This is a genomic window from Kocuria marina (assembly GCA_014652975.1).
Lineage (GTDB): Bacteria > Actinomycetota > Actinomycetes > Actinomycetales > Micrococcaceae > Kocuria > Kocuria marina.
In genome coordinates, this window is sequence record BMZV01000001.1 from 971,695 (window position 1) to 1,085,207 (window position 113,513).

The 113,513-nt window shown below is 69.1% G+C and carries 110 protein-coding genes and 5 pseudogenes (2 of these 115 only partly in view); 63 read left to right on the forward strand and 52 right to left on the reverse strand.

The genetic code is table 11. The annotated features are described in order from the left end of the window. A protein-coding gene (locus IE157_RS04505) for a YeeE/YedE thiosulfate transporter family protein (RefSeq protein ID WP_098055569.1) crosses the window boundary here: on the forward strand, positions 1-1,430 show its 3' portion. It extends 25 nt beyond the left edge of the window; only the last 1,430 of its 1,455 coding nucleotides appear in the window; its start codon lies off the left edge, out of view; its stop codon occupies positions 1,428-1,430. A gap of 178 nt (positions 1,431-1,608) precedes the next feature. Here IE157_RS04505 and IE157_RS04510 read toward each other — a convergent pair whose 3' ends face one another. Then, entirely contained in the window at positions 1,609-3,174 is a 1,566-nt protein-coding gene (locus IE157_RS04510) for an MFS transporter (protein WP_193519226.1), read from the reverse strand. 145 nt (positions 3,175-3,319) lie between these two features. Between IE157_RS04510 and IE157_RS04515 the strand changes: the two genes are divergently transcribed. From IE157_RS04515 to IE157_RS04530, 4 genes are read left to right on the forward strand one after another with little or no spacing between them, the layout of a single operon-like run. Continuing rightward, positions 3,320-4,546: an inorganic phosphate transporter gene (locus IE157_RS04515; protein ID WP_085106897.1), complete on the forward strand. Its 1,227-nt coding sequence runs from the start codon at positions 3,320-3,322 to the stop codon at positions 4,544-4,546. Then, positions 4,543-4,815, forward strand: coding sequence for a hypothetical protein (locus tag IE157_RS04520; RefSeq protein WP_064845450.1), 273 nt, complete (start codon positions 4,543-4,545; stop codon positions 4,813-4,815). The genes IE157_RS04515 and IE157_RS04520 overlap by 4 nt, the downstream gene beginning before the upstream one ends. Beyond that, a complete protein-coding gene (locus IE157_RS04525) occupies positions 4,812-5,420 on the forward strand; it encodes a DUF3349 domain-containing protein (protein ID WP_193519227.1) in 609 nt (202 codons plus the stop codon). Before IE157_RS04520 ends, IE157_RS04525 begins: the two co-directional genes overlap by 4 nt. Before the next feature lie 38 nt (positions 5,421-5,458). After that, positions 5,459-5,818, forward strand: a complete 360-nt coding sequence (locus IE157_RS04530; RefSeq protein WP_193519228.1) for an aldo/keto reductase — start codon at positions 5,459-5,461, stop codon at positions 5,816-5,818. 238 nt (positions 5,819-6,056) lie between these two features. Here the strand turns inward: IE157_RS04530 and fmdA are convergent, their stop codons facing one another. The 3 genes and pseudogenes from fmdA to IE157_RS04545 all read right to left on the reverse strand — a co-directional run. Further along, positions 6,057-7,313, reverse strand: a complete 1,257-nt coding sequence (gene fmdA, locus IE157_RS04535) for a formamidase (protein ID WP_193519229.1) — start codon at positions 7,311-7,313, stop codon at positions 6,057-6,059. 58 nt (positions 7,314-7,371) lie between these two features. Next, positions 7,372-7,665, reverse strand: coding sequence for an FmdB family zinc ribbon protein (locus IE157_RS04540; RefSeq protein WP_193519230.1), 294 nt, complete (start codon positions 7,663-7,665; stop codon positions 7,372-7,374). A gap of 227 nt (positions 7,666-7,892) precedes the next feature. Continuing rightward, positions 7,893-8,702: pseudogene (locus IE157_RS04545) on the reverse strand (aromatic amino acid lyase); the annotation flags it as partial. Between IE157_RS04545 and IE157_RS04550 the strand changes: the two are divergent. Further along, positions 8,682-8,849: an arginase family protein gene (locus IE157_RS04550; protein ID WP_404820571.1), complete on the forward strand. Its 168-nt coding sequence runs from the start codon at positions 8,682-8,684 to the stop codon at positions 8,847-8,849. The pseudogene IE157_RS04545 and the gene IE157_RS04550 overlap by 21 nt on opposite strands. Before the next feature lie 114 nt (positions 8,850-8,963). On the opposite strand, the gene IE157_RS04555 is transcribed toward IE157_RS04550, so the two are convergent. Further along, positions 8,964-9,710 carry a TetR/AcrR family transcriptional regulator gene (locus tag IE157_RS04555; RefSeq protein WP_318281310.1) on the reverse strand — a complete coding sequence of 249 codons (747 nt, stop codon included), beginning with the start codon at positions 9,708-9,710 and terminating at the stop codon, positions 8,964-8,966. 89 nt (positions 9,711-9,799) lie between these two features. Here IE157_RS04555 and IE157_RS04560 point away from each other — a divergent pair, with 89 nt between their 5' ends. After that, positions 9,800-11,557, forward strand: coding sequence for an oleate hydratase (locus IE157_RS04560; RefSeq protein WP_098056007.1), 1,758 nt, complete (start codon positions 9,800-9,802; stop codon positions 11,555-11,557). 47 nt (positions 11,558-11,604) lie between these two features. Here IE157_RS04560 and IE157_RS04565 read toward each other — a convergent pair whose 3' ends face one another. Next, positions 11,605-12,036: a MarR family winged helix-turn-helix transcriptional regulator gene (locus IE157_RS04565; RefSeq protein WP_193519347.1), complete on the reverse strand. Its 432-nt coding sequence runs from the start codon at positions 12,034-12,036 to the stop codon at positions 11,605-11,607. Positions 12,037-12,462: 426 nt separating this feature from the next. Between IE157_RS04565 and IE157_RS12820 the strand changes: the two genes are divergently transcribed. Further along, the gene (locus tag IE157_RS12820) at positions 12,463-12,660 is read left to right on the forward strand and encodes a hypothetical protein (protein WP_305143065.1); all 198 of its coding nucleotides are present in this window, start codon (positions 12,463-12,465) and stop codon (positions 12,658-12,660) included. Positions 12,661-12,819: 159 nt separating this feature from the next. On the opposite strand, the gene IE157_RS04575 is transcribed toward IE157_RS12820, so the two are convergent. Beyond that, complete coding sequence (locus IE157_RS04575) at positions 12,820-13,953, reverse strand: dioxygenase family protein (RefSeq protein ID WP_318281311.1); 1,134 nt, start codon at positions 13,951-13,953, stop codon at positions 12,820-12,822. A 486-nt stretch (positions 13,954-14,439) separates the two neighbouring features. Here IE157_RS04575 and IE157_RS04580 point away from each other — a divergent pair, with 486 nt between their 5' ends. Then, complete coding sequence (locus IE157_RS04580; RefSeq protein ID WP_144997665.1) at positions 14,440-15,765, forward strand: cryptochrome/photolyase family protein; 1,326 nt, start codon at positions 14,440-14,442, stop codon at positions 15,763-15,765. A gap of 31 nt (positions 15,766-15,796) precedes the next feature. After that, positions 15,797-16,561: an SDR family oxidoreductase gene (locus IE157_RS04585; protein WP_193519231.1), complete on the forward strand. Its 765-nt coding sequence runs from the start codon at positions 15,797-15,799 to the stop codon at positions 16,559-16,561. Positions 16,562-16,847: 286 nt separating this feature from the next. On the opposite strand, the gene IE157_RS04590 is transcribed toward IE157_RS04585, so the two are convergent. Both IE157_RS04590 and IE157_RS04595 read right to left on the reverse strand, forming a co-directional pair. After that, positions 16,848-16,985 (reverse strand): hypothetical protein, encoded by a 138-nt coding sequence (locus IE157_RS04590; protein WP_156523344.1) that lies wholly within the window; start codon positions 16,983-16,985, stop codon positions 16,848-16,850. Positions 16,986-17,154: 169 nt separating this feature from the next. Continuing rightward, on the reverse strand, positions 17,155-17,577 hold the full coding sequence (locus IE157_RS04595; protein ID WP_231885450.1) for a helix-turn-helix domain-containing protein: 423 nt from the start codon (positions 17,575-17,577) through the stop codon (positions 17,155-17,157). Positions 17,578-17,691: 114 nt separating this feature from the next. On the opposite strand from IE157_RS04595, the gene IE157_RS12825 reads away from it, so the two are divergent. Continuing rightward, positions 17,692-17,814 carry a hypothetical protein gene (locus tag IE157_RS12825; protein WP_318281312.1) on the forward strand — a complete coding sequence of 41 codons (123 nt, stop codon included), beginning with the start codon at positions 17,692-17,694 and terminating at the stop codon, positions 17,812-17,814. A gap of 24 nt (positions 17,815-17,838) precedes the next feature. Here IE157_RS12825 and IE157_RS04605 read toward each other — a convergent pair. After that, positions 17,839-18,420, reverse strand: a pseudogene (locus IE157_RS04605) (IS3 family transposase); the annotation flags it as partial. A gap of 406 nt (positions 18,421-18,826) precedes the next feature. On the opposite strand from IE157_RS04605, the gene IE157_RS04610 reads away from it, so the two are divergent. Further along, positions 18,827-19,249, forward strand: a complete 423-nt coding sequence (locus IE157_RS04610) for an organic hydroperoxide resistance protein (protein WP_035965673.1) — start codon at positions 18,827-18,829, stop codon at positions 19,247-19,249. Between the two features lie 159 nt (positions 19,250-19,408). On the opposite strand, the gene IE157_RS04615 is transcribed toward IE157_RS04610, so the two are convergent. Further along, complete coding sequence (locus IE157_RS04615; protein ID WP_064845434.1) at positions 19,409-20,326, reverse strand: sulfite exporter TauE/SafE family protein; 918 nt, start codon at positions 20,324-20,326, stop codon at positions 19,409-19,411. A gap of 220 nt (positions 20,327-20,546) precedes the next feature. Between IE157_RS04615 and IE157_RS04620 the strand changes: the two genes are divergently transcribed. Next, entirely contained in the window at positions 20,547-20,714 is a 168-nt protein-coding gene (locus tag IE157_RS04620; RefSeq protein WP_167319024.1) for a hypothetical protein, read from the forward strand. 73 nt (positions 20,715-20,787) lie between these two features. Here IE157_RS04620 and IE157_RS04625 read toward each other — a convergent pair whose 3' ends face one another. From IE157_RS04625 to IE157_RS04635, 3 genes are all read right to left on the reverse strand, one after another. Beyond that, positions 20,788-21,099 (reverse strand): CDGSH iron-sulfur domain-containing protein, encoded by a 312-nt coding sequence (locus IE157_RS04625; RefSeq protein ID WP_307723023.1) that lies wholly within the window; start codon positions 21,097-21,099, stop codon positions 20,788-20,790. Then, positions 21,096-22,193 (reverse strand): iron-containing redox enzyme family protein, encoded by a 1,098-nt coding sequence (locus IE157_RS04630; protein ID WP_193519232.1) that lies wholly within the window; start codon positions 22,191-22,193, stop codon positions 21,096-21,098. The genes IE157_RS04625 and IE157_RS04630 overlap by 4 nt, the downstream gene beginning before the upstream one ends. Positions 22,194-22,325: 132 nt before the next feature. Continuing rightward, positions 22,326-24,545 carry a catalase gene (locus IE157_RS04635; RefSeq protein WP_193519233.1) on the reverse strand — a complete coding sequence of 740 codons (2,220 nt, stop codon included), beginning with the start codon at positions 24,543-24,545 and terminating at the stop codon, positions 22,326-22,328. 184 nt (positions 24,546-24,729) lie between these two features. Here IE157_RS04635 and IE157_RS04640 point away from each other — a divergent pair. Further along, positions 24,730-25,314: pseudogene (locus IE157_RS04640) on the forward strand (GNAT family N-acetyltransferase); the annotation flags it as partial. A 67-nt stretch (positions 25,315-25,381) separates the two neighbouring features. On the opposite strand, the gene IE157_RS04645 reads toward IE157_RS04640, so the two are convergent. The 10 genes from IE157_RS04645 to IE157_RS04690 all read right to left on the reverse strand — a co-directional run bounded on the left by IE157_RS04645 (position 25,382) and on the right by IE157_RS04690 (position 33,809). Further along, a complete protein-coding gene (locus IE157_RS04645) occupies positions 25,382-26,137 on the reverse strand; it encodes a class I SAM-dependent methyltransferase (protein ID WP_193519234.1) in 756 nt (251 codons plus the stop codon). Further along, positions 26,134-26,685: a GNAT family N-acetyltransferase gene (locus IE157_RS04650; RefSeq protein WP_193519235.1), complete on the reverse strand. Its 552-nt coding sequence runs from the start codon at positions 26,683-26,685 to the stop codon at positions 26,134-26,136. The genes IE157_RS04645 and IE157_RS04650 overlap by 4 nt, the downstream gene beginning before the upstream one ends. Continuing rightward, positions 26,682-27,350, reverse strand: a complete 669-nt coding sequence (locus tag IE157_RS04655; RefSeq protein ID WP_193519236.1) for a hypothetical protein — start codon at positions 27,348-27,350, stop codon at positions 26,682-26,684. Before IE157_RS04655 ends, IE157_RS04650 begins: the two co-directional genes overlap by 4 nt. A 211-nt stretch (positions 27,351-27,561) precedes the next feature. Further along, positions 27,562-28,968 (reverse strand): MFS transporter, encoded by a 1,407-nt coding sequence (locus tag IE157_RS04660; RefSeq protein ID WP_318281313.1) that lies wholly within the window; start codon positions 28,966-28,968, stop codon positions 27,562-27,564. Between the two features lie 11 nt (positions 28,969-28,979). After that, positions 28,980-29,597, reverse strand: a complete 618-nt coding sequence (locus tag IE157_RS04665; protein ID WP_082943153.1) for a class I SAM-dependent methyltransferase — start codon at positions 29,595-29,597, stop codon at positions 28,980-28,982. A 347-nt stretch (positions 29,598-29,944) separates the two neighbouring features. Continuing rightward, on the reverse strand, positions 29,945-30,490 hold the full coding sequence (locus IE157_RS04670; RefSeq protein ID WP_241181159.1) for a hypothetical protein: 546 nt from the start codon (positions 30,488-30,490) through the stop codon (positions 29,945-29,947). Beyond that, positions 30,487-31,281: a glycosyltransferase family A protein gene (locus IE157_RS04675; RefSeq protein WP_318281315.1), complete on the reverse strand. Its 795-nt coding sequence runs from the start codon at positions 31,279-31,281 to the stop codon at positions 30,487-30,489. The genes IE157_RS04670 and IE157_RS04675 overlap by 4 nt, the downstream gene beginning before the upstream one ends. A gap of 12 nt (positions 31,282-31,293) precedes the next feature. After that, positions 31,294-31,794: a methylated-DNA--[protein]-cysteine S-methyltransferase gene (locus IE157_RS04680; protein ID WP_193519238.1), complete on the reverse strand. Its 501-nt coding sequence runs from the start codon at positions 31,792-31,794 to the stop codon at positions 31,294-31,296. After that, the gene (locus IE157_RS04685; protein WP_064845421.1) at positions 31,791-33,293 is read right to left on the reverse strand and encodes a DNA-3-methyladenine glycosylase 2 family protein; all 1,503 of its coding nucleotides are present in this window, start codon (positions 33,291-33,293) and stop codon (positions 31,791-31,793) included. Before IE157_RS04685 ends, IE157_RS04680 begins: the two co-directional genes overlap by 4 nt. A gap of 69 nt (positions 33,294-33,362) precedes the next feature. Continuing rightward, the gene (locus IE157_RS04690; protein ID WP_035965658.1) at positions 33,363-33,809 is read right to left on the reverse strand and encodes a pyrimidine dimer DNA glycosylase/endonuclease V; all 447 of its coding nucleotides are present in this window, start codon (positions 33,807-33,809) and stop codon (positions 33,363-33,365) included. Between the two features lie 106 nt (positions 33,810-33,915). Between IE157_RS04690 and IE157_RS04695 the strand changes: the two genes are divergently transcribed. The 5 genes from IE157_RS04695 (at position 33,916) to IE157_RS04715 (ending at position 39,288) form a co-directional block, all read left to right on the forward strand. Next, entirely contained in the window at positions 33,916-34,587 is a 672-nt protein-coding gene (locus IE157_RS04695) for a DedA family protein (RefSeq protein WP_035965656.1), read from the forward strand. Positions 34,588-34,697: 110 nt separating this feature from the next. Further along, positions 34,698-35,327, forward strand: coding sequence for a TetR/AcrR family transcriptional regulator (locus IE157_RS04700; protein ID WP_193519239.1), 630 nt, complete (start codon positions 34,698-34,700; stop codon positions 35,325-35,327). A gap of 43 nt (positions 35,328-35,370) precedes the next feature. Beyond that, positions 35,371-36,573, forward strand: coding sequence for an aminotransferase-like domain-containing protein (locus IE157_RS04705; protein ID WP_193519240.1), 1,203 nt, complete (start codon positions 35,371-35,373; stop codon positions 36,571-36,573). A gap of 85 nt (positions 36,574-36,658) precedes the next feature. Then, entirely contained in the window at positions 36,659-38,389 is a 1,731-nt protein-coding gene (locus IE157_RS04710; protein WP_193519241.1) for a choline/carnitine O-acyltransferase, read from the forward strand. After that, a complete protein-coding gene (locus IE157_RS04715) occupies positions 38,386-39,288 on the forward strand; it encodes an FAD-dependent monooxygenase (protein ID WP_193519242.1) in 903 nt (300 codons plus the stop codon). Before IE157_RS04710 ends, IE157_RS04715 begins: the two co-directional genes overlap by 4 nt. On the opposite strand, the gene IE157_RS04720 is transcribed toward IE157_RS04715, so the two are convergent. Then, positions 39,289-39,726 carry an FAD-dependent oxidoreductase gene (locus IE157_RS04720; protein ID WP_193519243.1) on the reverse strand — a complete coding sequence of 146 codons (438 nt, stop codon included), beginning with the start codon at positions 39,724-39,726 and terminating at the stop codon, positions 39,289-39,291. It lies immediately after the preceding gene. Between the two features lie 547 nt (positions 39,727-40,273). On the opposite strand from IE157_RS04720, the gene IE157_RS04725 reads away from it, so the two are divergent. Beyond that, positions 40,274-40,585, forward strand: coding sequence for a WGxxGxxG family protein (locus IE157_RS04725; protein ID WP_064845415.1), 312 nt, complete (start codon positions 40,274-40,276; stop codon positions 40,583-40,585). A 124-nt stretch (positions 40,586-40,709) separates the two neighbouring features. On the opposite strand, the gene IE157_RS04730 is transcribed toward IE157_RS04725, so the two are convergent. Then, entirely contained in the window at positions 40,710-42,041 is a 1,332-nt protein-coding gene (locus tag IE157_RS04730) for an MFS transporter (protein ID WP_193519244.1), read from the reverse strand. 90 nt (positions 42,042-42,131) lie between these two features. Then, a complete protein-coding gene (locus tag IE157_RS04735; protein WP_035965649.1) occupies positions 42,132-42,323 on the reverse strand; it encodes a hypothetical protein in 192 nt (63 codons plus the stop codon). Between the two features lie 200 nt (positions 42,324-42,523). On the opposite strand from IE157_RS04735, the gene IE157_RS04740 reads away from it, so the two are divergent. Continuing rightward, complete coding sequence (locus IE157_RS04740; protein ID WP_318281316.1) at positions 42,524-43,093, forward strand: MFS transporter; 570 nt, start codon at positions 42,524-42,526, stop codon at positions 43,091-43,093. 203 nt (positions 43,094-43,296) lie between these two features. Further along, a complete protein-coding gene (locus IE157_RS04745; RefSeq protein ID WP_318281317.1) occupies positions 43,297-43,575 on the forward strand; it encodes an amidohydrolase family protein in 279 nt (92 codons plus the stop codon). A gap of 308 nt (positions 43,576-43,883) precedes the next feature. Here the strand turns inward: IE157_RS04745 and IE157_RS04750 are convergent, their stop codons facing one another. Beyond that, positions 43,884-44,321: a PaaI family thioesterase gene (locus IE157_RS04750; RefSeq protein WP_064846888.1), complete on the reverse strand. Its 438-nt coding sequence runs from the start codon at positions 44,319-44,321 to the stop codon at positions 43,884-43,886. 180 nt (positions 44,322-44,501) lie between these two features. Between IE157_RS04750 and mgtE the strand changes: the two genes are divergently transcribed. The 4 genes and pseudogenes from mgtE (at position 44,502) to IE157_RS04770 (ending at position 49,393) form a co-directional block, all read left to right on the forward strand. Beyond that, a complete protein-coding gene (mgtE, locus tag IE157_RS04755; RefSeq protein ID WP_318281318.1) occupies positions 44,502-45,863 on the forward strand; it encodes a magnesium transporter in 1,362 nt (453 codons plus the stop codon). Positions 45,864-45,917: 54 nt separating this feature from the next. Next, positions 45,918-46,472: pseudogene (locus IE157_RS04760) on the forward strand (aldehyde dehydrogenase family protein); the annotation flags it as partial. A gap of 73 nt (positions 46,473-46,545) precedes the next feature. Further along, positions 46,546-47,631 carry an alkene reductase gene (locus tag IE157_RS04765; RefSeq protein ID WP_193519246.1) on the forward strand — a complete coding sequence of 362 codons (1,086 nt, stop codon included), beginning with the start codon at positions 46,546-46,548 and terminating at the stop codon, positions 47,629-47,631. Positions 47,632-48,151: 520 nt separating this feature from the next. Next, complete coding sequence (locus IE157_RS04770) at positions 48,152-49,393, forward strand: MFS transporter (RefSeq protein ID WP_193519247.1); 1,242 nt, start codon at positions 48,152-48,154, stop codon at positions 49,391-49,393. Between the two features lie 159 nt (positions 49,394-49,552). Here the strand turns inward: IE157_RS04770 and IE157_RS04775 are convergent, their stop codons facing one another. After that, positions 49,553-51,013, reverse strand: coding sequence for an MFS transporter (locus IE157_RS04775; RefSeq protein WP_193519248.1), 1,461 nt, complete (start codon positions 51,011-51,013; stop codon positions 49,553-49,555). A 147-nt stretch (positions 51,014-51,160) separates the two neighbouring features. Here IE157_RS04775 and IE157_RS04780 point away from each other — a divergent pair, with 147 nt between their 5' ends. The 6 genes from IE157_RS04780 (at position 51,161) to IE157_RS04805 (ending at position 61,104) form a co-directional block, all read left to right on the forward strand. After that, a complete protein-coding gene (locus IE157_RS04780) occupies positions 51,161-52,063 on the forward strand; it encodes an IclR family transcriptional regulator (protein WP_318281319.1) in 903 nt (300 codons plus the stop codon). A 74-nt stretch (positions 52,064-52,137) separates the two neighbouring features. Then, on the forward strand, positions 52,138-53,079 hold the full coding sequence (locus IE157_RS04785) for a shikimate dehydrogenase (RefSeq protein WP_193519249.1): 942 nt from the start codon (positions 52,138-52,140) through the stop codon (positions 53,077-53,079). After that, positions 53,076-54,932 (forward strand): bifunctional sugar phosphate isomerase/epimerase/4-hydroxyphenylpyruvate dioxygenase family protein, encoded by a 1,857-nt coding sequence (locus tag IE157_RS04790; protein ID WP_193519250.1) that lies wholly within the window; start codon positions 53,076-53,078, stop codon positions 54,930-54,932. The genes IE157_RS04785 and IE157_RS04790 overlap by 4 nt, the downstream gene beginning before the upstream one ends. A 45-nt stretch (positions 54,933-54,977) precedes the next feature. Further along, a complete protein-coding gene (locus tag IE157_RS04795) occupies positions 54,978-56,354 on the forward strand; it encodes a D-serine ammonia-lyase (protein WP_193519251.1) in 1,377 nt (458 codons plus the stop codon). 84 nt (positions 56,355-56,438) lie between these two features. After that, positions 56,439-57,140 carry a TetR/AcrR family transcriptional regulator gene (locus IE157_RS04800; protein ID WP_193519252.1) on the forward strand — a complete coding sequence of 234 codons (702 nt, stop codon included), beginning with the start codon at positions 56,439-56,441 and terminating at the stop codon, positions 57,138-57,140. A 178-nt stretch (positions 57,141-57,318) separates the two neighbouring features. Next, positions 57,319-61,104 (forward strand): MMPL family transporter, encoded by a 3,786-nt coding sequence (locus IE157_RS04805; protein WP_193519253.1) that lies wholly within the window; start codon positions 57,319-57,321, stop codon positions 61,102-61,104. A 159-nt stretch (positions 61,105-61,263) separates the two neighbouring features. On the opposite strand, the gene IE157_RS04810 is transcribed toward IE157_RS04805, so the two are convergent. Then, complete coding sequence (locus IE157_RS04810) at positions 61,264-61,758, reverse strand: Hsp20/alpha crystallin family protein (RefSeq protein WP_144997748.1); 495 nt, start codon at positions 61,756-61,758, stop codon at positions 61,264-61,266. 259 nt (positions 61,759-62,017) lie between these two features. On the opposite strand from IE157_RS04810, the gene IE157_RS04815 reads away from it, so the two are divergent. Continuing rightward, positions 62,018-62,437, forward strand: a complete 420-nt coding sequence (locus IE157_RS04815) for a ChaB family protein (protein ID WP_098054689.1) — start codon at positions 62,018-62,020, stop codon at positions 62,435-62,437. A 63-nt stretch (positions 62,438-62,500) separates the two neighbouring features. On the opposite strand, the gene IE157_RS04820 is transcribed toward IE157_RS04815, so the two are convergent. Then, entirely contained in the window at positions 62,501-62,980 is a 480-nt protein-coding gene (locus IE157_RS04820) for a GNAT family N-acetyltransferase (protein WP_193519254.1), read from the reverse strand. Between the two features lie 61 nt (positions 62,981-63,041). Between IE157_RS04820 and IE157_RS04825 the strand changes: the two genes are divergently transcribed. Continuing rightward, positions 63,042-64,004: a 1-phosphofructokinase family hexose kinase gene (locus tag IE157_RS04825; protein ID WP_098054638.1), complete on the forward strand. Its 963-nt coding sequence runs from the start codon at positions 63,042-63,044 to the stop codon at positions 64,002-64,004. Between the two features lie 219 nt (positions 64,005-64,223). Continuing rightward, entirely contained in the window at positions 64,224-65,081 is an 858-nt protein-coding gene (gene surE / locus IE157_RS04830; protein WP_064847149.1) for a 5'/3'-nucleotidase SurE, read from the forward strand. 234 nt (positions 65,082-65,315) lie between these two features. On the opposite strand, the gene IE157_RS04835 is transcribed toward surE, so the two are convergent. Continuing rightward, a complete protein-coding gene (locus IE157_RS04835) occupies positions 65,316-65,750 on the reverse strand; it encodes an NUDIX hydrolase (RefSeq protein WP_318281321.1) in 435 nt (144 codons plus the stop codon). An 82-nt stretch (positions 65,751-65,832) separates the two neighbouring features. On the opposite strand from IE157_RS04835, the gene IE157_RS04840 reads away from it, so the two are divergent. After that, on the forward strand, positions 65,833-66,846 hold the full coding sequence (locus IE157_RS04840) for an NAD(P)H-dependent flavin oxidoreductase (protein ID WP_193519256.1): 1,014 nt from the start codon (positions 65,833-65,835) through the stop codon (positions 66,844-66,846). A 176-nt stretch (positions 66,847-67,022) separates the two neighbouring features. Beyond that, positions 67,023-68,216: pseudogene (locus tag IE157_RS04845) on the forward strand (Dyp-type peroxidase). 53 nt (positions 68,217-68,269) lie between these two features. On the opposite strand, the gene IE157_RS04850 reads toward IE157_RS04845, so the two are convergent. Both IE157_RS04850 and IE157_RS04855 read right to left on the reverse strand, forming a co-directional pair. Then, a complete protein-coding gene (locus tag IE157_RS04850; RefSeq protein WP_193519257.1) occupies positions 68,270-70,156 on the reverse strand; it encodes an FAD-binding monooxygenase in 1,887 nt (628 codons plus the stop codon). A gap of 190 nt (positions 70,157-70,346) precedes the next feature. Then, entirely contained in the window at positions 70,347-70,685 is a 339-nt protein-coding gene (locus tag IE157_RS04855) for a hypothetical protein (RefSeq protein WP_318281322.1), read from the reverse strand. Positions 70,686-70,835: 150 nt separating this feature from the next. Here IE157_RS04855 and IE157_RS04860 point away from each other — a divergent pair, with 150 nt between their 5' ends. From IE157_RS04860 to IE157_RS04885, 6 genes are all read left to right on the forward strand, one after another. Further along, positions 70,836-72,362 carry a fumarylacetoacetate hydrolase family protein gene (locus IE157_RS04860; RefSeq protein WP_193519258.1) on the forward strand — a complete coding sequence of 509 codons (1,527 nt, stop codon included), beginning with the start codon at positions 70,836-70,838 and terminating at the stop codon, positions 72,360-72,362. A 28-nt stretch (positions 72,363-72,390) separates the two neighbouring features. Further along, positions 72,391-73,080, forward strand: a complete 690-nt coding sequence (locus tag IE157_RS04865) for a GntR family transcriptional regulator (RefSeq protein ID WP_193519259.1) — start codon at positions 72,391-72,393, stop codon at positions 73,078-73,080. A gap of 110 nt (positions 73,081-73,190) precedes the next feature. Then, positions 73,191-74,726 carry a 5-carboxymethyl-2-hydroxymuconate semialdehyde dehydrogenase gene (gene hpaE / locus IE157_RS04870; protein WP_193519260.1) on the forward strand — a complete coding sequence of 512 codons (1,536 nt, stop codon included), beginning with the start codon at positions 73,191-73,193 and terminating at the stop codon, positions 74,724-74,726. A gap of 49 nt (positions 74,727-74,775) precedes the next feature. After that, entirely contained in the window at positions 74,776-75,942 is a 1,167-nt protein-coding gene (gene hpaD / locus IE157_RS04875) for a 3,4-dihydroxyphenylacetate 2,3-dioxygenase (RefSeq protein ID WP_193519261.1), read from the forward strand. 36 nt (positions 75,943-75,978) lie between these two features. Beyond that, positions 75,979-76,764 carry a 2-oxo-hept-4-ene-1,7-dioate hydratase gene (hpaH, locus tag IE157_RS04880; RefSeq protein ID WP_193519262.1) on the forward strand — a complete coding sequence of 262 codons (786 nt, stop codon included), beginning with the start codon at positions 75,979-75,981 and terminating at the stop codon, positions 76,762-76,764. Positions 76,765-76,874: 110 nt separating this feature from the next. Continuing rightward, on the forward strand, positions 76,875-77,582 hold the full coding sequence (locus tag IE157_RS04885) for an aldolase/citrate lyase family protein (protein ID WP_231885629.1): 708 nt from the start codon (positions 76,875-76,877) through the stop codon (positions 77,580-77,582). Positions 77,583-77,811: 229 nt separating this feature from the next. Here the strand turns inward: IE157_RS04885 and IE157_RS04890 are convergent, their stop codons facing one another. The 7 genes from IE157_RS04890 to IE157_RS04920 all read right to left on the reverse strand — a co-directional run bounded on the left by IE157_RS04890 (position 77,812) and on the right by IE157_RS04920 (position 83,318). After that, complete coding sequence (locus IE157_RS04890; RefSeq protein WP_193519263.1) at positions 77,812-78,660, reverse strand: hypothetical protein; 849 nt, start codon at positions 78,658-78,660, stop codon at positions 77,812-77,814. A 251-nt stretch (positions 78,661-78,911) separates the two neighbouring features. Then, on the reverse strand, positions 78,912-79,685 hold the full coding sequence (locus IE157_RS04895; RefSeq protein WP_193519264.1) for a hypothetical protein: 774 nt from the start codon (positions 79,683-79,685) through the stop codon (positions 78,912-78,914). A 214-nt stretch (positions 79,686-79,899) separates the two neighbouring features. After that, positions 79,900-80,235, reverse strand: coding sequence for an AbgT family transporter (locus IE157_RS04900; RefSeq protein ID WP_193519265.1), 336 nt, complete (start codon positions 80,233-80,235; stop codon positions 79,900-79,902). Between the two features lie 2 nt (positions 80,236-80,237). After that, on the reverse strand, positions 80,238-80,567 hold the full coding sequence (locus IE157_RS04905) for an AbgT family transporter (protein ID WP_193519351.1): 330 nt from the start codon (positions 80,565-80,567) through the stop codon (positions 80,238-80,240). Between the two features lie 57 nt (positions 80,568-80,624). Beyond that, positions 80,625-81,302, reverse strand: coding sequence for a hypothetical protein (locus tag IE157_RS04910; protein ID WP_193519266.1), 678 nt, complete (start codon positions 81,300-81,302; stop codon positions 80,625-80,627). 94 nt (positions 81,303-81,396) lie between these two features. After that, entirely contained in the window at positions 81,397-82,212 is an 816-nt protein-coding gene (locus IE157_RS04915) for a sulfurtransferase (RefSeq protein ID WP_193519267.1), read from the reverse strand. A gap of 140 nt (positions 82,213-82,352) precedes the next feature. Next, entirely contained in the window at positions 82,353-83,318 is a 966-nt protein-coding gene (locus IE157_RS04920) for a LysR family transcriptional regulator (RefSeq protein WP_193519268.1), read from the reverse strand. Between the two features lie 104 nt (positions 83,319-83,422). Between IE157_RS04920 and IE157_RS13075 the strand changes: the two genes are divergently transcribed. From IE157_RS13075 to IE157_RS04975, 10 genes are all read left to right on the forward strand, one after another. Next, positions 83,423-85,456 (forward strand): maleylacetate reductase and hydroxyquinol 1,2-dioxygenase domain-containing protein, encoded by a 2,034-nt coding sequence (locus tag IE157_RS13075; RefSeq protein ID WP_404820581.1) that lies wholly within the window; start codon positions 83,423-83,425, stop codon positions 85,454-85,456. Between the two features lie 65 nt (positions 85,457-85,521). Further along, positions 85,522-86,076: an aromatic-ring hydroxylase C-terminal domain-containing protein gene (locus IE157_RS04935; RefSeq protein WP_193519269.1), complete on the forward strand. Its 555-nt coding sequence runs from the start codon at positions 85,522-85,524 to the stop codon at positions 86,074-86,076. Between the two features lie 223 nt (positions 86,077-86,299). Beyond that, positions 86,300-86,692 carry a DoxX family protein gene (locus tag IE157_RS04940; RefSeq protein WP_085106837.1) on the forward strand — a complete coding sequence of 131 codons (393 nt, stop codon included), beginning with the start codon at positions 86,300-86,302 and terminating at the stop codon, positions 86,690-86,692. 135 nt (positions 86,693-86,827) lie between these two features. Continuing rightward, positions 86,828-87,625, forward strand: a complete 798-nt coding sequence (locus IE157_RS04945; RefSeq protein WP_193519270.1) for a carbon-nitrogen hydrolase family protein — start codon at positions 86,828-86,830, stop codon at positions 87,623-87,625. Positions 87,626-87,764: 139 nt separating this feature from the next. Beyond that, positions 87,765-88,892 carry a Gfo/Idh/MocA family protein gene (locus tag IE157_RS04950; RefSeq protein ID WP_193519271.1) on the forward strand — a complete coding sequence of 376 codons (1,128 nt, stop codon included), beginning with the start codon at positions 87,765-87,767 and terminating at the stop codon, positions 88,890-88,892. Positions 88,893-88,934: 42 nt separating this feature from the next. Continuing rightward, positions 88,935-90,347 (forward strand): TIGR01777 family oxidoreductase, encoded by a 1,413-nt coding sequence (locus tag IE157_RS04955; protein WP_193519272.1) that lies wholly within the window; start codon positions 88,935-88,937, stop codon positions 90,345-90,347. 272 nt (positions 90,348-90,619) lie between these two features. Further along, positions 90,620-92,167 carry a hemolysin family protein gene (locus IE157_RS04960; protein WP_193519273.1) on the forward strand — a complete coding sequence of 516 codons (1,548 nt, stop codon included), beginning with the start codon at positions 90,620-90,622 and terminating at the stop codon, positions 92,165-92,167. Beyond that, positions 92,164-93,243 (forward strand): hemolysin family protein, encoded by a 1,080-nt coding sequence (locus IE157_RS04965; RefSeq protein WP_193519274.1) that lies wholly within the window; start codon positions 92,164-92,166, stop codon positions 93,241-93,243. Before IE157_RS04960 ends, IE157_RS04965 begins: the two co-directional genes overlap by 4 nt. Then, entirely contained in the window at positions 93,240-93,806 is a 567-nt protein-coding gene (locus tag IE157_RS04970; protein ID WP_064847109.1) for a DUF3817 domain-containing protein, read from the forward strand. The genes IE157_RS04965 and IE157_RS04970 overlap by 4 nt, the downstream gene beginning before the upstream one ends. Positions 93,807-93,998: 192 nt before the next feature. Further along, a complete protein-coding gene (locus IE157_RS04975; RefSeq protein WP_193519275.1) occupies positions 93,999-94,514 on the forward strand; it encodes an FtsX-like permease family protein in 516 nt (171 codons plus the stop codon). 86 nt (positions 94,515-94,600) lie between these two features. Here IE157_RS04975 and IE157_RS04980 read toward each other — a convergent pair whose 3' ends face one another. Then, positions 94,601-95,146: a TetR/AcrR family transcriptional regulator gene (locus IE157_RS04980; RefSeq protein WP_064847107.1), complete on the reverse strand. Its 546-nt coding sequence runs from the start codon at positions 95,144-95,146 to the stop codon at positions 94,601-94,603. A gap of 173 nt (positions 95,147-95,319) precedes the next feature. Here IE157_RS04980 and IE157_RS04985 point away from each other — a divergent pair, with 173 nt between their 5' ends. After that, entirely contained in the window at positions 95,320-96,834 is a 1,515-nt protein-coding gene (locus IE157_RS04985; RefSeq protein ID WP_064847143.1) for an MFS transporter, read from the forward strand. Between the two features lie 267 nt (positions 96,835-97,101). Here IE157_RS04985 and IE157_RS13080 read toward each other — a convergent pair whose 3' ends face one another. Then, positions 97,102-97,452: a GntR family transcriptional regulator gene (locus tag IE157_RS13080; protein ID WP_193519276.1), complete on the reverse strand. Its 351-nt coding sequence runs from the start codon at positions 97,450-97,452 to the stop codon at positions 97,102-97,104. Positions 97,453-97,661: 209 nt separating this feature from the next. On the opposite strand from IE157_RS13080, the gene IE157_RS12830 reads away from it, so the two are divergent. The 4 genes from IE157_RS12830 (at position 97,662) to IE157_RS05005 (ending at position 101,092) form a co-directional block, all read left to right on the forward strand. Further along, entirely contained in the window at positions 97,662-97,874 is a 213-nt protein-coding gene (locus IE157_RS12830) for an EamA family transporter (RefSeq protein WP_318281323.1), read from the forward strand. A 12-nt stretch (positions 97,875-97,886) separates the two neighbouring features. Next, entirely contained in the window at positions 97,887-98,300 is a 414-nt protein-coding gene (locus tag IE157_RS12835) for an EamA family transporter (RefSeq protein ID WP_064847103.1), read from the forward strand. Between the two features lie 87 nt (positions 98,301-98,387). After that, on the forward strand, positions 98,388-98,912 hold the full coding sequence (locus tag IE157_RS05000) for a mycothiol transferase (protein ID WP_064847102.1): 525 nt from the start codon (positions 98,388-98,390) through the stop codon (positions 98,910-98,912). A gap of 125 nt (positions 98,913-99,037) precedes the next feature. Next, a complete protein-coding gene (locus tag IE157_RS05005; RefSeq protein ID WP_193519277.1) occupies positions 99,038-101,092 on the forward strand; it encodes a M23 family metallopeptidase in 2,055 nt (684 codons plus the stop codon). Between the two features lie 163 nt (positions 101,093-101,255). Here IE157_RS05005 and IE157_RS05010 read toward each other — a convergent pair whose 3' ends face one another. Together IE157_RS05010 and IE157_RS05015 are read right to left on the reverse strand one after the other, a co-directional pair. Further along, on the reverse strand, positions 101,256-102,542 hold the full coding sequence (locus IE157_RS05010) for a cytochrome P450 (protein ID WP_193519278.1): 1,287 nt from the start codon (positions 102,540-102,542) through the stop codon (positions 101,256-101,258). A gap of 43 nt (positions 102,543-102,585) precedes the next feature. Further along, positions 102,586-103,782, reverse strand: coding sequence for an MFS transporter (locus IE157_RS05015; protein WP_193519353.1), 1,197 nt, complete (start codon positions 103,780-103,782; stop codon positions 102,586-102,588). A 425-nt stretch (positions 103,783-104,207) separates the two neighbouring features. On the opposite strand from IE157_RS05015, the gene IE157_RS05020 reads away from it, so the two are divergent. After that, positions 104,208-105,398, forward strand: coding sequence for an alcohol dehydrogenase catalytic domain-containing protein (locus IE157_RS05020; RefSeq protein WP_095798957.1), 1,191 nt, complete (start codon positions 104,208-104,210; stop codon positions 105,396-105,398). 221 nt (positions 105,399-105,619) lie between these two features. Next, entirely contained in the window at positions 105,620-105,895 is a 276-nt protein-coding gene (locus IE157_RS05025; protein WP_193519279.1) for a hypothetical protein, read from the forward strand. A 153-nt stretch (positions 105,896-106,048) separates the two neighbouring features. On the opposite strand, the gene IE157_RS05030 is transcribed toward IE157_RS05025, so the two are convergent. Then, complete coding sequence (locus tag IE157_RS05030; protein WP_318281341.1) at positions 106,049-106,567, reverse strand: relaxase/mobilization nuclease domain-containing protein; 519 nt, start codon at positions 106,565-106,567, stop codon at positions 106,049-106,051. A 50-nt stretch (positions 106,568-106,617) separates the two neighbouring features. On the opposite strand from IE157_RS05030, the gene IE157_RS05035 reads away from it, so the two are divergent. After that, positions 106,618-107,211, forward strand: a complete 594-nt coding sequence (locus IE157_RS05035; RefSeq protein WP_110920906.1) for a recombinase family protein — start codon at positions 106,618-106,620, stop codon at positions 107,209-107,211. Positions 107,212-107,323: 112 nt separating this feature from the next. Here the strand turns inward: IE157_RS05035 and IE157_RS05040 are convergent, their stop codons facing one another. After that, the gene (locus tag IE157_RS05040; protein WP_110920907.1) at positions 107,324-107,824 is read right to left on the reverse strand and encodes an ArsI/CadI family heavy metal resistance metalloenzyme; all 501 of its coding nucleotides are present in this window, start codon (positions 107,822-107,824) and stop codon (positions 107,324-107,326) included. A gap of 99 nt (positions 107,825-107,923) precedes the next feature. Between IE157_RS05040 and IE157_RS05045 the strand changes: the two genes are divergently transcribed. Both IE157_RS05045 and IE157_RS05050 read left to right on the forward strand, forming a co-directional pair. After that, entirely contained in the window at positions 107,924-108,292 is a 369-nt protein-coding gene (locus IE157_RS05045; RefSeq protein WP_110921006.1) for an ArsR/SmtB family transcription factor, read from the forward strand. A 71-nt stretch (positions 108,293-108,363) separates the two neighbouring features. After that, entirely contained in the window at positions 108,364-108,864 is a 501-nt protein-coding gene (locus tag IE157_RS05050; RefSeq protein WP_318281342.1) for a GNAT family N-acetyltransferase, read from the forward strand. Between the two features lie 34 nt (positions 108,865-108,898). Here the strand turns inward: IE157_RS05050 and IE157_RS05055 are convergent, their stop codons facing one another. The 5 genes from IE157_RS05055 to IE157_RS05075 all read right to left on the reverse strand — a co-directional run. Continuing rightward, entirely contained in the window at positions 108,899-109,981 is a 1,083-nt protein-coding gene (locus IE157_RS05055; RefSeq protein ID WP_193519281.1) for an ArsO family NAD(P)H-dependent flavin-containing monooxygenase, read from the reverse strand. A gap of 89 nt (positions 109,982-110,070) precedes the next feature. Then, positions 110,071-110,700: an arsenate-mycothiol transferase ArsC gene (locus IE157_RS05060; protein WP_110920608.1), complete on the reverse strand. Its 630-nt coding sequence runs from the start codon at positions 110,698-110,700 to the stop codon at positions 110,071-110,073. A gap of 30 nt (positions 110,701-110,730) precedes the next feature. Next, positions 110,731-112,176: an FAD-dependent oxidoreductase gene (locus IE157_RS05065; RefSeq protein ID WP_110920609.1), complete on the reverse strand. Its 1,446-nt coding sequence runs from the start codon at positions 112,174-112,176 to the stop codon at positions 110,731-110,733. Further along, the gene (trxB, locus tag IE157_RS05070) at positions 112,169-113,176 is read right to left on the reverse strand and encodes a thioredoxin-disulfide reductase (RefSeq protein ID WP_193519282.1); all 1,008 of its coding nucleotides are present in this window, start codon (positions 113,174-113,176) and stop codon (positions 112,169-112,171) included. The genes IE157_RS05065 and trxB overlap by 8 nt, the downstream gene beginning before the upstream one ends. A gap of 13 nt (positions 113,177-113,189) precedes the next feature. Then, positions 113,190-113,513, reverse strand: partial view of an arsenate reductase ArsC gene (locus tag IE157_RS05075; RefSeq protein ID WP_144999365.1) — the 3' portion only. The gene runs 147 nt beyond the window's last position; only the last 324 of its 471 coding nucleotides appear in the window; the start codon falls outside the window, past its right edge; its stop codon occupies positions 113,190-113,192.

The following is a 113,513-nucleotide window of genomic DNA, read 5'->3' on the forward strand; positions in this document are numbered from 1 at the left end:
GCGCGCTGCTGGGCATCGTCATGCAGCGCGGCCGCTTCTGCGTCACCGGCATGCTGCGGGACGTCTTCCTGCAGAAGTCGTGGCGGACCTTCGCCGCGCTGCTCGTGGTGATCTCCGTGCACGCTATTGGTCTCACCGCCCTGACCTCCGCCGGCGTCATCTCCCCCAACTACCCCTCCTTCGCGCCCCTCGCGGTGATCGTGGGCGGATTCATGTTCGGCATCGGCATCATCCTGGCCGGCGGGTGCGCCTCCGGCACGTGGTACCGCTCCGGCGAGGGCCTCGTGGGCTCGTGGATCGCGCTGGCCATGTACGCGCTGTCCGCGTCCGCCATGAAGACCGGCGTGCTCAAGGGCTTCAACTCCGGCATGAAGCAGTGGGACACCGGGCTCACCACCATCCCCAGTGCCCTGGGCGTCTCCCCGTGGCTGTTCGTGATCGCCCTGACAGCGGTCACCGGTGTGATGGTGCGCCACTTCCTCAACCGCGAGAAGAACACCGTGAAGCCCGCACGGCTGAACGGCCGTCCCGCATGGAAGAAGCCCCTGCACGTCTACACTGCCGGCGCGCTCGTGGGTCTGCTCGGCGTCATCGCGTGGCCGCTGTCCGCCGCGACCGGCCGCAACGACGGTCTGGGCATCACCACCCCCACCGCCAACCTGCTGAACTTCCTGGTCACCGGAGCGGACGGGAAGCTGGACTGGGGTGTGATGCTCGTGCTCGGCATCCTGGTGGGCTCGTTCATCGCCGCCAAGTCCACGGGTGAATTCCGCGTGCGCGTGCCGGACGCCACCACCACGGTGCGCTCCATCGCGGGCGGCCTGCTCATGGGTGTGGGCGCGGCCCTGGCCGGTGGCTGCACAGTGGGCAACGGCATGGTCCAGACCAGCCTGTTTACGTTCCAGGGTTGGATCGCGCTGCTGTTCATCGCCCTGGGCGTGGCCGCGGCCACCAGGATCTGGCTCAAGCCCACCGTTACGCAGCCCGCCACCGGCGAAGACGGCACCTACTCCACTGCTCAGAGCCTGGACCACACGGTGGGCGCCACCGCACCGGACGACAACTCGATCGACGCCGCTCCCACCGCGGGGGCTCCCCGCACCTCGGGTGCGAACGTGTTCTCGGGCTTCGCTGCGGCACCCGCCGCGCTCATGGTCAAGGACCCGGCAGGTGCACCATCGAAGAAGCTCACAGGCCTGGGGGACGGCTACTATGCCCTGGACTCGCTCGGTGCCGTGTGCCCGTTCCCGTTGATCGAGGCCAAGGATGTCATGCAGACCCTTCAGACCGGTGAGCACCTGGTGATCGACTTCGACTGCACCCAGGCCACCGAGGCCATTCCGCAGTGGGCGGCCACGGACGGCCACGAGGTCACCGACTTCGTGGAGAAGGGCGACGCCAGCTGGCAGATCACCCTCAAGAAGGGCTGACCCACTCAGAGCCCCCGCTCACGACACCGCCGCGCCACCTCTGCGTTCCATGGACCCCGCCCGCCGGGGGCCGAGGCAGGGAGGGCGCGGCGGCGTCGTCGTACCACCGGAACAGTGCGGAGCGTGGGCCCACCGGGGGGCGAGCACTCCGGAGGTGCCGTGGTGTGCGCGCCGTGACTCAGGCGCGAGAGTCCTTCCGGGCGCGGTGGCGCATGTCCCGCAGGGCCACGGCCAGGGCGACGAGCACCACGAGCACCACAACGCCCAGTCCCGCCGCGATGCCCACGGACCAGCCCTGGCCGGCGATCACTCCGTACGCCACCGCGGTGATCATGGCGATGCCCACGGCGGTGCCCACGCGCTGGCCGGTTTGCATCACGCCACCGGCGCTGCCCGCGTACTCGAGTGGCACCTCCGCGAGCGTGAGTGTCTGGTTGGGGCTCACCACGGCGCCCTGGCCGAAACCCACGAAGCCCAGGGTGAGCACGAGCCACCACTCGCTGATGTGCCAAGAGTCGTGCAGCAGGATCACCGCCATGCTCAGCAGCAGGCCCACAACCACGCTGAGCATGCCGAGCACCACGATCTTGCGGCCCATCCGGTTCACGCGGCTGCCGGCCAGGTTGGAGGCCACCGCGCTCGCGAAGGCATTGAGCAGGCCCACGCAACCGGCGGCCAGCGCGGTGTGGCCGAGCCCCTTCTGCATGTAGAGGGTGACAAGCACCCACACGCTCGTGATGCCCAGGAAATACAGCGAGATCAGCAGGGTGCCGTTGAGGAAACTGCTGACCCTGAAGATGTCCAGGTCCACCATGGGCTGGTGCCCAGAGGCCTTGAAGTGCTTCTCCCACGCGATCCACAGGGCCAGGAACATGGCGGCGACCGCGAGCAGGGCCCACACCCACGGGCTCGTGCCGGGGGAGCCGGCCTCGATGAACGGGAGCAGGGTGGCGAGCAGCGCGATGCCCAGGAGCACCGCACCCGTGGGGTCCATCTCCCGCAGGGCGTGGCGGATGGTGGTGCCCTCGGGCCTGCGCAGCAGCGGGCGGGGGAACCAGAGGAACGCGAGCACGAGCGCGACGACGCCCACGGGGACGTTCACCATGAACAGCCACCGCCAGCCCTCGGCCGCGCCGCCCGTCTGGATCAGCAGACCTCCCAGGACGGGGCCGATGGCCACGGAGACACCCACTGCGCTGCCCAGCATTCCGAACGCCTTCCCGCGCTCTGCGCCCTTGAAGTACTGCTGGATCATGGCCACGCCCTGCGGGTTGAGCAGCCCAGAGCCCACACCCTGCACGAAGCGGGCCACGATCAGCATGGTGGGATCCGGTGCCAGGCCCGCGGCGATCGAGGACAGCGTGAAGATGGCCACCCCGAGCATCCACAGGAACCCACGCCCGAACACGTCCCCGGCGCGGCCGCCCGCCACCAGGACCACACCGAAGGTCAGCGCGTAGCCGGAGAGGATCCACTGCAGCTGGGACTCGGAGGCGCCCAGTCCCTCCTGGATGGAGGGCAGCCCCACGTTGATGATGCTCACGGCCACCAGGGACATGAAGATGGCCACGAGCAGCACGGCCAGGATCCGCCACCGCCGCGGATCCGTGCCGTGGGCGTAGCCCCGGTGGGTCTGCGGATCCGGGCGCGGGCTGAGGATGGGCAGCTCGCCGGTTCCCGTGGCCGGGGAGCGTTCGTGCCAGGTCTCGCCGGGGTCCGGATCACGGTGGGGGTCAGAGGTCATGAACGCATTATGGGCCCGGTCTCAGACGCGCTGGGCGATGTTTCCCTGCGGCGGATCGTGCCGGACGCATGCACCCCGGTGCTGTCCCAGTGCCGTCCCGGGGGCGGTTTTGGTGCGCGGGACAGGGGGGCGTCATCCTGGAGGCATGACAGTTGAACTGGTGATCCTGGGCCTGGTGGTCGTGACCGCACTGGCTTTCGACTTCACCAACGGATTCCACGACACCGGCAACGCCATGGCAACATCCATCGCCACCGGTGCGCTCTCACCCAGGACGGCGGTTGCACTGTCCGCGGTGCTGAACCTGGTGGGGGCGTTCCTCTCCGTGGAGGTGGCCACCACGGTGACCAAGGACGTCCTGCTCATCCAGACCTCGGACGGCGGACTGGTTCACGGCCTGGACCCCACTCTCGCGCTGGTGCTGATCTTCTCCGGACTCATCGGCGGCATCCTCTGGAACCTGGCCACCTGGCTGTTCGGTCTGCCCTCCAGCTCGTCGCACGCGCTGTTCGGCGGGCTGATCGGCGCCGGCCTGGCCTCGCTCGGCGTCGCCGGGGTCAACTGGTCCGGTGTGGTCCAGAAAATCCTCGTCCCCGCCGCCCTCGCCCCGTTCATCGCTGGGTGCGTGGCCGCGGTGGGAACGGCGCTCGTCTACCTCATCAGCCGCGCCGCCTCGAACCGCCACAAGGACCGCGGCTTCCGCTGGGGACAGGTGGGAACAGCGTCGATGGTGTCTCTCGCGCACGGCACGGGTGACGCGCAGAAGACCATGGGCGTGATTGCCCTCGCGCTGATCGCCCACGGGAATCTGAGCGTCCAGGGAATCGAGGACAACGGGCTGCCGCCGTGGATCATCGTCACGTGCGCCGTGGCCATCGCGCTCGGCACCTACCTGGGCGGCTGGCGCGTGATCCGCACCCTGGGCAAGGGACTCGTGGAGATCGAACCGCCGCAGGGCATGGCCGCGGAGGCTTCCTCGGCCGCGATCATCCTCACCTCCAGCCACTTCGGCATGGCGCTGTCGACGACGCACGTGGCCACCGGATCCATCCTCGGTTCGGGCGTCGGCAAGCCCGGGGCACGGGTGCGCTGGGGCGTGGCCGGGCGCATGGTGGTGGGCTGGTTACTCACCCTCCCCGCCGCGGCCGTGGTGGGTGCGGTGTGCTTCATCATCGCCCGGGCCGTGGGCGGGTTGCCGGGAGCCGTGGTGATCTTCCTGCTCCTGGCGGCGGCGTCCGCGGTGATCTTCCTTCGCTCCCGGCACCAGAAGGTGGACCGGCACAACGTCAATGCCGAGTGGGACGAGAACACCCACTCCGTGGCCCCCGGTGACCCGGACCGGGCCGACACCCAGGAGGTGGCTCGCTCATGATCGCCCAGATGGCGAAATCTGCCCTCGCCGTGCTGCTGGCCGGGCTCTGCTTCGGCGCCGGACTGCCCGCGCTGTTCACGGTGGGCATCGCCCTGTGGAGCCGCGCCACCCTGCCGCCGGGCCCGGACGGCACGGCGCGCAGGAACGCCGTGGCGCTCGCGGGCGCCGTGCTGTGCTTTGCCATCGTGCTCGCCGCCGTGGTGATCGGGGTCCTGTGGATCACCCGGAAGAGCTTGGACCACTACCTAGGGATCTCGGTGTTCGGATGATGACCTTCGACGCGGCGCTGGAGCACCTCCGAGCCGCCTATCCCCAGGGTGTCCCCGAGGACGCGCGCCCCGTTCTGGCGGAGCTGCTCGTGCGCACGGTGGGCTCCCGCCGCGCGGAGCGCCTCCTGGAGGCCCTCGAGCTCCCCAGCCATGACACGCTCGTGGCCGCCTCCGCGTCCGCGGAGCAGCTCGCCGACGTCGCCGCCACCCTCGCGCGCGCCGGCTGGCCCCTCGCCGGGCCGGGTCCGGATGCCCCCGTCCGGCAGCCAGGCTACGTGGCCCGCGCCATGAACTGGCTGCGCGCGGACTACCCCCACGGCGTGCCCGCGCAGGACTACCTCCCGGTCCTGGCGGTGCTGCGCCCGCAGCTCAACGACGAGGACATGGCCGCGATCGCCGAGCAGCTCGCAACGGACGCCCGCACTGAGGGCACCTCCCTCTCCGAGGCGGACGCCCGCGCTGCGATCCACCGGGCCACGGAGGACGAGCCCAAGCCGGAGGAGATGGAGCGCATCCGCGCGATGCTCGCCGCGCACGGCTGGCCGCTGGAGGAGCCGCAGGATCCGGCCGCGGATCCGGGGCAGACCGAGGAGACCCGCTCGTAACCACCTACCAGGGCGCGCCCGCTGCGAAGGCCGGGTGTGTGGGCATCGTCTCGCGCGACGTCGCGCGCATGGGCTACGGCCTGGGGAGCCTGGCGCGGGCGGCGTCGTCCGGGGCGGACCGGGACGCCGTGTTCTACGCGAGCAAGGTGGGTGCCCGGCCGCTCCCCGAAGGACCCGCGCCCATGACGGCCGCCCAGAAGCCCTCCGAGCTGCGCGACGCCGTCCACGAGAACCTGCGCTCGCTCGGCACCGACCACCTGGACGTGGTCTACCTGCGGCGCATGGACATGCAGCCCGGGCTCGTCATCGAGGACCCCCGCGCACGCGAGATCGCAGAGCAGCTGGGGGTGACCCCCAACCAGGTGGGACTCGCGTGGGTCCTGGCGCGCTCGCCGTAGTCACTCGTCATCTCGGGTACGGCCAGCCCGGACCACCTCCGCGAGAACGTGGAGGCGGCGGGAGTGCACCTTCCTGACGAGGTGCTGCGGGAGCTCGACGCCGCGGCATGAGGCGCGCGGGAGTCTCCCGGCGGCGCCGTGCATCTGAGGCGGGAAACGACTGTCCGGTGGCATGGAAGCCGGGCACTTCCCGCCCCAGATGTCGTCGGGGCGGATCAGGAGCGGCGAACCGCGCGGATCAGCCCGGGTTCATCGCCCGTGGCGCGCCCATGCCCGGATCCACCTGCGTGGGGCCGCTGGCGGAGGGGCGGATGTCCACGTCGAAGATCTCCGTGGGCAGATACACCGTGGCGCACGAGTTGGGGATGTCCACCACACCGGAGAAGCGGCCTTCGATGGGTGCGGCGCCCAGCAGCAGGTACGCCTGCTCCTTGGACCAGCCGAACTTGGCGAGGTAGTCGATCGCGTGCAGGATCGCGCGCTGGTAGGACAGGTGGGAGTCCAGGTAGCGCTGCTCGCCGTCGAGCGTCACGGACGTTCCGGAGAACGCGAGCCACTCCGAGTACACCGGACCGTTGCGCCCGGGCATGAAGATGGCGTTCTCGCTCACGCCGTAGGTGTCCATGCCGCCCTTGATCACGTCCACGTGGATGTCGATGAACCCGCCCATCTCGATGCCGCCGCAGAACGTGATCTCACCGTCCCCCTGGGAGAAGTGCAGGTCACCCATGGAGAGGTTCGCCCCGGACACGTACACCGGGTAGAACACTCGTGAGCCCTTGGTGAAGTTCTTGATGTCCTGGTTGCCGCCGTTCTCGCGCGGGGGAGCCGTGCGGGCGCCCTCGCCGGCCACGCGGTCGAAGTCGGTGCCGGTCAGCGAACCCAGGATCGCGGCGTCGGGTTCGGGTGGCAGAGCCAGCGGGGGCACGCGCTGCGGATCGGTGGCGATCAGATCGCCCTCGCGCTTGTTCCACGTTTTCAGCAGCTCGGAGGACGGCGCGGTGCCCATGAGACCGGGGTGGACCATGCCCGTGAACTTCACGCCGGGGATGTGCCGGGAAGTGCACTCGCCGCCGCGGAAGTCCCACACGGCCTTGTAGGCGTCCGGGAACTGGTCCACCAGGAAGCTGCCACCGTTCTTCTGCGCGAAGATCCCGGTGTAGCCCCAGCCCTGCCCGGCCAGCGGCCCCTCCTCCTGCGGAATGGGCCCCACGTCCAGGATGTCCACGATCAGCAGGTCACCGGGCTCCGCGCCCTCGATCCGGAACGGCCCGGACAGTGCGTGCACCCGGTTCAGGGGTGCGTCCCGGATGTCGTCCGCGGAGTCGTCGTTCTTAATGGCGCCGTCGAACCACTCGCGGCAGTCGATGCGGTAGCTCTCGCCACGTTTGAGCGTGGCCACGGGCGGGATGTCCGGGTGCCAGCGGTTGTGGCCGGTCAGCTTCTGCTCGGTGAAGGGCTTGGTCGAGTCCAGCGGGAAAATCACTTCTGGCATGGTCCGTGACCTTTCTGGAGAGCCCCGCGGGCGGTTCCCGCGCGGCAGTGCGGGGAAGCTACGGCCGCGGCAGCTTCGCGTGCCGGGGGTCCCGGGTCACGGCCGGGGCCGCGCCGGGGGCACCGAGCTGGCGGGGCAAAGATCGGACGACGTCTGGCACGTCAGCCGTGCGGGCGGCGTCGTCAATCACGCGTGCCCGGGCAGAGTTCGCGCGGGACAGGCCCACAGCGGAGAACACGCGCCGTGCGTCCGCGCCGCACGCGGGACAGTCCTGGGAGCGCGGCACTTGCGCCATGGCGTGGTGGGCGTCGAACGGCCCGCAGGCCTCGCACCGGAACTCGTAGACGGGCATGGACGCTCCCTTCACGCGTGTAAGCCACAATACAACCCGGTCTGAAGAGGGGACAGGGCCGGGGGCTGCCCTGCGGGAGGCCGGACGCGCAGGGAGAGGTCCTGCCCCCGACAACCCAATATCCAGCGGCAGAGCCTCCCCGCAAACGCGGCGTTCCGCACCGCGCGTCCCCGCCGCGCGCGGGGAGACGCGCGGGCGACGTCGTGCCCCGCCCCCGCGCGTGCCGGTCAGTTCAGCGGACCCACCGCGGACTCGACCGTGCGCACCAGGCGCCCCGAGGCCACGTACTCCTCGGCGGCCTCGATCTCCGGCGCCATGAAACGGTCCTCACCGGGTGCGCCCACGCGGCCGTCCACATCCGCAATGACCGCCGACGCCGCCGCGCCCGGTTCCAGGGGAGCGCGCAGGGCGATAGCGCGGGTGGAGGTGAGCAGCTCGATGGCGAGCACGCGGCGCAGGTTCAGCACGGCCTGACGCAGCTTGCGGGCGGCGTGCCAGCCCATGGACACGTGATCCTCCTGCATGGCCGAGCTCGGGATCGAGTCCACCGAGGCCGGCACCGCGAGGCGCTTCATGTCCGAGACCAGCCCGGCCTGGGTGTACTGGGCGATCATCAGCCCGGAGTCCCTGCCCGGGTCCTGCGCGAGGAACGGGGGCAGGCCGTGGGAGCGGGCCGGGTCCAGCATGCGGTCCGTGCGGCGCTCGGACATGGAGGCCAGGTCCGAGATGGGGATGGCCATGAAGTCCAGCACGTAGGCCACGGGGGCGCCGTGGAAGTTGCCGTTGGAGCTCACGGTGCCGTCGTCCAGCACCACGGGGTTGTCCACGGCCGCGGCGAGCTCCTGCTGCGCGATGTTCAGGGCGTACGCCACGATGCCGGAGTCTTCCAGCGCCTTGAGCATGTTCGCAGCGGCATACTTCTGGCCCGGGTGGGGGCGCAACGGCTCGTGCAGCTCGGGGACGAACACGCCGTCGGGCCTGGTGGCGCGCCCTTCGCCCATGAGCACGAGCGCGCAGTGGGAGAGGGGCGTGAGGTCATCCGGGAGATCTGTCGGCGCGTGGCCCGCAGCGAGAAGCTCGCGCTGGTGGACGTGGTCGAACTGCTACCGGCACTCGATGCGGACGGGCGCACCGCGCGCACCGCCGCTGGACGACCACACCGCGCTGATCACCCTGCCCCGTAGCTGATCCCTGCGCTCCAAGAGCCCCGGCCCATCTGCGAGCCGGGGTTCTTCCACGCCCGTACGGCGACGCCGCACCGCCGGGTCCGCGCGCAACCTCGCCTTCCCGGGTACGGACTACCGGGCGGTCGCCGGGAAGGCGGGGGCAGCGGCATCGTGCGCGGGAGGAAGTGCACTGTCCACGCCCGCGGCCACGAGGGCGACGATCTCCCGCATTCGCTCGAGCACCAGGCGCAGCTCGGCGCGGCCCTGGCGGGCGCGGTTGAGCTCTGCGAGCCCACTGGTCACGATCATCCGTGCGCCCACATCCAGAGGCGTAGTGCCGGCGTGCGCGGCGGAGCGGCAGCCCGCGAGCATCCGCGCGATGTGGATCTCGAGCTTCTCCACCAGCACCAACACCTCGCGGCGGTGGGGGAGGTCCTCGCCGAAGAGAATCTCCCGCGCGATCCACACGGTGGTCTCTGGCCAGTGCACGGCCATGTCGAAGACCGGGGCGAGTGAGTCCATGATGGCGTCCACCACCGCAGCGGGGGAGCGGTGGCCGGGGTCGGGGGTGGCGTCCAGGGTGTCGTTGATGTGGTCCGCCCAGATGTTCTCGGTGACCATCATCAGCAGCTCCGCCTTGGTGGCGGCGTACTGGAACACGGTGCCCGCGGCCACGTCCGCGCGGGAGGCGACCTCGCTCATGGACATCTGCGCGTAGCCCTTCTCGCTCATGAGCGAGCGGGCGGCGGCCAGGATGCGGGCGCGTTTCTGCGCCTTGGCGATCTCGCGGCGCCCGGGGCCGCGCGGGCTCACGCGGGCGGCCACGTGTTCCAGGGGGTGTGCTCTGCGCCGGGGCGTCGGGTTCTGAATTTTCTCCACCGGATAATTGTATTGCACTCAAAATTGAGTATGCTCAATTATGAACGCAGGGAGCGCCAAGGTGACGCCCCCGCGGAAGGAGGAACGACATGCAGTTCACAGCAGGCAACTACGAGGCCTTCATGCGGCCCCGCCCGGCGGAGCACGCACAGGACACCCGCGCGTGGATCGTGGGATCCGGTCTCGCCGGACTCGCGGCGGCAGTGTTCTTGGTCCGGGACGCCGGCGTGCCCGGCGAGAACGTGACTGTGGTGGAGAAGGGCCGGCTGCCCGGCGGTGCCCTGGATGGGTTGGACGTGCCCGAGAAGGGGTTCGTGATCCGCGGCGGGCGTGAGCTCGAGAACCACATGGAGTGCCTGTGGGACATGATGCGCTCCGTGCCGTCCCTGGAGATCGAGGGCGCGTCCGTGCTGGACGAGTTCGCGTGGCTCAACCGGGACGACCCCAACTACTCCCTGCGCCGCGCCACCGTGAAGCAGGGCCAGGACGCGGGCCACGAGGGCAAGTTCGACCTCCCGCAGCGCGCCCAGAAGGACCTCCTGCACATCTTCCTGGCCACGCGTGAGGAGATGGAGGGCAAGCAGATCCAGGAAGTCATGAGCAAGGAGTTCCTGGCTTCCCCGTTCTGGATGTACTGGCGCACCATGTTCGCGTTCGAGGAGTGGCACTCCGCGCTGGAGTTCAAGCTCTACCTTCACCGCTTCGTGCACCACATCGGCGGGCTGCCGGACTTCTCCGCGCTGAAGTTCACCAAGTACAACCAGTACGAGTCCTTCGTGCTGCCCCTGATCTCCTACCTCACCGAGCGCGGTGTCACCTTCCAGTACGACACCGATGTCCGCGACATCGACTTCGCCCACCGCAACGGCGAGATCCGTGCCACCGCGATCCACTGGGTGCGCGAGGGCTCCACCGAGACCCAGGAACTGGGTGAGCACGACCTCGTGTTCACCACCATCGGATCCCTCGTGGACAACTCGAACGACGGCGACCACGCCACGGCCGCCACGCTAGACCGCGGCCCCGCCTCGGCCTGGGACCTGTGGAAGCGGATCGCCGCCAAGGACCCGTCGTTCGGGCGCCCCGAGGTGTTCTGCTCATCGATCGACGAGACCAAGTGGGAGTCCGCCACCGTCACCACCTTGGACGAGCGGATCCCCGAGTACATCCGCAAGATCGCGCAGCGGGACCCGTTCAGCGGCCGGGTGGTCACGGGCGGGATCGTCACGGCGGAGGACTCCTCATGGCTGCTCAGCTGGACCGTGAACCGCCAGCCGCACTTCAAGAAGCAGCCGAAGGACCAGGTCGTGGTGTGGGTCTACTCGCTGTTCGTGGACACTCCCGGTGACTTTGTGAAGAAGACCATGGCTGAGTGCACGGGCGAGGAGATCACCCAGGAGTGGCTCTACCACATGGGCGTTCCCGTGGAGGAGATCCCGGAGCTCGCGGCCACCGGCGCCAAGACGGTTCCCGTGATGATGCCGTACGTGACCAGCTTCTTCATGCCCCGCCACGCGGGGGACCGCCCCCGGGTGGTGCCCGAGGGTGCCCGCAACTTCGCGTTCATCGGCCAGTTCGCCGAGACCGGCCGCGACTGCATCTTCACCACCGAGTACTCGGTGCGCACCGGCATGGAGGCCGTGTACCAGCTCATGGGCGTGGAGCGCGGAGTTCCCGAGACGTGGGGCAGCACCTACGACGTGCGCGTGCTGCTCGAGGGCCTCACCCGGCTGCGGGACGGCGAGAAGGTCCGGGTCCCCGGGCCGGAACCGCTGCGCAAGCGGCTGCGTCGTCGGCTGGAGAACGGCGAGGTGGGAGAGCTTCTCGAGGAGTACGGCGTGCTGTGATCCTCAGCGCGGGCTGAGCGACCCTGCACGGGTGCACCCGGAAGCCGTCACAGTACGTGGCACAGCTTCTGGGCCAGCATGTGCAGGGTCTTCCTGTCCCTGGGGGACATGTCCAGCTCGTCCAGCAGCTCGCGCTGCATCCCCGCGGCCGGTTCCTGCAGAGCACGCCCGGCGTCCGTGAGAGAGATGACCACCGAGCGTTCGTCCTGCTCGCTGCGGCGGCGGGTCACGAAGCCCGCCGCCTCCATGCGGCGCAGCAGCGGGGAGAGGGTGCCGCTGTCCAGGGCGAGGGTCTCGCCCAGCTGGCGGACCGAGCGGTGGTCCTGCTCCCATAGCACAAGCATCACCAGGTACTGCGGGTAGGTCAGCCCGATGGCCTTGAGAGGTTCACGGTACGCGCTGGTCACCTTGCGCGAGGCAGCGTACAGCGCGAAGCACAGCTGCGTGTCCAGGCGGAACTCGGGATCCATGCCCACCATGGTACGGGAGGCGCCCACCACGGCGGGGTTGTGGAACAACGAGGGCACGTCGCGTATAGCTATGGCCCGGCTCACAGGGTGTCCGCATCCTTCCGCTCTGCCCTTCCCCCAACAGCACGGAGACCCCGGTGCCGGAGCATGACCACGACCGTACGTCCACACCGGCCGGAGGATCCTCGGTGACCACAGCCACCGCCGCGCTGGCTGCTCCGGTCTGCTGGTGACACCGATGATGGCGGTCATGCTCACCGGTCAGCGGATCATGCTGATCATCACCCAGTGGCTGGTCATCCCGGTGCTCGTCTTCGCGTTCAACCACTCCCCGGCCATCTCCCAGTTCTCGGTGGCCATGAAGCACGAGTACGGCTCCCGTGCGAGCGGGCCTCCGCGGCGGCGTTCATCTTCCTCACGGGTTGGATCGCGGCCGTGGCCACCCCGAGCATCCTGTCGCTGATCGAGTCCCTCGCCGGGCCCGTGATCGCCGTGATCCTGTACCTCATGCCGATGTACGCCATCCGCAGGCTCCCCCGGCTGGAGCCCTACCGCGGGAAGATCTCCAACGTGTTCGTCACGGTGGCCGGCATCGTGGCCGTGAGCGGGATCGTCTACGGGCTGCTGCCCTGAGTCCCCGCCCCGGCAGGCTCCCACGCCCGGGCGGCGACGCCTGACCCGTGGACGACGCCGCTCCACACGGCCCCGCGCCCCGGCGCACGGGTGCCGGGGAACCGGCGGTGCGGCGGCGTCGTCCACGGCGGGACCTGCGGGATCACTCGTTCGACGGAATTACTGGCCCGGGACGCCGCCGGGACCGCCCGCGCCGCCCGGTGCTGCGGCGGCCGTGGGCTCGGTGCTCGTGTCGATGGGAACGTCGATCGTCACCGTGTACCCCTTGGCCACGCTGCCCGAGACCTTCGGCATCTGCATGTCCGCCCCGTCCGAGAAGACGTTGTCCGTCTCCAGGGTGACCTGGGACATGTTCGTGGCGGAGTCCGGGTAGCGGGAGTCCTTGTAGACCGTGTTGGCCATCTCCTCCGACAGCGCGATCTGCGAGGTCAGCACCGCGTTGGTGGCGTCCGTGATCGAGCCGATGTCCGGGAAGACCTCGAAGTGGATGTGCGGCCAGCGGCCCGCGTAGCAGCCCGGGACGATCGACGTGAAGGTGACCTTGCCGTCGTCGCCCACCACCTGGACGCCGCGCAGGTACGTCTCGTCCTCCACGCTCTCCGAGTACATGGAGTAGTTGCCGTCCGGGTCGCAGTGCCACACGTACACGGCCGCGCCCGTCATGGGACCGTTGTCCTTGACCATGTCCACGATGTTCATCGTCAGGGTCATGGCTACGCCGTCCACCGCGGCGCCGCCGTCGATGCTCGCGGTGATGTTACTGCGCTCCACCCCGGAGACGTCCAGCGCGTCCGCACCGTTGGAGCCGTCACCGGGGTAGGGCCCAGCGGTCTCCTGCGGCATCTCCTCGTCGTAGGTCTTGAAGGGCGATGGCGTGGCGCTCGCGGTCTCGGACGCCGATGCCGTGGCGGAGGCGGAACTGGACGAGCTCGACGTCGTGGTGCCCGTGCACGCCGCCAGTGCGAAGACGCTCGCGCCGGCCCCGAAGATGCCGAGCGCGCGGCGGCGGTCGATCAGCGTTCCGAGGTCGAAAGCGAGGCCCTGGTCCTCTACGTCCTCGTGGGGACGGTCCAGGACCCGTCCCTCGAACGTGCCGGCTGCGGTTGCGGGGAGGGCCCCGGAGGCGTCGTGACCCCCATCGCGGGGGTGGCCGGTGTCAGGGCCGCCGGTGTCGCGGTGCCCGGGGTGGTGGCGGCCCGCGTGGTCGCGGTCGGTGCTCTGCGACTGCATGGCGCAGGTCTCGGAGGTGGCCGGGTAGGTGCGGATGCCGCGGCGTCGACGGATCGGGTTCATTACATGCTCCTTCGGAAGGCGCTCAGTGGCGCGTCGAAACCCCGACGCTACGGAGCCGGGCTGGATCCACGGTCCGACCGGCCTGTGCTGCGCGTGGGGTGTGCTTGTGCCGGGGCTGTGGATTGACGGGGAGCAGGCTCCGGGCCCCGCGCAGTGCCGGACGGCCGGGGAGGCCGTGCGTGACGTCGTCCGCAAAACCGGTGCGGACCGCGTGCCGTGGGACCGGCGCTACGGCGGGCTGTTGCCGTAGGCCCGACGCTCAGGGCGATCGTGGTGCGCAGCAGCCCCAGGGCCGGCGCGGCCAGTGCCACGACCAGCCACACGGCGCCGCGGGGTGGGAGGGAGTCGGACGTGTTGCGCACGGCGCCGATGCCACACAGGCCGGTGCCCGGTCCCTTCTCACCGGTGGGTGTGCCAGGCTGACAGGTGTCCCTTGACCGGCCTGGAATCCGGCACGTCCCACGCACGTCCCATCGAGGAGTTCGCATGACCACCGTGGTGCTGTTCCGCGACGACCTGCGGGTCACCGACCACCCCGCCCTGCACGAGGCGGTGTCCCACGGTGAGCCTGTGGTGTGCCTCTACGTGCTGGACGAGGAATCCCCGGGCATCCGGCCCCTCGGGGGTGCAGCGAAGTGGTGGCTGCATCACTCCCTCACGTCGCTGGCGGCGGATCTCGCCGCCCTGGGGACGCCCCTGACACTGCGGCGAGGGGCGGCGGGGGAGGTCGTGCGCGACGTCGTCCGCGAAACCGGTGCGGACCGTGTGCTGTGGAACCGGCGCTACGGCGGGCCCGAGCGCGCGGTGGACGCCGGGCTCAAGGACTGGGCCGGGGAGAACGGGGTGGAGGCGCACTCCTACGCCGGGAACCTGATGTTCGAACCGTGGGCCATCACCACGCAGGCCGGTGACCCCTACCGGGTGTTCACCCCGTTCTGGCGCGCGTGCACGAGCGGGCCGCCGCCGCGTGAACCGTATCCGGCGCCGTCGTCCGTGGTGCCCGCCGAGCTCACCCCTGCCTCCGACGCCCTCGAGGACTGGGGGCTCCTACCTACCGCGCCGGACTGGTCGGCAGGGCTGGCCCGCACGTGGACCGTGGGCGAGCGCGCGGCCCACGATCGCCTCGACGACTTCCTCGACGAGCGCCTGCCCACCTATACGCAGGACCGGGACGTCCCGGCAAAACCGGCGACGTCGGGCCTGTCTCCGCACCTGCGCTGGGGGGAGATCAGCCCGCACACCGTGTGGTACAGGGCGCTGTCCGGCGCGGAGAACCCGGGGAAGTTCCTCACCGAACTGGGATGGCGGGAGTACGCCTGGTACAACCTCTACATTCACCCGGACATGGCCACCCGCCCCATCAACCCCAAATTCGAGCGCTTCCCATGGCCTCCGCTGGACGACGACGCGCTCGCCGCGTGGCAGCGCGGGCGCACGGGGATCCCCCTGGTGGACGCGGGCATGCACGAACTATGGGAGACCGGGACCATGCAGAACCGGGTGCGCATGGTGACCGCGTCTCTATTGGCCAAGAACCTGCTGATCGACTGGCGGCTGGGGGAGCAGTGGTTCTGGGACACCCTCGTGGACGCGGACCCCGCCTCGAACCCTCACAACTGGCAGTGGGTGGCCGGTTCCGGGACCGACGCCGCGCCCTACTTCCGGATCTTCAACCCCGAGACCCAGCAGAAGAAGTTCGACCCGGACTTCGTGTACGTGGACCGCTGGAACGGGCGGCAGGAGGGCGTGGAATCCATCGTGGACCTCAAGGCTTCCCGCGCCCACGCCCTGGAGCTGTTCAAGACCCTGTGAACCTCGCACGCTCTACGCCTACGCTGGCCCCATGAAGATCGCCGTGCTGGGTGCCAGCGGGAGTTTTGGGTCCGACGTCGCCGACTTCCTCGAGGCCGACGGCCACATCGTGGTGCGGGCGAGCCGCCGCACGGGGGTGGACGTCGTGGCCGGTCGGGGGTTGTTGCAAGCCTTGGCGAGTGTGGACGTGGTCGTGGACGCTTTGCACATCAATACGTTCGGTGCCCGCAAGTCCGTCCCGTTCTTCACGCGGGCCGCGTCCCAGACCGTTAAGGCGGCGCGCGAGCAGGGCGTGGGCCGAGTCGTGTGCCTGTCCATCGCGGGTGCCGTGGATCCGCGGGTCAACGGCGGTTTCGGCTACTACAAGGGCAAGGCCGCGCAGGAAAGCGTGTACCAGCAGGCGGGGATCCCCTCCACCACGGTGCGCTCGACCCAGTGGTTCGATTTCATTCCCGCAACCACCGGCCTGGTCGCCCGCGGCCCGGTGGCCCTGATGCCCACCCTTCTCATGGCGCCCGCGCGGCGCGAGGAGGTCGCACGGTTCGTCACCGAGGTCGCCACCACCCATCGCGAGGCACGTCACGAGATCCTCGCGGCGCGCGGCCCGGAGGTGGACACCATGGCGAACTTCGCGCGCCGCATCCTCGCGGCCGGCGGTGACCTCGCGGGCCGCACGCCCAGTGTGCTGAAGGAAGCGCCGCTGCTCGGCCGGGCGATCGCCCACGGTGGCCTGATCCCACAGGACGCGTTCGTCACCTCGCAGCGCTTCGACGAGTGGTTGCGGACGGAGCACTGAGAGGCGGCACCGCAGCGGCCCGTCGTGTGACGGATCGATGTCGCGAGGACCGCTATCTCGCCGTCGTCAGAGCATGGTGCGGGGGTCTCTAGTGTGCTGGAGGTCAGTCGCCTTCGATCCCGAAGAAGCGGCGCAGCGCCTGCGTGCCCTCGTAGGTCACCGGCTCCCCGGGCCGCACGTAGGTGTCGGGCGTGAAGATGATGTCTGCGCCTCCGAAAACGGCCCCTGCGGAGACGTGGTAATCGTGGCCATCCGTACTGGTGAAGTCGAGATCAGACGGGAAGCCCTACAGGACCTCATCCATGTTCTTGCGTATCAGCTGCGCCCGCTGGGCGGTTCTATGTCCCGGAGCTGTAGGGCATTTCTTGCGCGTGTTCGCGATGACCTCCGCGAAGACGTCCTCCGTGCTGTGGACCTGGAACATTGCGGGGTTTTAAGGCGCAACAAGAAGAGCCAATCCATCAGGGTCTAGCTGAAGAGGACGTTGGCATCGACGAAAACTCTTTGCGTCATGGTCCAAATCTCGTGACATCACGTGGGGCACCCCGGTTGAAAACAGGGGTGCCCCACGTGTCGCTCACGAACGCATGATCTCAGTCCTCGAAAAGCTCGACATCGTCTTCCGCGTCGAGTGCCCGCAGTTTCTCGAAGGCTTCGCGACGTTCCGTTTCCCGCTGTTCCCGCAATCGGAGGACATCGGAACGACGGAACCGCGTATGTGATCCGACCTTGAAGGATTCAATCAGCTCCTCGCGGGTCCAACGGAGAAGGGTGGGGCGTGAGACCCCCAGGATGTCCGCGGCCACCGTACTTGTCAGCTCGTCGGTCATTTGAGCAATGCTGACCGAACCGTGCTCGGCAATGGCCGTGAGTGCATGGAGGAGTGTCCTCTGGACCTCGTCCGGGAGTTCCACCTCCCCGCCGTTTGCATCGCGCAGAACCAAGGTTGAACCCTGACGCGCGGGGGCCTGCGCCGCGCGCACGGTCTGGGCCGAGATCGTGATCCGCTCAGTCATGGTGGTCATTGGCGTCTCCCTTCGCGCCGTGTTCGTAAGTATTTAGTTATACCGTGACACTCATTCACATATACGTGGCATGGCCTGTGGGTTCTGCGCTCCAGATCCAGCAGCTTGAGCGCCTCCTCGCGCATCTCCATCTTGCGGACCTTGCCCGTGACGGTCATGGGCAACTCCTCCACCACGTGCACATGGCGCGGGATCTTGTGGTGGGAGATCTTCCCCTGCGAGAACTGAAGCGCCTTGGGTTACGTTCCGAGGTTAGGGCACCACGGGTGCGGTCGCCTCGATCTCGGTGCAAGCAGCTTCGACCTGGGCCGGGGTCCGGTAGGCCAGGGACTCGTGAAGTCGAGCGGTGTTCCACCAGTGGACCCACTCCAGTATTGCGATCTCCACCGCCGTTGCCGAGTCCCACACGCCCCTGGATTAGATGATCTCCGTCTTGTACAGACTATTGATTGACTCCGCCAGAGCATTGTCATAGGAATCCCCGACTGTGCCGACCGAAGCGGTCACACCCGCGGCGACCAAGGCATCCGTGTAGGCCAAAGATACGTATTGAACCCCTCGGTCCGAATGATGCGTCAGCCCAGAAGACGTCCGACGGGCTCCGCTCGTCAAGAGCGCGTGTTCTAGAGCCAGCAGTGGCAGCCGGTCAGTGTGCAGTGTTGAAGCCACGGCCCAGCCGATGATCTTACGGGTACAGACATCAGTAATGAATGCGACGTAGCAGAATCCCGACATGAGGCGCACGTAGGTGATGTCTGAGACCCACAGCTGGTGCGGGGCGGCAGTGAAGTCACGTTTCACCAGGTCCGGGCGGTGATCCTCACCCTTGGCGGAGTGTTCATGTCCATGAATCGGATCATCTCGTCGTGGGGCGGTCGAGCTCCGCTGCGAAAAAAGCCGAGGCCTTCTTCAGGAATCTCGGAACCAAACCCAGGGCGCTTCAGCGGTCCGTGTGAACCAGGACCGGTCCCGGTGACTACACCCCCCGGATCATGGTCGACTGGGGGGGCAACAATCATGCCGGGACCGGCTGGCTACCTACGCCCTCATCCTCCCGAACTCAGGCGCCACGAAAAAGGTAACGGGGGATTCCGGGTGGCCCTCACCGGCCCGTCCCGCATGAAAAGTGAACGTCTAGATTGTGGACAATCTAAATACCGCGACCTACCATCGATTGCGGTCGTACCACCCGGCGTTCAGGGCCGGGGCTCACCGGCCACGGAAAGGACGAGGAATCATCATGAAGGCTATGTACACCGCGGAAGCGCTTGCCCAGGGCGCGGGCCGCAACGGCAGCGTCGCCACCAAGGACGGGTCGCTGCAGTTCGACCTGGCCGTGCCGAAGGAGATGGGGGGATCCGGGAACGGCGCCAATCCCGAGCAGCTTTTCGCCGCCGGGTACGCGGCCTGCTTCCACTCCGCCTTGCAGATGGTCGCCCGCCAGCAGAAGGTCTCGCTCGGTGATTCCGCCGTGGGGGCCCGCGTGCAGATCGGCGACAACGGCGCAGGCGGGTTCACCCTGGCCGTGCAGTTGGAAGTGATCATCCCCGAACTCGAGCACGACGCGGCCCAGGAACTCGCGGACGCCGCGCACCAGGTCTGCCCCTATTCCAACGCCACGCGCGGCAACATCGAGGTCACCGTGACCGTCGTGGAGGATTGACGAGCGCGTCGCACCGCGCCCGATGAGAGCGCACGGCACGTCCCCGGCGTTCTGCGGCCCACTGAGGCCCTGACGGGGCCGTGCCGTGACGCACGGGCGGGGGCCACGAGCCCCACGGCGCCGAGGGGGATGTCACGTCCCCTCGGCGCGACGTCGCCCTCAGACGCTCTCGGGGACGCGCACCTCGGTGCGCAGGGTCGCGGAGCGGCGGTCGGCGAGTTCGCGGCGCACGACCCAGACGACCGCGACGATCCACAGCAGGGCGAGCGCGCCGAGGATCGCGTAGTACGCGGCGTCGCCGGGGAGGCGCGCCTGCACGGCGTCCAGGCGCAACAGGGTACGCGTGTTCGTGAAGATGATGAGTCCGCCGGCGCCGACGGCGAGGATGCGCGGGGCGAGCCAACGCACGAGCCACGCGGCGATCGGCGCGGCCACCACACCGCCGATCAGTAGAGCCAGGACCATGCCGAAGTCGATGCCCTGGCTGCCGAGTGCCATCAGGAACCCGATGGAGGCACCCAGACTGACCACGAACTCGGACGTGTCGATGGATCCGATGACCTTGCGCGGGGCGATCTTGCCGGAGGCCAGCAGGGTGGGGGTGCCCACGGGGCCCCACCCACCGCCGCCGATCGCGTCCATGAAGCCCGCGACCGTGGCCAGGGGGATCAGGAAGAATCCGCGCACCTTGCCCGTGAAGTTCGGGCGCCGCCCGCCGAGCCGCAAGAACCGCCACACCACGTAGCAGCCCAGCAGCAACAGGATCACGGACATCACCGGTGCGGCGGCCTCCCCGGAGAGGGTCAGCAGATGGGCGCCCGCGAACGCGGCGATCCCGCCGGGAACCGCCATGAAGCCTACGACGCGCCAATCGATGTTGCCGAAGCGCCAGTGCGAGAGCCCGGAGGCCAGGGTGGTGCCCACCTCCGCGAGGTGCACTGTCGCGGACACCGAGGCGGGGGTCAGGCCCACGGCCAACAGCAGGGTGGATGAGGTCACGCCGTAGGCCATACCGAGCGAACCGTCCACGAGTTGCGCCCCGAAACCCACCAGGGCGAGCAAGATCAATGTACGCACGGTGCGACTCCTGTGCAGTGGAAGGGGTGAGGTCACTTAGCCTAGGAACCGGGCGGGCGCTCACCCAAGGAATGTTGCGCCGTGCGTCACAACGTGTAGTGCGATGACATCCGCTTGACATCGGCCGGGGGACGTCTTCCCTTGTCAATCGTCAGTACGCTGACGAGGATGGGAGGGTCAGCGATTCCGCCGACCGAGACGTCCAACGAAAGGACAGCACGTGGCAGAGAAAAATCCCGCCAACGCGGGCGAGGAATCCATCAAGATGAGCCCCCAGGAAGAGAGTGCGGCCCTAGGTCAGGAGACCCAGACGGACGCCGAACCCGCCGACGAGGGCGTGGGCGCCATGACGGACAACAAGGGCGACGAGCCCGCCACCGAGAACTGACCTGAACCACTACGCGATCGGCCCGTGGCACATGCCACGGGCCGATCGCGTATTCAGGTCTCCGATGTCCGGCTCAGTCCTCCTCGCCGGGATCCTCGCGGGGGTTGCCGATGTTGTACCGCGGCGGGCGGGTGCGGAAGTTCGCGAGCTTATGCGAACCGTCGCAGAACGGCGCGATCGACGACATGTTGCACCGGCACAGGGCGACTACGCGCCGCGGCGGCTTCTGCGGCTCGGCCCCCGGTTCCGGGGCGATCAGCACGTCACCGCGCACCAAGAGCGGCCCGTCCGGGCACGGGGTGATCACCACGGGATCCTCGGCGTCGTGCGCCACCGAGAGGACGGGGCTCCCGTCGTCCGTGGTGCGTGGATCCTGCTCGCTCACAGGGCCACCCGCTCGGCGACCGGGGCCTCGGAACCCACGGTCTGCAGTCCCGGCATGCTCCCGCGCAGGGAGGTCCGCCCGTCCGACCAGCACTCGAGCATGTGATCACCCATGAGCCCGTCCACGTACAGGCACGCGGCCGCGCCGAACAGGACGTCCTCGAGCAGCTCGGGCTCGTCCTGGGCGAGCGCCCCGGCGAGGTCACGCGCGGCGATCTGTTCGTGAACGGCGTCGGCCTCCACGTGCTCGTCGTAGTACCAGGTGACGTCCGCGTCGTAACCGAGCTTGCGGAACGCTCGGCCGTAGTACTTGTTGGGGATCGAGGACGTCATCTCGAACGCCGCGAGGTGACCCGCGATGGCCCCGCGCAACCGGCGGTGCAGTCCGAACAGGCTCATGAGGTTCATGGACGCGAGCGTGGGGGCGGGCACGAGGTCCAGGTAGTGGTCCAGGGTGTCGTCCAGGCCGAAACCTCGCATGGTCTGCGCGAAGATCGTGGCGTGCACGCGCTCGGGACGGCCCCCGCCGTACTCGTCCGACTGGATCTCCACGAGCGCCGCCTTCGCGCGGCCCCGCAACCGGGCGATGCCCCACGAGTGGGGGTCCGCCTCGCGCAGCGTGTAGATGGAGCGGTGGACCAGGAACTCGCTCAGGATCTCCTCGCTCGGGTGCCGGGCGAGCCACGTGGCCAGGGTGGGCTTGGCGTCCCCGCCGGTCATCGCGAACATCGTGTCCACGAGTTGCGCGGAGTCGCCGGGCAGGGGATCGGGGAGGGGCACGCGACGGCGCAGCTCGGCCTCGAAACCGGCCTCGAGCACTGTGCGCACGCGCAGCAGCTCGGGATCCCACTCGCGGTCCGCGGTCACGAATTCCGCGGGCCCGTAGTGCAACAGGTAGAGCAGGAACAGGGACAGCTGCAGGTCCTCGTCCGCGAGGACGTCCTGCGACGCGTTAACCGCGGTGGCCGTCGCTTCGGACAGCGCCGCGTACCCGCTCGCCGGGGTCTCCTTCGGGCCGGTCAGGATCTCCAGGAGGGCCGTGCTCACGGGTCCGCGAGCGGTCGGGGCCACGGTTCGGGTAGGGACGGTCGTCATGATGGTGTTCTCCGCTCGGAAAGGTGGGTGCTCGGCGCGGGTGGGGTGTCTCTGAAGACGGGGATTGCCCGCGGACCGCGGTGAAGCGGTCCGCGGGCAATCGGCGGAAATAGTACGACTACTTCCTATTCATTAGGCCAACATACCCGTGGTCGGGAAACGTTCCCAGACCCGGTGGCTGCCGAGCAGTTCCACCACGGTGCTCAGCACGTCCTTGGCGGAGTCCGCGCTCACGACGCCGGGCGTCTGGGCGATCTGCAGGGCGTCCAGCACGTCCGTGCCGGGGCCGAACGCGGCGATCGCCTTGGCGTGGCGCCACATCTCGTTGAGCAGCAGGCTCACGCGGGGGTCGATGTCACCCGGGCTGGGTGCACCGGCCTTCGCGTCCAGGCCGCCGGCCACGGGGTTCACAGGAGCGCCGGCGGTGGCGACCACCACGGCGTCGAACTCGATGGACCGTGCCGTGAGCAGGGTGCGGTGCGCCACGATGCCCGGGGCCACCTCACCGCCCTGGGGTGCGATGACGAGCGGGACCATGTCCGCGCCGTCGATCTCGGAGACGAGCGTGGCGAGCTGGTCGGCGTCCGTGTCCGGACCCACGAGAATGCCCACCTGGCGGCCTTCGACGGGCCACGTCTCGCCCACCTGGGTGAGGGCCGGGGAGGCCTGGACGTCCTGGGCGGGAGCCTCGGTGGGCTCCTGCTCGGGCAGCCCCAGCGCCTGGGCCACGGTCTTGCCCAGCGCGGGGTCGATCGCGAACAGGTGGCGCAGCTGACGGGTGCGGATGTTCTCGTCCCAGCACTTGCCGAGCTCGAACGCGTAGGCCTGGGCGGTGTGCTCGCGCTCCACCTCGCTCAGCGAGAGCCAGAACAGGCGTGGCTGGCTGAAGTGGTCCTCAAAGGACTGGGGCCGCACGCGCTCCTTGACGGACGCGGGGACCGGGGCCGGGTAGTCGATGAACGCGTGCTCGTCCTCGGGAGTCTCCGCCGGGTTGCCGCCGTCCAGCGAGTTGGGCCGGTAGGGGGCCACACCCGAGTGCACCGCACTCTGGTGGAAACCGTCACGCAGCATGTCGTTGACCGCCGCGTGCGGGCGGTTGATGGGCAGCTGGTTCCAGTTGGGCCCGCCCAGGCGGGTGATCTGGGTGTCCAGGTAGGAGAACAGACGCCCCTGCAGCAAGGGGTCGTTGGTCACGTCGATGCCCGGGACCAGGTTGTTGGGGTTGAACGCCACCTGCTCCGTCTCCGCGAAGTAGTTGGAGGGGTTGCGGTCCAGGGTCATCAGACCCACGGGCTCCACGGGGACGAGTTCCTCCGGGACGATCTTGGTGGGGTCCAGCAAGTCGATGCCCTGGAACATTTGGTCCTCGGTGTCCTCGAACACCTGGACGCCCAGTTCCCATTGCGGGTACGCGCCGGCCTCGATGGCGTCCGCGAGGTCCCGGCGGTGGAAGTCCGGGTCCGCACCGTTGATCAGCTGGGCCTCTTCCCACGCCACGGAGTGCACGCCCAGGCGCGGCTTCCAGTGGAACTTGACCAGCACGGTGGAGCCGTCCTCGGCCACCAGACGGAACGTGTGGACGCCGAAGCCCTCCATCATGCGGAACGAGCGCGGGATGCCGCGGTCGGACATGTTCCAGATGGTGTGGTGCTGGGCCTCGGTGTGCAGGGACACGAAGTCCCAGAACGTGTCGTGGGCGGACTGGGCCTGGGGGATCTCGCGATCCGGGTGGGGCTTACCGGCGTGGATGACGTCCGGGAACTTGATGGCGTCCTGGATGAAGAACACCGGCATGTTGTTGCCCACGAGGTCCCAGGTGCCCTCGTCCGTGTAGAACTTAACGGCGAAACCGCGGGTGTCACGGGCCAGATCACCCGAACCGCGGGAGCCCAGCACGGTGGAGAACCGCACGAACACCGAGGTTTCCTTGTCCTTGGCAAACAGGCCCGCGCGGCTGAGCTTGGTGGCCGAGCCGTAGCCGCGGAACGTGCCGTGGGCACCCGCGCCGCGGGCGTGCACCACGCGCTCCGGGATGCGCTCGTGGTCGAAGTGGGAGATCTTCTCCCGGAAGTGGTGGTCCTGCAGCAGCACGGGACCGCGGGCCCCGGCCTTGAGGGACTGGTCGGAGTTCGTTAGGCGCACGCCGTGCGCGGTGGTGAGGTACTCACCCTGCTGGGCCATCGCGGACATCGGGGCATCGGTGGGCGCACCCGTGGGCGTGACCCGCTCGGGGGCACCCTGATCGGGCTTGGGCGGAAGCGGCTGACGGGGAGCGGTGGGCTCCTCGATGGTCGGCTCACCGGTCCCGGGAACTCCCGGGACCTGGGGGGCGTTGTTATCGCGTGCGGACATGACGATCCTCCTACGAAGCTAACGCACGCCGCGGTCATGGAGTGCGACGTGGTTCTCCCATACTGTCAGCACCCTTGGGGGTGGGCATACACCTGTAGGGAGGCAGTCGCCGTCCTGCGGGTTTGTGAACCCGTCAGGGGCTGCGCGCGCGGGCCGCGCGGCGTCGTCGTGAGACAGTGATCCCATGACGTGGACACCGGTGACATTGCGCGGGCAGCTGGTCCGCCTGGAACCCCTCAGCCGCGAGCACCTGGACGGGCTGATCGAGGCCACCGAGGACGGGCGCATGTGGGAGCGCTGGTACACGAGCGTGGCGGACCCGGACGGCATGGCCGCGGCCGTGGAAAAGTGGCTCACGTGGCAGGACGAGGGATTCATGCTGCCCTTCGTGACCGTGCGGCAGGCCGACGACGTCGTGCTCGGGATGACCACGTTCTACGACCCGCAGTGGGGTGTGCCGCGCGTGAGCGTGGGCCACACGTGGAACCGGGCGTCCACCCACCGGACGGGGACGAATGCGGAGTCCAAGCTGCTGCTCATGACCCACGCGTTCGAGGAGCTCGGGTGCCGGTGCGTGCGTTATGAGACGAGCTGGGCCAATCAGCAGTCCCGGGCAGCGATCGAGCGCCTCGGTGCTCGGCTGGACGGTGTGCTGCGCGCGGACCGGTTGGAGCGCAACGGCGCGCTGCGGGACACCGTGGTGTACTCGGTGCTCGAGCACGAGTGGCCCTCGGTGAAGGCGGGACTCGAGGCGCGGGTCGCGCGACGGGTGAGGAGCAGGTGCGCCGGCACAACGTGGTGCTGCGGGAGACCCGGTCCAAGCGCACGGGCGGCACCTATCGGGACTCCCCGTCCAGCCTGCCCGCCCGCACGGTGATGGGCCAGACGACGTCGCGCGGCCGGGACGGTTCGCCCCACGCCTCGGTGAGGTCGGCGGCGTAATGGCGCAGAACGTCGTCGTGCCCGGACTCCGCGGCGTTGCGCACCGCGGACCACGTGCCCAGGTAGCCCAGGAAGGCATCGAGCGGCCAGGATCGCCGGATGGACAGCGCGGCCACCGGGACCTGCGGGAAGGGGAAGTCGATGTCCCGGTACCCGGTCTCCACGAGGCGGCGCTCGGGCGGCCAGAACGGACCGATCTCGCGCCAGTAGAACCGCTCGAAACGTTCCCGCAGGCCCGGCTCCACCTCCACCACGCCGTAGCTGATGAGTGCGAGGACGGCGCCGGGGGCCGCGATGCGGCGTGCCTGCGTGTAGAAGGCCGGCAGGTCGAACCAGTGTGCGGCCTGGGCCGCGGTCACGAGATCGGCGCGGCCGTCGGCCACGGGCAGGTCCTCCGCCGTCCCGTGCGCGTAGTCGACGCCGCGTGCGGGGGCGGCATGAGCGAGTTGATCCTCACCGGGGTCCACGCCGATCACGTGCGTGAAGTGTTCGGCCAGCAAGCCCGTGAGCTGGCCTGTCCCACAGCCCACGTCCACCGCGGTGCCCCGCCGCGGGGCGATCCGTGCCAGTTCCGCGCCCAGCTCCGCGGGGTAATCGGGGCGGTGCGCGGCATAGTTCCCTCCGCCCTGCTCGAACCAGTTCCGGGTCATGTGGCGGTCCTCTCATGGGATGGCGGGGTCGGGTGTACCGGTCGTTCCCACAAGGTCACACGGCTGCGCACCTCGTCGTTCTCGTACGGCGCGGTCTCGCCCGTGGGCTCGTACCCCAGAGCCTTCCAGAAGCCGACGGCGCTCGCCGCGTTGGTCTCCACGATCCCCAGGCGCAGGGTGGTCACCTCGGGCCAGCCGCTCACGAGGTTCGTGACGGCATCATGCATCGCCCGCCCCAGGCCCTCTCCCTGGTGGTCCTGCCGCACGAGAAGCAGACCGATGTGAGCGTGATGCTCCTCGGGGAAATTGCGGATGACGTCGGCCATGGCTGCCAGAGCAGGCCCGCGGAACAGCCCGACGTCGTACTTCTGTTCGCGTGCGAGGCCGGGCGGGCGCGCGGAAAGGATCTCGGCGGCGTCGCCGGGGAGGGGCGCGTGTCCACTGATCCGGCGGGTGTAATCGGGGGTCGCCTCGAGCAGCGCTTGTAGCGCCGGCGCGTCCTCCGGTCTCAGTCCACGCAGTTCTGCCGGTTCGGCGACGGCGCTCACCCGAGTTCCGGGGTCCGCGCAGGGAAGGTGACCGCAGCGACGTCGGGCACCCGGACGGTGCTGGTCAGGGCGGTGAGGCTGGGCCGGCGCGGGGTGGAGCTGAAACCGAAGTCCGGAGCCGGGGTCATGTCCGTGAGGCGGCCCAGGTCCTGGTCGTCCCAGGTGGCGCGGGAGTGGGTGATGGTGTGGAGGTCGTAGGCGGCGTACCACTCGGTGCGGTCGTTGCCGGCCGTACCGAGGGTGCGCACGCCGGGCATCACGCGGTGGGCCACCTGATCGGTGAGCCGGGCGAAGGTCAGAGAAGTGCTGATCGGTCGGGGGACCGTCTGCAGCAGGTACCCCAGGGGCGCTCGCGGCCCCACGCTGAAGTGCCATGTAAGCGGCCCCGCGGTGACCGTCCACCGGGAGGCGCGGGAGAAGCCCGTGCGCTGCACGTTCACGGGGACGCGGGTGACGGTGTCGAAGGTGTAGGTGTCGGACACGAAATGCGCGACCCAGTCGTTGGGTGCCAGCAGTTCGCGGCGTCCGTCCGGGTGGGCGACCATGACGTCCGCGAACGGGCCCTGCGGCGTGTGGGACCAGCACCCCAGCACCAGCCGCGTGCCGGAGGACGTGCCGACCCCGGCGATGTGGCCGGTGAAGCGGTGACGGATGGAGGAGGTCATGGGGCCAGGGTAGGGGAGGGAGGGGTGGTGGGGGAGAAGTTGGCATACGGACCGGGTACGTCGCTGCTGCGTGACAAACCCGGGGGCGACGTCGCACCCCCGAGCGCCGAGGCCACCGTGGGTCCCGGGGTGCCGACGTCGTGCGAACCCCGGCGGCGACGGCGTACCGGGACCCGTGTGGACGCCCCACCGACCCGCCGGTACCCGCGGCTCACTTCACCGAGTCCGGCTCGTCCCGCGGGACGGCGAGTGTCGCGGCGGCCATGAGTACGGCGGTGACCGCCGCCGCCACAAAGACCCATCCGGAGGCGTGGATCACGGTGGCGGGATCGCCCTCACCGCCACCGGCACGGATGAGGTTGGTGGCGATGGCGCCGTAGATCGCCACCCCCACGGCTGAGCCGGCGGAGCGCGCGAACATGTTGAGACCCGTCACCGACCCGCGCTGGTTCCACTCCACCGAGGACTGGGCCATGATCAGCGACGGCGCCGCGGTGTAACCGAGCCCCAGCCCGATGATAAACGCGCACACAGCCATACCGATCACGCTCGGCCACGGCGACAGTGCGGCGGTCAGGGCCGCTCCCACGGTCGCGATCGCACCGCCCAGAAACACGGTGCGCCGGAAGCCCCACCGCAGGTAGATCCGCCCCGCCGTGGACGCAGCCACGGGCCAGCCGATGCTCACGGCGGCCACGGCCGCTCCCGCCGCGATCGGTGTGGCCCCGGCCGTGCGCTCCAAATAGGTGGGGACGTAGCTCGTCATCCCCACCAGCAGCGCGCCGATCCCCAGGGAGACCAGGGTGGTGCTTGCGACCACGCGGCGTCGTACCAGCGCGAGGTCGATGATCGGTTCGCTCGCGCGACGCTCGACGGCCACGAAGATCGCCAGCCCCGCGACGCCGACGACGCCGCACACCAGGGTGGGCACCGAAAGCCACTCCCACGCGTTGCCGCCCTCCAGCGCGCCGAGGATGAGGGCGGACAGGGCGATCGCGAGCACCGCGGCACCGGTGAAGTCCACCCGGTGCTCCTCGCGCTCGATCTTCTCGTGATAGCTGCGCAGCAACAGCCACCCCGCCACGAGGGCCACCGGGATGTTGACGAAGAAGACCCACCGCCAACTCAAGAACTGGGACAGAAGCCCACCCAATGTGGGCCCCACGACCGAAGAGACCGCCCACACCCCGGCCACGTACCCCTGCACGGCGGCGCGCTCGGCCACGGTGTAGATGTCCCCCACGATCGTCATGCCCATGGGCGCCACGGCTCCCGCACCCAATCCCTGGATCACCCGGAAGACGATGAGCGACGGCATGCTCCACGCGCATCCCGCGAGCACGGAGGAGACCAGGAACAACCCCACGCCGGTGAGGATCACGGGTTTGCGCCCGTACATGTCCGAGAGCTTGGAGAAGATCGGCACACTCACCGCCTGCGCCAACATGTAGCTCGAGAACAGCCACGGGAACTGGGCGAAGTTACCCAGGGAACCCACGATGCTCGGCACCGCGGTCGCCAGGATCGTGGCGTCCAGGGCCACCAGAGCCGTGGAGAGCATTACGGCCAGCAGGACGGGACCACGCTGCGAGCGCAGCCCCACCGAGGCGCGATTCACGCCGGAGGTGTTCACGCGCCCCGCCGCGCCACGACCATCCGGTCCCACGAGTGGCCGGACCCGGCACCGCGTTCCAGGTGTCGCTCGCGGATCTCGTTCGTCTCGATCTGCCATCCCTGCCCGGTCAGATACGTCACCACGTCCTCGGGCATCACGTAGTCGGCGGGGTCGAAACCGTGAGGTGTCTCATCCAGCTCGTGATGCACGAACACCAGCCGCCCGCCCGGTGTCACGGCGTCCGCGAACGCGCGCACCGCTGCGTCGTCGCCCCGCTTAGGCACCGCGGGGTATTGGGCGGACACCAGGTCGAACGGGCCGAGGGGGCGCTCGCCGAACCCTTCAACGAGCCACGTGATCTCGACCCCCGCGGCTTCTGCCGCGGCCCGAGCGCGGTCGACGGCGACGCGTGAGACGTCCAGCCCCGTCACCGTCCAGCCACGTCGGGCCAGCCACACGGCGTCGGCGCCCTCACCACAACCCACGTCCAGCGCCGTGCCGGGAGCGAGGTCCGACGTGAGCGCCATCAGGGCGCCGTTGGGCTCCCCGCTCCAGATGCGCGTAGCGCCGTAGCGCTCGTCCCAGCCGGCAGCGGTCTCGGGCGTGCGGTGGGGAGCGTGTTCGTGGGTCATGCGTCCCAGAATTCCACCGCGGCCCGGTACCGCGCCACGTCGTCCGCGCTGGGCGTGACCGGCCCGGTACCGCGCCGCGACCGCGAAGGGCAACTGGTGTCTCCATCTAATTGTGGACAACTAAAATGTGAACAACTATGATTGAGCCCGGTCGCCCGAGCACTGCACCCCGGCCCCCGCCTTGGTCCAGCACACGGCCGGTGACCGCGCGTCCGGATCGAACGTCCCGCTCCCCAGCGGGGCTCCATACTGTTCGCCGACGCCGCAAGCGTGCGATGAGTCCCGGCACTTGGGGGGTCGGGACTCACCGCACGCGACCGTTCGCGGCCCGCCGGGGACGACGACGCTCAGTGCGGTTCCCTGTGGAAGCCCACGCAGGCAGCCCCCAGCACCCCCATGACGATGTCCCCCAGCGTGTCCAGGGGTGGGATGTGGATGTCCGGTGTCGCGAACAGGAACCCCAACAGTTCCATGACCTCCCACACCACGGCGATCACGAAGCCGGCCACCGCGCACCACGTGAACCGCATCGCGGGACGATCGCGCACCCGGCCCCGCACCCGGGAGTGGTGGGTCAGAACGCGATTCCATGCCATCCACACCAGGGCGTACAGCGTCACGAAGTGGATGAGGATGTCCCACCACCAGATCCTGCTGTAGAGCTGTTCGGCCGCGCTCATGGCGGCGGTGAGCATGATGAGCGAGCACACGGCCCGCGCGTACTGGGTGCGGAACCACAGAAACGCGATCACCTGTCCGAGTCCCGCGAGCAGTAGGACGGCCATGTCCACCCGGCGCCCGTCCAATGCGTAGTAACCCGCCCCGATGATCGCCGTGAAGCACATGGCCGATGCGACCACGCCGCCCACGCTGTGCGTCTGCTCGGACGTCATCGGCTGCCCCCACGCCCCAGGGGGCCGGAGAGAACGCGTCGCCGGATACGCACCCACGGTCGTTCACTGCGCCAGTTGAGGAACACGGTGGCCATGGCCATGCGCAGCTGCCGGCGGATCCGAGCGGGGGAGACCAAGGCCCGCCAGGACACGATCGCGACATTGCCCGGGTCCATGATCACGCGCTGATCGCGACGGACGCGGAAGCTGAGGTCGAAATCGTCGTGCACCCGTGGATCCCGGTGCACCTCTTCCCGGACATGCTGCCACCACGCCCGGGTGAAGGCCATGTTGGACCCCCATAAGGCCCAGTGGCCCAGCGCCGTGCCGGCCACCAGGCGGTAGGCCGTGATGTATGCCGCGCCCAGGATGCGTCCGGCCAACTCGTACCGCGGCCCGAACCGCGCGATCCCGGACACCGCCACGGTGGCCTTCCCCTGCGGATCCCGCAGGGCCCGTGACAGCACCGCGGTGTGTCGCTCGACCCAGCCGGGGGAGGGGAGGCTGTCCGCGTCACAGCGCAGGATGAGGTCCCCGCGGGCGGCGTCGTAGCCCGCGGCCGCGGAGACGGCCACTCCGGGGACGGGTTCCCACACCCGGTGTACTTCGGGGTGGCGGTCCAGGACTGTCGAAAGATCATCGGTGGAACCGTTGTCCACCACGACGATCTCGTCCGGGGTGCGGGTCTGCTCACGCAGGGCCCGGAGGCAGCGCTCCAGGTAGGAAGAGTCGTTACGAACGGGGATGACCACGCTGCAGGTCATGCGTTGCTCGGTGTTCTCCCGTTCCACCCGTCCAGTCTGTCATGCCGCGGAGCGTGCCTCCCGCCGCAGCAGATCACGCTTGATCGCCTCGCCCCACGCGAACCCACCCATGGAACCGTCCGAACGCAGCACCCGGTGGCACGGGACGAACAGCGCCACGGGATTGCAGGCGCACACCGACGCCGCCGCCCGAACGGCCCGGGGATTGCCGAGCTCCCGCGCGAACTCGGTGTAGGTCAGGGGGGACCCGGGGCGGATGCGGCGCAGCGCGGCCCACCCGGCCTGCTGGCCCTCGGTGCCGTGCAGGTCCACGGGCACGGTCATGACGGAGTCGAGGTTGCCGTCGTAGAACGCGCGGACCGCCTCCAGTGCGGGCACGTCACCGGATTGCGCTTCCTCCGGACGGAAGGCCGGGCGGATCCGCGCGAGTAGCTGCTCGGTCGAGCGTGTCCATCCGGAGGCCACGACGGTTCCGTCCTCCCGGGCCACTGCCGTGAAGGAACCATCAGGGGTGTCAATGCTCTCAACGACATATGTCATGACTGCACACTTTCCGAGAAGGATGCGGGAGGGGTCAGCGGGCCCCACAGATGGGTGGTGGCGTAACTGCGCCATGGGGCAGCGGCCCCTGCCCAGTCCACGAGTGCGGGTTTGGTGTCCGGGAGCCCGAGCCGTCGGGCACCGGCGCGCATGGCCCCGTCGTCGATCAGGAACACGTCCGGGTCCCCGGTGACCCGCATGCGCACGTGGTCCGCGGTCCATGGCCCCACCCCGGGGAGGGTGAGGAGCGCGGCGCGTTGCTGAGTGGCGTCGTCACCGGGGGACAACTGCAAATCACCCGAGGCGAGCGCGCGGGCAGCACCCAGGACCGCCTGGACCCGCGCGGCCGGCCCGCCCAGGAACTGGACGCCGTGCTCGGCGATGGCCGCTGCGGTCGGGAACATGTACCGGATGCCGGTGGCGAAGGAGGGCGCGGGTTCTCCCATGTCCCGCGCGCGGGCACCCAACACGGTGCGGGCCGCGGCCAGGGAGATCTGCTGACCGATGAGCGTGCGGATCAACGTCTCGTGCGGGTCCGCGGAACCGGCGACCCGCAGCCCCGGGGCGGCCTCGACCAGCGGGCGCAACACCGGGACGCGGGACAGCGCGGCGGCCACTGCCTCCGGATCGGCGTCCAGGTCGAAGAGTCGACGCACCCGGGCGATCAGCACGGGCAGGTCCGCGAGATCCGTGACCCGCGTGCGCAACCGCAACCGCCCCGCGCGCTCGTACACGCGCAGCCAGGCCGGGCCGCCGGGCAGGCTCAGCGCGCGGGTGTAGGAGGTGGGGGTCCCGACCTCCACGCCGTCCACCGCATGGACCGCGAACCACACGAACAGCCCGCGCACGTCCAGGGGCTCGCGATAGCTCAACGCGAGGTCCACCTCGCCCGGCTCACTCGCCGCGCCGTGTCCCGAGGGTCCGGTGCTCATGCTGCGCGCCCGCAATTGCTGCGGGGTCATGTCGTACACCTCGCGGATCACCTCGTTGCACTGTCGGATGCTCGAGAATCCCGCCGCGAACGCGGTCTCCGCGACCGGCAGGTCCGTCTGCGTCAGTAGGGCGCGCGCCGTCTGGGCCCGGTGGGCGCGGGCGAGCGCGAGCGGTCCGGCGCCGAGTTCCTCCGTCAGCACGCGGGTGAGGTGGCGCGTGGAATATCCCACGCGCCGCGCGAGTCCCAGCACGCCCTCGCGGTCCACGACCCCCTCGGTGATGAGCCGCATGGCGCGCCCCACCACGTCCCCGCGCAGATCCCACTCCGGGGACCCCGGCACGGCTTCCGGGACACAGCGTTTGCAGGCGCGGTACCCGGCGGCGTGGGCGGCCGCGCTCGTGCGGTAGAAGCGCACGTTCTCGCGGTGGGGCGTGCGCGCGGGGCAGCTCGGGCGGCAGTAGATCCCGGTGGTGCGCACCGCGGTCACGAACTGCCCGTCGAAGCGCCCGTCCCGGGACTCGACAGCCCGGTAGCGCTCGTCGAACGAGGAGTCTTGAGGGGGCATGCGTCCCACGGTCCCACGCCCGGGCGCCGGGCGCTAGCGGATTTCGGACACGGCGGTGGCCCGAACCGGTTACTTCACGCGCTCCCACTCGGCGACCGGCCCGGGAACCGGGACGAACAACGGGTGGTGGGGAGCGGCATGGGGATCGATGCCGTCCAGTGCGGATCGCGCCCACTCGGGGTCGCGGTCGAGGACCTTGCGCAGCAGGAACTCGAACTCGTAGCGCAGCTGACCGGTGGTCACGGTGAGCGTGATGGGCTGTGTGCTCGCCTCCCGGGCCAGGCGGGTGCGGTCGAAGTTGTAGCCGCGGCGGTCGGCCTCGTCGGCGACGCCGTGCAGGTACGTGGCCACGGACAGGACCGGATCGCTCGTGGCGCGGAAGCGCTGTAGCTGGGGGTGGCGCGTGTAGCCCTTGGTCTGACCGAGCAGGACCTTCTGGGCGAGCAGACCCTCCCGCCAGCACGCCACCAGAGCACGACGGTCCAGCAGGGACGGGTGAACTGACCACAGACGCATGGCCCCATTCAATCGCGCACCGCCCCGATAGCTCCAAGCGGACCCCAAGATTCCTCCCGTAGCATGGCGGACACACCCCTGACGACCACGTGCGGAGAACACCTTCATGTCCCTGCCTGCCATCCTGGCCGCCACATCAGCCGACGAGAGTGCTCAGCTCTCCGGTATCGCGGGGTGGGTGGTGGACGTCATGGAAGCCATCGGCGCTCCCGGCGCCGGACTGCTCGTGGCCCTGGAGAACCTGTTCCCGCCGCTGCCGTCCGAGGTGATCCTCCCGCTCGCCGGTTTCACGGCCAGCCAGGGCAATTTCAGCCTGGGCGGGGCCATCTTCTGGACCACGCTGGGGTCGGTCGTGGGCGCGATCGCGCTGTACTGGATCGGCGCCGCACTGGGACGACGCCGCCTGCGCGTGATCGTGGACAAGATGCCACTCGTGGATCTGCATGACCTGGATCGCACCGAGGAGTGGTTCGACCGCCACGGCAAGGCCGCCGTGTTCTTCGGGAGGATGATCCCCATCTTCAGATCCCTGATCTCCGTTCCCGCGGGGATCGAGCGGATGTCGTTCGGGCTGTTCGTGGTGCTTAGCGCGGCCGGGTCCCTGATCTGGAACACCATTTTCGTGCTCGCCGGGTACTTCCTGGGGGAGAACTGGCACATCGCGGAACAGTACGCCGGGGTGTTCTCACGCATCGTGGTGATCGCGGTCCTGCTGTTCCTGGTGTGGTGGGTCGTCAAGCGGATCCGGCGCAATCGTCGTTCGGCTCACGAGGGATGAATCACGGGGCACCTCGAGGGGTCGCGAACTGGTATACAGTTGTCCCCTAAGTGCCCGCAATTCTCGATAATTAATGCGCTAACAAGGCTCTGACCAGTACGATCGCACGTGTGGCCCGACCCCGAAAATTTGACGAGATCACTCGCAAAGCACTGATTAAGAACACCGCCGAACAGATCCTGGTCGGCGGTGTCGAGTCCGTTTCCCTCCGGCCACTGGCCGCCAAGCACGGCTGCTCCACCACCGCGATCTACACCATGTTCGGCAGCAGGGACGCCCTGATCGATGCCGTGCGGGAGGAAGCGATCGTGAGCTACCTCAGCGCGCACGAGATGGCCGTGCGCACCGGCGAACCCGTGGCGGACATGCGCGCACTCGCCCGCTCCGGCAGACGCTGGGCCCTGGAGTTCCCGGCGCTGTACAACGTGATCCTGGGCAAGGCGGGGGACTGCATCGGCGCCCGCAGGGACGGTTCCACCGGGGGATCCAGCCGCGCGGAATTCGCGAACACGGCCATGCAACCCATGTACCGACTGGTCCGCGGGGCCATCGACAAGGGGATCTTCCATGACCTCCCCGTGGAGGTCATCGGTGCCACACTCTGGGCGGGCGTCCATGGATGGATCGCCATCGAGATGAGCCGTCCGGTCCTCCCCGATACGGACGCCGACGCCGCGTTCGACCGTCACGTGCTCGCCCTCCTGAGAGCCTGGTGCGCGCGCACGCCCCTGGGTGAGTGATCCCGGACCCTCACCGTTCCGGGGCCGGTGGGATACTGGCCGCATGAGCACCCTCGAACCCTTCTCGTTCCGTATCGCCGACCGTCTGCGCGGGGTGGATTCCTCCCCCGTGCGCGACCTGTTGGAGGTGGTCTCCAAGGAGGGTGTGATCTCGTTCGCCGGTGGTGTCCCGGATCCCGCGTACTTCGAGGTCGATGACATCAAGGCCGCCTACGAGTGGGTATTCGCGAACCACCCCGCACGCGCGCTGCAGTACGCCTCGAGCGAGGGTGAGCTGGAACTTCGCGAGCAAGCGGCGCGTCGGGTCAGCAGGCACCTGCCCACCACTGCGGACCAGGTCCAGGTGACCACGGGCTCCCAGGAGGGGTTGTTCGTGGTGGCCCAGGCGCTCGTCAACCCGGGGGACGTGATCCTCGTGGAACGGCCCACCTACCTGGCGGCTGTGCAGGCCTTCGATCTCAACGGTGCGCACATGGTGGGCGTCCCCACGGACGAGCACGGCGTGGTGCCGGAGGAGCTCGAGCGGCTCATCGCCGAGCACAACCCCACCTTCGTCTACCTGATCCCGTCCTTCCAGAACCCGTCCGGGATCTGCATGCCCGTGGAACGACGCCGCGCCGTCGCGGACGTCCTACTGCGCACCGGCACCGCGCTCGTGGAGGACGACCCGTACGGCGAGCTGTGTTACACGGGCGAACCCATGGCCCCCATCGCATCCCTTCCGGGGATGTCCGCGCAGACGATCCTGCTGAACTCGGTGTCCAAGATCATCGCCCCGGGGGTGCGGATCGGGTGGATGCGCTCCGAGGGACCCATCCAGTTCACGCTCACTGTGGCCAAGCAGGCGATTGGGCTGCAGTCGCCCGTACCGGACCAGTTGGCCGTGGCGCGGTATCTTGCAACCGCCGACGTCGAGGCGCACCTCGAGCGCGTACGTCCCGTCTACGCCGAGCGGGCGCGGGCCATGTACGCGGAACTCGAGGCTGTCCTCCCGCGGGACGCTCACATCACCCGCCCGGACGGAGGCATGTTCCTGTGGGTCCGACTGGGGCACGAGATCGACACCGCCCGATTGCTACCGTTCGCGGTAGAGGAAGGCGTGGCCTTCGTCCCGGGTGCCTCCTTCTATGCGCACGACCCGGACGAGTCCACCATGCGGTTGTCCTTCGTGACCCATGCCCCGGACGTGATCCACGAGGGCGTGCAGCGGCTGGGCCGCGCGCTGGCCCGCTACGGGGAGCTGTAGACCTCGACCCCATGGAACACCGCGGCGGATCCGCACGGGCGCCGTCGCGCCGACCCTCCCGTTCCCGCGACCGAAAGGATCCCTCATGGGTGTCAAACCCCTTCCCGTGCCCCCGCTGGAGGAGACGCTGCAGCGGATGCTGAGCGCCGTCGACCCCCTCGTGGACGGCGCGGCGCTCGAGCGGACCCGGCGTGATGCGGAAGCGTTCCGGACCGGGGAGGGCCCGCGGTTACAAGCGGCACTCGAGGAGTTCGCCCGTGCGGAGGACGCCGAGGGGCGCAGTTGGTTGTCCCGGGAGTGGCTGGACGGATATCTGAGCGTGCGCACACCCCTGCCGCTGACCACCAACGTGGGATTCCAGATCACGGGGGACTTCGGCGCCCCGGGGCTGGGCCGGGCGGCCGAACTCGTCTACCGGGCGGCGTGGGTGCATCTACGGCAGGTGCGCGGGGAGACCCCGCAGGAGGTGGATCCCCGCGGTAACGACGTGAGTATGTCCCAATGGGAATGTCTCACGGGCGGGGTGCGGCATCCTCGCGCGGAACGGGATGAGATCCGCAGACCGGAGCGAGCGGCGTCGTCGGGGTCGGCCGAGGCAGCGGAGGAGATCGGCGTGATCCACCGCGGCCGGCTGTACGCGCTGACGATCAGCACCCAGGACCGGCAACCGCTGCCGCTGCGCACGGTGGCCGCGGGGCTGCGCGCGGTCGTGGAGCGGGACGAACCGCGGGAGACCGAGCTGCCGTTCGGGGCGCTGTCCTACCTGGGCAGTGAGACGGCCGCGCCCCTGTTGGAGAAGTTGACTTCGAACGAGGACAACGCGGAGATCTACGACCGGATCAGCCGCATGGTGTTCCTGGTCAATGTCGTGGGGGCACGGGCCGAGGTCGTGGAGCACCTGGAGCGCTGCGCGTTCGAGGTGGGGCAAGCGTGGGCCTACAAACCGATCACATACGAGGTGTGCCTCGAGGATCCGTGGCTGGCCATGCACGTGGAACACAGCACCGTGGACGGGGCCACGATCCTGGCCGTCGCGGGAGCCATGCAGGACGTGACGATCCCGGACGAGGCCGCGCTGCCGGACGCCCCGCAACCCGCCGCGATTACGTGGGAGCTCGAGCCGCAGTTGCGTGACGAACTCGTGGCGCGGGTCGCCCAATACCGCACGGAGGCCGCGCTGCTGGGCGTGCACCGGGTGTTCGTGCCGCGGCTGCACCGCGCCGAACTCCCGTTCAGGATCAGCGACGACGCCGCTCAGCAATTCATCATGTTGCTCGCCCAGCTCGCGACGTACGGGACGGCGCGCGGTGTATATGAAGCGGTGGACATGCGTGAGTTCCAGGCGGGGCGCACCGAGTGCCTCCGCCCCGTGACCCCGCAGGCCACCGCGTTCGCCCGCGCCCTGCTCGCCGGTGAGGCGACCGAGGAGCTGTTCACGGAGGCCCTGGACGCACATCGTGGCTGGGTCAAGACCTGCAAGAACGCCCGCGGTGTGGATCGCCACCTGTTGGGACTCGCCATGATGGCCCGGAAGGCGGGGGAGCCGTCCGAGTTCTTCGACTCCCCGGGGATCGCGGCCATGCGCCACGACTTCCTGTCCACCACGTCCATCGGCGGTCCGGACCCGATCGTGCGCTACGCGTTCGCGCCCACCACACCCGAGGGCTTCGGTGTCACGTACACGACCCATACGGACGGCTACGAGTTCTGCGTGAACTACCGCCGGGACTCGAGTGAGGACCTGGAGGCCTTCGCGCACAATCTGACAGTGAGCGCGGAAACGTTCTGGGGATTCGTGAAGGGGCTGGCGGGGTGACGACGCCCGCGGAGCCGCCCACCGTTCGCACCACGTGCGCCATCGTCGGCGGCGGTCCGGCCGGCCTGGTGCTGGGTCTCCTACTGGCGCGTGCGGGTGTGGCGGTCACGGTGTTGGAGAAGCACGCGGACTTCCTCCGCGACTTCCGCGGGGACACCGTGCATCCCACCACTCTGGCCCTGCTCGACGATCTCGGTCTCGTCGATCGTTTCGAGGCCATTCCGCATTCCAGGGTCACCCACGTGGACCTCCCGGACCCCGAGGTCACCGGGGTGACGTGGGAGAAGGGGCGAGTGGCCATCGGCATCCCGCGCGACGGCTACATCCAGGTCGCGCAGCTGGGCCCCAAGGGTGCCGACGACGCCGTGCGCGCCCGCGGTCTCGACGCCTTCCGGGCCGACGCCGCGCAGCTCTTCCCGGAGGCGGCCGCCGGGGTGACCGGGATCGGGTCCACGGCGGACGTGAAGCACCTCGACGTGCGCCTGGACCGGCTGCGCCGCTGGCACGCCCCGGGGGTCCTGTGCATCGGGGACGCTGCACACGCGATGTCGCCGGTGGGCGGCGTCGGGATCAATCTGGCGGTGCAGGACGCGGTGGCTGCGGCCCGCATTCTGGCTCCGCTGCTGCGTTCTGGCGGTGCATCCGGGCGGGCGGAGGCGCGTGCGTTGGCGCGGATCCAGCGACGCCGCATGGTGCCCACGGTGGTCATCCAGGGCATGCAGCGAATCCTGCACGCGGCACTGATCATGCCGGCGATCCGGGGCAGGGACCTGCGGCCGCCGTCGTGGGTCGTGAAGGTCGTGCGGCAGGTGCCGTGGCTCAGTGCGCTCCCGGCGTTGGCGGTGGGCGTAGGACCGCGGCCGGAGCGGGCGCCGCGCTGGGCGCGACGCCCTTCCTGATCACCCACCCACGGCCGGGGCTTCCGGGACCTGCTCATCGGCGCGGAACGAATGGATCCAGTCCAGGTGCCGGTCGAAGGCGTCCGGCGAGGCCAGGCGAGTGTTGCGTTCCCGGGCGCGAGCGCCGTCGGGCAGGTGGAGCATTTCACCCACGGTGACGGACGCGTCCACGATCTTGCGGGTACGGAAACGACGATGCCGCTCGTACTCGGCACGCGCATGGTCCCAGTCGGTCGTGCTGGAGAGTAGGTCGGAGAGGACGATCGCGTCCTCGATGGACTGGTTCGCACCCTGGCCGTGGTGGGGGACGGCGGCGTCGACCTCCCGCAGGACAGCGGTCTGTTCGTAGATCCGGACGTCCAACCCCTTGCGCTGCAGATCGATGGCAAGGGTCAGACCGCCGATTCCCGCGCCGATGATGGCGATGCGCTGGGACATGTGAGCTCCTCCCGGGGTAACTGATCTTGAAACTACCCGGGGAAGGGGGTGCGCTGGTCCGGGACGGGTGAGGTTACGGAGGGGGGTAGGGGAATGCCCTCTGCGTTCCTCGATCATCGGTGCTGGGGGCGCGAGGACGAAATCGTATATGTATTCCCGATTCATCCTCTTCGCCCGCGTGTATCCGGGAAAATTTAAGGAAATCGCCGCTTCACCTGGGTGATACAGTACGCGCCGGTGTTCCGGCGGGCCCGGCCAGGAGAATCAAGCTCTCGGACTCGCCTCCGATTATTCCCGAATATAAATAGAGCACACTGTTGCCCGCGAGAGGTGGCGAAGTCATAATGGGGGGCTCGTTAGGCCAGTTAAGAGCGTATTTCCAAGGGTGCGAAATCAATGCGCCACCTTATCGAATATCCATGCTGTTATTCCCGGCCCGCCACGGCATATATTCCTCACCGGCCGGTCGTCGGAGACACACAATTAAGGTAGGGTGCTTATTAAGCCGTCAAATGATGGTGCTTCCTTTCCCAGCCAGGAGTGCAAAATGATGCGTAAGACCGCTGCTACCGCTGCCCTGTCCCTCGCAATCCTCACCGGTGTGTCGGCCCCCGCCATCGCCGCCGAGGAGAGCCCGGCTCCCGCCACGAGCCAGCAGACCAACGACGACAACGGCAACGCCGGCCTGTGGGGTCTGGTCGGTCTCTTGGGTCTGGCTGGTTTGCTGAAGAAGAACAAGACCGTCCACAACGATCGCCACGTCGACCACACTACGGATCGTCGCCGCGACACCGGGACCAGCACCGTGCGCGACACCGGGACCACCAACGTGGACGGCACCACCCACCCGGGTCGCTGAGACCTCGTTCCGTAGGTTCTAGATCCAGGACCTGATGACTGGGGCCCACTCATTCGTGAGTGGGCCCCAGTCCTGTATCCGCAACATCAACTGCAGTGGAACGCGCGCTGTCATGTCGTGGTGTTCACGACCGCGCCCTGAACGCCGCCAACACCCCGCCCACCGTGAACACCACGGTCGTGGCGAGCACCAACAGCAGGGGCGCCGTCCACGCCCCGGTCGCGGTGTTCAAACCTCCGGCCAGGGGTGGCCCGATCGTGGCCGCGAGGTAGCCGATACCCTGCACCCGCGCGGACATCCGCGCCGCCTCGGCGGAGGAGCGGGCCACGCGGGCGACGATCGAGAAGATCGCCGTGAAACCGCCGCCCTGGGCCGCCCCGCCGATGAGCGACCACGCGATGAACCACCCCGGCGCGAGCATCAGGCCGATGGGTAGGGTGATCCACAGCGCTCCGATCAGTGCCACCGGAACCCACGCGGGCGCCCGTGCGGCCAGGAGGGGCACGCCGAACGCCCCGATGACGGCGGCCACTTGGAACAGCGACGCCGAGGCCCCGGAACTCGCCAAGCTCAACCCCCGCGTGTCCGCGAGCAACGCGGGTAGCCACGCCGTCACCGAGTAGTAGGCCATGGCCTGCCCGCAGAACGCCAGCGCGAGCAACCAGCCGATGCGCCGCACACGCCCCGTCGCGTGAGCGGTGTCGGGTTCCGCTGGCGGCAGCATCTCCGCGGGGGCCTCTGAAGTTTCGGGGGCCGACGGCGCGTGGGGGTTGGGGGCCGCGCCGCAGCCGGGGGCGTCGGGGGACGACGGCGTGTGGGCGGCTGAGGCGGCGTCGTCGCCGGGGCTGCCGGAGCGGCGTCGTGAAAGCAGGAGCCAGTAGCCGATGCCGGCGAGCGCCAGGACGCCCCAGGCCGTGAGGGCCCAGCGCCACCCCAGGGCGGCGGCGAGCGGCGCGGTGCCGAGCGCGGTGATCATGGACCCCACGTTGAGGGCCGCGGAGTAGGCGGCGGTGACCACGGAGACCTGGCGCCAGGGGACGTCGCGGCGGATGATGACCGGGATCACGATGTTGCCGATCGTGATCGACGCCCCGATGACCACGGTGCCCACCAACAGCAGGGGCGTGGAGCCGAGGGAACGGATGATGGTGCCCACTAGGACACCGATGAGGCAGAGCAGGACGGCGGCCTCGGGGCCCGCGCGTCGGATGACCGCGGAGGCCGCCGGGGTGACCACGGCGAAGAGGAACACCGGGAGTCCCGTGAGCAGCCCCGCCGCGACCGAAGACAGGCCGATGTCCGCCTGGATGTTCGTGATCACGGGCGTGGGCGCGATGATGGGCCCGCGCAAGCTCAGCGCCACGAGGATGATCCCGGCCACCACCCACGGCAGCCGTGCTCGGATGAAGTGATGCGTGCTCGTGGGGACTCCTCGGTCGATGTGCGTCCCCAGCATCAATATCAGATGGCGCGGCGGCGCGGGGAACGGAACCGTTCCCCGCGCCGCACGAGGTTGCCTGGGGGGCTCACCCCCTCCGTGAACCCCTCACCCCTCCCGCTGCGCGAGAATGTCGTCGAGCGTCTCGCGCACGGCTTGGCGTGCTGCCACGCGGGAGCTGGCGGCGCGTTGCTGCTCGTGGTTGTCCGCGTCCTCGACGCGCTGCATCTCCTCCTGCTCCCGTTCCTTGGCCTTGTCGCGTGCGGATTCCAGGGCATCCCAGATGCTGTTTTCACTCATGCGTTCATTCGACCACTTGCCACGGGACGCGACAACCGTCTCGCGGCAGCGAATTTCGGGCGGACCCCTTCCAGTCTTGAACCCGCCGAAAAGCTCCGGTGTAGGACCCTGGTCACATAAATAATCGCGGCCACTGTTCCGGGTGCTCGTATGAGCGGGTCCCGGGGCAACGGCACCACTTCCCTGGTCCAGAGGTTGTCATGTCCAGCACGACCGAAGGTCCCACGGGGCATCCCGCGGCCCGAGAACACGACCCCCGCAAGGCCTGCAAAGCGCTGATCGGCGCCTATGTGGGCACGTCCCCCGAGTGGTACGACTTCTTCCTGTTCGGCCCCACCGCCTCCATCGTCTTCGCGCCCTTGTTCTTCGGCGGCGAGGACCCCGCGCTGGCCGTCCTGCGGTTCGTGCAGGGCATGGCGGTCCGCGGCGAATGGGGCGGCGCCACCCTGCTGGCCGTGGAGAACGCCCCTGAGCACAAGCGCGGTTTCTCCAGCGCGGTGGTGCAGCTGGGTTCGCCCACTGGCACCATCCTGTCCTCCATGATCGTGGCCGCCGTGGTGGCCCTCGCGGACAAGACCTCCCCGTCCATCGTGGAGGCCGTCGGCTACGCGATCGCCGCGCTCGTGGCTTTCCCCATTTTCTGGCTCGTGGGCACCCGGGACACCGCCCTGATCACCGTGGCCATGATCTTGGGACTCGGCTTCGCCTCCATCCCGTACGCCCCCGTGGGCACCGTCCTGCCCCAGTTGTTCCCGGTCAAGGTCCGCTAGTCGGCCATCGCGCGGCGGAAGGCCCGGCCCGCCCAGAACACCGCTCGCGGCGTCACCTGACACCTCGGGCGGAAACCAGCGACGAAAGAGGAACAGAGTATGAGTGAACACCCCGTCCGGAACCTCACCGTGGTCACCGCCGTGGTGCACCAACCCGGCGGCCGGTTTAGCCGTGACCCCTGGGGGTCGTGGTCGAGGATGGGGTGATCACCTTCGTGGGTGACGCGGATAAGGCGCGCGCCCGCACCCCGGAGGGTGCACCCGTCGTGGATGCGGGTGGGCGTTACCTCATGCTGGGGCTCATCGAGTCACACGGGCATTCCGGGATATATGCCTGCCTGGCCATGAAGGCGGATTGCAGGCCGCCCGTGACACCGCGAGCGAACGATGTCGTCAAAGCGATCCGCGAGGCCGCACAGGAAGCTGAGGCGGAGGAGTGGGTGAGTGGGTGGCGATCCACGGGATCGGGGACCGCGCCGTGAGGCAAGTCTTGGACCTCATCGCGGCGTCCTCGACCGCGTTCGTGTAGGAGCTCGGAAATTCGCACATCAATAATTTGGGCCAGGAGCGCGTGAACCACGACGGTCGCATCGTGCACCGGGGGCGGGTGTAGCGCCGTTCCGGTCTGTCATGCGGTGACGGCGCGGCGTTCCAGTGCCGACGCCGCATCCGCGCGTCATTCGCGAGCCCGCACCAAAGTCTGAGGCACGCCGAGGCTACCTCACGGGGTCGAACGTGGCCTCGGCGTGCCCGAGAACTTCCAGCGGTGGGCGTTACAGTGTCCGGCCCGTCACTTCACCGTACCTTTGGGCTGCGGCGGGGTGGTGCCCTGCCCCGTGAAGTAGGCGATCACGCGCCCGTCGGCCTCCAGGACGACGTCGCAGATCTGATTCCTGCCGAAGCTCACCCGGCGCGTGGCGATCGCGGTGATCACCTGGCCGCTGTGCGCGGGAGCCGTGAACGTGATCTCGGCGTTGCGCGTGAGGATGGGGGAGCCGGCGGTCGCGCAGCAGTACGCGAGCGTGGTGTCCGCCAGGGTGAACAGGTATCCGCCGTGGCAGACACCGTGGCCGTTGGCCATGAAGTCGGACACGGTCATGGACATGGTCACTCGGCCCTGTTCGATCTCACCGAGGTCCATGCCCAGGTGCAGGGGTGCGGGATCGTTGCGCAGGATCTCGTGCAGGAGTTCACGGATGGCGGTCATGTCGGTGGGGTCTGCGTACACGGTCACCCTTCGGTGCGGGGCCTGGCCGGGCCTGGAGGACCACTCCCGGGTGCGGGGTGGGGCGATACGAGAACACTCTAGAGTGCGGCCACCACTGGGCGGGCGCGTCCGATTTCTGACAGGCTGGCAACGGCTCCCGCGTCCCGTCGGTGCCGTCCAATGACCAGGAAGGGGTGGCACGTGAGCCGTGTCCACGAAGTCAAGGTCCAACGGCCCTTCCGCGCCGTCGAATCGGCCATCGGGAGCCAGGACCTGCCGGAGGTGGCACGCTTGCTCGCGGAGCTCACGGTGGGGGAGGTCGTGGACCTGTTGGAGCGGCTGGGAGTGCGCCAGCGCGCCGTCGCCTACCGGATGCTGGCCAAGGACCGCGCGGTGCCCGTGTTCGAACGTCTCGACGCGCCGCTGCAGCGCGAACTCGTGACGGGTCTGCGGGACGAGGAGGTCGCGGGCGTCGTCGAGTCCCTGGACACCGACGATCGCGTGAGTCTGCTGGACGAACTGCCTGCGGCCCTGGCCACCCGGCTGTTGAAGGGATTGCCGCCCTCCGAGCGCGAGCTCACCGCGGCGGTGCTCGGCTACCCGGAGAACTCGATCGGGCGGCGGATGAACCCCTCGTACGTCACGACCCACCCCGACCTGACGTGCGCCGAGAGTCTGGAACGGGTGCGCGGGGAACTGGAACGCACCCGCAATGTGTACACGGTCATGGTCACGGATCCGCAGCGGCGGCTCCTGGGCGTGACTAGCCTGCAGCGACTCATGGCAGCCCCTCCGGACACCCTCGTCTCACAGGTCATGGAGGAGGCGGACCGGGTGTCCGCGACGGAACCCCGGGAGCGGGCGGCGCGCCAGTGCGCGGCCCTGCGGGTGCTCAGCCTGCCCGTCGTGGACGACGAGGAACGCCTGGTGGGCGTGCTCACCGTGGACGACGCCCTGAACATTCTCGAGGACGCCGAGTCCGAGGACCAGGCGCGGCTCAGCGGTTCCGAGCCGTTGCGCAGGCCGTACCTGTCCACCCCCGTGTTACGGCTCGTGCGCTCGCGCGTGGTGTGGTTGTTGGTGCTCGCGGTCAGCGCCGTGCTCACCGTACGGGTGTTGGAGACGTTCGAGTCCACCCTGGAACAGCTCGTGGTGCTGTCCGTGTTCATCCCGCTGCTCACGGGCACCGGCGGCAACACGGGTAACCAGGCGGCGACATCCCTGACCCGCGCGCTCGCCCTGGGGGACGTGCACACCCGGGACGTCGTCAAGGTCATGCTGCGCGAGATGCGCGTGGGACTGTGTCTGGGGCTGTTGTTGGGCGGACTGGGATTCGTGATCGTGGGGTTGATCTACGGGTGGGACATCGGTGCGGTGATCGGGCTGACACTGCTGGCCCTGTGTACGTTGGCCGCCACCGTGGGGGGATGTATGCCATTGATCGCACGCGCCATCGGGGCGGACCCGGCCGTGTTCTCCAACCCGTTCATCTCCACGTTCGTGGATGCCGCCGGGCTCGTGGTCTACTTCCTGATCGCCCGGGCGATGCTGGGGCTGGCCTAGAGCGGGAGCACCCCCAGGCCGGAGCCATTCACCCCGGTGCCCGGAGCGCCCTGCAACGCCGCAGTGGTCAAGCCCTCCGAGTACACCCCGCTGTCCGTGCTGGGCCTGATCCACGTGCTCAACCAGGTGCTCCCGGCGGACGTCCTGCACGTGGTGCCCGGCGGCGGCGAGGTGGGCAAGGCGCTGTCCGAACACGACGGTGTGGACAAGATCATGTTCACCGGCTCCACCAAGACCGGCCAGGCGATCATGCGCTCGGCCGCGGACGGGCTCGCACGACTGACCCTCGAGCTCGGGGGCGACGATGCCGGTGTGGTGCTGCCGGACGTGGACCCGCAGGCCATTGCCGGGGACCTGTTCTGGGGTGCGTTCATCAACACGGGCCAGATGTGTGCCGCGCTCACGCGCCTCTACGTCCACGAGGACGTCTACGACTCCGTGTGCGAGGCGCTCGTCGGCGTGGCGCAGCAGATGCCCATGGGCAATGGCCGTGAGGAACAGAACGTCCTGGGTCCGCTGCAGAACAAGCTGCAGTACGGCAACCCGTTGGTGGGCCAGGAGCAGAAGGGCTGCGGCAACTCCTCCGGCGACCCTTCTGAAAGCCTTCCTCGGGAATGGTGTGCGGGGGAAGGATGTTGTGGGTACTGACTAAGTACCAACAGCTTTCGACGAAGGAAAACATATGCCCACCCTGTTCGACCCGATCACCGTAGGAAAGTTCGAGCTCGCCAATCGTGTGGCCATGGCGCCGCTGACCCGGATGCGTTCCGACGCGGACGGTGTACCCAAGGACATGAACGTCGAGTACTACTCGCAGCGGGCGTCCGCGGGCCTCGTGGTCACGGAGGGGACGTTCCCGGCCGTGACGAGCCGCGGGTTCTGGGGTCAGGCCGGCATCGAGACCGCCGAGCAGGCCCAGGGCTGGTCCCGGGTGGCGGACGCCGTACACGAGAAGGGCGGCGTGATCTTCCTGCAGATCATGAACGCCGGGCGGGTCTCCCACCCCGAACTCACCGGCGGCCCCCTGCCCGAGGCCCCCAGTGCGATCGGTGTGGACCAGGCGGTGCACGTGCCCAGCGGCAAGCAGCCCATGCCCACGCCCCGTGCCCTGGAGACCGACGAGCTGCCCCGCATCAAGCAGGAGTTCGTCGCCGCCGCCCGCCGCGCGGTGGACGCCGGGATCGACGGCGTGGAGATCCACGGCGCCAACGGCTACATCCTCCACGAGTTCCTCGCCCCGTCCTCCAACCACCGCACCGACGAGTACGGCGGCTCCCCGCAGAACCGGGCACGGTTCGTGATCGAGGTGGTGCGCGCCGTCGCCGAGGAGATCGGCGGGCAGCGCGTGGGGCTGCGGATCTCGCCCGAGCACAACGTCCAGGGCGCGATCGAGGACGACCACGACGACGTCGTGGCCACCTATGACGCGTTGCTCACCGGTCTGCGCGGACTCGACCTCGCGTACCTGTCCGTGCTGCACAAGGACGTGGACGGGGAGTTCGTGCGGGACCTGCGCCGTGACTTCGAGGGTGTGTTCTACCTCAACAGCGGCTTCAGCGTGGTCACCGAACTCGAGGAGGCGGAGCACATCATGAGCGCCGATCTCGCGGACGGCGTGGTGGTGGGCCGTGAGCTCATCGCCAACCCGGACCTGGTGGAGCGCTGGCGTGACGGGCTGGAGCTGAACACCCCGGATCCCACGACCTTTTACGTGGGCGGACCCAAGGGGTACGTGGACTACCCGTTCGCGAAGGTGGCGGCCCGGTAGGCACGGGTTCCTTCAGGAGGGTGGCAGCCGTCTGGACGGACGGCTGCCACCCTCCTGCGTTTCTTGGGTCGTGACTGGCGCCTCAGCCCGGGGACCCTCGGACGAGCGGCTGACCCCCCTGCTTTAGCTGAGCAAATGCCGATTCGCGGGGGGTGATGCTGCTTTTGCTCCACTTCGCATTCCTCGACTACGTCAACTGCACAAAATAGCTGACCCTTGATCGGCCCCAACAACCGCTCGGGCTCGACGAATTGCCCTGTCATCAGCCTCGGCGCCACGTCGCGGCGGTGACCGAAGTGATCGGTATCAGGCCCGTCCGTTCGAGGATGGGCCGGGAATACTCCGTGCAGTCGACGTGGACGAAGCGCTTGCCTCGGACCTGGGCCGACTTGGCGCGCTGGGCCACGAGGGTGCAGTAGAGACCGCGGCCCGATGGCCCCCGGGTAACATCGAGGTGTCGTCAGGGGATTATCCGCGCGTGTGGTCGGGTGCGCGGCGTCGGTCGTACCCAGGAGAATCCGTGAGCACTCGCCCACCCGCCGTCCCTGAACCCGCCCGGGACTCACTGTCCCTCGCGGCTGCGGGCGGATGGCCCTTCCTCATCACCGCGCTGGTTGGCAGGCTCCCCGCCGCCACGGTGCAATTGGGTCTGTTGCTGTACGTGAGCGGGGCCGGTCTGGGCCTGGGGCTCGCGGGGATCACCGTGGCCGCCGCGGGACTCGGTTCCGCCGTGGGCGCGCCCGTGATCGGGCGGTTGGTGGATCGCTTCGGACCCCTGCCCGTGGTGCTCGCGGCCACCGTGGTGCAACTGCTCGGGATGGGATCGTTGCTCGCCGTGGTCCTTCACGACGCGCCCCGGTCACTGATCCTGGTGTGCGCCGCGGTGGTCGGCGCCGCGAACCCCCAGGTGGGAGCCATCGCGAGGGCCCGCTGGTCCGCCCTGGCCAGGCGCCGGGACACCCCCGGCCTGGTGGGCAAGGCCTTGGGGTACGAGACCGCGTGCGACGAGATCAGCTTCATCCTGGGGCCCGTGATCGCCGGGATCCTGGTGGGTGTACTCGGCCCGAATCCGGCGCTCTTGGTGCTCATGACGTGGGTCGTGGTGGGTCAGGGGTGTTTCATCGCCTACCTGGTGAGCCGCCGCGGCATGAGGGTGGACGCGCAGACGCCCACCCCCACCGACGGCACCGCCCCACGGATCCGCCTGAAGGCCGTCCTCCCGCCCATGCTCGCGTGCCTGTGCGTGGGCACGGTCTTCGGCTCCACGCAGACCGCACTCACCGCGATCAACGCGGCCCGAGGGACCGATGCCTACACGGGCATCATCTACGGCTTCATGGGGCTGGGCAGCGCCGTGGCGAGCGTGCTGGTGTCCCGGCTCCCGGAGCGCGTGCCGCTCGCATGGCGCGTGGCCGGCGGAGCACTTCTCGTGGTGCTGGTGTCCGTCCTACTGCTGCCGGTCCCCGGCTCGGTGGGTCTGGCGCTGCTGTTCACGGTGATCGGCCTGGGCGTCGGCTCCATCCTGGTCAGCGCCTACACGCGCGGTGAGCGCGTGGCCCCGTCCCACCGGATCGCGAGCGTCATGACCATGCTCACGACCTGCCTGGTCCTGGGGGTCTCCTTCGGCTCGGCACTGGGCGGGGTCCTGTCGGTCGTGCCGCGGCACGGGTTCCTGCTCACCCTCGGGGCCGGGGTGGCCGCCCTGCTGGTCTCGGTCGCCATCCACGCGACCCGCCCGCCCGGACGCCGCCGGGACGTCTGAGGACGGGGCCGCGCGGCGTCGTCGTCCCCGTGCTCGGACGACGACGCTGTGCCGCCTCCGCGACCCACCGCACCTGACGGCGGGCAGACGGAAGGCGCGACCGGGGAGCTCCCGACCGCGCCTTCAACGGAATGGCAGTGCGATGACCAGAGCCCGGAATCAGCGGCCCGCGGCGTTGCGCTTGTCCAGTGCCACGACCTCGAGAGCCTCCGTGCGGCTGGTGTGCAGGTCGTCGATGTTGCGCAGCGAACGGGACTTGGTCTCCTTGGCCGTGAGTGCGGCGATCACCGAGATCAGACCGGCGGCGCAGACCACGAGTGCCACGTTGAGCCAGGCGTCGCCCTCGGTGCCGGCCACGGCGGTGGCCAGGAAGGGGGTCACGCCGCCGGAGATCGCGAAGCCGATCTGCGTGCCCAGCGCGAGCCCGGAGACGCGCACCCGGGTGGGGAACATCTCGGCGTAGAAGGACGGCCAGATGCCGTTGGCCATGGAGTAGAACACGCCGGAGAGCACCGCACCCAGGAGGAAGATCAGGACCCAGTTACCGGAGGACACCGCGCCCAGATAGGGGAACATGAGCAGCGAGGAACCGATCACACCCATCACGAAGATGGGCTTGCGGCCCACCCGGTCCGCGAGCAGCGCCCACGCGGGGATGGTGAACAGGGCCACGAAGTTGGCGAGCACGGACACCCACAGCATGGTGGAGCGTTCCAGGCCCACGACCGAGGTCGCGAAGGACAGGGACCACACCAGGAACACCACGTTGACGGTGTTGATCAGCGCGGCGGCGGCGATCCGGATCACGGCGGCCTTGTGGTACTTGAGCATCAGGGCCAGCGGGGTCGCGGGCTTCTCGCCGGGGGTCTCGGCCTGGGCGTCCTCGAAGGCAGGCGGCTCCTCCAGGTGACGGCGGATCAGGTAGGCGACCAGGACCACCACGGCGGAGATCCAGAACGGGACGCGCCAGCCCCAGCTGAACAGCTGCTCCTCACTCAGCAACAGAGTGAACGGAATGAACACGGCGGTGGCCAGCAGGGTGCCGAACTGCGTCCCCTGCAGGGTCCACGAGGTGGTGAACGCACGGTGGCGGTCGTCGGCGTGCTCCAGGGACACGGAGATGGCACTGGCCTGCTCACCCGAGGCGGACAGGCCCTGGATCACGCGGCACAGCACGAGCAGGGCGGGTGCCAACAGGCCCACCTGGTCGTACGTGGGCAGGCACCCGACCAGGAACGTGGCGCCGCCCATCATGAACAGGGTCAGCATCAGGACGAACTTGCGTCCCATCCGGTCACCGAGCGGGCCCATGATGAGCGCCCCCAGCGGCCGCACCACGTAGGCCACGCCCACGGTGCCCATGGCCAACAGGATGGCCACACCCGGGGACGCGTCCTTGGGGAAGAACAAGTGGTTGAGCACGAGCGCCGCCGCGGTGCCGTACACCGCGAAGTCGTAGTACTCGAGCGCGGAGCCGATCCAGCTGGCCAGCGCCGCCTTCTTGGGGGTCTTGACGTTCTCGGGGCGTGAGTCGGTCAGTTGTCCCGACGACGCCGACGACGCCGACGCCGCCGGGGCCGGCGGGTGGATCGGCTGATCCGGTCCTGGGGTCGTGCTCATGAGCGGGTCCTTCCGTGGGGCGTCATCGCGTTGGCAATTGCCAAATAATGAAAATCACTTCCGAATACTTGAAACCAAGAATGGTGTGGGTCACACTGTTCGTCAAGTGGTCGAGAAAAATGTCCGTCAGCGAATCAGGAGTTGAGCGTGAGCCCCAGCGCATCGCAGCCGCGCGTCGCGGCGTCGGCGGCCCAGGAACCGGAGCAGGAATCCGGCCGGGAACCGGAGCGAGAAGGCGACCGAAAACCGGGCCGGGAGTCCGGGGAGGGTGGGGCCGGTAGCCGGTCCCGGGCCGCTGACCGTTCGGGAACCGTGCGCAAGGGGCTCGCGCTGCTCGAGATGCTGGCCGAGTACCCCCACGGGGCGACCGCCGGGCAACTCGTGGCGGACTCCGGCTACGCGTTCAGCACGTGTTACCGCTTGCTGAGCACCCTCGTGGACGCCGGGTACGCGGAGTACGAGCCCGCGACCAAGCAGTACCGGTTGGGTCTGCTGCTCTTCGCGATGGGACAGAAGGCGGCCACGGCCAGGGGTTACGCCGGCACCGCACTGCCCGTCATGCGGGAGGTCGTGGAGGCGACCGGTGAGAGCTGTCTGCTGGCCGTGCTGGACGGGGACCGTTTCCTCACCGTGCACACCGTGGACGGCCCGCACCACCGCATCACCACGGACCCGGGGGACCGGGGGGAGCTGCACACCTCCGCGCTCGGCCGGGTGCTGCTGGCTTTCACCGCACCGGACGTCCGCGAGGACCTCGTGGCGTCCCTCGACCTCAGCGCGCGCACGGAGCGCTCGCTCACCGACCGCGAGCGCTTGCGCGCGATCCTCACGCAGGTCCGGGAGCAGGGGTGGGCCCTGCAGGACCAGGAGCACGACGACGGTATGGCCGCCCTGGCCGTGCCCGTCATGTCCCCAGGTGCTCCCCTCCAGGCGGCGCTCGCGCTCGCCGCGCCCGTACACCGGTGCGATCCCACTGAGCTCATCCAGAACGTCCCCCTGTTGCGGGAGGCCGCGGACCGACTCGCGGTGGTGCTCCCGCAGCGCAGCTGATGTTCGAGTCCGGGCTCCACGGGCCCTGAATTCGCACCTCTTGACCACGGCACACACTCCCCGGAAGGAGTCCCATGTCCACTCGCAACGAGTCCTACCTGGTGGGTTTGATCGGCGACGGCATCACCCAGAGTCTCACCCCGCCCATGCACGAGGCCGAAGCGGACCGGCACGGTCTGCGCTACCTCTACCGCCCCGTGGACCTGGGGGTGATCGGACGCCCCGGCACGAGTGTGGGGGACCTCTTGCGGGCCGGGCGTGATCTGGGGTTCAACGCCTTCAACATCACGCACCCGTGCAAGCAGCTCGTACTCGAGCACCTGGACGAGATCGATCCGCGCGCCGAGGCCATCCAGGCCGTGAACACGGTGCTCATCCGGGAAGGAAAGTTCATCGGGTACAACACGGACTGCTCGGGGTTCACCACCGGATTCGGGCACGGTCTGCCCGGCGTGACCGTGGGGTCCGTGGTGCAGTTCGGTTCCGGCGGGGCGGGGTCCGCGGTGGCCGAGGCCCTGCTGTCCCTGGGTGCGCAGCGGCTGTGTCTCGTGGACGTGGACGTGGCCCGCGCCGCCGAGAGAGCGAACGAACTCGCCGCCCGCTATCCGGACGCGGTGGTGGAAGCCGCCACGGCCGAACAGGCCACGGAGCACATCGCGGCGGCTGACGGCGTGGTCAACGCGACCCCGGTGGGGATGCACCATCACCCCGGGACGCCTTTCGACGTGGGTCTGTTGCGACCGGAGCACTGGGTCGCGGACGTGATCTACCTTCCGCTCGAGACGCCCCTGGTACGGGCGGCGCGGGCTCTCGGGTGCTCGGTGCTGGACGGTGGACACATGGCCGTGGGGCAAGCGGTAGATGCATTTGCATTGATCACGGGGGTCGCCCCGGACAGTGCCCGCATGCGCCGGCACTTCCTGGAGCTCACCGGCCAGGGCGACGACGCCGTTACCGTCCCCGCGTCCGCTCCCGAGGGTGAGCGTAGCCACGAGAAACAGGAGGGTGCCCTGTGAGGACCAGTATCGCCACGGTGTGCCTGTCCGGAACCCTCGAGGAGAAGATGCGGGCGGCGGCCTCCGCCGGGTTCGACGGGATCGAGGTCTTCGAGCCGGACCTGGTGGTCTCGCCGTCGTCGCCCGAACAACTCCGAGAGCTCGCAGCGGAGCTGGGGCTCTCCCTGGACATGTACCAGCCGTTCCGCGACGGCGTGGAGGTGGCCCCGGAGGCGTTCCCGGATTCCCTGCGCCGACTGCGCGCCAAGTGCGAACTCATGAACCGGCTGGGCACCACGGTGCTGCTCGTGTGCTCGAACGTGGCTACCGGTGTTCTGGACGACGACCAGGCGATCGCCGAGCAGCTGCGGTCCGCGGGCGACGTCGCCGACGAATACGGGATCGACCTGGCCTACGAGGCTCTCGCGTGGGGCGCGCACGTCAACGACTGGCGCCACGCACACCGGATCGTGGGACTCGCGGACCACCCCCGGGTCGGGACGTGCCTGGACAGCTTCCACATCTTCTCCCGCGGGGACACCGTGGCCGGGGTGGAAAAGTGCGACCCGGACAAGATCTTCTTCGTGCAGCTCGCGGACGCGCCCCTGCTCCAACAGGACGTGCTCTCGTGGTCGCGCCACCACCGGGTCTTCCCGGGTGAGGGGGACTTCGACCTGGTGGACCTGCTGGGCCGCCTGCACGAGTGCGGGTACGCCGGGCCCGTGTCCCTGGAGATCTTCAACGACTCGTTCCGGCAGGCGGACGTCTATCGCACGGCCGTGGACGGGTTGCGGTCCCTGCGCTGGCTCGAGGACCAGACCGCGGACGCCGTGCGCGACGCCGGCGGGGAACCCGAGCGCGAGCCGCTCGTGCTCACCGATCTGCCCGCTCCGCAGACCCCCGACGACTGGGACTTCGTGGAGCTGCGCACCCGGGAGCTCGGGCGCGTGACCCGGTTGCTACATCAGCTGGGGTTCTCCCTGGCCGGGCACCACCGCTCCAAGGACTCGGTCCAGGCGTGGACGCAGGGGCCGGTGCGGATCGTGGTCTCGGAGGACCCGGGGGCCACCGTGCAGCCCACGCGGCTCGCGGCCCTCGGTTTCCAGGTCGCGGACCCCGACCTCGCCGCGTACCGCGCGGAACGCCTGCTCGCCCGGGCCGTGGATCGCGCCCAGCAGCCGGACGAGACCGTGCTGCACGGCGTGCTCGCGCCGGACGGGACGGAGTTATTCTTCGGCCCGCACGGCAACCATGGGGTGCCGCCGTGGCTCGGGGAGTTCGGCGCGGACCAGGACGACGCGGCGTCGGGCGCCCTGATCACGGGCGTGGACCACGTGAACCTGGCCCAGCCGTGGCAGCACTACGACGAGGCGGTGCTGTTCCTGACGTCCCTGCTGAACCTGCATCCCACGTCCTCGCAAGAGGTCGCGGGGCCGTCCGGACTCGTGCGCTCGCAGGTCATGCGCTCGGAGGGCAACACCGTGCGGATCCCCCTCAACGTGGCGCCCATGGCCGCGGAGCAGGGCGCCTTCACGGGCGCGGCCTACCCGGAGCACGTGGCGCTCGCGTGCTCGGACGTCGTCGCGGTGGCACGCCGGGCACGACGCCGCGGGCTCGCCTTCCTGCCCGTGCCGCGCAACTACTACGAGGACCTCGTGGCCCGCTTCGACCTGGATCCTGAGTTCGTGGCCGAGCTCGAATCCCACGGGCTGCTCTACGACCGGGACGAGCACGGGGAGTTCCTGCACTTCTACACGGCCACGCTGGGCGAGGTGTTCGTGGAGGTCGTGGAACGCCGCGGCGGCTACGAGGGCTTCGGCGCCCCCAATGCTCCCGTCCGGTTGGCCGCGCAGTACCGGGAGTTCGGGGGCTGAGCCCGGTCGGTGGCCTGTGAGAGCATGCCGCGCCATGATGGGGCCATGGATACGCCGGAGATCGAACCCACCGCGGAGCCGCCGAGGCAGCACGGGTCAAGGGGTGCGTCGGATCCCGTGCTGTCCCGGCTGGCCCGGGAGGAACCCCTGACATGGTGGAATCCCGCGGTGGACAGCGCCCGGGGGCTGGCGGCTTCCGGGGTGGACCCGGCCTTGGTCGACGACGCCGCGGCGCGCCTCGAGCGGTTCCGGCCCTGGATTGCGGCGACCTTCCCCGAGACCGCGCCCGCGCGGGGGCTCATCGAGTCGCCATTGGACGAGGCCGGCGAGTGGCAGCGCGTTAGCGGTATCCGGACGGGGCGGGTCCTGCTCAAACGTGACGACATCCTCCCCGTGAGCGGTTCCATCAAGGCCCGTGGCGGGGTGCACGAGGTCCTGCAGTACGCCGAGACGCTCGCGGTGCGCCACGGCCTGCTGCCGGAACCACCGCGGCCCGGACCGGACTACACCGTGTTCGGGGCCGAGCCCTTCCGCCGGCTCATGCGGGAGCACCGCGTGGTCGTGGGTTCCACGGGAAACCTGGGGCTGTCCATCGGGATCATCGCCGCGGCGCTCGAGCTGCGGGCCACGGTGCACATGTCCGTACACGCGCAACAGTGGAAGAAGGATCTGCTGCGTTCGCGGGGAGTGGAGGTCGTGGAACACAGCACCGACTACACGGAAGCCGTCGCGGCGGGGCGTGTGGCCGCCGAGGCGGACGAATCGGTGCACTTCGTGGACGACGAACACTCGCTGAGCCTGTTCGCGGGGTACGCCGTGGCGGGGGCGCGGGTGGCCCGGCAATTACATGACCTGGGTGTCGCTGCGGACGCTGAGCATCCCCTGTACGTCTACCTCCCATGTGGCATCGGGGGAGCCCCGGGCGGCGTGGCCTACGGATTGAAACGGGAATTCGGGGATGCAGTGCACTGTGTGTTCGTGGAACCCACCCGTGCACCCTGCATGCTCCTGGGTGTGTACACGGGTCGTCATGACGGGATCTCGGTGGCGGAGCTGGGGTTGGATACCCGCACGGTGGCGGACGGGCTCGCGGTGGGGCGGGCCTCCGGATTCGTGGGTCGAGCCGTGGAAGGGCTGCTCGCCGGTTACGTCACGTGCACGGACGAGGCGATGTTGTCCCAGGTCAGGAGCCTGCATGGCGCGGAGGGCATGGTGGTGGAGCCCTCGGCCGCCGCGGCCCTGGACGCCCTGCGGCGCGTCGCCCACGAGGGAGCGGGGGAGAGCCCGATGAAGATCCCCGGCGGGGCCACGCATCTGGCCTGGCTCACCGGTGGTGGCATGCTCCCGGATCACGTGCGGGCGGGATACCTCGCAGGACGCTCCGAGGGCCGACCCTCCGACTGCGGACACATCAAACACTGACTCTCCCCGTCCTGACAATGAGGCGATGAGAGTCTCCTTCCCAGAAGATGCACACAGTGCAATTACTGCCGTACGATGGATCACGTGTTGACCACGTTGCTGTCCGGATGCGCCGACGACCGTCCGAGTGAGCCCCGATCGGGGGAGCCCAAGGACAAGCGCGAAGCCATCCGGCTGCGCAATCGGCGGGCCATCATCGCGGCCGCGGGTGAACTGGCCACCGAGCTGGGCACCGACCGCGTGACCGTCAACGAGTTGGCCGCGCGGGCGGGGGTCTCCCGCCGGACCATCTTCAACCACTTCCCCTCGGCCCAGGATGCGGTGTTCGAGTACCTCTCGGAACTCGTGGCAGGGCTGATCAACCGGGTGCTGCAGGACCTCCCGGAACCGGATACGTCGGAGGCGGGCCACGCGGCGTCGTCGGACGTTTCCCTGGGGGACGTCTACCGGCAGTTGATCGGATCGCTGCGCACCCACACCCTGATCGAGGAACTCCAACCGGTGTTCTCCGTGGACCTGCAGGACACCCCCGCGGCCTCGCTGTGGGGATTCAGGGTGACCCGCACCGCCGTGGACCGCTTGAACGAGGTGCTGCGCGAAAGGCTGCCGCAGCACTCGTCCTTCGAGACGCACTTAGTCGCCACCACGCTCATCAACTCGTTCGCTGAGTGCCTCGACGAATGGGTTGCGCGCACCGGGGGCGAGCTGGACGAGCGAGGCCGCCGGATCTGGGACGAACTGTTGACCACCGCACTCGGCGTCCTGGGGCGGGGCTTCGATTCCTGATGCCGCGTACCGATCCGAAACCCTGACCAGCACCACCGGCGAGCCCCCGACGCCGGGGCCCGAGACCGCAGACCGGCGCCGCGGCGTCGTCGACAACCGCACAGCACCCATGGACCGATCAGCCGCCGCCCCGCGCGACGCACCCACCAGAGAACTTCCGATTCAGTAGGAGAATCCCGTGGCACGACTTCTGTACAGGCTGGGCAAGAGCGCAGCCTCCCACGCGTGGGCGGTGATCTTGGTATGGCTCGCGGTGCTTGCGTTGGCCGTGGGCGGGGTCGCCATGTCGGGTGTGAACCTGAGCAACGCCATCACGATCCCGGGCACCGAGACCCAGAACCTCGCGGATCGGCTCAAGGACGAACTCCCGGAGGCGAACCAGGGTACCGGGCGCGTCGTGTTCTTCACGGAGGACGGCTCCGAGTTCACGCAGGCCCAGAAGGACGGCATCGCCGAGGCTCTGAAGGCCACCGAGGACGTGGACCAGGTGGCCTCCACGAGCAACCCGTTCCAGACGCAGCAACAGCTGGACGACGGTCGGCAGCAGTTGCGGGACGGCCGCCAGCAGCTCGAGCAGGGCGAGCAAGCACTCGCACAGCTGCGCCAGAACCTGCCGCCGGGCGTGAGCGAACAGCGCATCCTGCAGCAACGCGGGATCGACCCGCGGCAGATCGCCCAGCAGAAGGCCCAGCTGGAAGAGGGTGAACGGGCCATGGAACGCATGGGTGACTACCGCGTGGTCTCCCGGGACGGCAACTCCGCGATCAGCGTGGTGAGCTTCTCGGTGGACCAGACCTCCGTGGAATCGGACACCAAGAGCGCAGTGATGGACGCCATCAAGGACCACCCCGTGGACGGCGTGGACGCCGAGTTCTCCCAGGAGCTCGCGCAGGACATCTCTTCCCTGGTGGGTCCGGCGGAGATCGTGGGCGTGATCATCGCGGCCCTGGTGCTGCTGATCATGTTGCGCGCCGTGGTCCCCGCGGCGCTGCCCGTGCTGACCGCGCTGTTGGGCGTGGCCATCGCCACGAGTGCCACCCTCGCGTTCTCCGGCGTGATCGACATGATGTCCGTGACGCCCATGCTCGGCGTCATGCTGGGCCTGGCCGTGGGTATCGACTACTCCCTGTTCGTGCTCAACCGGCACCGGCAGCAGTTGCGACGAGGTATGCCCGTGCGGGAATCCATCGGGATGGCCGTGGGCACCTCCGGAACCGCCGTGTTCTTCGCGGCGCTGACCGTGATCGTGGCCCTAGTGGCTCTGAACGTCACGGCGATCCCGTTCCTGGGACTCATGGGCACCGTGGCCGGTGTGGCCGTGGCGGTCGCCCTGCTGTTGACCCTCACACTCACCCCTGCTCTGCTCTCCCTCGCCGGGCGGCGTGTGCTGCCCAGGAAGGTGCGGGACGCCGCGCCCCGCGAGGAGAACATCGACGAGCACGACGTCCCCCTGCACCTGCGCCATCCCTGGATCACCACCCTGGCGTGCGCGGCCGTGCTCATCGTGCTCGCGCTGCCGGCCCAGACCATGCGCCTGGGCCTGCCGGACGCGTCCACCGAACCCCAGGACAGCACCCAGTACCAGGCCTACCAGCGCATCGCGGACGACTTCGGTGCGGGTGAGAACGGACCCCTCGCCGTGGTCGTGGACCTCCCCGGGGGTCTCAACGATGCCGAGGCCACCGACAAGATGAACACGGTGGCGGACCGCTTGGCGCAGCAGGACGACGTGGCCAACGTGCTCCCCGGTGTGACCACGGACGACAACACCACCGGCGTGATCCAGGTGATCCCCTCCTCGGGACCCGCGGACGCCGCGACCGAGGAACTCGTCAACAACATCCGGGACCTCAACGGCGACCTCCAGGCCAATGAGGACGTCCACGTGGGCGTGGCCGGCACCACCGCGGCGAACATCGACGTCTCCCATTTGCTGGGCGAGAAACTGCCCCTCTACCTGGGCGTCGTGCTGATCATCTCGCTGTTGTTGCTGCTCATGGTCTTCCGCTCCATCCTGGTCCCGGTGATCGCCACGCTGGGCTTCCTGCTCTCCGTGCTCGCGGCCTTCGGTGCCGTGGTGGCCGTGTACCAGTGGGGTTGGGGTGGCGCCGTGTTCGGCGTGCACGATCCCGGGCCCATCCTCAGCTTCCTGCCCACGCTGATGATCGGCATCCTGTTCGGCCTGGCCATGGACTACCAGTTGTTCCTGGTCTCCGGGATGCGCGAGGCCTACGCCCACGGGCACCCCGCGCGCCAGGCCGTGGTCTACGGCTTCAAGGCGGGCCGCTCCGTGGTCACCGCCGCGGCGATCATCATGATCTCCGTGTTCGCGGGCTTCATCTTCGCGGACATGGCCATGATCCGGCCCATCGGCTTCGCACTCGCGATCGGCGTTCTCCTGGACGCGTTCGTGGTGCGCATGCTCCTGATCCCCGCGGTCATGCGTTTGCTGGGCGAGAAGGCCTGGTGGCTCCCGCGCTGGCTGGACAAGATCCTCCCGCACGTGGACGTCGAAGGTGAGTCCCTCGCCGCGCAGGGTGCCGGGCAGTCCGGCACGGTCTCCGCGGGCGACGCCGCCGGGTCCGCCCCCGTCACCGGTCGCCATCGCGCGGTGTCCGGGAAGCGCCGGGGAAAGTCCGGTCACGGGCAGCACGCCGCGACCGCCGCCGTGGCCACCGCGGGTGCGGCCGGCGCAGCGGGTGCGGCCGGTGCGGCCGGTGTTTCCGGTCGGACAACGTCGCACGGTCACCGTGCCGGGGCCGGCGAGCGGACCCACGGTCATGCCGGGAACCACCGCACCGCGGCCGATCACCGTGCCACCTACCACCGGGGATCCGAGCGTCGCTCGGCCGGGCAGCACCATGCCACCGGGGCCCCTCTCGGTGCCGTGGCCGATGACGCCCAGCGCCGCGGTGAGCCCGCGGGCGCTGCCGAGAATGGGGGCTCCCGCGAAGACACCGCAACGCCCGGGACCGCGGGGACCCAGCGGCGTCGCGGTCGGCACGTGGCGGCTTCCACGAGCACGTGCATCGCCGAGGACCGGGCCGCCAAGCCGGCCGCGGACGTGATCGTGCGCGCCGCGGACCCGGTGCTGCGCGCCACGAACCAGGCGTTGCGGGTGCTCCCGGATGTGCTGGATTCCGAGGAGAAGCTGCTCGAGTCCCTGGCCGTGCGCGGCGAGGAAGCGGCACCGCACAAGGCGATGCACAAGCGCGCGAGCTTCGAGAAGGTCATGGTGGCCGGGTACCCGGTCATCGTCGCGCGGCCCAAGGCGGCCATCACCCGGGCGGACGCCCCGGTGGTCGTGCACTGGCACGGCGGCGCGTACGTGAACCCCATGACCACGGTGCACTGGCGCTGGATCGACGCCCTGATGCAGCGCACCGGGGTCACCGTGGTGGTGCCGGGCTACGGGCTCGCCCCCGATCACACGGTGGACGAGGCGCTCGAACTCGCCGACGGCGTGTGGGACCTGGCCCGTTCGTTCGGCCCGCGCGTCTTCCTGTCGGGCGACTCCGCCGGCGGTGGTCTGGCGTTGGCCCAGGCCATGCGACTGCGGGACGCGGACGATCTCGGCGTGGCGGGTCTGATCCTCATGGCCCCGTGGGTGGACACCACGGTGACGAACCCCCAGATCGAGGCGTACCGGGACGCGGACCACATGCTCGGTACCGACGGCGCTCGGGCCGCCGCTCGTTGGTGGGCCGGCACACGGGACGTCACCGACCCCATGGTGAGCCCCGCGTTCGGCGACGTGCGCGGACTGCCCCGCACGTTCGTGCTGCAGGGTGACCGGGACATGCTCTACCCGGACACCATGGAGTTCGTGGCCGAGCTGGTGCGAGCAAACGTGGACACCACCGCGGTGGTCTGTGAGGGCGGACCGCACGTGTACGCGCTCATGGTCTGGACGTCGCGCGCGTCCGAGGACCTCGACCACGTGGTGCGGTGGATGAACCGCTGACCCCGTCGTGAACATGACTGTGCCCCGCAGGGTGACCTGCGGGGCACAGTCATGTCATGGGGCGGTGAGCCCCCGATTGAGCAGGCCTGTTCCCACCGGGTGGATTCGCCGGTCAGTGCCGGTGAAGGGTCGGTCCTGATCGGCCCTGTTAGGTTCTGGTTAGTCCTGCGACCCCTCGGAGTCCGTCTGCACGTTCTGCGAGCGGTCCTCGTCCGAGCCCTTGTCGTGCTCCAGGACCACGTTGTCGTGGTGTTCCTGGCCGGTGGCCACCTGGATCTTGCGCGGCTGGGACTTGGGGGACACGGGGATGGTCACGGTCAGCACGCCGTTGTCGTACGCGGCGGTGATGTTCTCCGTGTCGATGCCCTGGCCCAGGTTGAGCTGGCGGACGAACGAGTGGCTGCGGCGCTCGCGCACGATCCACTTGGTGTCCTTCTCCGCGGAGGGCAGACGACGCTGCGCACGGATGGTCAGCAGCTGACCGTCCACGTCCACGTCCACGCTCGTGGGATCGATGCCCGGCAGGTCCGCGGCAAGGTAGTAGTTGGCGCCCTGACGGTAGAGGTCCATGGGCATCTGCTCCAGGCCGTTGCGGCCGGAGAGGACCTGGTTGGCGAAGTTCTGGACCTCGGAGAACGGGTCGAATGTAGCCATGACGATTACTCCTTCACTCTGCGGCACCCACGTGCTGTGCCCCGCGAACCGGTCGATTACCCGCGTGGAGCCATCACGTTTCTTGAGTCTCTGTGACTCAACAACGTCTAATGTAGCAGGCTGTCGGCGGAAGTGCTAGTCATTGACGCACGAAAGCTGAGTGGCACTGACTCAAGCAGCGGGCGGGCCTGTCGCAGCGGCGTCGGCGGCGCGTAGGATCGAGCCACCAGTGACACCCGAACGCTCTGAGGAGGCCCCCGTGCCCAAGGCGAAGAAGAACGGCCACGCGCGTCAGGACGAGATCCCGTCCACGCTGCAACGCTCGGACGAGAAGGCACAGGACACGTTCGCGCAGACCTACGACTCGGCGCAGGAGGAATACCACGACGACGCCCGGGCGGCGCGCACCGCGTGGTCGGCCGTCAAGCACACCCACGAGAAGGTCGGGGACCACTGGGAGCCCAAGGAGCACAACGGGCCCTCGGACGACAGCGCCGAGAAGGGCGGCCTGAACTCGGAGGACACCGCCGGCGGGGTGGACGCTAACGCCAGCAAGGAGCACCTGTACGAACTCGCCCAGGAACTGGACATCACGGGACGCTCGGACATGACCAAGGACGAATTGGTCGAGGCGATCGACAAGGCCAATCAGAAGAAGACGCGCGAGGCCCGCGACTGAGGTTCACCGCTCGGCGGGTTCATACCCTGCGGGTTTATGACTGCTGGCCTGCGATCGGTGGGGCTACAACTGGCGGGCCAGGAAGACCGAGGCCGTGGTGGCGTCGTGGAAGGAATCCACGGGCTCGTAGCCGCGCTTGCGGAACATCGCGATCCCCTCGGTCATCTCCTCGTTGAGGGAGACCACGGCCGTGGTGGCGCCGAAAGCGCGCACCTTGTTCTCGAGTGCCCGCACCAGGGTGCGCGCGTGGCCCTGTCCGCGGTGTTCCGGGGTGACCCAGATCCGGCGCAGTTCCACGCGGTCGTCGTCGAGTTTGCGCACCGCGCCGCACGCGATGACCGAGCCCGTGACCAAATCCGTCATGAGGAAGAAATCCCCGTGCGGCGGAGTGACGTCCTCCGGGCCGGTGACCTCGGTGAGTTCGGGATCGAAACCGCCGTCGATCCGGTTGTTCAACTCGCTGAAGTACGCGCTCAGGGCGCGCAGCGCGTGCTCACTGGCGGCCTGACCTTCCACGATACGAACCGGTGCGGTGACGTTCATCCCACCATGGTGACACCTTGGTGTGCTGTTCACCAGCGCCCGTGTCATGTAGCTTTCGTTCGTGACCGAGACCCGCCCCGGCCCCAAGCCGCGTATCTCCATCCTGGTTCCCACTCCGCTGCTGATCACGGAAATCACGGAACCGGCTGCGCATCGCAACCGTAGTTCCCACGAGTCGGACGTGCACATGCACCCCGGCGGGCAGGGGCTGTGGGTGGCCCGGATGGCCGGGTCGCTGGGGGCGGACGTGTCCGTGAGCGGGCCGTTCGGCGGAGAACTGGGCTCGCTGATCCGCACCATGCTGGACGGGTTGGGCATGCAGGTCAATGCTGTGCGCTACGGGTACGGCAACGGTGGATACGTCTACGACCTGCGCGGTGAGGACCGGGAGACCGTAGCCCACATGCCGCCCCCGGAGCTCTCCCGCCATGAACTGGACGATCTCTACGGCACGGCGTTCGTGGACGCGCTCGCCTCGGACGTCCTCACGGTCACCGGGGCCGAACCCGGGGACGTGGTGCCGGCGTCGTTCTTCGGCCGCCTTATCCGGGACACGCGGGATGCCGGGACCACCGTGGTCGCGGACCTCAGCGGCAAGCCCGCACTGGCGGCCGTGGCGGCTAACGTGGACGTGCTCAAGATCAGCCACGAAGAGGTGCTCGATCTCGAGCTCGTCGCGGAGGACACCGCGGAGGCCCTGGTGAGCGCCGGACACATGTTGCTCGAACGCGGTGCGGGCGCCGTGGTGATCTCACGCGCCAAGGACCCCGCGCTACTCGTGGAGAAGGATTCCGTGCGGGAGGTCTCCGCGCCGTCCATCACACCGCTGGACCATCGAGGGGCGGGGGACTCGATGACCGCGGGGATCTCGGTGGGTCTGGCGCGCGGTCTCGATCTCGTGGAGGCCGTGGCCCTCGGTGCATCAGCGGGAGCGCTGAACGTGGCGCGCCGCGGCCTGGGGACCGGTAATCGCACGACCATCGAGAAGTTCGCCCGCGAGATCACGGTGCGCACGCTGTCCTGACGTTCCGGGTGCTTGACTTGTGGCTCTCCGATTCGGTGCCACGACCCGGCTCCGGCTCGACGCGCCGAGCAGTTCGGTCTGACGCCCAGTGCACCCTGACCGGACGTGGTCGCGGGCAGTTCGGCCCGTGTGAAGCGTGACCGGGTTGGTCCTCCTGGGTGGCCTGGCCCGAATACCGGGCCCTGGTCCGCGTGACGGGCGCGTGTCACCATGGTGCACATGCACATCCTGGTCACCAATGACGACGGCATCTCGTCCCCGGGGCTCGCGGTTCTGGTGCGCGCCGCACTGGATCGAGGGCACACGGTGAAGGTGGCCGCGCCCGCCGAGGAGTACTCGGGTGCAAGTTCCTCCCTGTCCGGGGAGGAGATCGACGGCCGGATCGCGCTCGTCGCAGCCGCGCCGCCCGGGATGCCACGTGACGTCGACTGCGTGGGCGTGAAGGCCGCACCCGCATTGATCGCGTTCCTGGCGTCCTATGGTGCGTTCGGCCAGCGGCCCGATCTCGTGCTCTCGGGGGTCAACCTGGGCGCGAACACGGGCAAGGCCACATTGCATTCCGGCACCGTGGGGGCGGTACTGACGGCCGCGTCCCACGGGATCCCCGGCATCGCGGTGTCCATCACGTCCGGCGCGCCGCAGCACTGGGACACCGCACATCTGGTCACCCGGTTCGCGCTCGAGCGATGGGAGACCCGTCCGTTCGACGAGTGGATCCTCAACATCAACGTCCCCGACGTCGCCCCCGAACGCCTCCGTGGACTCAAACCCGCGCGGCTGGCGGGCTTCGGCGCGGTGCAGGCGCAGATCGGCCGCGGGGACGAGAAGCACATCGCCGTCACCTACAGCGCCGAGACCGGCCCGGAGGAACCCGACAGCGACCACTACCTCCTCACCCACGGCTGGGCCACGGCCACCCTGCTGCGCGCCCCAGTGGACGACCCCCACCAGACCCTGCGCACCTTCGCCCCGGACGCTCTGGGCATCACCCCCCGCGATCCCTCCGCCGACGACGCCGCACCCGCCCCCCTCGACGACGTCACCGTGGACGCCGCCACGGTCATGCGCCGCACGTGACCCGGAGCCTCTGCTGTCGTGGCGTGGAACAGAGTGAAACGGCGATACCCCGCTGACCCACCCCGGGAATGCCCGCCCATGTGACCCTCGCAAACCCTTGGGCACGCGGAAGCCAGTCCCAAAATTCTGGGCATGCGGAAGCCAGTATTCGGGCGGTTAAGTGGCTTTGGAGTGCCTGAGAATCCGCGGTGGGCCTCTACGTGCCTCAAACTTTGCCGGTGGCCTCCGCGCGCCTCACGACTCGCAACCGGAGACACATGCCCCGCTGGACGCGGCACGCAGCGCCGGGAGAGCGTGCAACCGGGCCAGGGGAGCGAGGTCCGTGACGTCCTCCGCACCCGCGAGGGGCTGCCACCGCAGTTCCACGATCTCCGCTGCAGGCACGGGGGTGCCGGTGAGCGGCACGGCGCTCACGAACACGTGACTGTGCAGCCCGTGACCGGGTTCGTTCGCGGCATCCGAGTGCCATTCCCCCACGGGGCGCAACTGCTCCGGGGCCAGCGAGATCCCCAGTTCCTCCCGGACCTCGCGGATCCCGGTCTCCAGCGGTGTCTCGTCCCCCTCTGGCTTGCCCCCGGGGAACATGAACATCCCGGTCGAACGCTTGCGCACGGTCAGGACCGCCCCGTCCGAGGCGCGCCGCAGCACCACACCGGTCACCTTGATCACGGGACGTGAGGGGGTCCTGTCGGCGCTGATGAGGGGACTGGCATCATGGGAATCCGGCACGCCCCCACTATAAGGAGCCACGATGACGAACCCTCTGCACGATCTGTCCGTACCCGTGGTGCAGGCGCCCATGGCGGGTGGCCCCTCGACCTCCGCGCTCGCCGTGGCCGTAGCGGAAGCGGGCGGACTGGGGATGCTGGCCGCGGGTTACAAGTCCGCGAGTGCCATGGCGGAGGAGATCCGTGAGGTCGCCGCACGCACGGACCACTTCGGGGTCAACCTCTTCGTCCCCGAACGGGACCCCTCCGATCCGGAGCAGCTCGAGGCGTACGCGCGAGCCCTCGTCCCCGTGGCCGCCGACCTGGACGTCCCCGCCCCGCAGCCGGGCCCGTTCACGGATGACGACTACCCGGCCAAGCTGGATCACCTCGTGGCCAACCCCGTGCCCCTCGTCTCGTTCACGTTCGGACTGCCGGGAGCGGCCGACGTTGCGCGGTTGCGTGAGGCGGGCAGCGTCGTCGTCCTCAATGCCACGGACGCGCGGGAAGTCGAGGCCGCGGTGGAACTCGCACCGGACGCGATCGTGGTGCAGGGGCGCGAAGCGGGCGGACACCGGGCCACACACGGGCAGGCCACGACCCCGGAGGACATCAGCACCGCGGAACTGCTCGACCAGGCGCGTGAGTTGAGCGAGATCCCGTTGATCGCCGCGGGCGGGATCGCGAGTCGCGAGGACGCCGCGGACCTGCTCGGCCGCGGAGCCGTAGCGGTGCAAGTGGGCACCCTGTTCCTCACCGCGCGGGAAGCGGGGACCAAACCCGCCCACCGGGAGGCCCTGCTGAACGGCGGGGGCAGGGACACCGTGGTCACTCGGGCGTTCTCGGGCCGCTGGGCCCGCGCCCTGCGTAATGGGTTCACCGACCGACTCGGATCTGCGCAGGTGAGTGGCTACCCGCAGGTGCATTACATGACGGCGCCGCTGCGGGCCGCGTCCGCGGGCGACGCCGAGGGGCTGAACCTGTGGGCGGGCACCGGTTTCGGCGCGTGCCGGGACACGAGCGCGGCGGAGATCGTGGAACTCTTCCGGGGGTTGTGACCCACTGCCGCGGGACGGTACCTGAGGGCTAGCGTGGGAAGGACAGCACACCCGCCCACCCCGGATCGACCGTGCTCGGTACGCCCAGGACGCGTGAGCATCCGGGTGGCGCACCGCCCACCCACGGAGAGCCCATGCCCACTCGGAAGATCGTGGCCGCCCCGACCAAGTCCGCGATGTTCCTGGTCCTGACCATCGAGGAGGGATCGGAGGCGGAGGTCGCGGACATCCTCACGGGAGTCTCGGACCTCACCAAGGCGGTCTCGTTCCGCGTCCCCACGAGTGACCTGTTGTGCGTGGTCGGTATCGGCTCCGATGCGTGGGACCGGCTCTACGATGCGCCCCGCCCCAAGGACCTGCACCCGTTCCCGGAGATCGTGGGTCCTGTGCACGCGGCCGTGTCCACCCCGGGGGACCTGCTGATCCACTTGCGTGCGGTCTCCCAGGACATGTGCTTCGAGCTGGCCAAGCACCTCATGAAGCGCCTGGGCCCGCACGTGGACGTGGTGGACGAGGTGCAGGGCTTCACGTTCTTCGAGGAACGCGATCTGCCGGGTTTCGTGGACGGCACCGCGAACCCGGAGGACGAGGACGCGTTCACGGTCGCGGTCGTGGGCGACCAGGACCCCACCTGCTGTGGCGGCAGCTACGTGCACGTGCAGAAGTACCTCCACGACATGGGCGCGTGGGAGGCACTGTCCGTCACGGAGCAGGAGCTGGTGATCGGGCGGACCAAACTGGAGGACATCGAGCTCTCGGACGAGGACTAGCCCGCCAACTCGCATGTGGCCCTCAACGACCTCGACGACGTGGACGGGCGGGCCCGCGAGATCATGCGCGACAACATGCCGTTCGGTCGCGTGGGCACCGAGGAGTTCGGCACGTACTTCATCAGCTACGCCGCGGATCCGGGCGTCACGGAGACCATGCCCGAGAACATGTTCCTGGGCGATCCCCCCGGGCACGTACGATCGCATCCTGGACTTCTCCACCGCGGTCACGGGTCCCTGTTCTTCGCGCCGCCGCGCTCGTTCCTGGAGGACCCGACCACGGTGCCCCCGCGCGACGGCGCCCCGGACGCGGACCCCGCGGGCGCCGAGTTCTCGGCACTGGGAACAGGACACGTGAGCGACCTGGCCGCGGACATCCAGGGCAACGCGCCCGCGAGCGACAACGACCCGGTGACCGCACCGCAGGACGTTCGCGAGTCCCCGGACGCCGTGGCCCGCGCCAAGACCGAACTGCGCCTGGGCCTGGACGCCGCGATCGGCTACTCGTCCCACACCGCGGAGACCGTGGACCTCTACTTCCGGGAGACCCTCACGTTCCGGGTCAACACGTCCGAGGCGAGCGTGGTCATCATTCGCTGAGCCCGGCCCGGGCTTCGTCACGGCTCACCGGGAGTGCCCCTCCGGGGGCCGGGTCAGTTCCTGCGCAGGAACTTCCCGAAGAACTCGGTGAGTTCGTCGGTCGCGTCGAGCGGCAGGACCGCGGCCACGTAGTGATCCGGGCGGACCACCACGACGGCGCCGTCGCGGCTGATCGTGCGCACGTCGAAGACGTCCTCGCCGGGGATCGCGGCGTAGACGCGCTCCCAGTAGTTCAGCTCGAACGGGCCCACCTGCGGCTTGAACGCGCGCGGCACCTTGGTGATGTCGACGTCCGTGTAGGGCTGCTGGTAGGTGACGTCCACGTCGAAGAGGGTGGCATCGCCGTCGTCATCACGGCGCAGCGCCACGAGCGGGGATGAAGGATCGTTCTGCCACCACTCGGCGAACGCGGTGGTGGGGGAATCCGCCCCGGCCACGGAGCTGTCTGCGAAGACGTGGATGCGCCAGCGCCCGTCCGCGGTGGCCTCGTGACCCTGGTGCACGACCATGGAATCGCACACGCGCTGGACGCGGGCGGACTTGAAGCGCTTACCCACCGGGTAGCCCTCGGCGAAGTCCTGGTGGTCGGTACCCGCCGTGATCAGGGACGGCTGGTACTCGGTCATGAACCCGGCCGGGAACTCAGCGGTCTTCACGTAGAAGTCCTCGAGGTACGTGGGATCCGGCAGCTTGTCCTGGGGGGTGGCCATGAGGGTGGACCACTCACGGTCGAAGGCGATCAGGTTCTTGGCGATCACCTGACGTTCCTCGGAGTAGGTGTCCAGCAGCGACTCGTCCGCGCGCCCGGAGAGCACGGCCCCAAGCTTCCAGCCCAGGTTCCAGCCGTCCTGCATGGACACGTTCATGCCCTGGCCGGCCTTGGCGGAGTGAGTGTGACACGCGTCCCCGGCGATGAACACGCGGGGCACGCGGGTGCCGCGGTCCTCGGTGTCGACGTCGTCGAAGTGGTCCGTGAGGCGGTGGCCCACCTCGTACACGGAGGACCAGGCCACGGACTTCACGTCCACGCTGTAGGGGTTGATGATCTTGTTCGCGCGGCGGATGATCTCCTCCACCGGGGTCTTGCGGATCTCGTGGTTGTCGTCCTCGGGGACCTCGCCCAGATCCACGTACATGCGGAACAGCAGCCCGCCCTCGCGCGGGATCAGCAGGATGGAGCCGTTCACGGAGTTGATCGCGCACTTGGTGCGGATATCCGGGAAATCGGTGTTGGCGAGCACGTCCATGACGCCCCACGCGTGGTGGGCGCCCTGGCCGCTGAGTGTGCGACCGATCGCCTTGCGCACGCGGGAGGACGCGCCGTCGCACCCGAAGACGTACTTGGCGCGCACCGTGCGCTCCTCGCCCTCGCGCTCACCGGCGGCGTAGCGCACGGTCACGGCCACGGGGTACTCCTGGCCCTGGTCGATCTCCAGGTTCACGAACTCGATGCCGTAGTTGGGCGTGATCCGGGCCGGGCCGCGTTCGGCCGAGCGCAGGAAGTAGTCCAGCACGCGGGCCTGGTTCACGATCAGGTGCGGGAACTCGGACACGCCGTGGGGGTCATCCGCGGGGCGGCCGGTGCGCACGATGTTCTGCGGGTTGATGGGATCCGGGTTCCAGAAGCACATCTCGCGCAGGTGGTACGCCTCCTGCGTGATCTCCTCCGCGAAACCGAAGGCCTGGAAGGTCTCCACGCTGCGGGCCTGAATACCGTCCGCCTGGCCGATCTCCAACCGGTCCGGACGGCGCTCGATCATGCGCGTGTTAACGTCCGGGTACTGGGACAGCTGTGCCGCCGCGATCACACCCGCCGGTCCCGTGCCCACGATCAGCACGTCCATGGTGTCGGTCAGGTCCTCGGGGCGGTCCACGCCGCAGCCGCGGGGCTCCTCGATCCGGGGATCCTCGGAGACGTATCCGTTCTGGTGAAATAACATGCCTTCTCCTGGCTTATGCGGTGATCTCGCAGGGTGTTCCCGCAGGGTCCGGGATCCGGGTCCGAGTCGCGGACGTGCCGCGGGGCGGCGTCCGTGCTGTGCGGTTCCACCGGTGAGATCCGTACGACGGGTGCGGGCCACGCTGCCCGCCCCGGGGTGGTTCGGTGGCGTCGAAAGAGTGTGTCATGGATCATATACGATCTGTGTTCTGGGTAACAATTCCAGCCCCATGGTCCTTCCGGGTGTACGGGAATACGAAAACGAGGGGCCGTGCGAGGAACGCCCCGAGGGGGCGGAAGAGGAAGCTCAGGCCCACTGTGGCGAAGGCCATAAGAGTGGCCGCCTGGGGGTCTATGGGCTCGAAGAATAAGTGGTTGAACACGAGTCCCGCGGCGGAGGCGTAGAGGAAGAAGTCGTACCACTCGATACTGGTACCGATGATGGTTTCGGCCACGATCTTGCGCTGCTCACGACGCCGCGTGGCACTTCTGGCCGTTGTTTCGTGGGCGATGGGATCGCGGGTCGCCATGTGTGACTCCTTCGTCCGGCGAGTCTGGTTCTCTGGGGTGGGTGCGCCGCCCGGGTGTCCCAGGGGGAGATGATGTGATCCGCGCCACTTGCTCAGAATATATAGATAATATACGATTTCAAATAACATTCTGACGAGGAGGCGGTGGCCGTGATCGAGAACCCCCAGGAGGCTCAGCAGGCTTCATCCGGAGCCCCTGAACAGCCGGTTCCCGTGCATCCGGGAAAGATCATCGCGGTGCACGTGGCCTACGAGTCCCGTGCGGCGCAGCGCGGTCGCAAGCCCGCCGTCCCGTCCTACTTCCTCAAGCCCGCGAGCTCGCTGGGTGGTTCGGGCGCCGCGGTGGAACGCCCCGCCGGCACCGAGCTGCTCGCGTTCGAGGGCGAGATCGCTCTGGTGATCGGGACGCCCGCGAAGAACGTCTCCCTCGAGGATGCGTGGTCCCACGTGGCCTCCGTGACCGCCGCCAACGACTGGGGTCTCTACGACCTGCGCGCCGCGGACAAGGGCTCGAACCTGCGCAACAAGGGCCGTGACGGCTACACGTCGCTGGGCCCCTCCCTGATCGACGCCCGCGAGATCTCCCCGGAGCAGTTGCGCGTGCGCACGTGGCGCAACGGTGAGCTGGTCCAGGAGGACACCACTGCGGCGGAAAACATGATCTTCCCGCTCGCCCAGTTCGTGGCGGACCTCTCCCAGCACCTGACCCTCGAGGAGGGGGACGTGATCCTCACGGGCACCCCCGCCGGTTCATCGGTCGCGCAGCCCGGGGACGTCGTGGAGATCGAGGTGGACGCGCCGGAGGTGGCGGGAGCGCCGTCGTCGGGCCGCCTGATCAGCCACGTGACCGAGGGTGACGAGAGCTTCGACGAGGGGCTGGGCGCCATGCCCACCGTGGACGACAAGCAGCGCGAGGAGGCGTGGGGTTCCCGCGAGGCCGCGGGTCTGCCGGACTCCGACGCCGCGGCACTGCCCGAGGCGTTGCGCGCCAAGCTCGAGAAAGCGCCCACGGCCGGGCTGTCCGCGGAGCTGCGCAAGCGCGGACTCAACAACGTGGTGATCGAAGGCGTGTACCCGCAGACGCCCGGCACCACGATGGTCGGCACGGCCAGGACCCTGCGCTTCGTGCCCAACCGCGAGGATCTCTTCACGTCCCACGGCGGCGGGTACAACGTGCAGAAGCAGGTCTTCGACGCCGTCGGCCCGGGTGAGGTGATCGTGATCGAGGCCCGCGGGGCGGCAGGTTCCGGCACGCTCGGTGACATCCTCGCGCTGCGCGCCCAGTTCAACGGCGCGGCGGGAGTCGTCAGCGACGGCGGTGTACGCGACTACGCGGCCGTCGCCGAGATCGGGTTGCCCGTCTTCGCGCAGACCGCGCACCCCGCTGTGCTGGGCCGCCGGCACGTCCCGTGGGACCAGGACGTCGCCGTGGCGTGCGGCAACGCGACCGTGCTGCCCGGTGACGTGATCGTGGGTGACGACGACGGTGTCATCGTGATCCCGCGCGAGCTCGCCGAGGACGTCGTGGACGCCGCCCTGGCCAAGGAGCGCGAGGACGCCTGGGTGGCCGAGCGCGTCGCCGAGGGCAACCCCGTCAAGGGACTTTTCCCGCCCACGGGGCAGTGGCAGGAAGAATTCCAGCAGTGGTTGGCGGAACACCCCGCCTCCGACGACTGACCGACACCCCTAGCGAACCGAGGAATCCATGACCACGACCACCGGGGCCCCCAGCAAGGCCCAGCGTGCCTACGACTGGATCAAGAGCCAGATCATGACCCAGGCGTTCTCGCCCGGCTACCGCCTGGTGCTCGCGAGCATCGCGGAGACCCTGGAGATGTCCGTGGTGCCCGTGCGCGAGGCCATCCGGCGGCTCGAGGCGGAGGGCCTCGTGACCTTCGAGCGCAACGTGGGTGCGCGCGTGTCCATGGTCAACGGTGAGCAGTACCGCTACAGCATGGAGACCCTCGGTCTGTTGGAGGGTGCGGCCACCGCGCTGTCCGCGGAACACATGACCGCGGCGGACCTCGCGCACGCCCGCCAGCTCAACATCTCCCTGGAGGCGTCCCTGAAGAATTTCGACCCGCAGGCGTTCACCGAGACCAACCACGAGTTCCACCGGGTGCTCGCGTGCCGGTGCCCCAACGAACGTCTCAACGACCTCGTGATGGTCGAGTGGGAACGGCTCAACCACCTGCGCACCTCCACGTTCTCGTTCATCCCCGAACGTGCGCGCGCCTCGGTCAACGAGCACTACCACATCCTGCACCTCATCGAGACCCGCGCCCCGGCCGATGCCGTGGAGCGCGCCGTGCGCCAGCACCGCTCCGCGACCCTGCGCAGCTACCTCAGCAGCCGCGCCGACACCCACGAGGGGCCGCAGCGCCGGAGCTCGTGAACCACCGACCCACCCGTACCGATCGGGCCGCCGGCCGGGCGCGCCCGGTCCCTCAAGAACACGCAATCAGAAGCAACCCGTCAGAAGTCACCGACTGGAGGAGTCATCCCATGGCAGCTCTGCAGGAGACCAAGCCCGAGAACCTTCCCGATTCCATCCGCCACTACATCAACGGCGAATGGGTGGATTCCGTGGACGGGGACACGTTCGAGGTGCTCAACCCCGTGACCAACAAGCCCTATATCAAGGCCGCCTCCGGTAAGAAGGCGGACATCGAGGCCGCCGTGGCCGCAGCTAAGAAGGCGTTCGACGAGGGACCCTGGCCCAAGATGTTGCCCCGTGAGCGCTCGCGGGTGCTGCACGAGATCGCGGACATCGTGGAGTCCCGCGGTGGCCAGCTCGCCGCCATGGAGTCCTACGATTCCGGTCTGCCCATCACCCAGGCACTGGGTCAGGCGCGCCGCGCCGCGGAGAACTTCCGCTTCTTCGCGGACCTGACCGTCGCCCAGATCGACGACGCCTACAAGGTCCCTGGCCGCCAGGTGAACTACGTCAACCGCAAGCCGATCGGTGTGGCCGGGTTGATCACCCCGTGGAACACCCCGTTCATGCTCGAGTCCTGGAAGCTGGGTCCGGCCCTGGCCACGGGCAACACCGTGGTGCTCAAGCCGGCCGAGTTCACGCCCCTGTCCGCGTCCCTGTGGCCCGGCATCTTCGAGGAGGCCGGTGTCCCGGCCGGTGTGTTCAACCTGGTCAACGGGTACGGCGAGGAGGGCTACGCCGGCGACTCGCTGGTCAAGCACCCGGACGTCCCGCTGATCTCGTTCACGGGCGAGTCCCGCACCGGGCAGATCATCTTCGGCAACGCCGCGCCCTTCCTCAAGGGTCTGTCCATGGAGCTGGGCGGCAAGTCCCCGGCCGTGGTGTTCGACGACGCCGATCTGGAGGGCGCGATCAACGCCACGATCTTCGGTGTGTTCTCCCTCAACGGCGAACGCTGCACCGCGGGTTCGCGCATCCTGGTCCAGCGCGGGATCTACGACGAGTTCGTGGAACGCTACGCGGCCCAGGCCAAGCGCGTGAAGGTGGGTCCGCCCTCGGACCCGTCCACCGAGGTGGGCGCGCTCGTGCACCCCGAGCACTACGAGAAGGTCATGTCCTACGTGGAGATCGGCAAGCAGGAGGCCCGTCTGGTGGCCGGTGGCGGCCGCCCCGAGGGCTTCGAGACCGGTAACTACGTGGCCCCCACGGTGTTCGTGGACGTCAAGCCGGACGCCCGGATCTTTCAGGAGGAGATCTTCGGCCCGGTCGTGGCGATCACGCCGTTCGACACCGAGGAAGAAGCCCTGGAGCTGGCCAACAACACCAGGTACGGCCTGGCCGCCTACATCTGGACGAGCGATCTCAAGCGTGCCCACAACTTCGCGCAGAACGTGGAGGCGGGCATGGTGTGGCTCAACTCCAACAACGTGCGTGACCTGCGTACCCCGTTCGGCGGCGTGAAGGCGTCCGGGCTGGGCCACGAGGGCGGCTACCGCTCGATCGATTTCTACACGGACCAGCAGGCCGTGCACATCAACCTGGGCGAGGTGCACAACCCCGTGTTCGGCAAGCAGGAAGACGCCGTCGAAAAAATGGACGCCTGAGCGTCCCCCTCCTCTACCAACCCGGTGCCACCCACGAGAAGGACACACCATGACGAATCCCGCTGATCGGACAATGACGTCCTCGGGCTTCTACGTTTCGCAGGAAGCTCCGATTACCACCGACAACCCCATCACGACCCCGTCCGTGCCCGCGCCGGACATCCTGCGCTGCGCGTACATGGAGCTCGTGGTCACGGACCTCGTGAAGTCTCGCGAGTTCTACGTGGACGTGCTGGGGCTCACGGTCACGGAGGAGGACGAGAATACCATCTACCTGCGTTCGATCGAGGAGTTCATCCACCACAACCTGGTGCTGCGCCAGGGCCCCGTGGCCGCCGTGGCCGCGTTCTCCTATCGTGTGCGCACCCCCGAGGACCTAGGCAAGGCCGTGGCCTTCTACGAGGAGCTCGGCTGCCGCGTGGAACGCCGCGCGGAGGGCTTCACCAAGGGCATCGGCGAGTCGGTGCGCGTGGAGGACCCCCTGGGCTTCCCGTACGAGTTCTTCCACGACGTGGAGCACGTGGAGCGCCTGGCCTGGCGCTACGACCTCTACACCCCGGGTGCCCTGGTGCGCCTGGACCACTTCAACCAGGTCACCCCGGACGTCCCCCGCGCTACCAAGTTCATGCAGGACCTGGGCTTCCGCGTGACCGAGGACATCCAGGACGAGGAGGGCACGGTCTACGCCGCGTGGATGCGCCGTAAACCCACCGTGCACGACACCGCCATGACCGGTGGCGACGGTCCCCGGATGCACCACGTGGCCTTCTCCACCCACGAGAAGCACAACATCCTGGCGATCTGCGACAAGCTCGGTGCGCTGCGCCGCTCGGACATGATCGAGCGCGGCCCCGGCCGCCACGGCGTGTCCAACGCCTTCTACCTGTACTTGCGCGACCCGGACGGTCACCGCGGGGAGATCTACACGCAGGACTACTACACGGGTGACCCGGACAACCCCGTGGTCACGTGGGACGTCCACGACAACCAGCGCCGCGACTGGTGGGGCACCCCCGTGGTCCCGTCCTGGTACACGGACGCCTCCCTCGTGCTGGACCTGGACGGCAACCCGCAGGAGGTCGTGGCCCGCACCGAGGAGTCCGAGCTCGCCGCGACCATCGGCGCGGACGGCTTCTCCTACACCCGCCCCTCCGAGGGCGAGGAGTCCATGCCCGAGTGGAAGCAGGGCGAGTACAAGCTGGGTCACCAGCTCTGACCGTTCGGCTTCCACGACCAAGGCGAGGGAGACACCATGCTGGAGAAGGAACGCATCACTAAGATCGCGGACGATCTGGCCGCGGCCGAGCGCGAGCGCACCATGATTCCGCGGCTCACGCAGCAGTACCCGGAGATGACCGTGGAGGACTCCTACGCGGTGCAGAACGAGTGGCGCCGCCGCAGCGAGGCCGCCGGACGTCGGCTGGTGGGGCGCAAGATCGGGCTGACGTCCAAGGTCATGCAGGAGGCCACGGGCATCACCGAACCGGACTACGGGGCGATCTTCGCGGACCAGGTGTACGAGAACGGCTCCGTGATCCGCCATGACCAGTACTCCAACGTGCGCATCGAGGTGGAACTCGCGTTCGTGCTCCGGGACGAGCTGACCGGGCCGAACGTGACCATCTTCGACGTCCTGCGCGCGACCGAGTACGTGGTCCCGGCGCTGGAGATCCTCAGCTCGCGCATCGAGATGGAGGGCCGCACGATCGTGGACACCATCTCGGACAACGCGGCCCTGGGTGGGATGGTCTACGGCGGTAACCCCGTGGCTCCGGACTCCGTGGACCTGCGCTGGGTCTCCGCGCTGCTGTACCGCAACGAGAGCCTCGAGGACACCGGCGTGGCCGCGGCCGTACTCAACCACCCCGCGAACGGTGTGGCGTGGCTGGCCAACAAGCTCGCCGCGCACGACGACACCCTGCCCGCCGGGAGCATCGTGCTGGCCGGTTCCTTCACCAAGCCCATGTGGGTCCACCCCGGGGACGCCGTGCACGCCGATTACAGAGATCTGGGGGCCATCACATGTCGGTTCGAGTGAACGATCTGATCCACGCGTTCCGCGCGGAGGACGCTCCCAACCTGCCCGGTGTGCTGCCGAGCCTCAAGGACCTCTTCCCGCTCGCCTCTGACGATCAGCCGGTGATCGGGATGTTCCACTCCTCCGGGGATCCCGCCGCCGCGGAGATCCTGGCCGGGGCCGGTTTCGACTACCTGCTGATCGACGGCGAGCACTCGCCGCTGTCGCTCGAGACCATCCAGTCCGTGCTGCGCGCGATCGCCGCCTACCCCACGCTCGGGGTCGTGCGGGTCCCCGAGAACAGCGAGGTGCTCATCAAGCAGTACCTGGACCTCGGGGCCCAGTCGCTCGTGGTGCCCATGGTCGACTCGGTCGAAGAGGCGCAGGCCGCCGCTCGGGCGGTGGCCTATCCGCCCGGGGGTGTGCGCGGCGTCGGCTCCGCCCTGGCCCGCTCCGGCCGGTGGAACCGGATCCCCGGGTACCTGACCCGGGCACGCGAGACCATCACGCTGATCGTTCAGGCGGAGTCCGCCGCTGCCGTGGAGAACGCCGCCGCGATCGCCGCCGTGGACGGCGTGGACGGTGTGTTCATCGGCCCGTCGGACCTCGCCGCGTCCATGGGGCTGCTCGGTCAGCAGACCCACCCGGACGTCGTGGCCGCCGTGAAGCACGTGATCCCGGAGGTGAAGGCCGCCGGCAAGTTCGTGGGCGTCAACGCGTTCGCCCAGGACCAGGCGCGGGACTACCTCGCTTCGGGCGCGGACTTCGTGAACGTGGGCGCCGACGTCGCTCTGCTCGCCGCCGGCAGCAAGGCCCTGCTGGAGGCGTTCCGGAAGTAGCCGCCGAGGGCCAGCGTCGCGCCGCAGCTCTCGGGCCCGGCGGGCCATCCGCGCACTTCGAGGCACTCCGAAGCCACTGGCGATTTCTGGGGCAGCTAAAGCCAGGCACGATTTCCTACGCACTCCAAAACCACTCGCTCGCCGGATACTGGCTCCAGGGTGCCCAGAATTTCGATACTGGCTTCCGCATACCCCAGAATGCACGCGGCACTGCCTGGAATCTTGTGGCTCAGTGCGTCGCGTGCCAGTCCATGGAAATGCTGTGCAGCATCGCCTGGATGGCGGGGACGTCCGGGTGAGTGGCGACCGTGGTGTTCAGGATGTCGACCAGTTCCTCATCGGTGACGAACCTCCCGGTCGTGTTGACCGGGCCGGTGGAGAACTCGACCCACAACTCGCGACCCGTCTCGCCTCCCGCCAGGCTCACCAGGCCGGAGGAGTTGACCTGTGAGAGGCCGAAGAGCACGGAGTCCTCGTCCGGACCCTTGGCGCTGCGGAGGTACGCGGAGTACGTGCTCACCTGCGCCCCGATGTCCTCGGACAACTGTGTGGTCTCACCGGGCACCGTGTAGCGGGGGGACGTGAACCAGTCCTCGCGCAGCGGTCGTACGTCCGTGGTGGCGATCCGACCCATCGCCTGACCCGTGGGGCTCGTGAGCTCCAAGTACCCCTGATCCGTCTTCGCGGTCCACGAGGCGGGGTACTTCATGCTGAAGGCCCCGTCCGGCGCGGTGTAGGTCTCGGACAGGGCGATCGTGTCACCTGTCTGGTCGCCCGGTGCGGGCTCGGTCGGTTCAGTGGTGGCGCCGGGCGCCCCGACCGGTTCGGAACTCGCATCCGACGCCGAGGGCGTGGATGGTGCGGTCGTTCCGGAGTCCCCGGGCTGTGTCGCCGACGGCGCGGCGGACCCGGCCGGCGACGTCGCCGTCCCGCCCGATTGCGGCGGTGCGGTGCTGTGCGTGGTGGTGTCGGAGCTCGTGGGGGTGGCCGCGCCGTTCGACGCGGTGCACCCCGTCAGAGCGAGGGCGGACGTGATACCGAGGGTGATGGCCCAGCTGCGGGCTGTGTTGTGTGTCATGGCACCAGCGTGGATCCGAGCCATGTTGTTTGCAATAGTGAACAACAGAGTGTGATGCACCTGTGATGTAGGACACCTAAGTGTTTGCCCATGTCGCAGGGGTGTTCTCGAGTGATCGGGTCGGCGCGCCCACTCAGATCACCCGCCGAAAAACACCAGTGCGGTCATCCCGGCAACCCACCGGAATGACCGCACCGGCCACTCTCCCCGCGCTCTTTGCCCCGCCCCGACGAACGGCCGGCGGGTCGTCTCTAGTCGACGGCCCGGATGGACTTGAGGATCGCGTCCACCGTGCCGGCCTCGTCCGTCTCGTTGATCTGATTGACCAGCTTGACCCCTTGGCTCTGGGACAGCGGTCGGTTCCCCTTGTTCACGGGGGCGTAATAGAACTCCGCCCACAGTTCGTCCCGCTTGTCCCCGCCCGGGAGGGACACGATGCCCTGGCTGTCGGACTCCGTGAGCCCCCACAGGACCGAATCGCTGCGCTCGCTGTGCGGCGGGGCCGGGACGTAGGTGGAGTACGTGAACACCTGGGTGCCCACCTGCTTGCTCAACCCGGTTTCCTCCCCGATCAGGGGGTGGGTGGGGCGGGTGAACCAATCGCCCTTGGGGGGCCGGACCTTGGTGGATGCCACCTTGCCCTGGACCTTCCCGTCCGGGCTGGTCAACTTCAGGTACCCGTTGTCCTTCTGGACCTTCCAGGACTTGGGGTACTTCACCGTGAACAGTTTCGCCGGATCCGTGTAGGTCTCCGTGAGCTCGTAGACGTCCGCGCTGTGGTCGGCATCCGGAGTGGCACTCGTCCCGAACTGCGCCTCACCGGACGGCGAGTCACCGGTCTGGGGCTGTGTGCCGCTCGCGTCGGTGCTCGTCTGCTCCCCACCCTGCGGCGTGCTCCCCTGGGTGGCCCCGGCGGCGTCGTTGCCCGGGCCGGAATCGTTGCTGGACCCGCATCCGGTCACTGCGAACGCCCCGACCAGGGCAAGGGTGGTCATCCATGTTCGAGGTGATGTCGTCTTCGCCATAGCAAACAGGCTGACAACTTGTCCGGGTCGCTGCAATGCCACATCCGCGTTGTAATCAACCCGTGATTTTTCATTTTCATAGAACGCAGTTCCGTCCCCGCGTAATCCCACGATGACCTGGGAGAACGCGGTTCACGGCGACGTCGAACTCTTAAGGGGACAACACTGTCCCTTTTGGGGGACAACGAGCGAAGTGTCCGTGAACATTGCGGCGTCAGCGTGTGGTGGAGCCGAGCACCCCGGCGGTCTCGATGGCCAGCACCGTGCCCATGTTGGACCAGTCGAACCACGCGATGAACTGGGCGGCCGCGAAGAAGAGCACGATCAGTGGGGCCACCTGGGTGACCGCGGACGCCATCATGGGCGGCACGTCCGAGGCCTTGTCGATGGTCCCGGCCACGATCCCGTAAGCGATATCGCACACGAAGAACAGCAGCCCGATGGGCACCGCGACACCGCTGATCAGCACCGAGGTCAGGGGGCTGCCGTCCTCCCCGGGGAACTGTGGGCCGGGGATGAACAACAGGGTGAAGTAGATGGCCAGGCCCACGGCTAGCTTCCCACGGCGGCCCACAGGGCGGTGGTCTCCCGCCGGGACAGGACCGTCAGGGTCTGGGCCGTGAAGGTCTCGGTGTGCTCGCCGTCGCCGGCCTCAGCCGCCCGTGCGGCCTCCGCCTCGGAGCGTTCCTCCGCGTGGTACTTCTTGGTCATTCGGGTCAGGACGGTCTCCGCGTCCCCGGTCGCGGGGTTCTGCGCGGTGACACCGGCCGTCTCGAGTCCCGCGGACAGCACCGCCACGAGACCGGCGAGAATCACGAAGAGCCAGAACGGGTGCGGCGACTTGTTGCCCACCCACTCGACGCCGTTCAGGAACCGCAGCAGTGCGCCGTCGCGCCCGGTCGAACGGGTGTCCGACCGGGCGCGCTTGGGGGACCGCCGTCAGTTGTTCGGCAGGTCCTTGGGTGTGAGGTAGCGCTCGCCGTCCTCGGTGGTCTCGAGGTCGTAGTCGCGTTCCTGCTCCTGGACACGGTCCTCGACCATGTGCGAGTGCCGCACGGGTTCGATGTCCGGCATCTCCTCGGAGCGCTGGTACTGGGCGTTGCCCTCGTCGTCGACCTCGCCGTCCACGTCCGGGCGGTCGGCGGGGTTCGCGGAGATGTTCGGGTTGGGATCCCCGGGCCTGGGCTGGAACTTCCGCGTTCCGGCCAGCGCTTCCGAATCGACGTCGCGTGCGCTCTGCTCGTCCACGGTGCCCTCGCCCACGTTGGGGAAGCCGGTCTCCTTCAACGCCTTGGGCGGCTTGCCGTGGTCCGCGGCGTGGTCATCACGCACGACGTCGCGGTCGTCACGGACGGTGCGCTCCTCGACGACGCTGCCGCGATCGGTCGCGTTCACCGCGCCGTCGACGGTGCCCGGATCGGTGGCGCCCGCCGGGGGGACGCTGGTGCGACGGACCGCGCCGGGTTGGTCGGGGTCCCCTTCCGCGGAACTCTCATCCGGTTGGGTGTCGCGGCCGGCGCGGGAGTCGTCGTGGCCCTGCACGGTGGTGGGCTGGTCGGGATCGTCGATCTGACCGGCGGACGCGATGGGATCCGGGTTCTCGGGTTGCTGAGTCATGACGTGCCTCCTGTACTGTCCGTGGCGCTAACCACTGTGGTGCTTCCCATCTTGGCACCGAGGTGGGGAAACCGTAAGTACCGTGATGGATGGTTCAGCCCTGAGGGGACGTCTCCACGGGGCGGTCCGTGTGGGAGTACTGGGACCAGCTCCCGGGGAACAGCCGTCCCGTGCCGAGTCCCGCGTGCTCGGCCACGAGGAGGTTGTGGCACGCCGTCACACCGGAGCCGCAATAGGAGATCATGTGGTGCGCGTCCGTGACCCCCGCGCGCTCGAATCGCTCCCGCAACTGCTCCACCGGTTGCAGGGTCTGTCGCTCGGTCAGGTGCTCACGGCACGGGACGTTCACGGCGCCCGGGATGTGGCCGGAGCGCGGATCCACGGGATCGGGGGTGTTCCCCGCGAACCGTGTGCGGTCGCGCGCGTCCACGACCAGCGGGCCGTGGACCGCCTCGTCGATGCTCGCGAGCGCGTCGCGCGGCCACGGCACCGGGGTGAAACGTGCCTCGGGGAGGACCGTGCGGCGTCGTTCCAGCTCGCCGGAGCCTGCGGCAGACAGGCCGCCGTCGAGCAGCGCGGCGCGGTGGCCCGTGGTGCGCAGCATCCAGATGAAGCGCGCGGCCATGACGTTGCCGACGTCGTCGTACGCGACCACCGTAGTGTCGTCGCCGATACCCGCCCGGGACATCGCCGCGGCGAAATCCTCGGGGGTGGGCAGCGGGTGCCGACCCCTCTCCGGGGAGGCCGGGGCCGCGAGCGCGGTGGCCACGTCCACGAACACCGCGCCGGGCAGGTGTCCCTGCAGGTAGGCGGCCCCCGCGCTGCGTCCGTCCAGGTACATGCGGGCGTCCGCGAGCACCACGTCCTCGCGGTGCTCGGCGAGCCAATCGGGTGATACGAACGGGTCCATGACCGTCTCCCCCACTTCCTGCGACGACGTCCTCCGACGACGACGCCGCGTGCTGTCTCCCAGCCTAGGCCCGGTACGTGCGTCGCTTCACGAGGAACGCGGGATGACCGATAAGCGCCGGTTATGGCAGGAGGTGGTCATCAGCTCTGTTCCTGCTCGAGCGCGGGATCCGGACCCACGGCGTCCCCGGGTCGCGCCCACGTGGCGGGGTCCAACAGGACGTCCTTGACGCGCAGGGCGGCGGGGGACAGCGGTTGCTGCGTGCGCCAGCCGACGACGGCGGTTTGTTGCGCCACGCTCTCCCGCACCTTCCGGATCACGCATTTGGCGCCCATGATCTCCCGCACCTGCTCGGGCACGAGCGCCACCCCGCGCCCGGCCGCCACGAGCGGGACACATGTTTGCAGCGTGGACACCTCCGTGACGGCCGCCGGGCGGGTCGTGGGGCGTTCGCGCCACACGTTGGCCAGTAACTCCGGCAGCCCGGACAGTCCCGGGTAGCGGGCGGGCACGAGCCACGTCTCGGACGCCAGGTCCGCCAAGGAGACATAAGGCGGCAGGGTGTCCATGCTGCGCGGCAACAGCACCACGAGCGGCATGGTCAGCAGGGGTTCCAGGGAGAGGTCCGCGCCGTGGATCCGCCGCAGGGCGGAGACGTCCGAGGTCAGGACGACCCCCAGATCGATCACGCCCTCGTGCAACGTGCGCAGTGTGATGTCCGGGGAGGGGTCCCGCAGGTCGATGTCGATGTCCGGGGCCGCGCTCTCCAGGATGTTCAGCGCGTGCGGCAGGTGCCACCACTCGAACGCGGGTGCCACGGACAGCGTGACCTGACCCCGCCGACCCTGGGCGATCGACCGCATGCGCGCTGTGGTGGACGCGAGGTCGTGCAGGATGCGCCGGGCGTCCGTGGCGAGTTGTTTGCCGGCCTCGGTGGGCCGGGTGCCGCGTGCGCCGCGGTGCAGCAGCGGCACGCCGCATTCCTTCTCAAGTTGCTTCACGGTGTTGCTCAGAGCCGGTTGCGTGATCCGCAGGGCCGTGGACGCGGCAGTGAAGCCCTGGTGGTCCACGACCGCGAGGAAGTACGTGAGCTGGCGCGTATTCATAATGTTTCCTTATGTCTGCCCAGAAAAAATTGTATTGGATCTATGGATATGGTGTGCACCACACTGGAAGGACATCAGGATCATCCAGTCAAGGCAGGTCTCCCATGTCCATCCAGCGTTCCGACTCAGCGCCCCGGCCGATGGTCTTCGAGCACACGACCCTGGGACAACGTGTCCTGTTCGGCTCGGGCAAGGCCGCCGAACACCTCGTGGCCGAACTCGACCGCCTCGGCGCCACGCGCCCCATGATCATCGCGGGGGAGCACGAAGCGGAGCTGGTCCGGCAGGTCGCCGAGCGTGCGCAGCCCGCCCTGACGTGGAACGACGTCGTCCAGCACGTCCCCGTGGAACTCGCCGAGCGCGCGCGGGACGCCGCACGCGAGGCGGACGTGGACGCGCTCGTCACCGTGGGCGGCGGCTCCACCACGGGGCTGGGCAAGGCCATCGCACTGACGTCCGGGCTGCCCCTCCTGGCCGTGCCCACGACCTACGCGGGCTCCGAGGCCACCAGCATGTGGGGTATGACGGAGGACCGCACCAAGTCCACCGGCCTGGACCCCAAGGTGCTGCCCGAGGCTGTGATCTACGACGCCGAACTCTCGCGTTCCCTGCCCGTGGGCCTGTCGGTCGCGTCCGGGCTCAACGGACTCGCGCACTGCGTGGACTCGCTGTGGGCGCCCAAGGCCGATCCCATCAACCAAGCGCATGCGCTCGAGGGTGCGCGGGCACTCGCGATCGCCCTGCGGGGGATCGTCAAGGACCCCGAGGACATGCACGCCCGTGAGCAGGCGCTCTACGGCTGCTACCTCTCCGCGCTGTCGTTCGCGTCCGCGGGCTCGGGGATCCACCACAAGATCGCGCACGTGCTCGGGGGGACGTTCAACCTGCCCCACGCCGAGACCCACGCGACCGTGCTGCCGTACGTCCTGGCGTTCAACGCCCCGGCCGTCCCGGAACTCGCCGGCCGTCTCGCCGCCGCGCTCGGGTACGAGGGCACCGTGGCCGGTGGGGAGGCCCGGGCCGCCAACGACGCACTGGCCGCACTGCGGAAGGACCTGGACGCACCCCGGGCGCTGTCCGACGTCGGCTTCACCGAGGAGGACGTTACCGAGGCCGTGGAGCGCTCGCTCCAGGCCATCCCGGAGTCCAACCCGGTCACGCCCACGACCGAGAACCTCACCGTGCTGTTGCGCGCGGCCCTGCAGGGGGAGAACCCCTCGGTGGTCACGGCCGCGACCGGTGACGCGTCCGACAGCACCGAGAGTGAGGAGCAGTGCCAGCGCGAAGCGCAACTCACCGAACAGGTCCTGGCGTCTTTCGACGAGTCCCCCGACCCGCGCCTCGCGGAGGTGCTGCGCAGCGTCGTGACCCACGCCCACGCCGTCGTGCGCGAGACCCGGCTGACCGAGGACGAGTGGAACGCCGCGATCAAGTTCCTCACGGACGCGGGGAACATCACCACGGACACCCGTCAGGAATTCGTGCTGCTCTCGGACGTGCTGGGCATCTCCATGCAGACCATCGCCGTGAACAACCAGGCCTACGAGGATGCCACGGAAGCCACCGTGTTCGGCCCGTTCTTCGCCCAGGACGCCCCGCGTATCGACCAGGGCGAAGACATCGCCGGGGGTGCCCCGGGCCAGCCGTGCTGGGTCGAGGGAACCGTCAAGGACACGGACGACAACCCCGTGGCGGGTGCGCGCATCGAGGTGTGGGAGGCGGACGACGAGGGTCTGTACGACGTCCAGCACACCGACGGCCGGGTCTACGGCCGCGCATGGCTCGAATCCGACAACGATGGGACGTTCCGCTTCTGGGGCCTCACACCCACCCCGTACCCCATCCCGCACGACGGGCCCGTGGGCAAGATGCTGCAGAGCACCGGGCGCTCGCCGTACCGCGCCGCGCACCTGCACTTCATGGTCTCGGCCCCGGGGCGGCGCACGCTCGTGACCCACATCTTCGTGGAGGGGGATCCGCAACTCGAGGCCGGCGACTCGGTGTTCGGCGTCAAGGACTCCCTGATCAAGACGTTCGAGACCCATGACGCGAACGAGCCCACCCCGGACGGTCGCCGCCTGGACGAGAGCTGGGCCAGCACCCGCTTCGACGTGGTGCTCGCCCCCGAGGACGTCTGAGCCCACCCCTTTCCCCTCCACCGCGAGCGCCGTGCCGTCACGGCGCCGCCGGATCGTCCTCCGCTGTGGTCGCGGACGGCACCGAGCTGCCCGTGGACGAGCGGGACGCCGAGCTGTACTACCGTCCGACGACGCGCCCCGGCTCGCGGCTGCCCCACGCGTGGCTCGGGCTCGCCGACCCGCGGGAACCCACCGTGTCCACGCACGACATCTGCGGGCACGGCCGGTTCACGGTGCTCACCGGGATCAACGGCGCCAAGTGGGCGGACGCCGCCAAACGGGTGGCCGAGGAGCTCGGCATCCCGCTCACGGCCCACGTGATCGGGCCGGAGCAGGAGTACGAGGACCTATACGGTGACTGGGCCGGACTGCGCGAGGTCGCGGACGACGGCATGGTGCTCGTGCGCCCCGACAACCACGTGGCCTACCGTTCGCACGGGATGGTCGAGGATCCCGCGGCCACGCTGACCGAGACGCTGCGCGCGGTGTTGGGCAGCGGGGAGGGTGCGCTTCAGGGCGGCCGGAGCTCCGTGAGTGCTCGCGACGCTTCCGAGCAGGACTCCAGGGGCGCTTCCGAGCAGGGAACGCGGGACGCTTCTCAGCAGGGGGCCCGGGCATGAACGTCGCACCGCGGCCACTGAGTCGGGAGGACGCCTCCCGTTACGCCACGCGCGTGACCCTGCTGGGGACCTCCGGTGGGCCGCCGTGCGCGGGACGGCTCCGACCGGGTGGGCATCTCCACGCTGCTCACCGTGAACGGTTCGCAGTACCTCATCGACTGCGGTGAGGGGTGGGCCCGTCCTACCGCCGCTCCGGGGAGTCCACTCCCGGGTACCGTGGAGCATGACCAAAAAACTGATGACCGCCCGCCGCAGGGCCCACCGCGCCGCGCTGTTCACCGGATTGGCACTCACGGGGATGGGGACCTTGCACCTCGTGAAACCGGAACCGTTCGACCACCTGATCCCCGAACAGCTGCCCGGCACCGCCCGGCAGTGGTCCATCGGCTCAGGATTCGCGGAACTCGGGACCGCCGCGCTGCTGCTCATCCCCGCCACACGCAAGGCCGGCGGGGTGGCCGCGGCCGCCCTGTTCGTGGGCGTGTGGCCCGGCAACTTCAAGATGGCGTGGGACTGGCGCCACGCGTCCGCCGCGAAGCAGGCGATCTCCCTCGGCCGCCTCCCGCTGCAGATCCCCATGATCATGAGCGCGGTCAAGATCGCCAAGAACGCATAGCTCCCGGGGCCGCCCCGCACCCGCGGGTGGCCGGGTGGTTCCGCGTGAGACGCGCCGTCGACATCCGCGCGGAGACGGCCCCTGCGCCCCGGCAGCGCTTCCGGACCCCTGCGCCGCCCGGCTACCGTGACTGATATGCGTATCGCACTCGGCCAGTTGCTTAGCACCCACGACTCGCAACACAACCTCGAGCGCGTCCGCGAGCTCGCGCGCCGCGCGGGGGAGGACCGCGCGGATCTCCTCGTGCTGCCCGAGGCCACGATGTTTGCGTTCGGTCGCAGCCTCACGGACGTCGCCGAACCTCTCGATGGCCCATGGGCCACGGCGGTCTCCGAGCTCGCGCGTGAGCACTCGGTCGCGATCGTCGCCGGCATGTTCACCCCCGGTGACGGTGATCGCGTGCGCAACACCGCGGTGATCGCCCTCCCGGACGGCACCGTGCGCGGCTACGCCAAGATCCACTTGTACGACGCCTTCGGCTTCCTGGAGTCGGACACCGTGGACCCCGGCGACGAACCGGTCACCTTCTCCGCGGGCGGCCTCACGGTGGGGGTCGCCACGTGCTACGACATCCGCTTCCCGCGTCTGTTCACGCGTTTGGCGCACGACGGCGCCGTGGTCACCGTTCTCGGCGCGTCCTGGGGGGACGGGCCGGGCAAGGTCGCGCAGTGGGAACTGCTGGCACGCGCGCGAGCCCTGGACACGACGTCGTACGTGGTGGCCGTGGGACAGGCGAACCCCGAGTCGGTGGGGGAGGAGAACCCGGACAAGGCGCCGCGCGGTGTGGGGCACAGCCTGGTGGCCGCGCCGGACGGTTCCGTGGTGGCGCGGCTGGGAGACGCCCCGGACTACACGGTCGTGGACCTGGACCCGGAGCTCGTGGAGCGGACGCGCAAGGCCATCCCGGTGCTGCGCAACGCGCGCGAACTCTGAGACCCGGGAAGCTGTGCGCGGTGGGTGAACGAGCGCTGACAAGGCTCGCGGTCCGTGCCTACAGTGAGCAGTAGCACGTCATAAGCCCCTGCCTTGTGGGCGTGGACCGTCATACTCGAGCAGTCCGGAGGTCAGAATCATGGCTGATGCCACTCAGAACAACCACCCCGTCCGCTTCGCCGTGGTGGGCGTGGGACAGATCTCCCAGCAGGCGTTCATCCCCGGGCTCTCCCGGATCGAGGACGCGGAGCTCGCGGCACTGGTGACCTCGAGCCCGGAGAAGGCGGAGGTGCTGGGTCAGGAATTCGGTGTGGCCACCTACTCCTACGAGGAGTACCCGGCGCTGCTGGAGTCCGGTGACATCGACGCCGTGTACGTGGCCACTCCCGTCTTCCGCCACCGCGAGTTCGCGGAACCCGCGGTGAAGGCCGGGATCCACACCCTGCTCGAGAAGCCCATGGCCACCTCCGTGGAGGACTGCCAGGCCATCACCGATGCCGCGAAGCAGAGCGGGGCCACCCTCATGGTCGCCTACCGCCTGCACCAGGAACCCGCGACCGTGGAGATGATCGAGAAGGTCCGTGACCAGCAGGTCATCGGTGACCCGCGGTTCTTCACCGCGACCTTCTCCCAGGACATCACGGAGGAGAACCACCGCGGTCACTCGGGCTTCTGGGGTGGGCCCATCCCCGACATGGGCACCTACCCGCAGAACATGGTCCGCAACCTCTTCCACGACGAACCCGTGGAGGTCTACGCCAAGGGAGTCCGCACCCCGGGCCGCGAGTTCAACTTCGACGACACCGTGGCCGTGACCCTCACCTTCCCGGGTGAACGGGTGGCGCAGTTCACCATCAGCTACGCCTCCGAGTCCGCCGAGCAGTTCACCGTGGCCGGGACCAAGGGCGAGATCAGCGCGCAGCCGTGCTTCGGTTTCGGTCCGGGCGTGGGCATCGAATACACGCTCACCCAGGAGGGCTCCTCCGAGAGCTTCGCCCACGACCCCGTGGAACAGTTCGGTGGCCAGACCCAGTACTTCGTGGACTGCCTGCGCCGGGGCGAGGCCCCGGAACCGGACGGCGAGGAGGGCATGCTGGACGTGCGCGTGAACGAGGCCGTCCTCGAATCGCTCGAGACCGGCCGCCCCGTCACGCTCGAGCCCTATCAGCGGGAACGGACGGTGACCTCCGAGCAGGTCCGCCGCGTCACCCCCGCGGACGAACCGGAGGACGACGAGCTCGTGGACCAGGTTCCCCAGAACGGCTGATCTCCCGCATCTCGGGCCCCTCGACGAACGGACAGCACTGCCATGACACACCAGTACATCCATGAGACACGGTTGTCCCAACCCCGGGAGCGGGTCTTCGCGTGGCACGAGCGCCCCGGCGCCCTGCCTCGCCTGACCCCGCCGTTCGGTGGGGGCCCCGACCAGGTGCGCCAAGCGCCGTCGGACGGGATTGAACCGGGCTCGGAAGCCAAGCTGGGGATCTCCGTGCCCGGGACGTTCGGCATGGTGCACCTGCCCTGGACAGCCGAACACGGTGAGTGGGATCCGCCGCGGTACTTCACGGATCGCATGGTCAGCGGGCCGTTGGGGGAGTGGGAGCACCGGCACGTCTTCGAGGAGACGGAGAACGGCGGGACCCTGGTCCGGGACCAGGTCACCGTGCGCCCACTGCCGGAGTGGGCGGGCAAGCTCAACGACCTGGGTGAGCGCGTGATGACGCCGCAGCTCGAGCGGATCTTCGCCTACCGGGAACGCCAACTGCGTGCCGACCTGGACTTCCACGACCAGCACGACGGGCCCCGGCTCACCATCGCGGTGGCCGGTTCCTCCGGGCTCGTGGGCACCCAGGTGTGCGCGCTACTCGAAACGGGCGGGCACACGGTGCTCCGCCTCAAGCGCGGCGGCGCCACCGGTGAGGGTGTCATCGGCTGGGACCCGGACGAAGGGGTGCTGAACCCGCACGATCTGGAGGGGGTCGACGTCGTCGTCCACCTGGGCGGCGAAAGTATCGCTACACGTTTCACGCCCGCGAAGAAGCACGAGATCATGCGCTCGCGCGTGGACAGCACCAACCTGCTCGTGCGCGCGCTGGGCCAGGTGTCGGCCGAGAAGCGCCCGCGCGCGCTGGTGGTCGCCTCCGCGATCGGTTACTACGGCACCGGGCGGGGGGACGAGATCCTCACGGAGGACTCCGCGTCCGGGGACGGTTTCCTCGCGGAGGTGTGCCGGGAGTGGGAACGTGCCGCGCACGGGGCCGCCGTGTACGGCATGCGCGTGGTCAACGTCCGCACCGGTCTGGTGCTCTCACCCACGGGTGGCCTGCTGAAACCGCAACTGCCCCTCATGGAGGCCGGTCTGTCCGGGCCCATGGGCGGCGGGAAGCAGTGGCAGAGCTGGATCGGCCTGGACGACATGGCCGCCGCCGTGGCCCACCTTGCGCTGAGCGACGACGCCGAGGGCCCGTTCAACGTGGCCGCCCCCGAACCCGTGCGGCAGAAAGAGTTCGCCAAGACCGTGGCCGGTGTGTTGCACCGCCCCGCGGTGGTTCCCACACCCCTGGCCGGTCCCAAGGCCGTTCTGGGGGCGCAGGCCACCGAGGAACTCGTGGCGGCGAGCCACCGGGTGGACGTCGGCAAGCTCCTGGCCAGCGGGTACCGGTTCCGCAACGAGGACCTGCGCAGCTGCGCCGAGCACATCCTGGGGCGCACCCGCTGAGGCTGAGCCCGCCGCTCAGGTGTGAACGCGGAACACCGCGGGGGCAGAGCTCCACCGGTCGGGCGGTGTCCCTCTCCTCCCCGGGAGCGGATTCGGTATCCTTTTCCCGTGACATCTCAACACAACCGGCCCGCAGCGTACTTCGGTGCGCTCCCCTCGGCCGATGACAAGGAGTCGGACAGTCCCGGGCAGCGCCGCTGCTCCCCTGACATCCGCTCGTTCGGTTCCCCGTTCCCTTCCCGCGCCGATGCGGTGTGCATTGAGGTGAGCTGGTGCTGACTGCCTGGCTGCTCCTCCTCGTCTTTCTCCTGCTGGTCCTCGCCAACGCCCTGTTCGTGGCGGTCGAGTTCTCGTTCCTCACCGTGGACCGCCAAGCGGTCCAGCGCGCGGAGGCCGAAGGCGACAAGCGCGCCAGGACCATCGAGCAGAGCCTCAAGAAGACCTCCACCAACCTTTCCGGTGCCCAATTGGGCATCACCGTCACGAGCCTCCTGGCGGGCTTCCTCACCGGTCCCAGTCTGGGCACCCTGTTCAGCGAGGGTCTCGGGTGGACCGGCGTGCCCGACGCCGCTGCGGTGGGTATCGCGACCACCGCCGCGTTCATCGTCGCGACCTTCACGCAGATGGTGTTCGGTGAACTCGTCCCCAAGAACTGGGCCATCGCGGACCCCCTGCGGGTCACCCACGTGGTCGTGCTGCCGCAGAAGATCTTCATGGTGGTCTTCGGCTGGCTCGTCACCATGCTCAACAGCTCCGCGAACGCGGTGCTGCGCATGCTCGGTTTCACGCCCACGGAGGAAGTGGCCAACGCGCGCACCGCGGAGGAACTCGCGTCCGTGGTGAGCCGCTCCGGGCGTGAGGGCACGTTGGACGCGGGCACCGCGGAACTCGTGGCCCGGTCCATCGAGTTCGGTGACCGCACAGCCGCGGACGTGATGCGTCCCCGCCCCCGAGTCACCTTCCTGGACGCGGACGACACCGTGGAGCACATGCTGCTCACCGCGTCCGAGTCCGGTCACTCCCGGTTCCCCGTCACAGGGGAATCGGTGGACGACATCGTGGGCGTGGTGCACTACACCCACGCGCTCGCGGTTCCGTTCGAGGAACGCGCGGTGGTGCGCGTCGCGGACGTGTGCGTCCCCGCGGACGTGGTCTCCGAATCCATGACCCTGGACCCGCTCATGCGTCAACTGCGCAACAAGGGTCTGCAACTGGCCGTGGTCGTGGACGAGTACGGTGGCACCGCGGGCATCGTGACCCTGGAGGATCTCATCGAGGAGATCGTGGGGGAGATCGACGACGAGCAGGACACCCGGGTGCAGCGCTTCCGCCGCACCCGCGACGGTGGCCTGGTGGTCTCCGGACTGCTGCGCCCGGACGAACTGGGCGACGTGCTGCGCGTGGACATGCCCGAGGGCGAGGAGTCCGACACCCTGGGCGGTCTCATCGCCGAGGAACTGGACCGGCTGCCCATCGTGGGCGACAAGCTCACCCTGGAAGCGATCGACCACATCCACCGCGACGACGACGACCTGCCCACCAAAGCGCAGATCCACCTGGCCGTGGTGCGCATGGACCAGCACCGCGTAGACCGCATCATGGTGCACCGCGAAGGCGGCAATCCGGACGAACGGGGCGGTTCGACGTCGTCCACGTCCTGGCGCCCACCCGGGCGACCGGACCCGCTGGGCGGTGAGAACCGCGACCCCGAGACCGCGGAGGAATTCCGGGTCTCGCACGGCGACCGTGTGGGCGCCGCCGGTTTCCACCGGGACGAGGACGTGTCCGTGGAGGACCCGCGTGAGGAGCAGCAGCGATGACCACGAGTACCGCCATCATCGTCCTGGTCCTGCTTCTGGCGGGCAACGCCTTCTTCGTGGCCAGCGAGTTCGCGATGGTATCGGCCCGCCGCGACCAGCTCGAACCCCGCGCCTCGGACGGATCCAAGTCCGCGAAGTATGCCCTCAAGGGCATTGAGAACGTGTCCGTGTCCCTGGCCGCCACCCAGCTGGGGATCACCGCGTGCTCCCTGCTGATCGGTGCCGTGGGCGAACCCGCGATCGCACACCTTATTGAGGTGCCCCTCGAGGCCGCGGGCGTGCCGTCCGCTCTGCTGCACCCGATCGCCCTGGCGATCGCGCTGCTGATCGTGACCTTCCTGCACATGGTCCTGGGCGAGATGGTGCCCAAGAACATCGCCATCGCGATCCCCAGCCGCGTAGCCCAGGTGCTCGGCCCCGTGCTGCACGGCTTCGTGGTGGTCTTCCGCCCCACCATCTGGGTCATGAACGAGACGGCCAACCACCTGGTGCGCTGGCTGTTCAAGGTGGAGCCCAAGGACGAGGTCGCCTCGGCCTTTACGTCCGATGACGTCCGCGGTTTCGTGGCCGAGTCCGGCCGTGAGGGCCTGCTCGACACCGACGAGATCCGATTGCTCACGGGCGCGCTGAACTTCGAGAACAAGACGGCCGGCGACGTCGCCCTGCCCCTCGCGGGCATGCGCACCGCCCCGTCCGACATCACTGTGGCCGGGGTCGAGCAGTTGTGTGCGGAGACGGGCTTCTCGCGCTTCCCCGTGCGGGACGTGAACGAGCGGCTCATGGGCTACGTCCACACGAAGGACGTGCTGGGGTTGCCGGAGACCGCTCGGGAGCAACCGATCCCCGCGGCCATCATCCGCCGCTTCGCGCGCGTGGCCCCGGAGGACAAGCTGCGCAAGGTCACCCGCACCATGCAGGCCAACGGCGCGCACTTCGCGCTGCTGGGCCAGGTGGCCCGGGACTCGCGCACCACGGACGAGTCCGTGTACATCGTGGCGCTCGAGGACGTGCTGGAGGAGCTTGTGGGCGAGGTCCGCGACGCCACCTCCAAAGCCGATCAGGACCCCGCCGCATGAGCCCGCGGAAGCTGTACCGGATCGCCGCGACCGCCGAGGCCGTCACGTGGGCGCTGCTGATCCTGGGCATGATCGCCAAGTACGGATTTGGTGCCGGTGACCTCCCCGTGCGCCTGGCCGGGGGGATCCACGGGTTCGTGTTCCTGAGCTACTGCGTCTCCACCGTGGTGGTCTGGACGGACCGGCGCTGGCCGGCCGCCACGGGCGTGCTGGGCCTCGTGCTCTCCGTGGTCCCGTTCGCCACGGTGCCGTTCGAGCGGCACGTGGAGCGCAAGGGCCTGCTCGCGGACGAGTGGCGCGTGGCCCCCGCGGGTCACGCGCGCACCGGGGCCGGCACCACGTCGGACGGACGGGTTGCGGGGGACGACGACGCCCGCGCCACCTCCGCCACCCCTGGCGGGGTCCCGAGCGGGCTGCGTGAGCCCGCCCGCACTCCCGCGGAGCGGCTGCTCGCGGTCATCCTGCGGTGGCCCGTGCTCTCCGCCCTGGCCCTGCTGGTGTTCGTGGTGGCGCTGTTCTCGGTGCTGCTCACCGCGGGCCCGCCCACCGAGTGGTTCTCCTGAGGGGAGCCCCACGGTGGCCCGCTCATCCCCTCGCATGATGCACACCGCAGGTCCTGTGGGACGTGATCGCGGGACTGGTCACCGGCGTGCTCCTGACCCTCGTGGCCTCCCTGGGCCCGGCGCGGCGGCACTCGACGGTCTGCGCGGCTCCCGCTCCGCCGACGGCATTCCGACGCCGCGCAGCGCCTCGACGTGCAGGAAGCCACCAAGCTGGAGGAGTCCGTCGCGAAGATCCTGCACGTGGGCACGGATGAGCTGGGTGGAGCCTTACTCGAGAAGGCCGGCTACGTGAACCTCCTGGACATCCTGCTTGCGGTGATGCTGGCACTGCTCGCGGTGGCCGTGGTGGTCTCCGTCCTGGGGATCGCCTCCACCACGTCCCTGTCCGTGCTGGAACGCTCCCGGGAGAACTCCCTGTTGCGCGCGCTGGGGTTGTCCAAGCGGCAACTCGGGGCGCTCATCCGGCGGGAAGTCCTCGTGATCTCACTCGTGGCCACCGTGGTGGGCCTGGTGGTGGGCTGGCTCTTCGGGATGCTGGGGGTGATGTCCCTGGTCGTGGAGGGGATGACCGTCCGGCCCGTGGTGCCGTGGGGTGGTTTTCTGCTCATTCTGGCCGTTGCTGTGGTGGTGGCGGTCATCGCCTCCGCGCTGCCGGTGCGACGGGCCACGAAGCTCAACCCGGTGGAGGGGCTGGCGCGGGTCGACTGACCCGATCGCTCCGGCACGGCGGCGCCCTGAACGGCCCCGCCACAAAGCCCCGGCTGAGTACCGCGAGGTGCTCGGCCGGGGCTTCGTCACGAGTCCCGCGCCAACCGATCCGCGGTGTCCAGCAGGCGCTGCAGGATCTGCTGCTTCTCCTCCGGGTCCTCCGGCAGCAGACCCATGGACGCCCGTTGGTAGAGCCCGTCCCCCATGCACTGCACGGCTGTGGCGATCATCGGGTCCCCCACGTCCTCGAGGACCACGCGGTACCACTCCCGGGTCACGCGCTCGCAGGTCTCTCGGGCGCCGGGCTCGCCGGACTGCACCATGCGGAAGGCCACCATGAGGCTGCGGTCCAGGGGGCTGTCCTCGTAGAGGGACGTGGCCAGGAACTCCCGTGCGGCACCCCGGGGGGATTGCGTGAGGCGGGTCAGGTCCTCGCGGGCCATCTCCTCGCACCGGGCCAGGGCGGCGTCCACGAGCGCTTGCCGGTGGGGGAAGTGGTAGAGCAACCCGCCCTTGGACACCCCCGCCCGGGCGGCGACGGCGTCCAGGGTCGCGGCACGTTCGCCCTCCGACAGCACGAGGTGTTCGAACGCGGTGAGTAGTTTCTCGCGGGCCACGGGTTTGCGGGGCATGGGTGTAGTGAACCTCACGGGGTGGGAATCATTGCCAGCCTAACCATGTTAACTGTACCGTCTAGACGGTAAAGACTTGGCGAGAGGCTCCTGTGAAGGAGCTCGGTACAACCGTGTACGGCTCGCACACCCGAATCCGCAGCTCTTCTCCCAGGAGGTTCCACGTGTCCGTGATGGTCGATCAACACCGCAAGGCCGATGCCCGTGGCTGGGCCGCCCTGGGCGCCCTCATGTTCCCGGTGCTCCTGGTCTCCGTGAACAACACCGCCCTGAGCTTCGCCCTGCCCGCGATCTCCGCGGGGCTGCGTCCCACCGCAGCGCAGCTGCTGTGGATCGTGGACATCTACCCCCTGGTCCTGGCCGCCCTGCTGATCCCCATGGGGAGCCTGGGGGACCGGATCGGGCGGCGGAAGATGCTCATCATCGGTTCCTCGGGCTTCGGCCTGGTCTCCCTGGGCGCGGCCTTCGCCCCGAGCGCCGAATGGCTGTTGGCCGCCCGCGTGGGGATCGCCGTGTTCGGTTCCATGCTCTTGCCCACCACGCTGTCCCTGTTGCGCACCGTGTTCCAGGACGATCGCCAGCGCAGCCTTGCCATCGCGATCTGGACGGCCGGGTTCAGCGCCGGCGCCGCCCTGGGTCCCATCGCCGGGGGCTTCCTGCTCAACCACTTCTGGTGGGGCTCGGTATTCTTGCTGGCTGTCCCGGTGCTGATCGCGTTCCTGATCGCGGCCCCGTTGCTGCTGCCCGAGTCCCGTAACCCCCACCCGGGACCGGTGGACCCCGCGTCCATCGTGCTCGCGATCCTGACCATGGCCCCGATCGTGTACGGCATCAAGACCATGGCCACGGGTGGCTCCGCTCTGCATGGTGTGCTGTTCATCGCCGTGGGTGCGCTGTCCGGGTTGTTGTTCGCGCGCCGCCAGGTGGTCAAGGACTACCCCATGCTGGACCTGCGCTTCTTCCGCAGCCCCCGGTTCTCGGGCGGGTTGTCCGTGAACGTGGTGTCCAACGTGGCGATGTTCGGGTTCCTGTTCTTCCTCACCCAGCACCTGCAGCTGGTCAGTGGCATGGACCCCATGACCTCCGGTCTGTTCATGGTCCCCGGGCTGCTGCTGGCGATCGTCGCCGGGCTCACCGCCGCGAAGCTGGCCTACACGATCGGATTGCGCAACGCCGTGGTGCTGGGTCTGTTGCTCGTTGCCCTGGGCTTCCTCCTGGTGTTCTTCACCGATCAACAGGCCTCGGCGCTGCCGGTCCTGGGTGGGTTCACCGTGATGAGCGCGGGTGTGGGTATCGCAACCACACTGTCCACCGACCTCGTGGTCTCGTCCGTGCCGGAACGCAAGGCCGGAGCGGCGTCGGCCGTGTCCGAAACCGGGTACGAGGTGGGCGCCGTGCTCGGCACCGCCGTGCTGGGTGGTGTGACCACCGCGTTCTACCAGGCCCACTTGGACCTGCCCGCGGCCCTGGATCCCGCGAGCGCGCAGGCCGCGCACGAGACGCTGGGTGGCGCCCTGGACGTGGCTGCTCAGTCGCCGTTGCAGGCTTCGATCGTCGACGCCGCCACGGCCGCCTTCTCCTCCGGCATGCAGTGGAGCTCGCTCGTGGGCGGTTTCATGGTGCTGGTCGTAGCCATGGTCCTGGTGCGCGTGCTCCGCGCGGACCGTCGCATGCCCCGCACCCACTGACCGGACCGCGATGCTGTAGCGGTCCTCCTCACACGAGTCCTTCGAGTCGATGGATGCCCGTGACCAGGTCCGCTGTCGTGGGCGCTGCTGCGTAGCTCAGGCGAACGCGCGGGACGTCGGGCTGGTCGGCGTGGAAGTAGGTGCCGGGGGCCAGCGCGGTGCCGCGCGCGAGGGCTGCCGAGAGGAACTCGCTCTCGTCGGTGCCCCGGGGAAGGCGCAGCCACAGGTGATAACCCCCGCGGGGGTGATCGGGGAGGACGTCTGCCCCTAGGGTCTCGACGACCGTGCGGACCGCCAGCCGCCTGCGCTGCGTGAGCGCCGTCTGCGATCGTGCCAGGGACCGGCCACTGCCCGCATCGCGGTGGACAGGGCGGCCTGTCCGCCACCCACGACCAGCACGTCCTCGCGCCCCCGCCCCGCCCCGGGTCGGGACACCACCAGGCCACGCTGGGCGAGTAGCGCGCGTGCCCGGGACACGGTGGAGGCGCTCGCGCCGAAGCGGGTCACGAGAGCCCGGTGGGACGGTAGCCGCGTTCCCGTGGCACGTGATGTGATGTCCCGCGTCAGTTCCCGGGCGATGTCCTCGGAACTGCTACTTCGATCATGAAAGCTTGTCATAGCGCTACTGTTCCCACAGCAGTATCGGTTCGGGGCCCGGGACGGGTCGACGGCGTATGGGGCAGTGGCCCCCTCCTCGCGTCCCTGGGCGTCGTCGCCTTATCCCTGAGCTTCCCGGGCACGGTCTTCGCCCTGGGCCGGTTCGAACCCTGGACGGCCACCGGACTACGAGGCGCCATCGCAGCGGCACTGGCCGGGCCCGCCCGCCCGTGCCCGCCCGTCACGACTGGGTGGGGATCACCGTGGTGGCACTCGGCTGCGCCCTGCGCTTCCCCTTGCTGACCACTCTGGCGCTGCAGACCACGTCCGCTTCGCACTCCGCGGTGGTCATCGGTGCCCTACCCATGGCTACCGCCGTCATCTCCACGCTGCGCACCGGGAATCGGCCCTCGTGGGCGTTCTGGTGTGCGGCCGCCACGTGAGGGGCGGGGGTCGTGGGATTCGCCCTGTTGCAGAGCAATGGGGCACCCGGCATCGGGGATCTCTATCTCGTGGCCGCCCTCGTGGTGTGCGCCGCGGGCTACGCGGAGGGCGGGAGATTGTCCTCCCGCATCCCCGGCTGGCACCTGATCGCATGGGGTGTGCTTCTGGCCGCTCCCGCGAACCTGGTCGTGACGATCGTTGCTGTGCCCATGGAACCCGTCCACCTCTCCGCGCGCGGTGTCGCGGGGCTGCTGTACATCGCGGCGGCCTCCCAGTTCCTGGGATTCGTGGTCTGGTATCGCGGCATGGCGCTGATGGGCATCGCCAGGGCGAGTCAACTGCAGCTGATGCAACCGCTTCTGACCCTTGTCTGGACCGTCCTGTTGCTCGGCGAACCCCTCCCGGATCCGACGGGGCACCCGTAGAGTGACAGGGAGCGGCGTCGTCGGATCGGAAGTCACCGGACCGGGCGGGCGACGTGGATCGTCGGCACGAGGAAGTGAGGCGCGGGCATGAGCGCACTGGAACTGATCACGGACGCCGCGCAGCGGCCCCTGGAGGCGGCGCGGGCCGCCGTGGAGGGGGCCTCCGCGGACATCCTCAACGAGATGCCGCGCGGTGAACTGAACTCCATGTCCTGGCTCGTGTGGCATGCGGCGCGGCAGCAGGACGCCCAGGTCGCGGAGCTGCGCGGAGCGGAGCAGGTGTGGCGTTCCGGCGGGTGGTGCGAGAGGTTCGGGCTGGACCGCCCATGTGAGGACTTCGGCTTCGGGGACGATCCGCAGGCCGTGGCGAGCGTGCGCGTGGACGACCCCGAGTTGCTGCTGGGCTACCTCGAAGCCGTCACGGACACCACGGCCGAGTACGTCCGCTCCCTCTCGGAGGCCGAGCTGGACGAGGTCATCGACGATTCCTGGGATCCGCCCGTCACACGGGGTGTGCGGATCGTGTCCGCGATCGACGACGCCGCCCAGCACGTGGGGCAGGCCGCCTACGTCCGCGGGCTGGTCGAGCACGGCTGGTCCGGGAAGTACTGAACACGCGGGGATCTTAGTCTTCATGCAACTACATGGACACCACCGGTTCACCTACACTGGCTGTACTGACTATCGGGCCGCGGGCTAACGGTGCCGAAGTCCATCCCGGGAGACACGATCGCCTCATGACTCGTTCACGCTCACGCGCCGCGGCGGCCAGGAAGCCGTCCATGGCGCTGACCGCCTTCACGTCCTTCTCCATGCTCGTGGCCGTGAGCGTCGCGCTCAGCAACGGCACAGAAACCGCCCCTTGGCAGCCCGCCATGGCCCACGACGCGCAAGGCCCCCAGCGCCCGGGCGTTCCCGCTCCCGCCGATGACGCCGCGCAGCCGGCTCAGGCGTCCCTGTTCGCCGTGGTGCCGGACCAGGCGGCGATCGCCGCGTCCCACGACGTTCCGGTGACCGCCCCGGGCACGTTCGTCCGCAATGCGGTGGAGATCGCTCCCGGGGGTTCCGGTCCCCGAGCCTCCGGAGCCGGAGGCGCGGGCGCTGCCGGATCCGGAAGCGGTTCAGGCTCGAGCGGCTCCGGGAGCGGCGCGGGGGACACGTCCCCCGTGGCACCGAGCACGCGCGCTCCGGCGACCTTCGAGGGTGAGCTGCCCGTCAACACCATCATCGCCCCGGCCCAGCCGGTGGTCGTGCTGGACGGTGGCCGCTTCGGATGGCGGATCGCCCCGGACACCAAGCAGAAGGACTTCCACAACGGCACGGACATCTCCGTGCCGGAGGGCACACCCGTGGTAGCCGCCCTGGACGGCACTGTCACAGCGGTCTTCTGGGACGTGTGGGGTGGCAACCGGGTGGAGGTCACGCACACGGACGGCATCAAGACCACGTACAACCACCTCAAGGACGTCATGGTGCGCGTGGGGGACACCCTGCGCGCCTCTGAACAACTGGGCACCGTGGGGCAGACGGGTCTGCGTGTCACCGGCCCCCACCTGCACTTCGAGATCTGGGTTCACGGCAAGGTCGCGGATCCGGAGTCCTTCGACTGGGAGACCGGCAAGGGTGTCATCCCCGCGTCGCGCGCGCCGTATTCCACGGAGGACCAGGCCGCGATGCAGCCTCCCATGGATCCGCACGCGGAACCCGGTACCGATTCCGGTCCCCCACCGGCCGACGTTCCCGATGCAGATCACGAACGCGTGATGGCACTGGGCCGGAAGACCCCGCAGCCGGCAGCGGCGTCGTCGAACTCCGGAAAACCGGCCGCCGCGAAGCAGGCGTCCGGCGAGAAGGCCGGGAACGACGCCAAGAAGTCCGCGCCCCAGGCTGCGCCGACCACAAAGGCACCTGCCAAGAAGGGGCCCGCTCACGAGCCAGGGTCGACGACGACGCCGCGCCCGAACACGACCCCGTCCGGAGCATCCACGCCGGGCACGTCCGAGCAGACCCCGGGCCGGGCGACACCGGGAGGACACGACTCCGGCGCCAAGAAGCCGGGGGACAAGACTTCCACGCCGATCCCGTCCACGTCCGGTGGTCCCACGGGTAAGCCGAGTGATCCGGGCAAGCAGAAGCCCGTCCCGAGCGGCTCTCCGACTCCGAGCGGCTCCCCGACTCCGAGTCCTATGCCGACCCCGTCGAAGTCCGGTGGTCCCACGGGTAAGCCGAGTGATCCGGGCAAGCAGAAGCCCGACCCGAGCGGCTCCCCGACTCCGAGTCCTATGCCGACCCCGTCGAAGTCCGGTGACCCCACGGGCACCCCGAGTGATCCGGGGAAGACCCTGCCCACCCCGAATCCGTCGACGTCCGGGCACCCCAAGCCACCGGGGCACACTGAGCCGGGCAAGGATCCCAACCCCCAGCCGAACGTGCCCGGTGTGGATCCCTACACCGCACCCGTGGATCAGCTGACCACTTTGGAGCAATTGCAGCAGCGCACGCAGCACCTGCTGGCCACGCAGTTGATGCTGACCCCGGCTCAGCAGTTCGGACCCGCCACGCCACTGAACACCGAGTTGACCTTGCTGTCCCAGCGGCTCACGGATTCCAAGCTGGCCGCCGCGGATCCGCCGTTCACCGCGCAGCTGAACAAGACCCAGCAAGCGGTGGCGGCGGCCTCGGCGGACAAGAAACTCACCGAGGCGGCCACGGCCGAGCTGACCACGCTGCAGAAGCTGGTGGCCGATGCCCCGCCGTACCAGCCCCCGGCTCCCTCTGCCAAGGACGGGTGAGGATCGGGGTTCCACCTCCTGCCCGTAACGGCGGTGCGTACCCGTGGACCGGTGATCCCGCCCACAGAGGCGGGTGACACCCCGGTGTTCCGGCCATAGAGGTGCTTACCCGAAGGGCCACCCCGCTCGCACGCGGTGTGGCCCTTCGGTTCGCTCGGGTGGATCAGTGGGCGGCACGCACCCGCATGCCCGTAGCGGGGCGGGTCAGCATGTGGGTCCACGAGAACGTGAGGTCGTCCGGGTCGGTGCCCAGTTCCACGTTCGGGCGGGCCAGTGCCACCACGGCCGCGGACAGGGATGTCACCGCGATCTTCTCACCGGGGCAGCGGTGGCCCGTACGGACCTCGGCACCGCCCTGGGGGATGAACGTGCGGATGGCCTCGGCGTCGTCGACCCCCATGAAGCGTTCGGGGTCGAAGGTGCCGGCGCGCTCCCACGAGGCGGGATCGTTGTTGGTGCCCAGGATGTCGATCAGCACGCGCTGGCCCTTGTGGATGGGGCAGCCCTTGATCTCAGTGTCCGTGGTGGCCTCGGCGGGGAGCATCGGGACGAACGGGTAGACGCGGCGGACCTCCTGGGCGAAGGCCACGGCCTCCGGGATGTCGAGCAGAGAACCACCCCGTGCCTGGGACGCCTCGTGGATGCGGGCGGCCCATTCCGGGTGCTCCACGAGTGCTGCCCCGGCGAAAGCCGCGAAGCGAGCCACCGCCACGTTGGGGCGGGTGAGGTTCTGCAACTCCACCGCGGCGGTCTTCTCGTCCACGAGGCCACCGTTCTCGTCCACGAGACGCGCCATGTGGGCGAGCACCGAATCCGGGTCGGCGGCCACGGTGCCCGAACGCACGCCGTGGATCAGCTGCGTGAACGTGCGATCCAGGCGGAAGCGCTCGAACCATGAGATCGGGTGCGTGGCGGGGCGCCCAAAGGTGTCCAGCAGACGGCTCATGCGGCGGGCCTGCCGGTCCATCTCCTGGCGGCTCCACGGGATCCCGGCCCAGCGGAAGGACGCACGGCCGAAGGCCAGGGCCGTGCCGTCGTAGACGTTGCCGGGGGAGATCCATTCACGGATGAGCATCTCGAGTTCCTCGGCCACGAACGGCTTGTACTGGGCCACCCGCTCGTCCTCGTAGGCCATGTCCGCCATCTGGTTCTTACGTGCGGCGTGGGCGTCCCCGTCCAGGGCGTGGACGGCACCCGACCCGAAGAGCGGGCCGCGGATGAACAGGGGCATGGCGCCGTCGCGCTTCATGCGGGAGGTGTCGTAGAAGAGGTCCACCCCTTCTTCCCCGCGCACCAGGACCGAGCGCTTGCCCAGCAGATTCATGCTCACCGGGGCGCCGGACTCCGGGGAGACGCCCGTGCGACGTCGTACGCGCGAGGCGAAGAGGTAGCCCGAGCGCAGGAAGGAGAGGAGTTGGTCGGGGCGGGTGCGTCCCGCGGTGGAAGTCATGCTCCGATCGTACGGGTACTGACCTTTCGCCGACTGGGAGGTTTCAACGCCGGGCGCGCACCCGCAGGGCGCCCGCGAAGAGGAACGCGAACAGGCCCATGAGCGGGAAGACGAACAGCGCGGTCCGCAACCCGGCGGCGTCAGCGAAGAGGCCGATCAGCGGGGGCGAGAGCACGAACACGATGCGCATGCACCAGCTCACCAGGGTGAGGCCCGTGCCGGGTTTCAGGCCGGGGGCACGGTCCGCGGCGGCATAGGCGTTGGGGACCATGGTCGCGCAGCCGAAGCCCGCGAGGGCGAACCCAGCCAGGGCCACCCACGGTGTCGGCGCGAGCGCCACGGCGCCCAGGCCCACGAAGATCAGTACGCCCCCGATGCGCGTGACCAGCACGGCGCCCAACGCGTCGATCAGCCTGTCCCCCAAAAGGCGACCCACGAACTGCGCGCCCACCAGGCTGACGTAGCCGAGCCCCACCATGCCCACGGGTGCGCCCAGGGCGTCCCGCAGGTAGACGGCGGACCAGTTGGAGCCCACATCTTCCACGAGCACCCCGGACATGGCGACGACGGCGATCGGCAGCAGCGCGAGCGCGGCCACTCCCGCGCCACGCGGGAGCTTGGGCATCCCGGCGGTGTCCAGGGGGACGTTCTCGGCCTGGGTGGCGGCGTGTTCCGCGTGGTCGTCGGGGACGGCCCAGCGCATGGCGAAGGCCGCCACGGCCGCGAAGATGACACCGCTGATCAGGAAGTGCCAGGGGAGGGGTAGGTTCATGGCCGCGGCGGCGGTGCCCATGAGGCCGCCGATCACGGCACCCACGCTCCACAGGGCGTGCATGGAGTTGATGATGGAGGTTCCGGCGAGGCGTTGTACTCGCAGTCCTTGCGCGTTCTGCGCTGTGTCCACGAGGGCGTCCAGCATGCCCGCGACGAATAATCCGATCCAGAACACGGCCACGAGGGGAACGGATCCGGCCACGAACACCGCGGTGGCGAGCAGGATCGAACCCACCACGGCGACGCGCGCCGTTCCGAACCTCCGCAGGATGGGGGCCGGCAGGGGACCCGCCACCACACCTCCGATGGGGAACGCGATTAGCGCGAACCCGTACAGGGCGTTGGACAGGTCGTACATGTCCTTGATCTCGGGCAAGCGGGGCAACAGGTTGGAGAAGATCGCGCCGTTGGTGAGGAACAGCAGGGACACCGCGATGCGCGCTCGGGTGATCCGCAGGCGGTCCATGGCCGGTGGTGGGGAAGCTGGCGTCACCCCGTCAGGTTACGGGCCGGGGAGGGTGGAGCACACTCGTGGTGGTGTATGCGTGAGTCCGCAGGGCTTGAATCCGCGGGGTTCGTAACATGAACATTTTGGGTGAGAAATGCGTGAAAAGTACACCCACCGGGGTGTTTGACATGTATGTCAAAAGCGCGCATTGAGTCATTCGCCCGAAATAATCGGAATCTCCCACCAAGCCAAGGCATCGTCAATATCGACATTTTGCGTCATGCAGAACGTGGATTCGTCCAGGACGCCTCCCTCCCCACGACGCCCCTGGGGGTCGATTTAGGTTGTGCGAGGCCTATGGTTTACTGAGAGAAGCCTCAGGACTGGGGCTGGATCGAGTCTCCCCGGGCCCCGGTGTGAGAACTCAAGAAGGAGTGAAGAGCATGGCAGGCAACCGTTCCGTCGTCTTCCGCGGCGTGAAGAACATGCAGGTTGAGGATCTGGACTTCCCGAAGCTCCAGATGCCCAACGGCAAGAAGGCACCCCACGGTGTTGTCCTGAAGATCGTGGCTTCCAACATCTGCGGTAGTGACCTCCACATCTACCGCGGGTCCTTCCCCGCCCCGGAAGGCATGGTCATGGGGCATGAGATGACCGGGGAAGTCGTGGAAATCGGCTCTGACGTCGAGTTCCTGAAGGAAGGCGACCTGGTCTCGGTTCCCTTCAACGTGGCTTGCGGCCGCTGCCGCAACTGCCGCAACGGTCGTACCGAGGTCTGCCAGACCTGCAACCCGGACGCCGATTCCGCTGCCTACGGCTTCAACCTGGGCGGCTGGGACGGCGGACAGGCCGAGTATCTGTTTGTTCCCTATGCGGACTTCCAGCTGCTGAAGTTCCCGGACCGTGACCAGGCCATGGAGAAGATCCGCGATCTGGCGCTTCTCTCTGACATCCTCCCGACTGCCTTCCACGGCCTCATGGAGGCCGGCGCCAAGCCCGGGTCCACTGTCTACATCGCGGGGGCCGGCCCCGTGGGCCGTTGCGGCGCCGCAGCTGCGCGCCTGCTGGGGGCGTCCTGCATCATCGTCGGAGACCATGACAAGGATCGCTTGGCCCTGATGAAGCGCAACGGTTGCGAAACCATTGACCTCAACGAGGATGTCCCGCTGCAGGACCAGATCGAAAAGATCCTTGGCGAGCCGATGGTCGACTGCGCCGTGGACTACGTCGGCACCGAAGCTCACGGCATCGGCAAGGACGCGGACAAAGAGGATCCGGCCTATGCGATCAACCAGGTGATCGACGTTACCCGCGCGGGAGGCGCCACCGGCATCATCGGCATCTACGGGCCTGACCCCCTGGCGGATTCCAAGGACGAGCAGAACGGCATCTACCCGATTGAATTCGGCAACGCTTGGATCAAGTCCCCGAAGATCACCGCTGGCCAGGCGCCGATCATGCATTACAACTACGAGTTGATGCAGGCGATCCTGTGGGACCGCATGCCGTACCTGTCGGACATGCTGCAGACCAAGGTCATCGGCCTTGACGATGCTCCTCAGGCCTACGCGGACTTCGACAACAGCTCGCAGGAGAAGTACATCATCGACCCCCACGGCATGATCGCCTCCTGATCTTGCTCACCCGGTAGTGAGGCCCTGGCAATTTGCCAGGGCCTCGCTACCGCCAGGACGCGCCCCAAGCTGAGGGCGCCTTTTCGTTCTCTCCTATGGCCGGTCAGGAAAACAGCTGGCCGTGAACCCGGTGCCAGGGGTTCCACAGCACCCTCCGCCGACGGCGCGTCGAGCTGGAGAAAGCGGGGGCCACCATCACCTCCGCCGGGTGGCAGATGCCCATGACCGCACTCATCGCTGTGGGCCTCATCCACGGCGAAGGTTTCCGTACCGCCCCCCAGACCAGTCCCGTGGCATCTCCCGCTCAAACCCCTGAGGCATCGGAGAGCACCGGTCGGCTGCTCGAGCGCGTCCGCGAGCTGGAAACCGAGGTCCAGGAATGGCGCCGGCGCGCCGAAGTTGCTGAAGCACGAGCCGAAGAACGTCGGCGAGCTCTCGACGCCCTCCAAATCGCCAACGAAACCGAGCGCATGGCGCTGCGCATGCTCACCGGGTAGAGCTCCCACATCACGCAGGCTCCTGCTACTCCAGAACCTGTTCGTCCCACCCCGACGGCAGAGCCGGAAACGTCACCGGAACCCGCAGCCCCTGTGGCACCGCCCGAGCCGCGCCGCGGGTTCTTCTCCCGCATCTTCTCGGCCTAAGCCCAGCTACAGGCCTCGCCCGCGGTCCTCTCGGTCGGGGTCGGAACGGCAAAGATGCTGCGCCTGTTCCATCGAATGAAGCGGGGCTACCCGCTGTTGCTGCTGGGGCGCCGGGGGTTGCTTCCGAGGTGCCGGGTTGTCCAGCTCCACGACCTTGCGGATCTGCTCCCACTCCGCGCGGCGGACCGCTACCACCTCGGTCTGTTGCTCCTGCAGCTGACGCACCGCGACCACCGAGCGTTTACCCCGCCCCGCCTCACGGCGCCGCGGCGCCGTCTGCAAACCGTGCTCCAACTCCAGCCGGGTGCACGCGCTCTGGGCCGCACGCCGGTCGTTGCGCCCGTGCCACACCGTCCCCTCGTCACTGACCCGGCACACCACCACATGCACATGGTCATCAGCGTGGCGGACCATCACGCACGGGTGCTCCTCGAAACCCATGGGATGCGAGACGTCTCGTCCAGGAAATTTGCGCCCGCATGATTGCGCGGTTCGACCTGTCTCGTAGCTATGTGCTTTATCTATGCCCCTAGAATCGGATACTCAACGTTAGTTGCGAGACAGATGAGGTGGACATGGGGAAGCTGATCGGGTATGCGCGCGTCTCGACGCGCCAGCAGGATGCGGACCGTCAAGTGTCTGACCTGGTGGGTGCCGGTGTGCGGCGCGATGACATCTATGCAGACAGTGGAGTGTCTGGAGGGCGTGCATCGCGTCCGGCGTTCGACAAGGCGGTGGCCGCGCTCGAGGAGGGCGACACGCTGGTGATTACCACGCTGGATCGGTTGGGGCGGTCGACGCAGAACATGCTGGCCTTCGCGGAAGCGCTGCGGGGAAGGGGTGCCGGATTGCGGGTGCTCAACCTCGGTGGGGGAGATGTGGACACCGCGACACCGATGGGCTCGATGGTCTTTACCGTCATGGCCGCGCTGGCCCAGATGGAACTGGAGATCAAGCGGGAGCGGATTACCGACTCGGTGGCCAAGCGGCGGGCCGCGGGCAAAGACCTCGGTGGACGGCGTCAGACCTTCACCGACTCCCAGATCCGCAATGCTCTCCGGCTGATCGAGGGAGGCGAGCCGGCCACCCAGGTCGCCCGGGACCTCGGCATGTCCAGGGCCACCCTCTACCGGCGGATTCGAGAGCTACCGCAAGTGACGACCATCTGAGTACGTCGGTGCCTGTGGACACCGTGCTGCGTATGACGCCGACCAGCAGCCGGATCGTTAGGCCTTCGGGATCGAGCCGCCATCGTGACGGCGGCTCGATCCCGGTGGTGTCTCAGCAGCAGCTGGGCTGCTTGGTGGTCTGCTTGCCAGCGTCGGCAGGGGCGGGCTGGTCGTCGGTGGTGCAGCAGGTGCCGTCGCCGGCCACGTCGGACTGCTCGGGATCGGTCTTGCCTTCCAGGTCGGGGCGGGCATCGGCTTTGACGGTGTAGACCTCCCAGGGTTCCTGGCCGGGGCCGGTGACCCAGACCTTGTCCTGGACGGCGTAGCAGCAGGTGGTCTCCTCCTCGGGGCGGGTGGCCAGTCCGGCGTCGGCCAGGCGGGCGGCGGCGGCGTTGACGACATCGGTGGACTCGACCTCCACCCCGAGGTGGTCCATCCGGGTGTCCTCCCCGGGTTCGCCCTCGAGCAGGACGAGCTTGAGGGCGGGTTCGGTGATGGCGAAGTTGGCGTAGCCGGGCCGGCGCTTGGCCGGGGTGGTGTTGAACAGTGTCGAGTAGAACGCGATGGAGGCCTCGAGATCGGCGACGCGCAGGGCGAGCTGGACTCTGGACATGACGGGTTCCTTTCCGGAAATGACGGCCCAACATTGGATATAGATCACCGTCGATGTCATGATCTTGCCACCGGCATCGAGAAGCGTCAATATAGATGCATGTCTATTTCTGGTGACGATTCCTCGGCGGCGTCGACCGCTTTGGCCTGTTGTGCTCCGCTGGCACGGGAACCGCTGGGCAGGGGACAGGCGGAGGGGATCGCCGCGCTGTTGAAGGCTCTGGCGGATCCGGTGCGGTTGCAGCTGCTGTCGATGGTGCTGGCTCACCCGGGTGGGGAGGCGTGTGTGTGCGACCTGCTGCCGGGGTTCGAGTTGTCCCAGCCCACGATCAGCCACCACCTGAAGGTCCTGCACGAGGCCGGGTTGCTGGAGCGGGACAAGCGTGGAGTGTGGGTGTACTACCGCGCTCACCCGGCGGCGCTGGAGGCGCTGGGGACGTTGTTCGCCCCAGCGTCCGCCACCGCGTGACCAGCACACCCCCGCCCGCGGACCGTGCGGTGGGGCCGTATGTGCCGCAGGGTGGGGCCGGGGCGGTTACCGTGGTCGGGCTGCAGGAGTGCCACTGGCCGGCCGTGCGCGAGATCTACGCCGCGGGCATCGCCACCGGCCAGGCCACCTTCGAGGCTCGGCCACCGGGCTGGGAGGCTTTCGCGGCGGGCAAACCGGCGCACCTGCGCCAGGTGGCCGTCGATGACCACGGTGCGGTGCTGGGCTGGGTCGCCGCCTCCCCGGTCTCGGCCCGGCCCGTGTACGCCGGGGTGGTGGAGGAGTCCGTCTACGTCCACCCGGACGCGGCCGGGCCCGGGGTCGGGCGCCTGCTGCTGCAGGCCCTGATCGCCTCGGCGGAGGCCGCGGGGGTGTGGACGATCGAGGCGAAGATCTTCCCGGAGAACACCGCCAGCCTGTCCCTGCACCAGACGCTCGGGTTCGAGCCGGTGGGGGTGCGCCGGCGCCTGGGACGGATGAGCCACGGCCCGCACGCGGGGCAGTGGCGTGACGTGATCCTGCTCGAGCGGCGCAGCGCCACCATCGGCACCTGAACCCACCCCCGTCGCTTGACGGGCCTGTCGGGGGTCAGCGGGCGGGCACCGGCGCCGGGGTGGCCAGGTGCCGTTTCAGGGCGGCGGCGGTCGCCTTGGCGGTGGGCCCGACCCCGATGAGGGTGGCCGAGCCGGGCCCGGTCCAGTCCCCGTAGCCCACCAGGTACAGCCCCGGCACCTGTACCGAGGCGGTCCCGTCGGTGCGGATCGTCCCGTCGGCCTCGCGCACATGCAGGGGCCGCAGGTGGCGCAGGGCGGGGCGGAAACCGGTGCACCAGATCACCGCGTCCACCTCCTGCTCCCGCCCGTCGGCCCAGGTAACGCCGGTGGGCGTGAAGCGGTCGAACATCGGTTCCGGGTGCAGCAGCCCGGCGTCCCGGGCGCGCTTGACCGGGGGCACCACGACGATGTTGCCCAGCGCCGCGACCCCGCCCGGGTCCGGCTGCCCGGCAGCCAGGGCCCGGGAGCGTTCGGTGGCCACGCGGAAGAGCTCCCGGCCGTCGACCTCATCGGGCAACCAGTGCGGCTCGCCCTTGAGGCACCAGGTCAGCTCCGCGACCTCGGCGATCTCCGCGGCGATCTGGGCCCCGGAGTTCGCCCCGCCCACCACCGCCACGCGCTTTCCCGCGTACGCTGCCGGCCCACCGTAGTGGGCGCTGTGCACTTGGGTTCCGGTGAACGCTCGTTGGCCGGGGACGGTGGGCCAGAAGGGCTGGGACCAGGTCCCGGTCGCACTGACCACCGCCCGGGCAGACCAGGTGTCTCCGGTGGTGGTCTGCACACGGAAGCCCTCGTCGTCACGGTGCACCGCGCTCACGTGCACCGACCGGCGGACCGGCAACTCGTAGCGGGTTTCGTAGTCGGTGAGGTAGTCGATGACATGGGCCGCATCCGGGTTGTCCGCCCCGGTGGAAGGCATGAGCCGGCCCGGCAGGGAGGAATAGGAAGCCTGGGAGAACAGCCGCAACGAGGGCCAGGTGTGCCGCCAGGCTCCGCCGGGGATTTCCTGGTCGTCGAGGATCACGAAGGACAGGTCCGTGCGGCGGCGCAGATACCAGCCCACCGCCAGACCCGCTTGGCCGCCGCCGATGATCACCACGTCCACCTGGTGTCCCATGATGCTCAGCCTCCCATTGGTTTCGCTTTCCAAGCGGGTTCGGCCCCGCCCCGACGGGTCGGGGTGGGGCCGAACCCCGGGTGGTGTGCTCAGTTGCGGATCTGGTCCCACAGGGCCTGGACCCGGGTGTCGATGGCCTCGACGATCTCCCGCACGCCCTCCAGGGTCTCCTGGGAGGGGTCGGCGATGCCCCAGTCCAGGTAGCGCTTGCCCGGAGACACCGGGCAGGCGTCCCCGCAGCCCATCGTGATCACGTAGTCCGCCGCGCGCACCACGTCGTCGGTCAGCGGCTTCGGGAAGGCCCCCGTCAGGTCGATCCCACGCTCGGCCAAGACTTCGACCACCAGCGGGTGGACCTCGGCTCCGGGCAGGGACCCGGCGGAGCGGACCTCCACTCCATTCCCGGCGTGGTGGGCCAGCAGGGCCGCGGCGATCTGGGAGCGGCCGATGTTGTGCACGCACACGAACAGCACCTGCGCGACCGGCTTGTCGATCTTGCCCTGGGACTGGGCCAGAGCACGGAGCCGGTCATCAGCGAAGTGCCCGGCGGTGGCCGCCAAATAGGTGCGGACGCGCGCGGTACGCGACAGCGTCGCGTAGGACTCGAAGACGTAGCGCTCAACCGTCTCCGGAGAGAAAATCCCCGCGTAGCGCTCGGCCAAGTGGGCGGCGGTGCGAGACAGGACGTGGGTATCCATGGTCTCGGTGGGCTGGGTCATGGCGACTCCTGGTTCCGTGCGGTGGGTGGGTCAGCAGCAGGACGAGCGGACGGAGACCGGGGCGGCCCCGATGGTGACCGGCTGGGGCCCGGAGCAGCAGGCATCGGCCGGCTCCTGCGCCACGGCCGGGGCGCAGCAGCCCAGCTCCTCGGTGCTGTTGTCAGCAGACCCCGGAGCCGGGAGGTCGCAGGAGCCGCCGAGGTCGGTGGAGCACACCCCGGTCTCGGGCAGGACCAGCTGCACGTCATCGGCCGCGGCGCGGTCCCCGGCCAGGGCGGCGGCGATGGAGCGGACCTGCTCGTAGCCGGTGGCCATCAGGAAGGTCGGGGCGCGCCCGTAGGACTTCATGCCCACGATGTAGAACCCGGCTTCCGGGTGGGCCAGCATCTTCTCCCCGTGCGGGGTGACGGACCCACAGGAGTGGAACTCCGGGTCGATCAACGGCCCCAGCTGGCGCGGGGCGTCCACGGCCGGGTCCAGGTCCAGGCGCAGCTCGGCGAGCATCCCCAGGTTCGGGCGGAACCCGGTGGCCGGCACCAGCAGATCCACGCTGAGTTCTTCCTCCCCGGTGGGGGTGGTGGCCCGGACGCTCAGCCCATCAGCCGTCGTGCTGAAGCCGGTGATGGTGAAGGAGGTGTGCACCTCGATCACCCCGGACTCCACGAGCCGGCGCAGCCGGGTGCCCAACGCACCCCGGGCGGCCAGCTCGTCACGGTCCTCCCCGCCGTAAACCCGGCTGACATCAGCCGAGCGCACGGCCCAGGAGATCCGGGTACCCGGCTCCGTCTCGGCCAGGGCACCGAGCTCCAGCAAGGTGTTCGCCGCCGAATGCCCGGCCCCGACCACCAGCACGTGGCGGCCGGTGAAGCGGTCCCGGTCCCGGCCGGTGACATCGGGCAGCGGGGCGGTGATCCGCCCGGCCGTCACGGCCTCAGCCTCCCCGGGGGCGGGCAGCCCGGCTTGGCCCAGCGGGTTCGGTGTCGCCCAGGTGCCGGAGGCGTCGATCACCGCCGACGCCCGGATGTCCTCGAGGGCCCCGCCGGGGTGCTGGACGCGCACCAGGAACGGGGTGGTTTCCCGGTTGCCGGTGCGGGTCTTGTCCATCCCCGTCCGGCTCACGGCCACCACACGGGCGCCAGTGCGGATCTGCCCGGCCAGGAGCCCGGCGAGGGGCTGGAGGTAGCACTCCACCAGCTCAGCCCCGGTGGGCAGGTCCTCGGGGTCGGGTGCGGTCCAGCCCTGGGTCTCCAGCAGACGGGCGGCGGCGGCGTCGACGTTGTAGCGCCACGGGGAGAACAGTCGGGTGTGACCCCACTCCCGGATCGCCGCCCCCTCCTGCGGGCCGGCCTCGAGGACCAGCGGGGTGAGGCCACGCTCAGTCAGATGGGCGGCGGCGGCCAGGCCCACGGGCCCGGCACCGATCACGACGACCGGCAGAGCAGCAGTGTCGGGGGTGTGGGTGGTGGTCTCAGGCATGGGTGGTCTCCTCCACGAGGGCGGTGGCGATGGACTCGGCGTCGTCCAGGGCGGCCAGGTAGCGTTCGGCGTCCAGGGCGGCGGCGCACCCGGTGCCGGCGGCGGTGATGGCCTGGCGGTAGCGGTGGTCCACCGCGTCCCCGCAGGCGAACACCCCGGGCAGGTTGGTGACGGTGGTGGGGGAGTCCACGACGATGTAGCCCTCCCCATCCAGCTCCAGCTGACCGGCCACCAGCTCCGTGCGCGGGATGTGGCCGATGGCCACGAACACCCCCGTGGCGGCCAGTTCCCGGGTGGCCCCGGTGGTGGTGTCGGTCAGGGTGACCCCGGTGACCTTGTCGTCGCCGTGGATGGCGGTGACCGCGCTGTGGTAGGCGAAGTGGATCTTCTCGTTGTCCTTGGCTCGCTGGGCCATGATCCGCGAGGCCCGCAATTGGTCGCGGCGCACGACCACGGTCACCGAGACGGCGAAGCGGGTGAGGAACAGCGCTTCCTCCATGGCCGAGTCCCCGCCGCCGACCACCACGATGTCCTGGTTGCGGAAGAAGAACCCGTCACAGGTCGCACACCAGGACACTCCGTGGCCGGACAGGCGCTTCTCCTCGTCCAGGCCCAGTTCCTTATAGGCGGAGCCGGTGGCCACGATCACCGCCGGCGCCCGGTACGTCTTGCCCTCCAAGGTGGTGACCTCTTTGAGGTGGCCTTTGAGCTGGACGGTGGCGGCGTCGTCGTAGTCGATGATCGCCCCGAAGCGTTCGGCCTGCTCGCTCAGCCCGGCCATGAGCTCTGGGCCCTGGATCCCGGACGGGAAGCCGGGGAAGTTCTCCACCTCGGTGGTGTTCATCAGCGCACCGCCGTGGGTGACGGACCCGGCGATCACCCGCGGGGCCAACCCTGCCCGGGCGGCGTAGATCGCGGCGGTGTAGCCGGCCGGTCCGGAACCGATGATGATCAGCTTGTCCGTCGCAGCAACGGGGCCGGTGCCGGTGTTCGTGGTCATGACCGTCCCCGCCCTACTTGGCGGTGGTGTCGTCGGCGGGCAGCAGCTCGGAGATCAGCGCCTGGATCCGGGCCTTGATCTCGTCACGGATGGGCCGCACGGACTCCACGCCCTTGCCGGCCGGGTCCTCCAGCGCCCAGTCCTCGTACCGCTTGCCCGGGTAGAACGGGCATGCGTCCCCGCAGCCCATGGTGATCACCACGTCGGAGTCCTGTACCGCCGCATCGGTGAGGACCTTGGGGGTCTGGGCGCTCATGTCGATGCCCTCCTCGGCCATCGCCTCCACGGCGGCCGGGTTCACGGTCTCGGCCGGGGCGGAGCCGGCCGAGCGCACCTC

Bases quoted from the DNA above. Each gene is read 5' to 3' on its own strand.
- IE157_RS04560 (WP_098056007.1), top strand. From the start codon at position 9,800: ATGCAGTTCACAGCAGGCAACTACGAGGCCTTCATGCGGCCCCGCCCG.
- IE157_RS04740 (WP_318281316.1), top strand. From the start codon at position 42,524: ATGTCCAGCACGACCGAAGGTCCCACGGGGCATCCCGCGGCCCGAGAA.
- IE157_RS04910 (WP_193519266.1), bottom strand. From the start codon at position 81,302: ATGACTCAGCAACCCGAGAACCCGGATCCCATCGCGTCCGCCGGTCAG.
- IE157_RS04590 (WP_156523344.1), bottom strand. From the start codon at position 16,985: ATGTTCCAGGTCCACAGCACGGAGGACGTCTTCGCGGAGGTCATCGCG.
- IE157_RS04865 (WP_193519259.1), top strand. From the start codon at position 72,391: ATGACCACGACCACCGGGGCCCCCAGCAAGGCCCAGCGTGCCTACGAC.
- IE157_RS04520 (WP_064845450.1), top strand. From the start codon at position 4,543: ATGATCGCCCAGATGGCGAAATCTGCCCTCGCCGTGCTGCTGGCCGGG.
- IE157_RS04580 (WP_144997665.1), top strand. From the start codon at position 14,440: ATGACCACCGTGGTGCTGTTCCGCGACGACCTGCGGGTCACCGACCAC.
- IE157_RS04565 (WP_193519347.1), bottom strand. From the start codon at position 12,036: ATGGTGGGCATGGATCCCGAGTTCCGCCTGGACACGCAGCTGTGCTTC.
- IE157_RS04680 (WP_193519238.1), bottom strand. From the start codon at position 31,794: ATGACATATGTCGTTGAGAGCATTGACACCCCTGATGGTTCCTTCACG.
- IE157_RS04955 (WP_193519272.1), top strand. From the start codon at position 88,935: ATGACACACCAGTACATCCATGAGACACGGTTGTCCCAACCCCGGGAG.
- IE157_RS04710 (WP_193519241.1), top strand. From the start codon at position 36,659: ATGGGTGTCAAACCCCTTCCCGTGCCCCCGCTGGAGGAGACGCTGCAG.
- IE157_RS04630 (WP_193519232.1), bottom strand. From the start codon at position 22,193: ATGACGACCGTCCCTACCCGAACCGTGGCCCCGACCGCTCGCGGACCC.
- hpaE (WP_193519260.1), top strand. From the start codon at position 73,191: ATGGCAGCTCTGCAGGAGACCAAGCCCGAGAACCTTCCCGATTCCATC.
- IE157_RS04840 (WP_193519256.1), top strand. From the start codon at position 65,833: ATGACGAACCCTCTGCACGATCTGTCCGTACCCGTGGTGCAGGCGCCC.
- IE157_RS04695 (WP_035965656.1), top strand. From the start codon at position 33,916: ATGTCCCTGCCTGCCATCCTGGCCGCCACATCAGCCGACGAGAGTGCT.
- IE157_RS04985 (WP_064847143.1), top strand. From the start codon at position 95,320: ATGGTCGATCAACACCGCAAGGCCGATGCCCGTGGCTGGGCCGCCCTG.
- IE157_RS04855 (WP_318281322.1), bottom strand. From the start codon at position 70,685: ATGGCGACCCGCGATCCCATCGCCCACGAAACAACGGCCAGAAGTGCC.
- IE157_RS04970 (WP_064847109.1), top strand. From the start codon at position 93,240: ATGAGCCCGCGGAAGCTGTACCGGATCGCCGCGACCGCCGAGGCCGTC.
- IE157_RS05035 (WP_110920906.1), top strand. From the start codon at position 106,618: ATGGGGAAGCTGATCGGGTATGCGCGCGTCTCGACGCGCCAGCAGGAT.
- IE157_RS13080 (WP_193519276.1), bottom strand. From the start codon at position 97,452: ATGACAAGCTTTCATGATCGAAGTAGCAGTTCCGAGGACATCGCCCGG.
- IE157_RS04895 (WP_193519264.1), bottom strand. From the start codon at position 79,685: ATGGCGAAGACGACATCACCTCGAACATGGATGACCACCCTTGCCCTG.
- IE157_RS04890 (WP_193519263.1), bottom strand. From the start codon at position 78,660: ATGACACACAACACAGCCCGCAGCTGGGCCATCACCCTCGGTATCACG.
- surE (WP_064847149.1), top strand. From the start codon at position 64,224: ATGCACATCCTGGTCACCAATGACGACGGCATCTCGTCCCCGGGGCTC.
- IE157_RS04765 (WP_193519246.1), top strand. From the start codon at position 46,546: ATGCCCACCCTGTTCGACCCGATCACCGTAGGAAAGTTCGAGCTCGCC.
- IE157_RS04585 (WP_193519231.1), top strand. From the start codon at position 15,797: ATGAAGATCGCCGTGCTGGGTGCCAGCGGGAGTTTTGGGTCCGACGTC.
- IE157_RS04775 (WP_193519248.1), bottom strand. From the start codon at position 51,013: ATGAGCACGACCCCAGGACCGGATCAGCCGATCCACCCGCCGGCCCCG.
- IE157_RS04720 (WP_193519243.1), bottom strand. From the start codon at position 39,726: ATGTCCCAGCGCATCGCCATCATCGGCGCGGGAATCGGCGGTCTGACC.
- IE157_RS05045 (WP_110921006.1), top strand. From the start codon at position 107,924: ATGTCTATTTCTGGTGACGATTCCTCGGCGGCGTCGACCGCTTTGGCC.
- IE157_RS13075 (WP_404820581.1), top strand. From the start codon at position 83,423: ATGTCCATCCAGCGTTCCGACTCAGCGCCCCGGCCGATGGTCTTCGAG.
- IE157_RS04575 (WP_318281311.1), bottom strand. From the start codon at position 13,953: ATGAACCCGATCCGTCGACGCCGCGGCATCCGCACCTACCCGGCCACC.
- IE157_RS04510 (WP_193519226.1), bottom strand. From the start codon at position 3,174: ATGACCTCTGACCCCCACCGTGATCCGGACCCCGGCGAGACCTGGCAC.
- IE157_RS04850 (WP_193519257.1), bottom strand. From the start codon at position 70,156: ATGTTATTTCACCAGAACGGATACGTCTCCGAGGATCCCCGGATCGAG.
- IE157_RS04940 (WP_085106837.1), top strand. From the start codon at position 86,300: ATGACCAAAAAACTGATGACCGCCCGCCGCAGGGCCCACCGCGCCGCG.
- IE157_RS04885 (WP_231885629.1), top strand. From the start codon at position 76,875: ATGTTCCACTCCTCCGGGGATCCCGCCGCCGCGGAGATCCTGGCCGGG.
- IE157_RS04690 (WP_035965658.1), bottom strand. From the start codon at position 33,809: ATGCGTCTGTGGTCAGTTCACCCGTCCCTGCTGGACCGTCGTGCTCTG.
- IE157_RS04810 (WP_144997748.1), bottom strand. From the start codon at position 61,758: ATGGCTACATTCGACCCGTTCTCCGAGGTCCAGAACTTCGCCAACCAG.
- IE157_RS04950 (WP_193519271.1), top strand. From the start codon at position 87,765: ATGGCTGATGCCACTCAGAACAACCACCCCGTCCGCTTCGCCGTGGTG.
- IE157_RS04665 (WP_082943153.1), bottom strand. From the start codon at position 29,597: ATGACCCACGAACACGCTCCCCACCGCACGCCCGAGACCGCTGCCGGC.
- IE157_RS04655 (WP_193519236.1), bottom strand. From the start codon at position 27,350: ATGACCTCCTCCATCCGTCACCGCTTCACCGGCCACATCGCCGGGGTC.
- IE157_RS05055 (WP_193519281.1), bottom strand. From the start codon at position 109,981: ATGGGACACCAGGTGGACGTGGTGATCATCGGCGGCGGCCAAGCGGGT.
- IE157_RS05010 (WP_193519278.1), bottom strand. From the start codon at position 102,542: ATGACTTCCACCGCGGGACGCACCCGCCCCGACCAACTCCTCTCCTTC.
- IE157_RS05060 (WP_110920608.1), bottom strand. From the start codon at position 110,700: ATGACCCAGCCCACCGAGACCATGGATACCCACGTCCTGTCTCGCACC.
- IE157_RS04915 (WP_193519267.1), bottom strand. From the start codon at position 82,212: ATGGACCCGTTCGTATCACCCGATTGGCTCGCCGAGCACCGCGAGGAC.
- IE157_RS04595 (WP_231885450.1), bottom strand. From the start codon at position 17,577: ATGACTGAGCGGATCACGATCTCGGCCCAGACCGTGCGCGCGGCGCAG.
- IE157_RS04540 (WP_193519230.1), bottom strand. From the start codon at position 7,665: ATGCCCGTCTACGAGTTCCGGTGCGAGGCCTGCGGGCCGTTCGACGCC.
- IE157_RS05020 (WP_095798957.1), top strand. From the start codon at position 104,208: ATGGCAGGCAACCGTTCCGTCGTCTTCCGCGGCGTGAAGAACATGCAG.
- IE157_RS04635 (WP_193519233.1), bottom strand. From the start codon at position 24,545: ATGTCCGCACGCGATAACAACGCCCCCCAGGTCCCGGGAGTTCCCGGG.
- IE157_RS04685 (WP_064845421.1), bottom strand. From the start codon at position 33,293: ATGCCCCCTCAAGACTCCTCGTTCGACGAGCGCTACCGGGCTGTCGAG.
- IE157_RS04515 (WP_085106897.1), top strand. From the start codon at position 3,320: ATGACAGTTGAACTGGTGATCCTGGGCCTGGTGGTCGTGACCGCACTG.
- hpaH (WP_193519262.1), top strand. From the start codon at position 75,979: ATGCTGGAGAAGGAACGCATCACTAAGATCGCGGACGATCTGGCCGCG.
- IE157_RS04820 (WP_193519254.1), bottom strand. From the start codon at position 62,980: ATGAACGTCACCGCACCGGTTCGTATCGTGGAAGGTCAGGCCGCCAGT.
- IE157_RS05065 (WP_110920609.1), bottom strand. From the start codon at position 112,176: ATGCCTGAGACCACCACCCACACCCCCGACACTGCTGCTCTGCCGGTC.
- IE157_RS04645 (WP_193519234.1), bottom strand. From the start codon at position 26,137: ATGACCCGGAACTGGTTCGAGCAGGGCGGAGGGAACTATGCCGCGCAC.
- fmdA (WP_193519229.1), bottom strand. From the start codon at position 7,313: ATGCCAGAAGTGATTTTCCCGCTGGACTCGACCAAGCCCTTCACCGAG.
- IE157_RS04730 (WP_193519244.1), bottom strand. From the start codon at position 42,041: ATGCTGGGGACGCACATCGACCGAGGAGTCCCCACGAGCACGCATCAC.
- IE157_RS04795 (WP_193519251.1), top strand. From the start codon at position 54,978: ATGGATACGCCGGAGATCGAACCCACCGCGGAGCCGCCGAGGCAGCAC.
- IE157_RS04965 (WP_193519274.1), top strand. From the start codon at position 92,164: ATGACCACGAGTACCGCCATCATCGTCCTGGTCCTGCTTCTGGCGGGC.
- IE157_RS04725 (WP_064845415.1), top strand. From the start codon at position 40,274: ATGATGCGTAAGACCGCTGCTACCGCTGCCCTGTCCCTCGCAATCCTC.
- trxB (WP_193519282.1), bottom strand. From the start codon at position 113,176: ATGACCACGAACACCGGCACCGGCCCCGTTGCTGCGACGGACAAGCTG.
- IE157_RS05025 (WP_193519279.1), top strand. From the start codon at position 105,620: ATGACCGCACTCATCGCTGTGGGCCTCATCCACGGCGAAGGTTTCCGT.
- IE157_RS04610 (WP_035965673.1), top strand. From the start codon at position 18,827: ATGAAGGCTATGTACACCGCGGAAGCGCTTGCCCAGGGCGCGGGCCGC.
- hpaD (WP_193519261.1), top strand. From the start codon at position 74,776: ATGACGAATCCCGCTGATCGGACAATGACGTCCTCGGGCTTCTACGTT.
- IE157_RS04525 (WP_193519227.1), top strand. From the start codon at position 4,812: ATGATGACCTTCGACGCGGCGCTGGAGCACCTCCGAGCCGCCTATCCC.
- IE157_RS05005 (WP_193519277.1), top strand. From the start codon at position 99,038: ATGACTCGTTCACGCTCACGCGCCGCGGCGGCCAGGAAGCCGTCCATG.
- IE157_RS04980 (WP_064847107.1), bottom strand. From the start codon at position 95,146: ATGCCCCGCAAACCCGTGGCCCGCGAGAAACTACTCACCGCGTTCGAA.
- IE157_RS04705 (WP_193519240.1), top strand. From the start codon at position 35,371: ATGAGCACCCTCGAACCCTTCTCGTTCCGTATCGCCGACCGTCTGCGC.
- IE157_RS05040 (WP_110920907.1), bottom strand. From the start codon at position 107,824: ATGTCCAGAGTCCAGCTCGCCCTGCGCGTCGCCGATCTCGAGGCCTCC.
- IE157_RS05000 (WP_064847102.1), top strand. From the start codon at position 98,388: ATGAGCGCACTGGAACTGATCACGGACGCCGCGCAGCGGCCCCTGGAG.
- IE157_RS04945 (WP_193519270.1), top strand. From the start codon at position 86,828: ATGCGTATCGCACTCGGCCAGTTGCTTAGCACCCACGACTCGCAACAC.
- IE157_RS04670 (WP_241181159.1), bottom strand. From the start codon at position 30,490: ATGACGTCCGAGCAGACGCACAGCGTGGGCGGCGTGGTCGCATCGGCC.
- IE157_RS04735 (WP_035965649.1), bottom strand. From the start codon at position 42,323: ATGAGTGAAAACAGCATCTGGGATGCCCTGGAATCCGCACGCGACAAG.
- IE157_RS04920 (WP_193519268.1), bottom strand. From the start codon at position 83,318: ATGAATACGCGCCAGCTCACGTACTTCCTCGCGGTCGTGGACCACCAG.
- IE157_RS04785 (WP_193519249.1), top strand. From the start codon at position 52,138: ATGTCCACTCGCAACGAGTCCTACCTGGTGGGTTTGATCGGCGACGGC.
- IE157_RS05015 (WP_193519353.1), bottom strand. From the start codon at position 103,782: ATGGACCGCCTGCGGATCACCCGAGCGCGCATCGCGGTGTCCCTGCTG.